The sequence below is a fragment of the Flavobacterium sp. 9 genome, from assembly GCF_002754195.1.
Classification (GTDB): Bacteria; Bacteroidota; Bacteroidia; order Flavobacteriales; family Flavobacteriaceae; genus Flavobacterium.
Map to the genome: position 1 here is coordinate 1,211,101 of NZ_PEEU01000001.1, position 115,343 is coordinate 1,326,443.

At 34.6% G+C, this 115,343-nt stretch carries 88 protein-coding genes, 4 tRNA genes and 1 pseudogene (2 of these 93 only partly in view); 46 read left to right on the forward strand and 47 right to left on the reverse strand.

The annotated features are described in order from the left end of the window. On the forward strand, positions 1-319 hold the 3' portion of the coding sequence (locus CLU81_RS04260; protein ID WP_099708689.1) for a hypothetical protein. It extends 89 nt beyond the left edge of the window; only the last 319 of its 408 coding nucleotides appear in the window; the start codon falls outside the window, past its left edge; the stop codon is at positions 317-319. Between the two features lie 651 nt (positions 320-970). Here CLU81_RS04260 and CLU81_RS04265 read toward each other — a convergent pair. The 13 genes and pseudogenes from CLU81_RS04265 to CLU81_RS04325 form a co-directional block, all read right to left on the reverse strand. Continuing rightward, positions 971-1,972, reverse strand: coding sequence for an NADP-dependent oxidoreductase (locus tag CLU81_RS04265; RefSeq protein ID WP_099708690.1), 1,002 nt, complete (start codon positions 1,970-1,972; stop codon positions 971-973). 24 nt (positions 1,973-1,996) lie between these two features. After that, the gene (locus CLU81_RS04270) at positions 1,997-2,761 is read right to left on the reverse strand and encodes an SDR family oxidoreductase (RefSeq protein WP_099708691.1); all 765 of its coding nucleotides are present in this window, start codon (positions 2,759-2,761) and stop codon (positions 1,997-1,999) included. Between the two features lie 6 nt (positions 2,762-2,767). Further along, positions 2,768-3,460 carry an SDR family oxidoreductase gene (locus tag CLU81_RS04275; protein ID WP_099708692.1) on the reverse strand — a complete coding sequence of 231 codons (693 nt, stop codon included), beginning with the start codon at positions 3,458-3,460 and terminating at the stop codon, positions 2,768-2,770. 89 nt (positions 3,461-3,549) lie between these two features. After that, entirely contained in the window at positions 3,550-4,140 is a 591-nt protein-coding gene (locus CLU81_RS04280) for a TetR/AcrR family transcriptional regulator (protein ID WP_099708693.1), read from the reverse strand. Positions 4,141-4,550: 410 nt separating this feature from the next. Then, positions 4,551-5,555, reverse strand: a complete 1,005-nt coding sequence (locus tag CLU81_RS04285; protein ID WP_099708694.1) for an XdhC family protein — start codon at positions 5,553-5,555, stop codon at positions 4,551-4,553. A 148-nt stretch (positions 5,556-5,703) separates the two neighbouring features. After that, on the reverse strand, positions 5,704-7,134 hold the full coding sequence (locus CLU81_RS04290) for a hypothetical protein (RefSeq protein ID WP_099708695.1): 1,431 nt from the start codon (positions 7,132-7,134) through the stop codon (positions 5,704-5,706). Between the two features lie 25 nt (positions 7,135-7,159). Next, the gene (locus tag CLU81_RS04295; protein ID WP_099708696.1) at positions 7,160-11,746 is read right to left on the reverse strand and encodes a molybdopterin cofactor-binding domain-containing protein; all 4,587 of its coding nucleotides are present in this window, start codon (positions 11,744-11,746) and stop codon (positions 7,160-7,162) included. A gap of 544 nt (positions 11,747-12,290) precedes the next feature. Then, positions 12,291-14,730, reverse strand: a pseudogene (locus CLU81_RS04300) (DUF4982 domain-containing protein). A 282-nt stretch (positions 14,731-15,012) separates the two neighbouring features. Continuing rightward, positions 15,013-16,044: a glycosyl hydrolase 53 family protein gene (locus CLU81_RS04305; RefSeq protein WP_233209653.1), complete on the reverse strand. Its 1,032-nt coding sequence runs from the start codon at positions 16,042-16,044 to the stop codon at positions 15,013-15,015. Between the two features lie 3 nt (positions 16,045-16,047). Next, a complete protein-coding gene (locus tag CLU81_RS04310) occupies positions 16,048-17,145 on the reverse strand; it encodes a glycosyl hydrolase 53 family protein (RefSeq protein WP_233209654.1) in 1,098 nt (365 codons plus the stop codon). Between the two features lie 101 nt (positions 17,146-17,246). After that, complete coding sequence (locus CLU81_RS04315) at positions 17,247-18,314, reverse strand: SusE domain-containing protein (protein ID WP_099708698.1); 1,068 nt, start codon at positions 18,312-18,314, stop codon at positions 17,247-17,249. Between the two features lie 29 nt (positions 18,315-18,343). Beyond that, positions 18,344-19,951 (reverse strand): RagB/SusD family nutrient uptake outer membrane protein, encoded by a 1,608-nt coding sequence (locus tag CLU81_RS04320; protein ID WP_099712668.1) that lies wholly within the window; start codon positions 19,949-19,951, stop codon positions 18,344-18,346. Between the two features lie 10 nt (positions 19,952-19,961). After that, entirely contained in the window at positions 19,962-22,904 is a 2,943-nt protein-coding gene (locus CLU81_RS04325; protein WP_099708699.1) for a SusC/RagA family TonB-linked outer membrane protein, read from the reverse strand. A 681-nt stretch (positions 22,905-23,585) separates the two neighbouring features. Between CLU81_RS04325 and CLU81_RS04330 the strand changes: the two genes are divergently transcribed. After that, complete coding sequence (locus CLU81_RS04330) at positions 23,586-24,527, forward strand: WD40 repeat domain-containing protein (protein WP_158235312.1); 942 nt, start codon at positions 23,586-23,588, stop codon at positions 24,525-24,527. A 224-nt stretch (positions 24,528-24,751) separates the two neighbouring features. Further along, on the forward strand, positions 24,752-28,819 hold the full coding sequence (locus CLU81_RS04335; protein ID WP_099708701.1) for a hybrid sensor histidine kinase/response regulator transcription factor: 4,068 nt from the start codon (positions 24,752-24,754) through the stop codon (positions 28,817-28,819). 17 nt (positions 28,820-28,836) lie between these two features. Here the strand turns inward: CLU81_RS04335 and CLU81_RS04340 are convergent, their stop codons facing one another. Next, a complete protein-coding gene (locus CLU81_RS04340) occupies positions 28,837-29,322 on the reverse strand; it encodes an SH3 domain-containing protein (RefSeq protein ID WP_158235313.1) in 486 nt (161 codons plus the stop codon). Positions 29,323-29,746: 424 nt separating this feature from the next. Further along, positions 29,747-29,953, reverse strand: a complete 207-nt coding sequence (locus CLU81_RS04345) for a GIY-YIG nuclease family protein (protein ID WP_099708703.1) — start codon at positions 29,951-29,953, stop codon at positions 29,747-29,749. 75 nt (positions 29,954-30,028) lie between these two features. Here CLU81_RS04345 and CLU81_RS04350 point away from each other — a divergent pair, with 75 nt between their 5' ends. The 15 genes from CLU81_RS04350 (at position 30,029) to CLU81_RS04420 (ending at position 48,965) form a co-directional block, all read left to right on the forward strand. Continuing rightward, positions 30,029-30,331 (forward strand): transposase, encoded by a 303-nt coding sequence (locus CLU81_RS04350; protein WP_099707978.1) that lies wholly within the window; start codon positions 30,029-30,031, stop codon positions 30,329-30,331. Beyond that, positions 30,328-31,194 (forward strand): IS3 family transposase, encoded by an 867-nt coding sequence (locus CLU81_RS04355; RefSeq protein WP_233209776.1) that lies wholly within the window; start codon positions 30,328-30,330, stop codon positions 31,192-31,194. The genes CLU81_RS04350 and CLU81_RS04355 overlap by 4 nt, the downstream gene beginning before the upstream one ends. Before the next feature lie 732 nt (positions 31,195-31,926). Then, positions 31,927-33,600 carry an arylsulfatase gene (locus tag CLU81_RS04360; protein ID WP_099708704.1) on the forward strand — a complete coding sequence of 558 codons (1,674 nt, stop codon included), beginning with the start codon at positions 31,927-31,929 and terminating at the stop codon, positions 33,598-33,600. A gap of 73 nt (positions 33,601-33,673) precedes the next feature. Continuing rightward, positions 33,674-34,687, forward strand: a complete 1,014-nt coding sequence (locus tag CLU81_RS04365; protein WP_099708705.1) for an HAD family phosphatase — start codon at positions 33,674-33,676, stop codon at positions 34,685-34,687. Between the two features lie 102 nt (positions 34,688-34,789). Then, on the forward strand, positions 34,790-35,620 hold the full coding sequence (locus CLU81_RS04370) for a hypothetical protein (RefSeq protein ID WP_233209656.1): 831 nt from the start codon (positions 34,790-34,792) through the stop codon (positions 35,618-35,620). 27 nt (positions 35,621-35,647) lie between these two features. Continuing rightward, a complete protein-coding gene (locus CLU81_RS04375; RefSeq protein ID WP_099708706.1) occupies positions 35,648-36,991 on the forward strand; it encodes a DUF1214 domain-containing protein in 1,344 nt (447 codons plus the stop codon). Between the two features lie 31 nt (positions 36,992-37,022). Continuing rightward, positions 37,023-38,513, forward strand: a complete 1,491-nt coding sequence (locus CLU81_RS04380) for a DUF1254 domain-containing protein (RefSeq protein WP_099708707.1) — start codon at positions 37,023-37,025, stop codon at positions 38,511-38,513. A gap of 31 nt (positions 38,514-38,544) precedes the next feature. Beyond that, positions 38,545-39,948, forward strand: a complete 1,404-nt coding sequence (locus CLU81_RS04385) for a DUF1254 domain-containing protein (protein ID WP_099708708.1) — start codon at positions 38,545-38,547, stop codon at positions 39,946-39,948. Positions 39,949-40,023: 75 nt separating this feature from the next. Further along, positions 40,024-40,806 (forward strand): DUF2490 domain-containing protein, encoded by a 783-nt coding sequence (locus CLU81_RS04390; RefSeq protein ID WP_099708709.1) that lies wholly within the window; start codon positions 40,024-40,026, stop codon positions 40,804-40,806. Between the two features lie 5 nt (positions 40,807-40,811). After that, positions 40,812-42,212: a DUF2252 domain-containing protein gene (locus CLU81_RS04395; protein WP_099708710.1), complete on the forward strand. Its 1,401-nt coding sequence runs from the start codon at positions 40,812-40,814 to the stop codon at positions 42,210-42,212. Between the two features lie 50 nt (positions 42,213-42,262). Further along, positions 42,263-42,844, forward strand: coding sequence for a DUF4136 domain-containing protein (locus CLU81_RS04400; RefSeq protein ID WP_099708711.1), 582 nt, complete (start codon positions 42,263-42,265; stop codon positions 42,842-42,844). A 117-nt stretch (positions 42,845-42,961) separates the two neighbouring features. Further along, positions 42,962-44,170, forward strand: coding sequence for an AraC family transcriptional regulator (locus tag CLU81_RS04405; protein ID WP_099708712.1), 1,209 nt, complete (start codon positions 42,962-42,964; stop codon positions 44,168-44,170). 41 nt (positions 44,171-44,211) lie between these two features. Beyond that, positions 44,212-45,177, forward strand: a complete 966-nt coding sequence (locus tag CLU81_RS04410) for a transporter (protein WP_158235314.1) — start codon at positions 44,212-44,214, stop codon at positions 45,175-45,177. Between the two features lie 268 nt (positions 45,178-45,445). Next, entirely contained in the window at positions 45,446-46,441 is a 996-nt protein-coding gene (locus CLU81_RS04415; protein ID WP_233209657.1) for a BamA/TamA family outer membrane protein, read from the forward strand. Between the two features lie 73 nt (positions 46,442-46,514). Then, positions 46,515-48,965 carry a hypothetical protein gene (locus tag CLU81_RS04420; protein ID WP_233209658.1) on the forward strand — a complete coding sequence of 817 codons (2,451 nt, stop codon included), beginning with the start codon at positions 46,515-46,517 and terminating at the stop codon, positions 48,963-48,965. An 857-nt stretch (positions 48,966-49,822) separates the two neighbouring features. On the opposite strand, the gene CLU81_RS04425 is transcribed toward CLU81_RS04420, so the two are convergent. Next, positions 49,823-50,272 (reverse strand): response regulator, encoded by a 450-nt coding sequence (locus CLU81_RS04425; protein WP_158235315.1) that lies wholly within the window; start codon positions 50,270-50,272, stop codon positions 49,823-49,825. A gap of 360 nt (positions 50,273-50,632) precedes the next feature. Here CLU81_RS04425 and CLU81_RS04430 point away from each other — a divergent pair, with 360 nt between their 5' ends. The 3 genes from CLU81_RS04430 to CLU81_RS04440 all read left to right on the forward strand — a co-directional run bounded on the left by CLU81_RS04430 (position 50,633) and on the right by CLU81_RS04440 (position 53,041). Continuing rightward, complete coding sequence (locus tag CLU81_RS04430; RefSeq protein WP_099708717.1) at positions 50,633-50,836, forward strand: hypothetical protein; 204 nt, start codon at positions 50,633-50,635, stop codon at positions 50,834-50,836. Positions 50,837-51,108: 272 nt separating this feature from the next. Further along, positions 51,109-51,378, forward strand: coding sequence for a hypothetical protein (locus tag CLU81_RS04435; RefSeq protein ID WP_099708718.1), 270 nt, complete (start codon positions 51,109-51,111; stop codon positions 51,376-51,378). 166 nt (positions 51,379-51,544) lie between these two features. After that, positions 51,545-53,041: an ATP-binding protein gene (locus CLU81_RS04440; protein WP_233209659.1), complete on the forward strand. Its 1,497-nt coding sequence runs from the start codon at positions 51,545-51,547 to the stop codon at positions 53,039-53,041. A 535-nt stretch (positions 53,042-53,576) separates the two neighbouring features. On the opposite strand, the gene CLU81_RS04445 is transcribed toward CLU81_RS04440, so the two are convergent. The 10 genes from CLU81_RS04445 to CLU81_RS04490 form a co-directional block, all read right to left on the reverse strand. Further along, complete coding sequence (locus CLU81_RS04445; RefSeq protein ID WP_099708720.1) at positions 53,577-55,517, reverse strand: OmpA family protein; 1,941 nt, start codon at positions 55,515-55,517, stop codon at positions 53,577-53,579. Between the two features lie 12 nt (positions 55,518-55,529). Beyond that, the gene (locus tag CLU81_RS04450; RefSeq protein ID WP_099708721.1) at positions 55,530-56,447 is read right to left on the reverse strand and encodes a type IX secretion system membrane protein PorP/SprF; all 918 of its coding nucleotides are present in this window, start codon (positions 56,445-56,447) and stop codon (positions 55,530-55,532) included. 211 nt (positions 56,448-56,658) lie between these two features. Further along, positions 56,659-57,912 (reverse strand): gliding motility-associated C-terminal domain-containing protein, encoded by a 1,254-nt coding sequence (locus CLU81_RS04455; RefSeq protein WP_099708722.1) that lies wholly within the window; start codon positions 57,910-57,912, stop codon positions 56,659-56,661. A gap of 88 nt (positions 57,913-58,000) precedes the next feature. Next, positions 58,001-60,406, reverse strand: coding sequence for a hypothetical protein (locus tag CLU81_RS04460; RefSeq protein WP_099708723.1), 2,406 nt, complete (start codon positions 60,404-60,406; stop codon positions 58,001-58,003). Between the two features lie 79 nt (positions 60,407-60,485). Further along, a complete protein-coding gene (locus CLU81_RS04465) occupies positions 60,486-64,790 on the reverse strand; it encodes a hypothetical protein (protein WP_099708724.1) in 4,305 nt (1,434 codons plus the stop codon). Between the two features lie 837 nt (positions 64,791-65,627). Then, on the reverse strand, positions 65,628-66,944 hold the full coding sequence (locus CLU81_RS04470) for a site-specific integrase (protein WP_099708725.1): 1,317 nt from the start codon (positions 66,942-66,944) through the stop codon (positions 65,628-65,630). Between the two features lie 270 nt (positions 66,945-67,214). Next, positions 67,215-67,288: transfer RNA gene (locus CLU81_RS04475), tRNA-Arg, on the reverse strand. Between the two features lie 178 nt (positions 67,289-67,466). After that, a tRNA-Arg gene (locus CLU81_RS04480) sits at positions 67,467-67,540 on the reverse strand. 32 nt (positions 67,541-67,572) lie between these two features. Next, positions 67,573-67,647: transfer RNA gene (locus CLU81_RS04485), tRNA-Pro, on the reverse strand. Positions 67,648-67,791: 144 nt separating this feature from the next. Continuing rightward, a tRNA-Ser gene (locus CLU81_RS04490) sits at positions 67,792-67,875 on the reverse strand. A gap of 239 nt (positions 67,876-68,114) precedes the next feature. On the opposite strand from CLU81_RS04490, the gene CLU81_RS04495 reads away from it, so the two are divergent. The 4 genes from CLU81_RS04495 to CLU81_RS04510 all read left to right on the forward strand — a co-directional run bounded on the left by CLU81_RS04495 (position 68,115) and on the right by CLU81_RS04510 (position 71,202). Then, on the forward strand, positions 68,115-69,293 hold the full coding sequence (locus CLU81_RS04495; RefSeq protein WP_099708726.1) for an acetyl-CoA C-acyltransferase: 1,179 nt from the start codon (positions 68,115-68,117) through the stop codon (positions 69,291-69,293). A 69-nt stretch (positions 69,294-69,362) separates the two neighbouring features. After that, positions 69,363-70,124 (forward strand): C40 family peptidase, encoded by a 762-nt coding sequence (locus CLU81_RS04500; protein ID WP_099708727.1) that lies wholly within the window; start codon positions 69,363-69,365, stop codon positions 70,122-70,124. Between the two features lie 110 nt (positions 70,125-70,234). Further along, the gene (locus CLU81_RS04505; RefSeq protein ID WP_099708728.1) at positions 70,235-70,735 is read left to right on the forward strand and encodes an antitoxin Xre/MbcA/ParS toxin-binding domain-containing protein; all 501 of its coding nucleotides are present in this window, start codon (positions 70,235-70,237) and stop codon (positions 70,733-70,735) included. Continuing rightward, positions 70,735-71,202, forward strand: a complete 468-nt coding sequence (locus CLU81_RS04510) for an RES family NAD+ phosphorylase (protein ID WP_099708729.1) — start codon at positions 70,735-70,737, stop codon at positions 71,200-71,202. Before CLU81_RS04505 ends, CLU81_RS04510 begins: the two co-directional genes overlap by 1 nt. 108 nt (positions 71,203-71,310) lie before the next feature. Here the strand turns inward: CLU81_RS04510 and CLU81_RS04515 are convergent, their stop codons facing one another. Further along, positions 71,311-72,156 carry an AraC family transcriptional regulator gene (locus CLU81_RS04515; RefSeq protein WP_099708730.1) on the reverse strand — a complete coding sequence of 282 codons (846 nt, stop codon included), beginning with the start codon at positions 72,154-72,156 and terminating at the stop codon, positions 71,311-71,313. Between the two features lie 118 nt (positions 72,157-72,274). Here CLU81_RS04515 and CLU81_RS04520 point away from each other — a divergent pair, with 118 nt between their 5' ends. The 5 genes from CLU81_RS04520 (at position 72,275) to CLU81_RS04540 (ending at position 76,174) form a co-directional block, all read left to right on the forward strand. Beyond that, complete coding sequence (locus CLU81_RS04520; RefSeq protein ID WP_099708731.1) at positions 72,275-73,261, forward strand: aldo/keto reductase; 987 nt, start codon at positions 72,275-72,277, stop codon at positions 73,259-73,261. A gap of 462 nt (positions 73,262-73,723) precedes the next feature. Next, positions 73,724-74,323: an NAD(P)H-dependent oxidoreductase gene (locus CLU81_RS04525; protein ID WP_099708732.1), complete on the forward strand. Its 600-nt coding sequence runs from the start codon at positions 73,724-73,726 to the stop codon at positions 74,321-74,323. A gap of 19 nt (positions 74,324-74,342) precedes the next feature. Then, a complete protein-coding gene (locus CLU81_RS04530; protein ID WP_099708733.1) occupies positions 74,343-74,621 on the forward strand; it encodes a putative quinol monooxygenase in 279 nt (92 codons plus the stop codon). Between the two features lie 10 nt (positions 74,622-74,631). After that, positions 74,632-75,609 carry a zinc-dependent alcohol dehydrogenase family protein gene (locus tag CLU81_RS04535; protein ID WP_099708734.1) on the forward strand — a complete coding sequence of 326 codons (978 nt, stop codon included), beginning with the start codon at positions 74,632-74,634 and terminating at the stop codon, positions 75,607-75,609. 94 nt (positions 75,610-75,703) lie between these two features. Further along, entirely contained in the window at positions 75,704-76,174 is a 471-nt protein-coding gene (locus CLU81_RS04540) for a DUF3291 domain-containing protein (protein WP_099708735.1), read from the forward strand. A 106-nt stretch (positions 76,175-76,280) separates the two neighbouring features. Here CLU81_RS04540 and CLU81_RS04545 read toward each other — a convergent pair whose 3' ends face one another. Next, complete coding sequence (locus tag CLU81_RS04545) at positions 76,281-79,964, reverse strand: PKD domain-containing protein (RefSeq protein ID WP_099708736.1); 3,684 nt, start codon at positions 79,962-79,964, stop codon at positions 76,281-76,283. A 265-nt stretch (positions 79,965-80,229) separates the two neighbouring features. Further along, entirely contained in the window at positions 80,230-80,937 is a 708-nt protein-coding gene (locus CLU81_RS04550) for a trans-aconitate 2-methyltransferase (RefSeq protein ID WP_099708737.1), read from the reverse strand. Positions 80,938-81,153: 216 nt separating this feature from the next. Here CLU81_RS04550 and CLU81_RS04555 point away from each other — a divergent pair, with 216 nt between their 5' ends. Together CLU81_RS04555 and CLU81_RS04560 are read left to right on the forward strand one after the other, a co-directional pair. Next, entirely contained in the window at positions 81,154-82,035 is an 882-nt protein-coding gene (locus CLU81_RS04555) for a LysR family transcriptional regulator (RefSeq protein WP_099708738.1), read from the forward strand. A gap of 534 nt (positions 82,036-82,569) precedes the next feature. After that, entirely contained in the window at positions 82,570-83,847 is a 1,278-nt protein-coding gene (locus CLU81_RS04560; RefSeq protein WP_099708739.1) for a DUF2130 domain-containing protein, read from the forward strand. Positions 83,848-84,099: 252 nt separating this feature from the next. Here the strand turns inward: CLU81_RS04560 and CLU81_RS04565 are convergent, their stop codons facing one another. Then, complete coding sequence (locus tag CLU81_RS04565) at positions 84,100-84,525, reverse strand: META domain-containing protein (protein ID WP_099708740.1); 426 nt, start codon at positions 84,523-84,525, stop codon at positions 84,100-84,102. Positions 84,526-84,629: 104 nt separating this feature from the next. Then, positions 84,630-85,316: an META domain-containing protein gene (locus CLU81_RS04570; protein ID WP_233209660.1), complete on the reverse strand. Its 687-nt coding sequence runs from the start codon at positions 85,314-85,316 to the stop codon at positions 84,630-84,632. Between the two features lie 363 nt (positions 85,317-85,679). Between CLU81_RS04570 and nirB the strand changes: the two genes are divergently transcribed. The 13 genes from nirB (at position 85,680) to CLU81_RS04635 (ending at position 103,430) form a co-directional block, all read left to right on the forward strand. Next, positions 85,680-88,193, forward strand: a complete 2,514-nt coding sequence (gene nirB / locus CLU81_RS04575; protein WP_099708742.1) for a nitrite reductase large subunit NirB — start codon at positions 85,680-85,682, stop codon at positions 88,191-88,193. A 254-nt stretch (positions 88,194-88,447) separates the two neighbouring features. Beyond that, a complete protein-coding gene (nirD, locus tag CLU81_RS04580; protein WP_099708743.1) occupies positions 88,448-88,825 on the forward strand; it encodes a nitrite reductase small subunit NirD in 378 nt (125 codons plus the stop codon). Between the two features lie 157 nt (positions 88,826-88,982). After that, positions 88,983-89,567: a DUF4202 domain-containing protein gene (locus CLU81_RS04585; protein WP_099708744.1), complete on the forward strand. Its 585-nt coding sequence runs from the start codon at positions 88,983-88,985 to the stop codon at positions 89,565-89,567. A 66-nt stretch (positions 89,568-89,633) separates the two neighbouring features. After that, positions 89,634-91,439 (forward strand): ATP-binding protein, encoded by a 1,806-nt coding sequence (locus tag CLU81_RS04590; protein ID WP_099708745.1) that lies wholly within the window; start codon positions 89,634-89,636, stop codon positions 91,437-91,439. Positions 91,440-91,748: 309 nt separating this feature from the next. Then, a complete protein-coding gene (locus CLU81_RS04595) occupies positions 91,749-92,408 on the forward strand; it encodes a response regulator transcription factor (protein ID WP_099708746.1) in 660 nt (219 codons plus the stop codon). A gap of 165 nt (positions 92,409-92,573) precedes the next feature. Next, positions 92,574-94,052: a nitrate/nitrite transporter gene (locus CLU81_RS04600; RefSeq protein WP_099708747.1), complete on the forward strand. Its 1,479-nt coding sequence runs from the start codon at positions 92,574-92,576 to the stop codon at positions 94,050-94,052. Positions 94,053-94,150: 98 nt separating this feature from the next. Beyond that, positions 94,151-95,413, forward strand: a complete 1,263-nt coding sequence (locus CLU81_RS04605) for an alginate export family protein (RefSeq protein WP_099708748.1) — start codon at positions 94,151-94,153, stop codon at positions 95,411-95,413. Positions 95,414-95,549: 136 nt separating this feature from the next. Beyond that, positions 95,550-95,915, forward strand: a complete 366-nt coding sequence (locus CLU81_RS04610; protein ID WP_099708749.1) for a hypothetical protein — start codon at positions 95,550-95,552, stop codon at positions 95,913-95,915. Positions 95,916-96,115: 200 nt separating this feature from the next. Continuing rightward, the gene (locus CLU81_RS04615; protein WP_099708750.1) at positions 96,116-96,829 is read left to right on the forward strand and encodes an endonuclease/exonuclease/phosphatase family protein; all 714 of its coding nucleotides are present in this window, start codon (positions 96,116-96,118) and stop codon (positions 96,827-96,829) included. 3 nt (positions 96,830-96,832) lie between these two features. Next, positions 96,833-97,453, forward strand: coding sequence for a bifunctional 2-polyprenyl-6-hydroxyphenol methylase/3-demethylubiquinol 3-O-methyltransferase UbiG (locus tag CLU81_RS04620; protein WP_099708751.1), 621 nt, complete (start codon positions 96,833-96,835; stop codon positions 97,451-97,453). Positions 97,454-97,612: 159 nt separating this feature from the next. Further along, on the forward strand, positions 97,613-98,071 hold the full coding sequence (locus tag CLU81_RS04625; protein ID WP_233209661.1) for a transglycosylase domain-containing protein: 459 nt from the start codon (positions 97,613-97,615) through the stop codon (positions 98,069-98,071). A 112-nt stretch (positions 98,072-98,183) separates the two neighbouring features. After that, complete coding sequence (locus tag CLU81_RS04630) at positions 98,184-101,699, forward strand: nitrate reductase (RefSeq protein ID WP_099708753.1); 3,516 nt, start codon at positions 98,184-98,186, stop codon at positions 101,697-101,699. Positions 101,700-101,999: 300 nt separating this feature from the next. Beyond that, a complete protein-coding gene (locus tag CLU81_RS04635) occupies positions 102,000-103,430 on the forward strand; it encodes a rubredoxin (RefSeq protein ID WP_099712670.1) in 1,431 nt (476 codons plus the stop codon). A 51-nt stretch (positions 103,431-103,481) separates the two neighbouring features. Here CLU81_RS04635 and CLU81_RS04640 read toward each other — a convergent pair whose 3' ends face one another. From CLU81_RS04640 to CLU81_RS04650, 3 genes are read right to left on the reverse strand one after another with little or no spacing between them, the layout of a single operon-like run. Then, complete coding sequence (locus CLU81_RS04640; RefSeq protein ID WP_099708754.1) at positions 103,482-103,940, reverse strand: MarR family winged helix-turn-helix transcriptional regulator; 459 nt, start codon at positions 103,938-103,940, stop codon at positions 103,482-103,484. A gap of 14 nt (positions 103,941-103,954) precedes the next feature. Further along, entirely contained in the window at positions 103,955-104,401 is a 447-nt protein-coding gene (locus tag CLU81_RS04645) for an EVE domain-containing protein (protein ID WP_099708755.1), read from the reverse strand. Then, positions 104,398-104,817 carry an SRPBCC family protein gene (locus tag CLU81_RS04650; protein WP_099708756.1) on the reverse strand — a complete coding sequence of 140 codons (420 nt, stop codon included), beginning with the start codon at positions 104,815-104,817 and terminating at the stop codon, positions 104,398-104,400. The genes CLU81_RS04645 and CLU81_RS04650 overlap by 4 nt, the downstream gene beginning before the upstream one ends. Before the next feature lie 361 nt (positions 104,818-105,178). Here CLU81_RS04650 and CLU81_RS04655 point away from each other — a divergent pair, with 361 nt between their 5' ends. Next, positions 105,179-105,781, forward strand: a complete 603-nt coding sequence (locus tag CLU81_RS04655) for a hypothetical protein (protein ID WP_099708757.1) — start codon at positions 105,179-105,181, stop codon at positions 105,779-105,781. A gap of 172 nt (positions 105,782-105,953) precedes the next feature. Here the strand turns inward: CLU81_RS04655 and moaA are convergent, their stop codons facing one another. The 13 genes from moaA to CLU81_RS04720 form a co-directional block, all read right to left on the reverse strand. After that, complete coding sequence (gene moaA / locus CLU81_RS04660) at positions 105,954-106,961, reverse strand: GTP 3',8-cyclase MoaA (RefSeq protein WP_099708758.1); 1,008 nt, start codon at positions 106,959-106,961, stop codon at positions 105,954-105,956. After that, positions 106,948-107,862 (reverse strand): bifunctional molybdenum cofactor biosynthesis protein MoaC/MoaB, encoded by a 915-nt coding sequence (gene moaCB, locus CLU81_RS04665; protein ID WP_099708759.1) that lies wholly within the window; start codon positions 107,860-107,862, stop codon positions 106,948-106,950. The genes moaA and moaCB overlap by 14 nt, the downstream gene beginning before the upstream one ends. Then, complete coding sequence (locus CLU81_RS04670) at positions 107,855-108,292, reverse strand: molybdenum cofactor biosynthesis protein MoaE (RefSeq protein WP_099708760.1); 438 nt, start codon at positions 108,290-108,292, stop codon at positions 107,855-107,857. Before CLU81_RS04670 ends, moaCB begins: the two co-directional genes overlap by 8 nt. 155 nt (positions 108,293-108,447) lie before the next feature. Continuing rightward, on the reverse strand, positions 108,448-109,524 hold the full coding sequence (gene moeB, locus CLU81_RS04675; protein WP_099708761.1) for a HesA/MoeB/ThiF family protein: 1,077 nt from the start codon (positions 109,522-109,524) through the stop codon (positions 108,448-108,450). Between the two features lie 11 nt (positions 109,525-109,535). Then, positions 109,536-109,772, reverse strand: a complete 237-nt coding sequence (locus CLU81_RS04680) for a MoaD/ThiS family protein (RefSeq protein ID WP_099708762.1) — start codon at positions 109,770-109,772, stop codon at positions 109,536-109,538. Next, positions 109,772-110,563 carry a uroporphyrinogen-III C-methyltransferase gene (gene cobA, locus CLU81_RS04685; RefSeq protein ID WP_099708763.1) on the reverse strand — a complete coding sequence of 264 codons (792 nt, stop codon included), beginning with the start codon at positions 110,561-110,563 and terminating at the stop codon, positions 109,772-109,774. Before cobA ends, CLU81_RS04680 begins: the two co-directional genes overlap by 1 nt. Positions 110,564-110,568: 5 nt before the next feature. Next, a complete protein-coding gene (locus CLU81_RS04690; protein WP_099708764.1) occupies positions 110,569-111,141 on the reverse strand; it encodes a molybdenum cofactor guanylyltransferase in 573 nt (190 codons plus the stop codon). Between the two features lie 294 nt (positions 111,142-111,435). Beyond that, positions 111,436-112,182, reverse strand: a complete 747-nt coding sequence (locus CLU81_RS04695) for a sulfite exporter TauE/SafE family protein (RefSeq protein WP_099708765.1) — start codon at positions 112,180-112,182, stop codon at positions 111,436-111,438. Positions 112,183-112,300: 118 nt separating this feature from the next. Next, the gene (glp, locus tag CLU81_RS04700; protein ID WP_099708766.1) at positions 112,301-113,473 is read right to left on the reverse strand and encodes a gephyrin-like molybdotransferase Glp; all 1,173 of its coding nucleotides are present in this window, start codon (positions 113,471-113,473) and stop codon (positions 112,301-112,303) included. Positions 113,474-113,653: 180 nt separating this feature from the next. Next, the gene (locus CLU81_RS04705; RefSeq protein WP_099708767.1) at positions 113,654-113,902 is read right to left on the reverse strand and encodes a DUF6755 family protein; all 249 of its coding nucleotides are present in this window, start codon (positions 113,900-113,902) and stop codon (positions 113,654-113,656) included. A 23-nt stretch (positions 113,903-113,925) separates the two neighbouring features. Further along, positions 113,926-114,438 carry a ubiquinol-cytochrome c reductase iron-sulfur subunit gene (locus CLU81_RS04710; RefSeq protein WP_099708768.1) on the reverse strand — a complete coding sequence of 171 codons (513 nt, stop codon included), beginning with the start codon at positions 114,436-114,438 and terminating at the stop codon, positions 113,926-113,928. Positions 114,439-114,448: 10 nt separating this feature from the next. Next, positions 114,449-115,018, reverse strand: a complete 570-nt coding sequence (locus CLU81_RS04715) for a 4Fe-4S dicluster domain-containing protein (protein WP_099708769.1) — start codon at positions 115,016-115,018, stop codon at positions 114,449-114,451. A 17-nt stretch (positions 115,019-115,035) separates the two neighbouring features. Beyond that, positions 115,036-115,343, reverse strand: the final stretch of a protein-coding gene (locus CLU81_RS04720) for a molybdopterin oxidoreductase family protein (protein WP_099708770.1). Its footprint extends 1,909 nt past the window's final position; the window shows 308 of its 2,217 coding nt (coding positions 1,910-2,217); the start codon falls outside the window, past its right edge; the stop codon is at positions 115,036-115,038.

Genomic DNA, 115,343 nt, shown 5'->3' on the forward strand with positions numbered 1-115,343 from the left:
ATTATTATATCATTTTCTATTTCATAACGGTTTTTCAAGAGAGAAACTCAATGCGTTGCATCTTGGATTGCAAGAAGGAAATCATGCATTAGTCTGCCATAAAAATCTAATGTTTACCGAACCTTTTTTTGTTGAAATGAAATATTGTTATGTAGAAGATAAAATCAATATTAAAAGCTGTTTTTTCAATTCGAAAAATGAATGTTGCGCAGAAGTTATTAAAGAAGTAGAATGGTTTGACTCTATTCGCAGAGAAGTTATTGCTGCGCCAAAACAGATTTTGAAGCATTTTAAAAAGCAAACATTAAGAGGCGCATAGATTAAAAAAGATATTAGTTTTCATAAATGATAAAAATACAAAAAGCCACTCGATTTGAGTGGCTTTTGTTGTGAATCTTAAAGAACAAAATCCTATTTTTTTAGAAGATTTGAAACTAAAACAAAGATAGTATTCAATGCTATTTAATCACACACTTCCAATTCAAAACAAGCATTCGGTTTTGGCTTAAATCAGTTAAATTCCAGTCCCCGAATTTAAATCATAACTGATTTTCTTTAAATTTACTTTATAGGGCCACAATGAATGAAAATTACAGCGTTTTCATTTATAACTACGCGGTAAATTAGGTGCTCATTTTAAATTGGAAGTGTGTGATAAATAGACTTTAAAAAACATTGATTAAAGCGTTGAATGCATTTTTTTAGGAGCTAATCCCGCTATCCGTTTCAATCTTTTGTGGCGAACCCCGCAACAAAAGGATTTCCACTTCTATCGGGGCTAGGACATTCATTTTCAAAAGAACATTTTCGCCTAGTTTGTCATTTCGAGGAACGAGAAATCTTCACGAGTAACTCCGCAACGGGAATCTAATCTTTGTCGAGTTTCTTGCGAAGATTTCTCGTTCCTCGAAACGACAAAACCTTTGCGATTTAATGCCATACTATTATCGATTTTTCCTCAACACATTGTTTACTTTATTTTAATAACAACTTTACCTTTGGCGCGACCACTTTCTACATAAGCCAATGCTTCATTTGTTTCTTCGAAAGGGAAAACTTTATCTAAAACCGGTTTAATTATTCCTGATTCTATAAGTGTCGTGATTTTGCCTAATTGCTCGCCATTAGCCTTCATAAATAAGAAAGAATAGTCTACATTTTTATTAGAGGCTTTTTTACGAATACCAGAACTTAGCAACGAAAGAACTATTTTTACAAACCAAGGCGCCTTAATTTCTTTAGCAAAATCTGGCGTTGGCGGTCCTGAAATCGAAATTAGTTTTCCGCCCGATTTTAATATTCTTAATGATTTTTCGAGTGTTTTTTGATCCTGACTGTTCAATACAACATCATAATTACTTAGTCGGTTTTCGAAATCACTATTCTTATAATCAACAATAACATCAGCTCCAAGTTTTTCAAGTAAATCAAAACTTTTGGCACTTGCCGTTGTCGCAATCGTAGCTCCTAAATGTTTTGCCAGCTGAATTGCAATTGTCCCAACTCCTCCGGAACCAGCCTGAATAAATACTTTTTCTTCCTGTTTAATGTTTGCTTTCTCTACCAAAACTTGCCATGCGGTCAAAGCCACTAACGGAATTGAAGCGGCTTCTTCCATAGAAAGATTCTTTGGTTTTAGTGCAACATCTTTTTCATTTATAGCTATTGATTCGGCAAACGTACCAATACGATGATCTGACGGACGGGAATAAACTTCATCACCAACTTTAAAATTCTTTACGTTTTTTCCAATCTTCGTAATAATTCCGGCTACATCATGTCCTAAAATTAAAGGAAGTTTATAAGGCAAAATAAGTTTGAATTCTCCCGTCTTTATTTTAGAATCTAACAGGTTTACTCCTGCTGCATAAACATCAACTAAAACATCGTTATCTTTTAACTCAGGGACAGGCATATCTGCAAGTTGCAAAGTTCCGTTTTTGAGGTATTTATTAATTATAAATGCTTTCATTTTATATCTTTAAAGTTCAAATTATTATTTTAGACTTGCATATATCTTTTTAGGATTCACTAAATTGAAAGCTAACTTTGGAAAAAATCTGCTCACAACATAAAGCAATTTTGTATCGCCTACTCTAATCGTAAATTGGTCTTTTTTAATTCCCGAAACAAGTGCTTTTACCAATTGTTCCGGTGTGATTTTCTTATCATTTCTGTTCGCTGTCATTTCTGTTGCGACAACCGGAGGAAGCAATTCGAATACTTTTACGTTGCTTTTCAAAATCTCTAAATTCTTTCTAAGCGTTCTCGTATAAAAACTCAAGGCCGTTTTGGTTGGTGCATAAGTCGGTTCTTCGAGAGCCGGAACCAAACTCAAAATCGAAGTTGTATTGATTATCGCAGCTTCTTTTCGTGATTTTAGCATGTTTATAAAAAGGTTATTCAATCTTATAACACCAAAATAATTGACATTCATTTCATAAACTGCATTTTTCAGGATTTGATCATTTGCAATTCCAAGGTTAAGCGCCGGACTTCCAACTCCTGCGTTGTTATACAAAATATCGATTCCGCCCAAAGAAGTCACTTTATCTAAAAGCGCAATAGCATCTTCTTCATTTTCAACATCACTTTTTATAATAATTAATGATGGTAATAACTTTTTTGCTGCTTCTAATTTTGCTGAATTTCTACCTGTAATAATAACATTTGCACCTTCGGCTAAAAATTGCTTTGCAGATTCCAGTCCAATTCCGGAACCACCTCCGGTAATCAATATCGTTTTTCCTTTGATATTCATATCTCGTTATTTAAAAAATTGCTTAGAATCGCCTACCGGAACATCAAACTGACTTTTTTCAAGAGCAATAAATAATTCATCTGCAACTTCTTCCGGAGGAATTCCATTTGCACCGCCAATTTCTGCCGAGAATTCTGTATTTACCAACGGAGGATAAACTTCATAAATCTGAAGGTTTTTTTCTTCTTCATAAGTATATCGCAGCGCAACGGTATAGCTATGTAATGCGGCTTTTGTAGCGCCATAAGTAGGCACTAATTTATGACTGCCAAAAACAGCGATAGACGAAATATTTACTATCGCACCTTCTGTTTTTTGTATAAGATGAGGCAATAAAAGTTCCGTAAAATGAATTACACTTAAATAGTTTGTATTCATTTCTATAGCTGCTTTTTCGTGCGCATTTAGAGTTTCATTTAAAAGATAACTAAAAGCTGCGCCAGCATTATTGATGATGATATTCACATCTGGATAATCTTCTTTTAATTGTTTTGCAATACGAATTCGATCAGATTCTATTGATAAATCGCCTTGTATCGCAACTGCATTATCCAATTGTTTTAATGCATTCTCAAGACGCTCGCTATTACGTCCGTTAATGATTACTTTATTCCCTGCTGCATTTAGCTTTTTTGCTATTGCTAATCCTATTCCTGCGCTTCCGCCACTGATGAATATTGTATTTCCTGATGTTTTCATTATTATATATTTATAATTTAAATTTTATATTTTAGACTTTTTAGTATATTTTAAAATAAACTTTTTGGTATATTTTAGATTAAAAAAAATCAAATCACATATTGCTCTAATTCATTTTTTAGACTCTTTACAAGACCTTGCATTGGTTTTGCTGTATTCATAACTCTGCACATTACGATCCCTCCTTCTACAGAAGCTACCAATTTAAAAGCAAAAACGGCAGGATCAAGTTTATTAGAAAACTCACCAATATTAATTCCTTCCTGAAGTAGCGCCGTTAATTCCAATTGACCATTTTTTAATACTTTGGCAACTTTTTCCTTTATGAAAGGATAATTATCATCCGATTCTACAGCGGTATTAAATATTGGGCATCCGCCTGAAATAAAAGTTTCGATTGGGTTTTTATAAAAATCTAAAAAAGCAAATATTTTACCTTTTATGGTTTTTCCGCTATAAACGGCGGCTCTAATTTTGTCCGAAACCATTTTAAGCGATAAGTCAATAACTTGTTCAGTCAAATCTTCCTTATTTTCAAAATGTCCGTAAAGACAACCTTTTGTAAGCTTGGTTGCCTCCAAAACATCATCAATATTAACTCCCGAAATGCCTTTTTCGTTATAAAGCGGCACTGCAGTTTCTAATATAAATTGTTTTGTCTTTTCGGCTTTTGTAAGCATTGTGTTTTGTAATTAGATTGCAAATATACTAAAAAGTATATTTTAAAATCAAAAAAGAAATATTTTTTTTCATATTCAATCACAACCTCAGCATTTTAGTATAGAATTAACCCGTTAGATGGAATTCAAAAAAATATTTAATAACAGTATTTCCGTCTAGTTTGTCATTTCGACGGAGGAGAAATCTTCGCAATCCCGAAGCTTCGGGACGCAACGATGATCTAATCTTTGTCGAGCTTCTCACGAAGATTTCTCCTACGTCGAAATGACAAGATTGTGTTTAAACTTTGGTCTTAGCGCCTTTGCGAGATTGATTTTATTTAAACTAAAGCTGGAGCCTATTCAAAAAAACACAAAAAATCACTCGATTTGAGTGGCTTTTGATATAAAAATACAAAGATGCAAACATTCTATTTACTACCTGAAGAACAAGCGTATTCGACTTCTTTTTGGTTTGTTCGCCAGATGCTGGTAATTTCTGCCATTATAGATAATGCGATTTCTTCGGGAGTTTTGCTTCCGATGGAGATGCCAGCGGGACCATAAATTTTGTCAAATACTAAATCGTCAATCATTAAATCAGTATCAAGGATTGCGTTTAGTAATTTTTCTCTGCGATGTACCGGACCAAGAAGACCAATATACTTAACTTTTGTAGTAATGGTGTTGAGTAAAAAACGTAAATCTTTGGAAAAATTATGACTCATGACTACAATTGCGGTATTTTTACAAAATAAACTCTGATCTAAATCCTCTGGTTTCATTGTTAAAACTGATTTTGCAAACGGAAAATCACTACCATTTACGCTACTGTATTCAGAACCTATTATGATGACTTCCCATCCTAAGAAGTTGGCCATTTGACTTAGTTTCTGTGCGTCATGTTCTACTCCAAAAATACATAACCGATTTAGTGATTCTATTTTTTGTGTAAAAATCCGATTATTGGTCTCTTTTTTATAATTAGGATGATAAATGGTAATAGTATTGAATTCAAAAGAAGTTCCAAAATCTGGTTTGCTTATTTCGTCTGTCAGGAAAGAACAGGATAAAGAAAAAGTTTTTCTTTGTTGGATAGCATCATCAATTAAATGGAGAAGTACATCACTTGGACGAAAGACTTCTATTAAAATATAAATACTTCCTTCGCACCCCAATCTAAAACGACCGTCATATTTGAATACTTTTGGACAACTGGTAGAAAATACACTATCTGCTTGTCTGATAACTTCTTTTTCGACACAACCGCCGCTTAATGCTCCTGTTATATTTTCATATTCATCAATGAGCATTTGGGTTCCTTCTTTCCGATAAGAAGAACCTTCTACATGAACAATTGTTGCAAGAACGGTTCGTGTATTCTTTTTACTTGCTCTTTTGTACGACTCTATTATTTTTAAAAATTCGTGGGTCATTTGTTCTAGGATTTAAGCTTTTGGTACTAATTAATTATTCCCTAAACAATTTTTATAATTTTCGCATAACATCAGTATATATACCGATTCAGGTTATCTAAAACCCGAATCGGCATACAATAATGAATTATTAATTTTGAACGTAAGATTATTTATTAGGCGCAATATCTCCACGACGGATAGGCACATGAACGGCTTTGTACTGAGAAGCAAATTTCCCTTTATCTGCAGCTTCTTTTGCAGTAAAGAAATTTTCTAAAGCAATAGCGACCTGAAAAGAGAAATCAGTTGAATATACATTGTTATTCATAGAGGTACCGCATTCTATATTCTGGAACCATTCCATCCATTTATCACCACCACCACCTGCAGGAGGAGTTGGGCCACCATCTGGAGCGGCATTAGGCGGAACAAGTGATGTTACTGCCGGATATTGAGCTGCATTATGACATGACATACATGAAACAGTATTCAAATCTGCAGGCCCGTCTAACCTACCATTCCATCCAAGGTGCTGAGGCGGAAGATTTGGACTTTCAAAAATCACCGTTTCTTTTAAATCTTTATTTACCTCAGTCTTGATTGGCGGATATGGTGATGTTTTGTTGATTTTGTTTTCAGGATCATTCCCCCATGTAAGTCCAACAGGCACAAGGTTCATTAATTTGTTTTTATTATTTAATTTACCATTGTAACAAAAAGTTCCAAATACCCATCCGGTTCCTTGAGGATTTGTCGGACTTCTGTCTGCTCTTGGATCTCTGATAGAAATATCCATTTGCAAAAGATGTACTTCAGAAACGACTCTTTTATCTGAAGTCCAAAAATTCTCTGTAATATAAGCTTTCCATGTCAATGGATTTACAAGATAATCTACGAAATCTTTTCCTTTTGGTGCATCAGTAAAAAGTAATTTTACAAAAACAGTTCCGGTTGGAAATCCGCCATCATCATAACGTTTATCCAATACTTTTATATTAGGATTTTGTGGGTATTTCCACATTTTGCCCATCGCATAACCTGCTTTATCATTGATTAAAGTAATGGCGTACACAGAATAATCACCATCAACTCCTTTTAGTCCCGGTCCTAACTGATAAGGTCCCAGAGGTGCTTCTTTAATAAGCCCATGAAAACCTTCTGTACCTCCGTTTGGCGGATAAGCACCTGGTCCTTCAACACTTGGATGCAACCACGGAATATGGTACCAGTTCCGTACTTTATTTTTGTATGGATTCCATTCTTCAGTGTTTCCTTCAAAACCATAATCGCGAACGGCTTCTATATATTTTAAAGGTTCTTTTTTGAAATCGATATCCAAAAATTTAGGCATATCTTTAGGTAGTTCCGTTGGAAAATCTGTTTTTAGACGAAATATAGGCTGATCAGAATATTTGTCTCTGTATTCCTGAGGGCTTACCATGTAACCGAAATCAGGAAATCCATCTTCTTCATAATTTTGCTGCTCTAATTTAGCTAAAGCATTGTTCTTTTTTGCTGCAGCTGGTTCTTCCTGTTTTTTATTACAGGAGACCAACAAGATGGAAATTGCTAAAATAAGTGGTTTTAAATGTTTCATAAATAGTCGATTTGGTTGTTAGTTATTATTCTACTAGATTTTTTTGAGTTACTTCGCAAGCTTTGCGTACTTCCTGCACCGTGGCCGGGGCATCTAAACGAAAAAGAGCTGGTAGATTACGTTCTTTTCTTGAAGCACGTATAGCATCTTTTATAGCAAAGAAGACACTGTTTGCCAATACTAAAGGAGGCTCACCAACTTCTTTGGCAGAAAATATTTGGTTAGGATCCTCAGGAATACTTTTTACAGAATCTTCATCCCTAGGGAAAAGGAATGTATTCATTTCTAAAGGAATGGTTGTAATAGCAGGAATTTTATAACGCCAGGTATTGGTCGAATTTAATCGTCCTATATTTGGGCCCTCAGTTTCTGATACTAACTTTTCAGTTAAAAGATATCCAATACCCTGAACAAAAGCACCTTCTATTTGTCCTATATCTATAGCAGGATTCATGCTCCATCCCATATCATAAATAATATCAGAGCTAATAATTTTTACTTCTCCGGTAAGGATATCTACTTCAGTAACAGAACATGCTACTGAATAGGTGAAACCAACAAATGAATCAACGCCACCGCCAAGGGTTGCATCTTTAACACGGTCTACACCCGGAAGATTAGGTTGATCTGCTTCGGTTTTGAAGGTCATAGCCGGAACCTGAACCTCACCGCCTTTTATTTTAGCATTAAAAGTAGCAATAAGATTTACTCTGTTTGAGGCCGCTAAACTGATTAGATTTTGCCAAATCATCGGTTTGTTTGGTCCGCTTGGTTTTATTTTTTTAGCCCAGCCTTTATTTTCTCCGGCACCATAATTCCAAAAGTCTATATTTTTAGCTTTACACCAATCATCACCATTATCTTTCAGCATTTGATAACCAAATTCCATAAGTCGGGCTCGCATTTCTTCGCAGGTTTGTTTTACGGCTTCACAAGAATAAGGTGTTCCTGTAGAACCTCCTGTACTTGTTGGATTTGGAGTAACATTTGTATTTACATTGTTAATAAATATCATTTCCATTGGAATTCCCAAAACATAAGCCGCAACTTGTTGTGCCTGAGTGACCAATCCTTGTCCGATTTCAACACCACCCTGATGAATAACAACCGTTCCATCACCCGGATTGACGGCCACAATAGCAGTTGATTGCTCTAGTGCAAGGAAATTATATCCTGAGCCATATTTTACAGGAATCATAGAAATACCTCTTTTAATCCATTTGTTATCTTTGTTGAATTTTTGGACTTCCTCATATTTGGCTTCAAAATTCGAGACTTTTTTAGCGTAAGCCCATACTTGTTTCATATAACAATACGTAAGTGCTTGCCCAAACGGAGTTACATCACCACGATCGTAAAGGTTTTTTTCACGTAAGTCTTCCGGTCTCATATTGATTGAAACAGCGGCATCATCGATGGCATTTTCAACAATATTTTTTCCCTGAACGTCTCCAAAGGCCCGCATTGCGGTACTAGGAGCGGTATTGGTTCTGCATACATCAATTTGACTTTGAAAGTTTTTAATTTTGTATGCATTGTCTGTACGCAATTGAATACAATTGGATACTATAAAAGAACAGTCATAAAATGCACCTCCATCACCCCACATTTTTAATTGAAAGCCATGAATTATTCCTTTATTTTCTTCTTTATATTTTCCAGTGTCAACGGCAATTTCGTATTCACCATAATAGGCATGGCGTTTTCCAATCATTGCAGTATCTTCGTCACGAGGTATTGCTAATCTGACAGGTCTTTTAGTAGCTTTTGCAGCAACGGCAGTTGGTCCGGCAACAAAACGTGTTTGTTCTGTTTTTCCTCCAAATCCTCCTCCTACGGCAGGAACTTCAACTTCAATTTGATTATAATATATTCCTAATGCCGAAGCAACAGTTTCATGCATTCCTCCGGGACTTTGAACTGATGGTTGAACTTTCATACGTTGTTCATCTATAGGAGTTGCAATGCAGGCTTGTGGTTCCATATAAAAATGAGCTTGACCTCCACAAAGTTGTGAAGAACTGACAACTGTACAAGGAATATTGTCTACATCCTCTTTTCGGGCATCTATTTGTTCTTCTCGTATAAGAGTTTTGGGAGTGGTTGACGGATGATTTTTTACCCAATCAAATTGACTTCCCGGACGTGTTATTTTCCAGATATGAGAAGAGTAAGAAGCAGAAACAGGTGCATCCGGAAAAACACTATCTTTCTTGATAGCATCAAATAAATCTATAATAGGTTCACTCCATTCTCCTGTATAGGGAGCTCCTGGTTTTGTATATTGAAGACATTCTGTAGAAACGTAGGATGCAATTTTGATTGCCTCTTGCTCGTTTGAGGCAAGTATCATAGCGATAGACTGACCTACATAACTTACTAATTGTTCTGCAAAAAGTGGCTGGTCATTACCCATTCCCTGATAATTACGTCCTCCGTTTTTAATGTTGTCATGGGTAATGATATCGGTAAAAGTTGAGTATTTTTTCTTTAGATGTGTTCGTAATTCTTCTATCGTTGCCTCTTTATTTTCTACAGCAAATGAATAATTCATCAGCGCTCTCTGACTTTGTACAAATGCCCCGTTTAAAGTAAGCGGCGGTACAGGAAGCTCATGCGTGTAATGAGTTTGTCCTGATGTTTGGTACATCGCCGTTACCTTGATATAAGGTTGTGCCACAGGAGCTTTATAATCTTGCGTGTGGTAATTTTGAACACCATCACTTACAGGCCAGTTACCCCATTTATTTTCTGCTATTGAAGTCAGATTTGCCGGAATCGAAATTCCTTTGGCTACTAAAGCATTTACAATTGATTTGTAAAAAAAGGAAACTGCTAATTGTGTACTATATTCTAAAGTGAAACCTTCATTAGGAACTTCTTTCATACGTTCTTCCTGAGCAATAAGCTCTTCGTAGACTTCTTTTGCCAGAATTTTTACAAGACTATCGACATCTTTTAATGTCAATTTTTTATTTTTCATTGCTTTTTCAGTTTCTATTGCTCTCCACGGATAAGGAGCAATACCACCAAATACAATTATTGCCGATTTAACGATAGCATCATCGTTGATATTGAAATTCGTAGTAACATTTACAATACTGTGAGCGTTTACTTCACGAAGCGCAACTTTTTGAGCAAATACAATGTCATTGCTATCTCTTAAAGGAATTTCATAGGAACTAAGAACAATATTATCTGCAAGTTTTGGATCAGCTATAATAGCCTCAACAAGTTCTTCGGCTGTTTTTGTATATCCTTTGAACTCGCCATTTTTTTCCAGTAAGAAATAATTGATTTTTGTTCCTACAGCATATAAAGCTGTAAAAAGATCAGATGGAAATGGTTCACCCGTATGTATCGGAATATGCTTTAATACCAACATAGTGTTACCTCCAATTGAAGCAGCATTACGGACAATACGACCAGCAGTTCTTCGTGCCATATAATCTAATGCTTCTAAAGTAGTAACATCTGATTTGGATATTTTTTTAGCATTGTGTTTAGCTTTATCAATACCTTCAGAAAGTATTTTAATCAAATCGCTATAAGTGGTACTTGCTGCGACTTCAAGATGCCCATTAGTTACTTGATTTTTTGTATTTAACTCTGGAATAAACCTAATGTCAGCATAAAAAGTAGTATCTAAATACTCATTTTTATAAATACCATAAGAAGTATTAGCATGAACCAGTCGGGTATCTTTGTTGTCTTTTAGAATTTTAGCCAGTTCTGTTAATGAAGTTGGAGTTGCCCAACGACCAGTTGTAACTCCTGAAGCAGGCTGTTTAGCATCTGCAGGAAAAGGAATCTCGACATAAGCAGGAAGCTGAGCTTTAGTAACAGGATCCAGCTTACAAGGCATTCTCTTTTTTTCATCAGCAGCATCCCAGTCAGAAGCAAAAGTTTTCATTCCGGTAAGGATTGATCTATAACCTGTACAACGACATAAATTTCCATCAAATGCCTGTTCGATTTCTTTTTTGGTTGCCTTTGGGTTATTAACTATGAATTCTGACATATTCATTACAAATCCAACGCTGCAGTAACCACACTGACTTCCGTTGTTTAATGCCAATTGATAAGCGACAGGATTTACCCCTGAATGTGTTTCTTCAGATGGAAATTCAGAAATTTCGTCTACAAGCATTACTTCTGCAGAATAACTTGAATTTTGGGTACTCTTGGCGATAGCTTCCTGAACAGCAATACGTTTGGACTGGGCTTCTTTTTCTGCTGCTTCTAATACAGGAGAGTTATCTTCGTCCAAAGTAACATTACTACGCGTAGAACTGGATTTTTGTATGAAATGTTTCGGATCAGGTTTACGAACACCACCGGTTCCTTCTACAGTAGTAACAGAAAGCCCTCCTATGGCACATACAGGTCTAAGACAGGAGTTTATAGCCAAATGATTAACTTTATCATCTTTATCACTCCATTCCGATAATATAACTGTGCAACCACCGCAACCACCTTGACCGCATGGTTTTTTTGGGCCGGAAAGACCTACTTCAGGAGATCTTAAATAATCAATTAAAAGTAAATCAGGTGACGGATTTTCTATGGTTGTAGGTTTTCCATTTAGAAAAAAGTTTACAGTATTTTCCATATTTATAAGAGAGATTTGGTTCTTAATATTTTTAAACTTTCAAAAAAAAACAGATCATTATTAACTTTATTTGTATAATTATAAAGTTGAAAAGCTTGCAATACTGAAAACAGATGTTTTTCTTGGCATAATATTGCCATCCTCTGGCCTGTCTTCCTTTCAGATTTGATAAATTTTAATACTTATAGACTGCAGAAACTAAGATTTAATAAATTGGCTTATTTTAGAGACGTCAAGCTCCAAAACCACTCCATCGCTCACGTCATAAATATCTGACTAATAAACCTTAACAAATATAATGCAGTGTTTTAAATCAAGACCAAGTAATAATACCTGTTTTTAAGATTAACCTTATAAAAAATAATTTTCCAAAAGCATTAATCTCCTCATATCTATACTTATAGCAATCTGTCGAGATTGATGCAATTTTATGTTTTGGTAAGTGCTACAAAACAAAAAAGCCACTCAAATTTGAGTGGCTTTTGAAGTAACTAACTAACTTAATCTCTGCAAACAATTTAATGTAATTGCAATATTGTAATAATTAAAGTTCTGACTTTAAATTTATTTTTCCTTTCTGAAGTCCTTTTCCTGTTACTTCCAATTGGATTGCGCCCGGAGTTTTGATCGCTTTAACCAAAACCACCAATTTACCGCTGAAAAGCTTCATTTTATTCTCGTGAAATATTTCTAATGAAGTTGCATCTCCATTACAAGCTGCTCTGTAAGTTGCTGCGCCAGTAACTTTAAATTGTAATTCATTGATTGCTGTAGGACATGGAATTCCGTTTTTATCAACTACCGAAACCGTTACAAAAGAAATATCTTCGCCATCAGCTTTGATAGTTTGACGATCTGCATCGAGTACAATTTTATATGCATCTCCGGCAGTTTTCACTTCGCTTTCTGCTGCTATTTTTCCATTCGAATCAAAGGCTACAACTTTTACAGTTCCAGGTTCATACTTAACATCATTCCACATTAAACGATAACGATTTTGCGGAGTTGAATTGTTTTTCTTCTGAATTCCCATACTTTTTCCATTTACAAAAAGCTCAGCGCTATCGTAATTGGTGTACACAAAAACCGGAGTAATTTCGCCTTCTCTTCCTTTCCAGTTCCAATGTGGTAAAATATGAAGCGTTTTATCCGTCGTATTCCATCTGCTTCTGTAAAGATAAAAACGATCTTTAGGAAGTCCCGCCAAATCAGAAATTCCAAAATAAGAACTTCTTGATGGCCATTTTTCGTCATAAGGCGTTGGTTCTCCTAAATAATCAAAACCTGTCCAGACAAATTCGCCAATAACCCACGGTTTATCATCCTGAAGCACGAAATCTTCGTCAGGAACATTTGACCAGCTACAAGCTTCAAGATCATAAGAAGAACATTGGAAATCATCGTATTGTTTTTCTTTTTGCTGCACAACAGGAAACTTATAAATTCCTCTTGAACTAACCGTTGAAGCTGTTTCTGACCCTAATATAAATCCTTGGGGAAATGATTTATATGCTTCTTCATAAAGATGAACTCTATAATTTAGTCCCGGAACATCTAATAAAGATCCAAAACCTGATGCCATAGTTTGTTTTACCTGATCCATTCCAACAGTTACCGGACGTGTTGGATCTTCTCTATGGAAAATATCCTGCAAAAATTTAGCTCTTGTCAAACCCTCAGCTCCGTATTGATCCGGAACTTCATTTCCTGAACTCCACATTACAATACAAGGATGATTTCTTGTGGCTCTTACTAAGTTTACAATGTCTTTTTCTGCGTATTCTTCAAAAAAGCGGTGATATCCGTTTTGTACTTTTGGCTTTGCCCATTCGTCAAAACTTTCTGCAAGAAACATAAATCCCATTTCGTCAGCCAATTCAAGCTGTTCAAAAGAAGGCATATTATGAGAACTTCTAATCGCGTTACATCCCAGATCTTTTAGAATCGTCAATTGTCTGCGAAGTGCCGCTTTGTTTACAGCCGCGCCAAGTGGTCCTAAATCATGATGAAGACAAACTCCTTTAAATTTCGTCACTTTACCATTAAGGCTAAATCCTTTATTGGCTTCGTATTTTATAAATCTTATACCAAATTTTATATTTTGTTCGTCTTTTAAAGTTCCGTCAGATGCATATAATTTAGTTGTTGCAGTATATAAATAAGGCGTTTCAGGACTCCACAAATGAGGATTTGCAACTGACATTACTTGATGGAATTTTCCATCTTTAATTTCTGTATCTTTTTGCGTTGCTACTACATTATTATTTGCATCTTTTTATTTCAGTTACCATTGATGCATTACTGCCAAGAACCTCAGCTTTAATATCTACAACAGCATTATTATCTTTCATGTCCGGAGTTGTAATAAAAGTTCCCCATTGTGCAAAACTTTCCTCCTCTTTTACTTCAATACTAACTTTTCTATAAAGACCTGCACCAGGATACCATCTTGAAGAAAATGGCAAATTAGTCAATTTTACAGCCAATACATTTTCTGAACCTACTTTGAGATCGTTGGTAATATCGATGTAAAAATAGCTGTATCCATAACCCCAATTTCCTATTTTTTTTCCATTCAAATAAACCTGAGGCTCGCTCATTGCGCCTTCAAAAACAAGAAGTGCTTTCTTTCCTTTTTTGAATTCCGGAAGCGAAAATGTATTGCGATACCAGCCTGTTCCAATATGCGGAAGTGCTCCGGTACGTCCCGTTTTTTCGGTAGGAACTTTTTCTCCGTTTTGTTCAATTGCCGAAACTTGTTTGTCCCATTCTTTATCAAAAGGTCCGTAAATCGCCCAATCATGAGGAACACTTACTTTCTCCCATTTTGAAGCATCAAAATCTACAGAAAAAACATCTCCTTTTACCTCTTTAGAAAAGCGCCAGTTATCTTTTAAAACAACAGTAGTGGATTGTGACATCATTTTTCCAGACGAAAAAACAAGTAGAAATAAGAATAATACTGATTTAAAAATTAATTTCATTTTCTGTTTTAATTTTTTCACCTTTCAGATATTAAGATAACTCGTTGAACATAATAATTTTAACACATAGAAACATAGGATTATTGAACTCAAAAAGGGCGTTTCACTTGCATTAACACACATAGCTATGTGTGAGAAACAAGTTTCTTTTTAATTTACTTTTTCAAAAAATAAAATCTATGTTTCTATGTGTTTAGTTTTTTTATGCATTACAACCACAACAGATTAAGCCCGTAAAGCTTGAATCACTTAATTTCTTAATAGTAAAATTTAATTGTTTATTTAATTTTTGAAAGCATCTAATGCCGGCGAAGGTTTTCCGTCAGAAAGCCAGGCATTAAGTTGATAACCGCTCCAGCTTTTTTCGCCTTGTGGTTCCCAATAAATAACCCCTAAACCTTTATTATTAGGCACGCTTTTAACCGCTTTTATAGTAGCTTCAAGCATTTCTTTGGTGTTTTGTACTTGTTCAAAATCACCACCAACTTCAACAACCATAACTTCTTTATTGTATCGTGAAGCCATATCTTTTAGATTATTTTCTAAATCTAAAATCGTGCTTTGATAATCGGTTTTGATCCAATATGGATAATAAGACAATCCAATTACATCATATTTCACTTTGTTTTCTGTGGCTTTATCAAAAAACCATCTGAATTTTTCGCTTTTATTTCCTTCGTCCAAATGAACAATTACTTTGATCTTTGGATCAACCGCTTTTGTCGCTTCGTAACCTTTATCAAGCAATTGTGCTAATTGACTGAAATTATCTGTGCTGCCTTCCGGCCAAAGCATTCCGCCTGGAATTTCATTTCCAACCTGAACCCATTCTGGAGTTACTCCGGCTTTTTTCAACATTTTCAGAACATCATATGTATGCTGATAAACATCGGTTAACAATTCTGGAAAAGAATGTTTTTCCCATGCAGCAGGTTTTTTTTGTTTTCCGGGATCTGCCCAAGAATCGCTGTAATGAAAATCGATCATAATGCGCATTCCCATTTTTTGAGCACGAACAGCCATAACAACTGTTTCTTCAGGACTGCAATGTCCGCTTGCTTTATCATTATTCGGGTTTACCCAAACTCTTAATCTAATCGTATTTATTCCGCGGTCTTTTAATAATTGCAGACAGTCCTTTTGAGAACCGTCTGCATCATAAAATTTATAACCAGTTGCTTCCATTTGCGGCAGCCAGCCAACATCTGCTCCGTTTGAAAAGGAGTTTTCTTCGCTAATCATTTTTGATTTACAGGAAGTAAAAGCAACACCAATTAGCATTAAAAAAGAAGCAATTTTAAGTGATTTTTTCATGTTTTATTCTTTACTGAAAGCTTGCATTACTGATAAAGCATTGTTATCAAAACTGTACAAAGCCTGATTTTCGAATGTAGAACCGCTTTGAGATTGTGGACCTTTGAAAGCAACCCATTCTCCACCCCAATACGCAAATCCTTGTCCGAATTCTGATGTTTTTACTAAATTTTTAATATCCATAACAAAAGTTCTTTGTCCGGCTGGAGTTGCAGGATATCCCGGAACCAACTGATCGCTTGTACCTACAATATTGTTAGTCTGATCGTTGTGTAATAAAGTAAAAGGATAAGCAGTTTCTGCAATCAATACTTTTTTGCTGAATTTCTTTCCTAAAGCATCAATGGTATTTTTTACTTCGTTTAAATCTTTACCGTGCCAAACAGGATAATAGGATAATCCGATATAATCGTAATCAACACTTTTCATTTTATTAAAAAACCAATCTGTTGCACCACCATTTACACCTGCATAATGAATCATGATTTTTGTGTTTGGCGCTTTACTGCGAACTGTTGCACTTGCAGCAGATAATATTGCAAGACATTGTTGTTCGTTACTGATTAAGTTTCCTTGTGGCCACAATAATCCACTATTGATTTCATTCCCAATTTGAATAATATCAGGATTGATTTCTGTAATTATTGTTGAAGTATAATTTGTAACGGCTGTTTTTAAATCAGCAAAATTTAGATTTTTCCATTCTTCAGGAGTTGTCTGAACACCTGGATCTGCCCAATTATCAGAATAATGAACGGTAAGCCAAACTCTCAATCCGGCTTGTCTTGCTTTTTGTGCCAATTGTTTTACTTCGGTTAAACCGGAACGACCGTTTACAGGATTTTTCCACAAACGGATTCGGACTGTATTACAACCTGCATTTTTTAGCGTTGTAAGCATTCCTTCGGCTTTGCCATTGTTGTAAAATTTTGTTCCCAAAGATTCCATTTGAGGAAGAAAAGAAACATCTGATGCTCTGATAAAAGTATCCGTTGCATCTGGCGGATTAACTGCTTCTTTGTCTGCAGAATCATTACTTGAGCACGAAAACTGAATTGCAGTTATGACAAGTAACCCAAGAATTTTTATATATTTTTTCATGATAATATTTATAACTGGTGAAATTTTGAATTTTAAAAAACTTTGATTTAAAGAAGCCTCAAAATAATCGCATCGAGACTTCTTTAATTTTTTTAATTCAATTATGGAGTTGGTATAAACATATAACGACCATCTAAGTCATTGAACCAGATATCATATTTTCCAGCCTCAACAATAATGTCTCCACCATTATCTCCCCAGCTTGTATCCCATCCACCGTTTGCTTTAAATTTCATTTTTCCGGCTTTTAAAGTTTGAGTAACTTTCCAGATATGAGCATCAAATGTTGATTGAACCATAGGAACATTCATATCCCAACCCGTATCATCGCCTGTTAATACAGATCCAGCCACGGTAATTGTTGTATACGTTGTCAATGGCCCTGCGTAAGGTGTGATTTTGTATGTTAATTCTTCAAGGTTAATTTCAAAACTGTAATAACCTGCCGCTGTCGTTGGGAAAACTCCCGGATCAGTATCGCTTTCTGTTGCTCTGTATTGAACTTTGGCACCATTTGTTCCGTAAGCCGGAGCCCAGAAACCAATTTGCTCTATTAATTTGAATCCATCTTTATTAAAATATCCTGTATAATATTGTTTTGCATTTTCTTTTGGATCTCTGTAAATTGGCATATTATTGCTCGTTACACTCCAACCTGCAGCAGTTCCAGGTCCAACTAAAAACAAATCAACTCTAGGGAAAACACCTCTGTATGGAGTTAAATTAATGGTGATTGGCGTAGAAGTTTTTGGCTCTGATAAAGTAGTTCCAACAGTAGATTTAATTCTCACATCGATTGTTCCTTCAACACCTGCTGTAAGTCCAAGTTCCAGTGCTTTTGCATTTAATTCTGCTACTGTAATAGTGGCGTGAGTTCCTGTAGAAGTCGTAATATCTACCGGCGCAGCAAACTCAGTATTACTTACTGCAAATTGCACTGTGTAAGTAACAATTGTTGGCGTTCCGTAACTTACTTTTTCCCAAGTCAATGTCAATGCCGTATTGTTTGGCGTGTCTTTATTTAGAATTGTCGAAGATCCAGTTTCTGGAGTTATGATAGAAAAAGCAGCCGCTTGTGGCTCTAAAATCATTAAATTTTCTTCGTTTTCACAAGACCAAAATCCTGTAAGTAAAACAACAGCTATAAATATTTTATATATAAGTTTCATTTTGTGTATCGTTTAAGTTTAAAAAAGTTTTAGTAACCCGTGTTTTGAGTCAAATTTTTATTTGCTCCTAATGATCCTTCCGGAATAGGAAAAACGCTCATGTAAGCAGGAATTGAAACTCCTTTTGAAGAATTTCCTTTCCAAGCCCAATTGTAAGATCCTCCGGTATATTTTCCAAAACGAATTAAATCTTGTCTTCTGTGCGCTTCCCAGTGTAATTCACGAGCTCTTTCATCAATTAAGAAATCAGGCGTTAAGTCGCTTAAAGTGATATTTCCAACGGTCGAATTATTATTGGCTCTTTGTCTTAAAGCATTTACATATTCTAATGCTTTCGCCGAAGTTCCGTTTCCGCCTCTTAAAGTTGCTTCTGCATACATTAAATAAACATCGGCTAATCTGAATAATGGGAAATCAGTATCAGCAAAAGTTGAACTGATTCCGTTAACTCCTGTCGAAGTTTTATTCGAGAATTTAGACAAAATATAACCTTGTGTTTTTACGCCAATGTCTTCAATATCAATAGATCTTTGTTTTCCAGGATCGCCTGCAACTCCTTTTCCAATTGTATTTCTGGTATCTTGGCTGAATTTAGCACCATCAAATTTCTGAGCAAATTCTTTTCTGATTCTAAGTGCTCCAGTCCATCCGCCAATTCCAAAATCAGCACCATTATTTTCCCACGCACCAATTTGTCCGTTTGTTAAAACAGTTGTTGCTCCCCAGTTTTGAGAAACCGATCCATCAGACTGAATTCCGAAAATGATTTCAGCAGAAGTATTGTTGTCTGCTTTAAAATTGTCCAGATATTTTGGTTTCAAAGTATAACCGCCAGCAATGATTTCGTTACACATTGTAATACAATCATTAAAACGATCCGCCTGAATATAAACCTGAGCATTCAAATACATTTTAGCCAAAATCATACGTGCCATAGATTGGTCTAATCTTCCGTATTCATTTGTTCTCGCTGCTTTTAAATCTGGTAAAACTGCTGTTAATTCCTTTTCGATAAATTCAAATAATTGCTTTCTGTTAAACTCAGGTCCGGCAAAATTTACAGGATCATTTTCCGTATACATTGGTGCTTTTCCAAATAAATCCATCATGTTATAATAAGCGTACGCTCTTAAAACACAAACTTCTTTACGGTAAAGTGCAATATCTGCCAAGGTTGCAGCATTTGTAATACCTCTTGAACTTAATTTTTCTGGTGTACTTTGACGTAAAAATTCATTTGCATACGCAACAGAAACCATCGTTCTACTAAACATTCCAAGAATAACAGGATTTGCAGCTGTCCAGATATTACGTTGTAATTCTGCTGTTCCTCCGTCATTTTCATAACTCCAAACCAATTCGTCTGTAGTTAATTCCTGCATGTATAATAAACATCTTGTAAACTGACTTGTTCCGGCATCAACGCCTTCAAGCGATGAATTATCAGGACCAAGAACTCCTGTCAAAGTTAGATTTCCATATACTCCTGCGAAAGCTTTTTTGTATCCGTCAGGTGTAGAAAATAACACATCAGAAGAAAGAACGTCGTCATCTTTTGAGACTACATTTAAATCATCTGTACAAGACTGAAAAATTACAGTCAATGCAACTATTGTTATTAAAATATATTTTTTCATGATTTCGTTATTAAAATTTAAGATTAAGACCAAATAATACTGATCGTTGTCTTGGATAAATCGTTTTGTCTACACCGTTGTTTGTAATTTCAGGATCTAAACCACTGTATTTTGTAAGTACAAAAACGTTCTGAACTCCGGTTGAAAATCTTAATGAAGCTTTACTGTTTAACCAGTTATTCAGCGTATATCCTAAAGTAATGTTATCCATTTTCAAGAAAGAAGCATTCTCAATATAAAGATCTGACAATACTACATTTGAAGTCGTTTGAAAATTAGTATCCAAAACCTGTTTCGGAATATTACTTAAAACACCTCCGTTTTCCATCGCATCATATTGTGCTCTGCTCGCGTCTACGGCATTAAAAATTCTATTACCAATACTTGCTCTTAAATTGAATGAAAAGTCAAACTTTTTGTAATTCATATTAGATGCAAATCCCAATGTAAAATCCGGATCTGGATTATTATAAATGTACTTATCCGAATCATTTTTGATATTATTACCATTCAAATCTGCAAAAGCACCATCAATTGGTTTTCCTTCGTTATTGTATAATTGTTTGTATACATAGAAAGAATAAGGCGTATATCCTTCTCTGAAAATTTGTCCTGGAGTTCCTGTTCCTGCGATATTGTCTCCTAAAAAGATATCAGTTCCGTTAACTAGATTTTTGATTCTTCTTTCGAATTTAGAAATATTGAAATTCATATTCCAGTTGAAATCCAATGTTTTAATAGCATTTGCATTAATCGTAAACTCAACTCCTTTTGTTGTAAAACTACCAACGTTTTGATACACACGATTAGAGAAATTACTTCCATCAGATATTGCTGCGTTTACCAATAAATCTTTAGATTCTTTGTAATAAACATCAAGTCCCGCAGATAAACGATTGTCTAAAAATCCGAAATCAAGACCTGCATTGTAAGAAGATGTTTCTTCCCATTTCAAATTGTTTGTTCTTTTTGAAGGAAGTGCAACCGGAACCGGGCTTGTGCCAAAATAGTATTCAGAATTTCCTCCGCCAACTTGATATTTTTGAAGATATCCGTTTGGTTCAGGAATATCTTGTTGTCCAGTAATTCCATAACTTAATCTTAATTTTAAATCAGATATTACCGTACTTTCTTTAAAGAAATCTTCTTTGATTTTCCATGCAAAAGCTACAGAAGGGAAATTTCCCCAACGATTCGCTTCTTCAAATCTTGAAGAACCATCTCTTCTATAAGATAGTGTCAATAAATATTTGTCTCTGAAATTTAAGTTTGTTCTCGCAAAGAATCCTAATAAAACAACATCTGTATCTAAAGTTGTTTCAGGAAATGTTGATGGTAAATCCGGATTTAAAATATTACCCGTTTCGAATTTTGAGCTTTGAAATTTTTGATACGAATAACCAGCTGTTGCCTCAAAATTCAACGATTTAAACGTTTTATTATACACTAAATAAGTATCTAATAATTTATTTCTTCTGGTTGCTTCTGTATATTCATTTGTACCATACGGAATATTATTGTTTGATGGAGCAGAACCTGCATCAGCACCAACCAATCTTCTTCTTTCTCCGTTTGATTCATCAAAACCAACATTTACAACGGCTCTTAAAGCAGGTAAAAAGTGAAATTTATAGTCAATTTCAAAATTTCCAAAAAATCTGTCATTTATACCTCTGTCATTTGTATTCAACAATTGCGAAACTGGATTTCTTGCCGCAGTCGAAACTAACGGATAATTCCCGTTTGCGTCAACGCCAGTAGTATATTCAAAATATCCTCCGTAAGGCGCGCCATCAACTTTTATAGGTTGCGTTGGGTCAAAACCAATAGCAGCTCCTTCAACAGCATCTGTAAATCTGTTTCTTTCGTTTGTATAATTCGCAGAAAGTCTCAATTTTAAATGATTGTCAAAGAAAACCGGATTCATTACTAAACCAACAGTATTTCTTTTAAACTCATTCGTCAAGCGTAAACCTTGCTGATCTGTATTTCCAAGCGTTAAACTTGTTGGAATAATATTAAACAAACTTCCTCTAACAGCTAAACTTTGGTCTACAGTTCCTGTGTTTCTATAAATTGCTCTTTGCCAATCTGTATTTGCAGTTCCTAATTTACTTAAATCATCACTTCTTCTGTCTGCAATCACACTTCTAAATTCATCTGCGCTAAAAACATCAACAGTTTTAGTAAGTGTTCCCGCAGCATATTGCACATTATAATCTACAGATAATGTTTTGCTTCCTTTTTTAGTCGTAATAATAATTACACCATTTGAAGCACGAGAACCGTAAATTGCAGAAGCCGATGCATCTTTTAAAACCGTGATAGATTCAACAGTTGCAGGATTCAGCGACGCTAAAAACGAAGAAGATCCTGTATTTGTAGCATTATCAAGAGGCAATCCATCAATTACAATAAGAGGATCATTACTTGCAAAAAGTGAACTTCCGCCACGAATTCTAATTTGAGAACTAGAACCCGGAGCACCAGTTGAATTTACTGTTAAACCGGCAACTCGCCCGCTAAGTAAATTTTCGGTGGTAATATTATTTCCTTTGTTAAAGTCTTTTGTCGTAAGTGCTGTAACAGATCCCGTAGCATCTTTCTTTTTTACACTTCCATATCCAACCTGAACAACAACTTCTTTCAGTTGATTATTATCTTCTTCAAGATTTACCGTTATGTTCTTCTGTCCGGCAACCGCGATAGTTTGATTGGTATAACCTGTATAAGAAAACGTAATTTTACTATCTGCTTTTACTCCGGATAATTGAAATTTTCCGTCAAAATCAGTCGTGGTACTGATATTTGTTCCTAATACTTTTATGTTGGCTCCCGGTATGGGCTGCTTGGTGGACTTTTCCAAGACAATACCGCTAATTGTGTTCTGAGCAAAAACACAAAAAGGAAGTAAGAGTAATAAAAGTAAAAATTTGGTTTTAATTCTTTTCATACTTTTTAAAAATTGGTTTTGTTTAAGTTAGTTTTTATTAATAAGTGTTGGTCACAAATTGATTGTAGAGCGCTATAATTTTTAAGATTATAATCTCCTTCTGAAATAAGCTTACTCTGTTTTTCTTAGAATAAGGAAAAGCTTTTCCCGATAAGTTTTAATTAGAATGTTAGTCATGTTTAATTTTTTTTTTGGTTAGAATAATTGGTTAGTTTGTTTTCATTGATTTGCTACGAACAAAAAACAAAACATTATTTTTCAAACGTTATAGCTGATCAACTAACTTTGCAAATTAAGGATAGAAGAAGTTTTTAAGACAGGGAAAAATTCATTTATAAAAGGGGACATTTTCGTAAAAACCCACATACAACGCCGTATAAAAACATATTATGCAATTTTTCATTCAAAAAAAAATGACAAAACCAATAATTAACCATGAAAATAATATTTTTAATAATTAACTTAGACTGTAATTTTTACGCAATATATTCCCATAATATTTACCTGAAAAAATCTAAAAATCTTAATCTTCAAAAATCATAGAAATAACAAACCGTAATTAACTTAAAAAACAAATGTTGTTTTTACACATTATATAATAAATAAATTAATTTCGCAAACTATACAGTTTGTGGCAACCCTAAAAAGAAAACGTACAAAATGGTGAACCGAATTAAAATAATGATAATTATAAATTTGCTGATTATTATTTTATGCAATCAGACATTTGCCCAAAATTCGATAACAAAGGAAATTCTTTGGACAACGGATTGGAGTCCGAATGGGAAATTCATAGCGATTGGCGGAAATATTGACACTTTAAAAATTTATAATGAAAAGGATCTAAAATCATTCAAGTCATACCATATAAAGAATACTATTACGCGTATAAAGTGGCATCCTTCAAAAAATATAATTGCTGTATCGACACAAATGTCAGGTGACAAATCGAGTATTATTAATTTGGATACGAATGAAAAAATTGAATTAAACGGAATTTCACCAGATGGAGCAAGAGGAATTGACTGGAACAATACAGGTGAATATTTAGCTGTTGGAGACAATGACGGACAAATATTAATTTATACTATAAAAGGTGAATTAATTAAAAAGTTTAATAATGAAAATACAAAGGGCATAATGGCTATTGATTGGCATCCTCAAAAAAACACTCTTACAACGGTTACAGACAAAATACGTTTTTATGACATTGATGGGAATTTGCTAAAATCAATAAAACATAGAAAAGAAGAAGTGATGTTATTAAGTATTGCCTGGCACAAATCAGGTACTTTTTTTGTTACAGGCGATTATGGTGATGAAAAAGACAAATCTCTGCTTCAATACTGGGATGAAAACGGTAAATTATTACAATCAATTGATATAAGTAAAGCAGAATATAGAAATTTAACCTGGAATTCAAAAGGAAGCAAATTAGCAACTGCAAGTGATGCGTTGAGAATTTGGGATACCAACGGCAAACTTGTCTCTGAAGGAAATTCTAAAGACTATTTATGGGGTGTTTCCTGGAACAAACAAGGAAATAAAATTATTACATCAAGTATGGAGCAAAATATAATACTTTGGAATAATAAAGCAGAAAGAATATTAGCTATTGAATAAGAATATCCCGAATAGCCGTTTTAAACTAATGTGTGATTTAACGGAATTACGGTTTCGCATCGAGTTTTCATTAAACCGAAAATCGAAAGGTTACAAACCAAACAATGCCTCGAAGCCCTAGAACGTTTTTACATATATTTATATAAAAATTGATCCAGCTTTCAGACCACATTCCTCGTATTTTTCGTATATAAAAGAGCCACAAGCTTTTTAAAAAAAATTCTATGAATAAGCTAAAGTCCTTTCTTGTTATTTGTTTTCTTTCCATAAGTGCATTTGGACAGAACTACCCGATAAGACATCTTGATATTTCGTCAGGACTTTCTAATAATTCGGTTGCGACTATATATCAGGATCAGAATGGTTATATGTGGTTTGGAACTTTTGACGGACTTAACAGATATGATGGAAATGATTTTAAAATTTACCGCCATATTCATACGGATCCAAATTCTATTCAGGGAAATGCTATAAGCTGTATCGAAGGTGATTATAAAAATAATTTGTGGATTGGAACAACAGCCGGTCCAGTTGTTTTTAATGCAGAACGCTCCTCTTTTACTCCATTAAAATATATTGGAATTGATAAAAAAGTCAAACCTTTAAAAATTACGGCTTACGAAATAATTGCTGTACATTCTCAAAATATAATTCTTGTTGCTACAAAAGAAATGATCGTCGCTTATAAAGAAGGCGAGCAAACCGGAACTGCGATACCTTTTAACGGAAAATTAAATTATATCGCAAGATCAATATCTTATGATGCGAAAAAACAAATCTTCTATGTTTTTGTAACCGGTTCAGGTCTTTGCAAATATGATCTTAAATCAAAAAAACTAACACTTCTCAACAATACAATTACCGGAGCAAATTGCATAAAGCTCACAAATGAAGGTTTATGGATTGGATCCGATGAAGGGGCGCATTTATACAATGCGAATCTGAATACTTATTCTAAAAATTACTTTCAGGAAAAAACAGTCGTTCGCGATTTTTACCAGCAAGACAACAGACTTTGGATTGCCACCGACGGCGCGGGTCTTTTCACTATTACAAAAAACCAGTCTACTCCTATTTTATATAAAGCAAGCGGTCCAGTTTCATTACTGAACAGTAAATCTCTTTATGACATATTTGAAAGTAAAAACGGAGAAATGTGGTTCGGAACTCTCCGAGGCGGCGTGAGTATGATGGGGAAAAAACCACTTTATTTTAATCATTTTAAAAGCAAAGATCCACTGACCAATAAAGAAGATGAAGATCCTGCCGCAAACTTCATGCTTTCTTTCTGCGAAGACGACAAGAAAAATATCTGGATTGGTACTGATGGCGCCGGAATGCGATATTGGAACAGGAAACAAAATACCTACGACGTTTATTCTACAACATCGTCTGGCGGAAGAAAACTGCAAAGTAATTTTGTTACAAGTATAGTCAGAGATTCTGATAATGCAATTTGGGTCGCCATGTGGAAAGGTGGAGTTTGTCGTATTGATCCAAATTCAAAGGCAATTCAGAATTTTTCGATTTATAATCAATTCACTAAAAAAGCAGAACAAGAATCATGGTTGCTCTTTTTAGATTCAAGAAACACCTTGTGGCTTGCCATAACTAACGCAGGCGCATTATATCAATTTGATAGAAAACAAAATAAATTCATTTGCTACAGCAACACTTTACGCGATGTTACTTGTCTCTATGAAACCAAAGACGGAAAAATATGGGGCGGAACATTCAATTCGTTTTTTGAGATAGATACCAAAACAAAAAAAGTAAAAAACTATCATTCTGAATACACAATAAGATGTATTACTGAAGATCAAAATAAAAATCTTTGGATTGGTACTGTAGAAGGCGGTTTGCTTTTATTTGATCGAAAAACAGCCACTTCTAAAAAATATACCACTCAAAATGGTCTTTCGAGTAATACCGTACTTCGCCTTTTAGAAGACAAAAAAGGAAATCTCTGGATGAGTACGTATCACGGAATTTCAAGATTGAATCCAAAGAATAATACTTTTAGAAATTTTGGCGTCGCTGATGGATTGCAGGGAAATCAATTTAGCTGGAATGCAGGCACAAAACTTTCTACAGGAGAATTTATTTATGGAGGTATAAACGGATTCAATGTTTTTGATCCTGAGAATATAAAAGACAAAAAAAATACCGGTAAATTTTTATTGAATGATTTGCTGGTAAACAATCAGTCTTTAAAATCAGACAGTCCTTATGTGACCGGAAAAAAACTTGAAATGATAAGCGATGTCGAACTTCCTTATGAAAAATCGGCATTAAGTTTTGATTTTGTTTACCTTGATTATGTCAATTCCGAAAAAATAAATACCGCTTACTTTCTTGAGGGTTGGGATAAAAACTGGAATTATGCTTCAAAAGATAACAGAGCTAATTATTCCAGATTGACCGAAGGAACTTATGTTTTTAAAGTAAAAACAACCGATATTTTTGGAAATTGGACTAATGAGGTAACGCTGGCAACGGTAACAATTCTTCCGCCTTGGTATAGAACATGGTGGGCATATACATTTTATCTCATCGCTGCAATCGCCGCCATTTATGCATATGTAGGTTATCATAAAAACAAGGAAAGGCTTCGCTACGAAATAAAACTTGCCCGAATGGAGCATAAAAAAGATAAGGAACATGCCGAAAAACAGTTTTCGATGTTTACATATATTGCGCATGAATTGCGAACTCCTTTATCCTTAATTATAAATCCGCTTAAAAGCGCTATTGAAAGAAAAAACCGTTCTGAAGACGATCTGGATCTAAATCTCGCCTATAAAAATGCAAAACGATTATTGAGTCTTACAGATCAATTACTATTATTTAGAAAAGCCGAAACGGATCTTGATGAACTCAAAATTTCGAAGATTAATTTAAACTCGCTTTGTCGTGAAATCTACGAAAGCTTTACACAAATGGCAGCCGTAAAAAGTCTAAATTATCAATTTATCGAAGAAAAAACACCGACCGAAATATATGGCGATTACGAAAAATTAGAGATTACCCTTTTCAATTTAATTTCTAATGCTTTCAAATTTACTCCTAATAATGGATCAATAAGCATTGAGATAATCGAGAATCTTGCCGACGTTTCTATCATTATATCTGATACCGGAAGCGGAATCAATGAAAATGAAATTGACACTATTTTCGAAAAATTCAAGCAAAGTCAGTCTAAAGCCAGCAATGGTTTTGGAATAGGACTTTATGTTGCTAAATATTTCGTGAACAAACATCATGGCGAAATAGAGTGTAAAAGTAAAATTGGAGAAGGCACTTCGTTCATTATTACACTTCCAAAAGGAAATAGCCATTTTGCAGAAATGAACATAAACGAGAATCATTCGCATATGTCGCCACTTGTAGGTGAACTTCTTGAAGGAATGCCAGCGGATAATCAAAATACAGCTGAAAATAGAACTCAGCCATCGCATCCGGAAAATCTACAGGATGAATTAATCAGTACAAAAAAAGTATTGCTAATTGTTGAAGACAATCCTGAAATGAACCATTATCTCGTGCAACTTTTTACCAAAAATTATATTGTTTATTCAGCGGCAAATGGTCTTGAAGGATTAAAACTTGTAGAAAAACATATGCCGGATATTGTATTGAGCGATATTTCTATGGAAGGTATGAACGGTTTGGATTTATGCAAAAAAATCAAGCAGAATGATGATTTAAGCCATATTCCAGTAATACTTCTCACCGCTACAACGAGTAATGATATTCATTTGCAAAGTATTACAGAAGGCGCCGATGATTATGTGACCAAACCTTTTGACAGTGATATACTTCTGGCACGAGTAGATTCCGTTCTCCGAAACAGAGGACAATTGCGCAAGTATTTCTTAGACAGTATAACGCTTCGTGAAAATGTAAATAAAGTTCCTACTGAATACAAAGAATTTCTGGACAAATGCATCGAAATCGTAGAAGCCAATATTGAAAACAACGATTTTAATCTAAAAACTTTTTCAGCTGAAATGGGAATGAGTCATTCAAGTCTTTACAAAAAGATTAAAGCTATTTCAGGACAAACCGTAAATGTTTTTATCCGATCTATCAGAATCCGAAGAGCAGCAGTAATTATGCTTACCGAAAATATTAATATCGCACAGGTTGGCCCACAAGTTGGTATCGAAGATCAACGTTATTTCCGTCAACAGTTCGTAAAATTATTCGGGATGAAGCCTTCAGAATATATCAAAAAATATAGAAATTCTTTTAATAAGGAATTGAATATAATTCAGAAAAAGGACAATTGATATAAAAGGGTAATTTACTAAATCTTGTAAACATGCTTTATATTTACATATCCATAATTACCCGAATTAATTACCTTGACTTGTAACCACTCACCATCAACAGCGATAACCTTTAGCAACGCATGTCTTTCCAATACTTCAATTACTTCGTATTCAGTACCAGGTCCTTCTCGTAAATTAAGAATTTCTGAATCAACTGCAAGCATATCTTCAGAACGATAATTAACTATCGTTTTTTTAGTTACTTTTTCTTTTTTAGGCTCGCTATAAAAGTTCGAATTAGAAGAATGAGTTACAGTATTTTTAGAAGCTGTTTTAACTCTGCTCTTGCTAACTGTACGTGGCGCTGTATATCTAACAGGTGGCGAATACGAAGCACATACTCCGCAGCTTCCACCATTCGAGCAATGTGCACATCTGCTACAATTTGAGCACGCACTGCAAGATGCACTACCGGTGCATCGCCCACTTTCTTTAGGTTTTGCATCACAGCAGCTTGCCATAAGGTTATGGTCTTGCGCACTAATTGATGAGACAAAAAGAAAGAACAAAATCTTAAAAAATATTAATTTTATCATGGCAATTCATTTATGTTTAGGACAAACTTAAAGAGAGATCATTATAGAACTTTACGGTTTTCCATAAGAGATTCAATTAATCTGGAAAATAATTCTTTAACAAATAGTTGAACATAGTATAAATATCCATTTTAACTGATTACAAGGAACATAATAATATTTCAAAGATGTTTGTTATTGACAAATCCCGATTATTTTTATAAGTCAAGTAAATACGGGCGAGCAAAAAAAAATAAGATTTAGTCTAAAACAAAAAAGCCACTCAAATGAGTAGCTTTTTATGTGAACGCAGAAGGATTCGAAACTTCGAGCGTCCCAATTGAAAATCGGGATGTTTTATCCAGCTGAGTTATTTTTTCGATTCATTTATTAATTTTTCAACTCTAACCCTACTTTTCCATTTCTTAACTTCTAATTCACGTTTATAAGCCAATGATTTTGTTTCAAATTCTTCAGAGTAAATTACAATCCAATCTTTCGTTTTTCCTGTAAATCCGGAATGATTTGATAAATGTTTACGTAGTCGTTCATCCAAACCTTCAGATGTGTGACCAATGTAATATTGGAGTTGCTACATTTACTGGGACATAAATTTTAAGACTGTTTAAATAAAAATAAATATCTTAGAATTATGAAAAAACGAGTTTACAGTGCTGAGTTTAAATCATCAGCAGTACGATTAAGTTACGAGCGAGAAAACATCAAAGAATTAGCAGATGAACTAGGCGTCCAGGTAGAGCGTATTTATAAATGGAGGTCTTCTCAAAAAACATTTACTAATCTACAACCAATTATTTCTAAAAAGACAGAGATAGATTCTTTAGAAGTAAAACAATTACGAAAAGCCCTTAAAGAAAAAGAATTAGAGCTTGAGATATTAAAAAAGGCCGTTCACATCTTTTCCAAGAGCGATGGGAAATCTACCAATTTATAGTCAGCTATAAACATTTATATCCTATTGAAAAGATGTGCAGCGTTTTAAAAGTAAGCCGAAGTAGTTATTATAGATGGTTCAGTGGCGGTCCTTCTAATAGATTTATAGAAAATAGTCTATTTACAGATTTAATAAAAGAAGTTTTTGATCTAAGCAGTCAAACTTACGGAAGTCCCAGAATAGCGGAACAGCTAAAAAGAAAAGGATATAAAATATCCAAAAGGAAAGTTGCTAAATTGATGCTTCTTAATGGCTGGAGAAGTAAACTTAAAAGACGCTTTAAAGTAACCACAGATTCTAATCATCGATATCCAGTGTGCAGTAATCATCTCAATAGAAATTTTACACCAAAATCACTTAATGAGGTTTGGGTGTCTGATATAACCTATATAAGAACAGCTGCCGGCTGGTTATATCTTACTACTATTATTGATTTATATGACAGGCAGGTTATAGGATGGTCATTAAGCACACGAATGTATACCGATCAAACGATTATTCCAGCTTGGAAAATGGCAGTATCAAAAAGAGAAATAACAGAATCTTTACTTTTTCATTCAGATAGAGGAATACAATATGCTTCGATAGAATTCAGAAAATTGATTAATAAAAATACTTTAATCACTCAAAGTATGAGTAGAAAAGCTAATTGTTGGGATAATGCTGTAGCTGAAAGTTTTTTCAAGACCCTTAAAGCAGAACTTATCTATCAGCATAAATTCACAACCATTGAAGAAGCTAAATTAGCAGTCTTTGAATATATAGAAGTATGGTATAATAGAAAACGTCTGCATTCTTCTTTGGGATATAAAACACCTAAAGAAATGGAACTAGAATTTTATAAAATAGAAAGTGTAGCATAGGTCTTAGAAAATTTGTCCGACTTTTTGTTGCAAGTCCAAAGTGAATTTGCAAGTAAAAATGGTACATCATACTGGCAGACTATTTGAGGGTTATATTAAAATAAGTCATATTTAAAGCTGGTTATAAATCGGTCCATCCGATGCAAAAATGGGCAAGCCAAATTACAATTCTACCTGTCTATATTACCTTAAAAATGTAATCAAAGTAATAATCAGTCCGGCCAAATAGCCGAACCAAAACTCATTGCAGACAAACCGTTCCTGTAATCCATACTATCGTTGTTAAAATACAAATCTTCAAGTTTTCTTGTTTCAAAAACATTTCATTTTAACTAAAAAATTATAAAAGACAACAAAAAAGACTCCTTAAAGTTGGTTCAAATTAATTTTGATCTATCTAATCTAAAAATCTACTAAAAAAACAATTTTAAATTATTCATCTTTAAACAACTGTAAATAAGGAATTTAAAATAATTTATTTGTTTCAAGTTATAAAATGAAACAAATAAATTCTCTCTTTCATGTTTCAAGTTATAAAATGAAACCACTTGATAAAGATATTCTTTCAAGGCTGCGATTTAATTTTTTAAATTTGAGAAACATAGTCCACACTAAAATTCTAAATACAAAATTCAGCGAAATTTTGTGTAAGTAAAATCACTTTGGTTTCTCACTTTCCAGGTAAATTCATTTCATCACATACTTTAACTATAAATTAATAAAATTTTTATTATGAAACTAAGCAAACAAATCGATTTCAAAAGCAAGTTGTTTAACAGGTCAATCTTAGTATTGATATTAATTTGTCTTTCTAGCACAAAGTTTAATGCCCAGAATACAAAGAAACCCAATATTCTGATAATTTGGGGTGATGATATTGGAACTACAAACGTTAGTGCTTATAGTGATGGTTTAATGGGGTACATGACTCCTAATATTGATCGTGTAGGAAATGAAGGAATACGTTTTTTACATTATTATGCAGAGCAAAGTTGTACGGCGGGACGTGCTGCCTTGATTACAGGGCAACACGGTATTCGTACCGGATTGACTAAAGTTGGTTTTCCAGGAGCTCCCATGGGTATGAGCCAGTTAGACCCAACAATTGCAGGAGTACTTAAACAATTGGGATATGCTACCGGACAGTTTGGCAAAAACCACTTGGGGGATCGTAACGAAAGTCTACCTACCGTAAACGGATTTGATGAATTTTTCGGAAATCTTTATCACTTAAATGCAGAAGAAGAGCCAGAATTACCAGATTATCCAAAAGATCCAGCTTATTTAAAACAATTTGGACCAAGAGGAGTCTTAAAATGCACAGCTACTAATGTGGATGATCCTACTATTACAGATGCTCGTTTTGGAAAAATAGGAAAACAAAAAATTGAAGATACGGGGGCTCTTACTAAAAAGAGAATGGAAACTATCGATGATGAAACCGTTGCCGCCGCCATTGATTTTATTAAAAGACAAAATGCTGCAGGAAAACCATTCTTCGTGTGGTGGAATGGTACTCGCATGCACTTACGTACGCACGTAAGAGAATCACATCGTGGTAAATACACACACGGAGATAGTGAATACATGGATGGTATGATCGAACACGATTTAACCGTTGGAGAACTTTTAAAAGTATTAGACGATTTAGGAATTGCTGATAATACATTAGTAGTTTATTCTACAGATAATGGTCCTCATATGAATACATGGCCTGATGGCGGAATGACTTCTTTCCGTTCAGAAAAAAATACAAACTGGGAAGGTGCTTTTAGAGTTCCTTGTATGGTACGTTGGCCAGGTGTAATAAAGCCAGGTCAGGTAACCAATGAAATGATGAGCCATAACGATTGGTTTCCAACTTTAGTTTCAATAGCAGGGGAACCAGATATTGTAAATAAAATGTTGAAAGGATACAAAGCAAACGGTAATACTTATAAAGTACACTTAGACGGATATGATCAATCTGCATTTTTAGAAGGAAAAACACCAAAAAGTTCTAGAGATAGATTCTTTTATTCTGATGATGATGGTTTACTTGTAGGGATGCGTCTAGGGGATTATAAATATGTTTTTGCTGAACAGCGTATGGCAGGAACATTAGGCGTTTGGGCTGAGCCATTTGTAAAACTGCGTTTGCAAAAAATGTTCAATTTAATGCAGGATCCTTATGAAAGAGCAGATTTCACTTCTAATACATATTGGGATTGGCTACTTAACCATGTTGGTTCTGTATACGGAATGAATGTGGAAGTAATGAAGTTTGCTGAAACTTTTAAACAGTATCCGCCTCGTTCGATACCACCAAGTTTTTCGCCAGCAACAATTATGGAAGAAACTCTAAATACAATTAAGTTAGATAAGACCATTAAAACACAAACTCAAGAGGCTCCAAAGAAAAAATAGAAATATTATTAGTATAAAAAAAGCTTGAGTTACCCATAACTCAAGCTTTTTAATAACTTCAAAAATCAATATCATGTATAGAAAAATATATATATTGCCCCTGTTTTTATTGTTGCTGGTTTCGTTTAATAAGGCTGATAGCGCTACAATACTACACACTTCAGACCCTGTAAATTTTGTAAAAAATTCAGATCCGCTGCCTAGCTGGAATGATGGTGCTTTAAAAAAAGAAATTATTGCTTATGTAACCAAAGTAACCAAAAAGGGAGGTCCGGATTTTATTCCGGTTGAAGACAGAATCGCCACTTTTGATAACGACGGAACGCTTTGGGCTGAAAAACCATATGTTCAGGAGTTGTTTGCTTTTTACAGAGTAAAGAAAATGGTCGAAGCAAAACCAGAATTGGCCCAAAAACAACCTTTTAAAGCTGTTGTTGAAAAAAATAAAACCTATTTTGAAACAGGAGGCGAGAAAGCACTCATAGAGTTAGTAGCCGCAACCCATACCGGCATGACCGAAGATGAGTTTGAAGCTGAAGCAAAAGAATTTTTTGCCGGAGCCAAATATCCCGGAAAAAATGTTCCCCTGAAACAAATCAGATATCAACCACAGTTAGAGTTGTTGAATTATTTGCGTGCAAACGGATTCAAAACTTTTATCGTAACAGGAGGAACAATAGAATTGGTTCGTGCCATATCAGCTGATTTTTATGGTATTCCAAAATATCAGGTTGTGGGAACTTCTTTCAAATACAAATTTGATGATGCTACAAACAGCATTCAGAGAGAACCTGCCTTAGATCTTTTAAATGACAAAGAAGGAAAACCTGTCGGTATACAATTGCATATTGGGCAGCGTCCAGTTTTTGCCTGCGGAAACGAGGGTGGTGCGGGCGATCTTGCCATGCTTAGATATTCTCAGGGAAGCAAATATCCTTCTTTTCAAATGATTGTTAATCATGATGATGCTGCCAGAGAATACAGTTATGAAGAAAAAGATAATTTATCATTGAATACTGCTACTAAATATAAGTATCATGTAATCAGTATAAAAGACGATTGGAAAAAAATATTTCCAGATAAATAATTTGAATTAATGAGAAGTAAAATGAAACAATCTTTATGAGTTAAAAGTTGTTTCATTTTAGTTTTCTTAGAATGATTACGAAATTTTTTAAAGTCTCCGATTATGAAGTCTACAATACCACAATTTAGTATCAAACTATTCCTTGCGATAACATTTTTTCTTTCAAATTTAGTTGTATTTGCGCAAGAAGAACCTGCAAAATCCGGTGCGAGTGCTCAGGAACTGGCAGATAAGCTAGCGAATCCTGTTGCGAGTTTGATTAGTGTTCCGCTACAAAATAATCTTAGTTACGGTATTGGTCCTTATAATGGATCAAAATATACGATAAATATTCAGCCTGTAGTTCCTTTTAAATTAAGTGAGAATCTCAATTTAATTACGCGTTATATTCTTCCTGTTGTAGATCAAAGAGATATTACAGGAGAAAATACACATCAATTTGGGTTAAGCGATGCAACTGTAACCGCTTTTTTTGCACCTAAAACAAAGGGAATTATTTTCGGATTCGGACCTGCATTTTTAATTCCAACTGCTACAGAAAAATTTCTGGGAACAGAAAAATTTGGAGTTGGACCAAGTGTATTAGTGATGCATCAGGGCAAAGGACTTTCTGTTGGTTTTCTGGCCAATCAAATCTGGTCAGTTGCCGGAAACGAAGATCGTGCTGATTTTAATAGTTTTTACACTCAAATATTTCTTTCGCACAGTTATAAAAGCGGAGCCAGTTTAGGTGTAAATGCTGAAATTACTCAAAACTGGGAAGGGAATACAACCTTGATTTCCTTAAATCCATCAATTGGTGCTGTTACTAAACTGGGCGATCAGGTTGTTCAGTTTGCTGTTATGCCTTTGATACCAATTGTTGGTCCGCACGAAAGCAGACCAGATTGGGGATTAAGAGCTGTCGTAGCTTTTGTATTTCCGGGTTCGTAAGTTATTTTCAAATTTAAAATCATTCCTATGAAAAAATCACTTCTTATACTAGTTGCGATAGGCTTAATTATTAGTTGTAAAAAAGAAACAGCAACTAAAGATACTACAACTGCTGTTTCAGAAACGAATGCAGTTCCGGCAGATCAGGACATTATAGATGCTTTCCAATATTTATATGCAAGATATCTCGTAATCCAACAGGAAAATCATGATATCAATGTAGAGAAAGTTGGGTATAATAAAATCAAATACAATCCGCTGGGTTCAGCACAATTTGTGAATCCAAATTTAGATGTTGCTTACCTTGAAGCCTGGATTGCAGTAGATAAAGACCACGCTGTTATTTTGAATGTTCCTAAAATTGAGGGCCGTTATTATACCGCACAATTATTAGACGGTTGGGGAGAAGTAATTGTAAATATCAACGAACGTAATTTTCCTAAAACACCTTACGGAAAATTTGCCTTGGTATTAAAAGGCTCAAATCCTACAATTCCTGCGGGCGCAGTAAAAATCGAATTGCCATCAGAAAAAGTAAAAATGCTGGCTCGTGTAGAATTAAAAGGAACTCCGGCTGTTGCCAAAAAACTTCAGGAACAATTTACTTTTAATGTACCGGACGGAATTAAAATTGCACCGCCAATTACCATTCCTGAATTTACTCCGAAAGCACCAATCGGTGGTGAAATATTTGACAAAGTCGAAGAAGTATTGAATTCTTATCCGGATGCAATGCCTAAAGCAAAAGAATATCAGGCAAAAGCTATTGCAGTTGCTAAATATGCTAAAACAGATGATAAAGCCAAATCTCATATTGATGAAGTAATAAAAACAAAAGCAATTCCCGCATTTTTAGCAGGAGCAAAAGGTTTTGGCACACAAAAAGGAGGATGGTCAGTATCGTATGTTGCCGGAAAATTTGGTGATGATATTATGGCCAGAGACATTATCAATTATGGTGGTTTATGGGCCAATCAAATTCAGGAAGCTATTTATTTTGTTGGACTTACAGATAGTAATAAACAAGTTTTAAGTGGCGATAAAGTTTATGAAATTAAATTTTCAAAAGATCAATTTCCAGATGCTTTTGTAAATGCATTCTGGTCAATAACATTATATAGTGTTCCTGATTACAGAGTGGTAGAAAATAAATTAAAACGATATAACTTAAATAATGTTTCGGGATTAAAGAAAAATCCTGATGGTTCTTTAAGTATCTGGCTGGCTTCATCTTTACCAAAAAATGCACTTCAAAGCAATTGGTTACCAACTCCGGGAGGTAAAGGTTTTGCTTTGACAATGCGTATGTATGTTTCTAAAAAAGAAGTTCTTGACGGAAAATGGTTTCCGGCTCCGATTCAGGAAAAATAATAATTGCCTATAACTTCCAAAAACAAATCCCATGAAAAATAAATCCTTTATTTTTTTAGTTGCTACATTTTTAATTTTAGCTGTCGGATGTGAAAAAAAGACCGTAATAAATGAACCGCCATCATTAGACTCTACATCGGTTGTAGTTTCTGAATTTGGAACACAAATAAAAATGGATGATGAACTGCCTTCAAAAGAATCAATTCCGGCATTGTTTGACGAAATGGATTTTCAACAGGCAACACAATGTTATTTATGGGGATTGCCGATTGTGGCTTTCGCCGAATGGCAGCAGCAACATTATAAAACATTTAATGCCACAAGTAATGACCTGGTTTTTTATAATTCCTATCACGACCGTTTAGGAATTTTAACAGCAAATGCAACAACTCCCTATATTATGTCTTTTATAGACTTAAAAGCAAATGGACCTACCGTTATCGAAATGCCAGCTGGACACACTGCAGGAGGACTTGGAGATTTCTGGCAGCGTGAACAGGCTACTATTGGCGAAATGGGTCCTGATAAAGGAAAAGGAGGCAAATATATTTTAGTTCCGCCAACAATGAAAGACTTTAAACCAGCAGGTTATTTTATAGTTCCATGCACAACTGTAAATATGTTTTTTGGATTTAGAGCTTTAGATCCAGATCCCAAAGTAACAGAAACATTGGTAAAACAGGTTAAAATTTATCCGTATGACAAACGTGCTAATCCAACGCCAACAAAAGTGGTAAGTCCGCCGGCAGGAAAAAAATGGTACGGTGTTCAGCCAACTGGAATCGCTTATTGGGAACGTCTTCATGCCATTTTACAAGATGAACCTGTTGAAGAACGTGATCGTTTTTTTATGGCATGGCTTAGAAATCTGGGTATAGAAAAAGGAAAACCTTTTGCTCCGGACCAGCATCAGAAGAAAATTTTGATTGCTGCTGCCGAAAAAGGACAACAAATGGCAATGGCGAATTCATTCAACAAACGCTTTGCAGATGTAAAACACTGGCCGGATAAAAAATGGGATTATGTAATGATCATAAAAGATCCGTCGCAACATGCGGATAATTATGATGAGTTTTTCGAAAGAAGTTCTTATTTCTATGAAGCCGTTACGTACTCAAAAGCAATGATTACCAAAATACCAAACGTGGGCCAGGCCTATTTAGGATCTTATTTTGATAATAACGGAAACTGGTTAGATGGTGCTAAAAATTATACGCTAAATGTTCCTGCAAATCCGCCAGCAGTAAATTTCTGGTCGATTACCGTTTATGATTCTGCAACACGTTGTTTGATTGATAATCCGCAACAGAACGCCGATTTATCTTCCCGTAAGGATCTTATTAAAAATGCCGACGGATCGATCGATTTGTATTTTGGACCAAAAGCTCCGACTGGAAAAGAGAAAAACTGGGTGCAAACTTTACCCGGAAAACATTGGTTTACTTATATGCGTTTTTATGGACCAACAGCAGCTTATTTTGATAAAAGCTGGAAAATGGATGATATTAAAGAGGTGAAATAAAAACCATTTATAAATTTTAACTGCGAGCAATATGAAAAAAATAATCTTTATAACACTGGTTTTAATTGTTGCTTTTTCTTGTAAAAAGCAAGAGAGTTTAAATAACGAAGCAGCAGGAAATATTACGATAACAAAATCACCAGATTCGGCGAAAGCCATTGCAAAAGAAGCTTGGGCGTATGCTTTCCCGATGGCGATGAATTATCGAACGATGCATTTGTATGCTTTAGATAAAACCTATCCGGATTATGCAGGTGGTTTTAATAAATTCAAACATTATGATAAAATTTTTACAGCTTCTGATACAGCAGTTGTGACTCCAAATAATGATACACCATATTCCTGGGCAATTCTCAATTTGGCAGATGAACCAGTTGTATTAGAAGTTCCGGAGGTAAAAGACAGATATTATTCGTTTCAGTTTATTGACTTATATACCTTCAATTTTGCGTATGTAGGAAGTCGTGCAACGGGTGATAAAGCAGGAAAATATCTAATTGCCGGACCAGATTGGAAAGGCGAAAAACCGGAGGGAATTGATAATGTACTTCAATCGGAAACCAACTTAGTGACTTTATTAGGGAGAACTGAATTGAAAATGGCACCTGGGGATATTGAAAATGTAAAGAAATTGCAATCTCAATATAAGTTGACACCATTGCATGAATTCATAAAAGAAGCTGTTCCGCCTCATAAGGAATTTACTTTGCCTTATCCTGAATTTAAACAGGCTGATTTAGGTTCGGCAGCTTTTATTGGTTTAACCAATAACTTATTGCAGTATACTTCTCTAAATCCTGCTGAAGCAGATTTAAGAGCAAAGTTTGCTAAAATAGGAATCGTTCCGGGGAAAAAATTTGATCCAAACGAATATACACCTGAAGTTTTAAAAGCAATAACCGAAGGAGTTCAAGAAGCCGGAAAAGAACTTAAAGAAGGAACTGATAAACTGGCAAATGCAACAGATTTATTTGGAACCCGTGAAATGATTAACGGAGATTATACTAAAAGAGCTTTAGGTGCTGCGGCAGGTTTATTCGGAAATACAAAACAAGAAGCTGTTTATATTGGAACAAGATCAGATAAGGCGAATAATTTTATGTCTGGAAAAAATAAATATGTTATTCGTTTTCCAAAAGGACAAACCCCGCCGGATAAATATTTCTGGAGTATTACTTTGTATGAATTGCCAAGTCGTTATTTGGTGAATAATCCAATAAACAGATATTCTATTGGAGACAGAACTACGGGTTTAAAATATGAACCTAATGGAGATTTAGTGATCTATATTCAGCATGAATCCCCAAAAGGAAAAGAGTCAAACTGGTTGCCGGCACCAAAAGATGCTTTTTATTATTTGATTCGAATTTATGGTCCGGAAGAATCCATATTAAACGGAACATGGAAAGCTCCGCAACCGGAACAGGTGAAATAATGAAACACACATTTTAGGTAAAAGTATTGGACAAATATTTTTTTTCATTGAATTAAAAACTAATCGGATTGTAAAATGAAGAGAATCAATATTTATACAACACTGTTTATTATAATTGTTTTCACTTTGTCCAGCATAAAAACAAATGCCCAGAAAATGACCCAGAATGTTGCAGCCTGGGTAGGTTACGAAATGTATCTGCCTTTTAAAGAAGATGGAAGATGGGGTTTGTTGTTTGAAGGTTATTCAAAAGGCAATGATTTTGTTTCAGAACTTCAGGGGTCTTTTTATAGAGTTGGAGCTAACTATTATCTTAAAAACGGAAACCGATTAGGAGCAGGTGTAGCTTACCAATGGGATTTGCCTTATGACGAAGTTTCATTGCCCTACAACAATCCGGATTACAGAATATACGAGCAATTTATTTGGCGTATCGTCAGGAAAGAAGGAAATCAGGTATGGTCACAACGTTTTAGAATGGAGCAACGCTGGTTAGGGCGAAAAGACGATCCAAACAGTACAGGCGATCATTTTGATTATTACAAATTCGAAAATACATTCAGATATCAGGTTCGGTATCAACTGTGGTTCAAACAACGATGGGCAGCAGTAGTGTATGAGGAGGTTCATATCAGAACCAATGCAGCAAGCGGCAACGAAAATTATCTGGATCAAAACAGATTGTATGTAGGAACAGCTTATAGTCTTGATAAGCGCAGAGAAATCAGGATGGAATTGGGTTATATGAATCAGATTTTTTTTAAATCATCAGATACCGAAAGTGGTTTAAGCCGAATGAATCATACGATCCGGATTACACTAACGACAGATTTACCTTTTAAAAGAAAAGAAAATTAAAAGTTATGACTGACAAATTTAAAGAGAATAACGAAGACAGATTTGATCCGGCACTATCAAAAGCACATCGTTTTGATCAAGGTGTTGCGCTCAGAAAAGTTACGCCCCGTTCAACTCATCAAGAATGGAATCCAAGTGAAAATCGTGAAGATCCAGTTGAAATTTTGATTAAAACAAGTATTGGAAGAATCGAAAATTTATTGCCTATTCGATACAGCCGAATGATGGAATCTCCATTTGCATTTTATAGAGGAGCTGCTTCAATTATGGCTGCCGATTTAGCTCAAACTCCTAATACAGGAATTGATCTTCAGCTTTGTGGAGATTGCCATTTAATGAATTTTGGAGGATTTGCAACTCCGGAACGTAAGTTGGTTTTTGATATTAACGATTTTGATGAAACATTTCCCGGACCTTGGGAATGGGATGTAAAAAGACTTGCTGCCAGTTTTGTAATTGCCGGAAGGTGGAGAAAATTCACTAATAAAGTTTGTAAAGAATTTGCATGGAATGTCGCAGACAGTTACAAAAGACATATGTTGGAATACAGTAAATTATCGGCATTGCAGATTTGGTATGCTGATATTGATCTTGCTGAATTGATTGAAAGAGGTGAAGACGAAGAGATAAAATCGTTTCAGCAAAAGCGGATAAAAAAAGCGGCAGAATATACTGCACACGAAAAGGAGTTTGCAAAAATGACTTATCAGGAAGGTTCCCGAGCGAGAATAAAAGATGATCCGCCTTTGATCTTTCATCCGACAGGAGAAGAAGGAAAACGAATTTTAAAAGATGCTGAAGTGATTCATAATCGTTATTTGGAAACTTTGTCAGACGAAAAAAAAGTGCTTTTAAGCCGCTATACATTACATGATCTGGCTATAAAAGTAGTAGGCGTAGGAAGCGTAGGAACACTTTGCGGCATTAGTTTATTAATGTCGGCTACAGGAGAACCAATTTTTTTACAGTTTAAAGAAGCAAGACAAAGTGTGATAGAACCTAATGTAAAAGCCAAAGGAAAATACAGTCATCAGGGAGAACGAATTGTGAGAGGACAGAAATTAATGCAATCGGCGTCAGATATGTTTTTAGGATGGACAAACGATGATAATAATAAGTTTTTTTACATCCGCCAGCTTCGCGATGCCAAAGTAAAACCTGTTCTTGAAATTATGAAGGCCAAAAACATGGCAGATTATGCAAAAGCCTGCGGATGGGCACTTGCAAGAGCACATGCTCGTACAGGAGATCCATCAGTGTTATCGGGATACATTGGGAAAAGTAATGAATTTGCTAATGCAATTTCGAGATTTTCTATTTCGTATGCCAGTCAAAATGATTCTGATTATAATAGAATGTTAGAAGCAATAAAAGAGGGAAGATTGCCAATTTCAACAGAAGTCTAAATCTATTAATAAAAATAATATTAAATCAATAATTTTTAAATTCCATAAAGATGAATATCAAAAACACAACACTTCGAATAATTCCTTTATTAGTAGCAGCTTTCTATTACAGCTGTTCTCCATCTGTAAAAGTAACTGCTGATTACGATCACGCAACTAATTTCAGCGAATACAAAACGTTTGCATTTTACGACCTGAAAGCGCAGGAAGGGAAAATAAACCAGTTAAACGCCGATCGTATTACAAAAGCAATACGTGCTGAAATGCTTAGCAAAGGTTTTGTAGAGACTCCCAGCAACCCAGATTTAAAGGTAAATGCAGTAACAATTTTAAAAAATAAAACGGAAGTTACAGCCAATTCTAATTTTTATGGTTATGGAGGAATGTATCGTCCATACGGATATTGGGGCGGAGGCGCAATGATGGGCGGTGGAACTACAACCTTTAATTCTTACGATTATGTTGACGGTTCTCTTATAATTGACATTGTATCTACTAAAACTCAAAAATTGGTCTGGCAAGGGATCGGAAATGCTCAAATTGACAGCAAGCCTGACAATCCTGAAGAATTTATTACAAGTTCTATCAAAAAAATACTGGCAGGCTTCCCTCCTGGTTTGGCAAAAAAATAAGTTTAAAAATTAGTTATGGGCTATGCTTGCCTTTTGGGGAGAAGCACAGCGCTGTTGAAATGGGTTATTAATGAATTCCATTGGAAGAAAACAAAAAAATAATTAAGCTTACACGATATGATTGATTTAGTTCTATCGCTTTTCTTTTTTATAGCAGCAATAATTGGCTTTGCAACGGCTATTATGGTTCTGTTTTCAAAAAATAAACATGCAGAAAAATTTTTCTTTGGACTATTTCTCTGTAGCCTTGCTGTGGTAAGCATTTATAATTTTTATATGTCTGCCAATACCTTTAAGGATTTTCCGCACATCTTCATAATTACAAAATCATTTATTTTTTTAGCAGCTCCGAGCGCTTTTCTATATCTACGCAGTATTTTATTCTCAGAAATGGAATTTAAAAAGTATGAGTGGATACATTTTCTTCCATTTCTTATCTATTTGAGCATGACAATTTTATTATGGACAGGGTATAACAGTAGCAATCTCTTAATGGGTTATATCGCCCTTATAGGAAACAGTCCCTACTCCCTATTAAGTGTGACCTTATGGCTCACGTATGCATTTTGTCAGACCATTATGATTTTACATTATGACACAAAAGATATAAAAGGAAATCATTATTATAACAAAGAGGTAATGAATTGGATTAGAATATATAATTTAATACTGCTGGTTTTGTTCTCTATACTATTCACGCGTCACCTCCTATTGGGCAACGGAACGGCAGCGGATGACAATTTATGCTGTATTTTGATCTCATCAGTTCTTATTTTTACAGGCATCTGGCTTTATTTTAATCCGCAAATTTTTAACAACCAGAACCATAATAGCCCTGCGATGGACGGTGCTGCATTAACTGCACAACTAGAGGCAGTTCCAAAAGACAGAGAAATAAAAAATTCATTCCTCATAGATAAAGAATTAAAAATTGAAAAGAAACAGGAAATTTCGGCAAAACTCGATATTGCTTTCTCTGTAAAAAAGCTCTTTCTGAAAAAGGATTTTGTAATTCGTGATCTATCCGAAGAAACTGGCATATCAACTCATCAGCTTTCTAATTTTATCAATAGTGAATTTAATCTTCATTTTCAGGATTACATCAATTTAAAAAGGATTGAATATTTTACCGAAATGGTTAATGAGCCCAAATGGAAAGATTTTCCATTAGAAGAAATGACCTTCGCTTCCGGCTTCAAATCCAGAACAACCTGTTTTAGGTCATTTGTGAAACACACAGGAAAATCTCCTTCCCAGTATTTAAAAAAAATTAGACCCAATGCCGCTAAACCTAAAAAGAAAAGGTACGATTTCGGCACAAAATGATACCAAAAAAAAGTATAATATCTTACCTAAAAATAGACATTATGATAATCAAATTTAATAGAATAAAAATAAAATTAGGCAGTATGGTACTGCTGTTGCTGGTTTCCTTCTTTTCACAAGCGCAGCTCAAAGGAGGCCATATCCTCGGTGCAATGGGATTACAGTCTGGGACTCAAACTCCTGCCAATACCCTAAGTGTTTACGTACCGGGGTATTTTTACAGTGCATCTTCATTGAGAAACCCAGACGGAGATAAATCCATTGCAAATCCTGATTTAACCATGAGTATTACAGGTGCAGGAGCATCTTATGTTAGTGATTTTAAAATTTTAGGGGCTAATTACGGGGCCACTATTTTACTTGCTTTTGCAGCAAATACCATTCAGGGAAACAGTACAGATGTTCATAATTCTTTGGCTTTTACAGATACATACATTCAGCCATTACAATTAGGTTGGCACAATAAAAGGGCCGATTTTGTTTTTAGCTATCAAATCTATTTGCCAACAGGTAAATTTGAAATGGGAGCTTCAGATAATAGTGGTTTAGGAATGTTTATGAACGAGTTTTCCGCCGGAACGACTTTATTTTTTAATGACAAAAAAACATTTCATTTCTCGGCTTTGGCCTCTTATGAGATAAATGGAAAAAAGAAAGATACTGATATTAAAGTGGGAGACCTTTTAAGTATTGAAGGAGGCCTGGGAAAAACATTTTATATGATGGATGCTGAGAAAACTGCCCCCAAGGGAATATTAAACGCGGGATTGATATATTATCTGCAATATAAAGTGACGAACGATCAAATCCCTGTGCCGGTATTGGGCGCTATTGAAACCAATAAAGATCGTGTTGGCGGTATAGGGGCTGAGATAAATTATTTTCATATTGGATGCAGTACCTCAGCCGGGTTTCGCTGGATTGCTGAGGTGGAAGCTGTAAATAGATTTCAGGGAAATACATTTTTCTTAACCCTCGCACATGTTTTCAGTTTCGAGAAAAAATAGGTAGTAAGCCTAAAATACAGCTGCTTTTTTAAAGAGTGAATGTTTTTTGCTCAATGCAATACAATCTAAATTAGTTTAAATAAGAAATAAATATTCAGATGCTATTATGAAAAACACGAAACTGTTGCAGAAAATAATTCTCGCAAATCTTTTCTTTATCGTATCATTCACTGCAGTGATGGGACAAAAAAAACATATTAGTTTAAGAGATTCCATAGACGGTGCAATAGATTTGAGCGATTATATTATTTACGCGCATGGTTTTATTGTGGTTCCTACTATCATAACCGAGCCCGCCCTGGGAGGCATTGGCGGCGCGGTGGTACCTATTTTTCTTAAAAAACACGATCCGGTTATTGATGAAAACGGAAAGAAAAGATTTATAGATCCTGATATTACCGGAGCGATGGGAATGTATACAGGTAATAAGAGCTGGGTTGCAGGTGCATTTCGGGCAGGAAGTTTTGTGAAACCAAGAATAATGTACCGCGTGGGAGCTGGTTATGGAGATGTAAACATGTCATTTTATGAAAATTCATCCAGTGGGAAAGACCAAAAAATAGACCTTAATTTTAAATCCTTTGTGTTTTACACGCGGGTCATGAAGCAGTTTCGAAACGCAAAATGGAGTGCCGGTCCCCAATATTTTTTATTAGATTCTAAAATTAATTTCCCCGATTTAAACGACCTTCCCTCCTTTGCAAAACTAACAGATGTCAAGAGTGTCGTGAGTCAGTTAGGAGCAGCGATTCAGTTTGACGGACGTGATAATATCTTTACTCCCGATAAGGGAATACGGCTGCAGTCAGATTTTTTCTGGTCAGATAAAGCGATCGGGAGCGACTATCAGGCTTGGCGTTTAAACCTGTCAGCAATCGGATATTATCCCCTAACTAAAAAATTAATTGGCGGGCTCAGAATCGAGGGAGAACAGGCATTTGGAAGTCCGCCTTTTTATCTTCGGCCCGGAATAAATTTAAGAGGAATTCCTGCTGCCAGATATCAGGGAAAAGCCAGTATCGTAACCGAAGGTGAATTAAGATGGGATTTGTACAGAAGATGGAGCCTCATGGGCTATGGCGGGGTTGCAAGCGCGTTTAACGATTGGGACAATGCTTTTGCAAAACCGATCGTTTACAGTTACGGAACAGGTTTTAGATATCTGCTAGCCAGAAAATTCAAACTTCGTATGGGGGTTGACGTTGCAAAAGGTAATGAAGACTGGGCTTATTATATTGTTTTTGGGAGCAATTGGCTGCGGTAAAATGACGCAGGGCGTCAAATATTTTTTTTTAATTATAAATTTTTCAATAAATAATAATCTAATTTTTAAATTTATGAAAAAGGCTTTTTTAATAATTTTACTTTGCTTTAGTTCAATTTTCTTTTCATGCAAGAAAGATAAAAAGCAGGATCAAACGGCTTCAGAGACAGTTCAATCCACTGCTTCTGATTCAATTACCGATGATGGCTGGCCACGCGAAGCATCAAATAATGGTGCAAAACTGGTTTATTATCAGCCCCAGGTTGATGATTGGAAAGATTATAAAGAAATTACGGCAAGACTGGCCTTTTCACTGACTCCAAAAGACGGTAAAGAAGTCTTGGGTGTAGCCTCCTTAAAAGCGGAGACATTAATAGACAAAGATAACCGAAACGTATTTTTTAAAAATGTTCAGGTAACCGATGTCCGATTTCCTGCCCTCGACGAAAAAAAAGTTCCTGAAATGGAAAAGCTTTTTAAGGAAACACTGCCTAAAGGGGGCGATCCTATTTCGGTGGATCGTATTCTCGCAGATTTAAACCAAACCAAAAGTCCTTCTAAAGGAATTGCCGGCAAAAACGATCCGCCTGCGATTTTCTACAGTACAAATCCGGCAGTTTTGCTTATTGTGCAGGGAGAACCCGTTTTAGTGCCCGTAGAAAAAACAGATATTCAATATATAGTCAATACCAACTGGGATTTGTTTTTTGATAAAACCACAAAAGACTACTATTTGCTGGCTGACAATATCTGGGTTACTTCAAAAACACTAGACGGGAAATGGGTCAAAACCACCAAACTGCCTGCTGGTTTGAGCAATCTTCCATCAGGTCAAAATTTTGATGATGTAAAAAAAGTGATTCCGCCGCCGTCAGGAGGTACCGCTCCACAAGTTTTCTATAGTAACAAACCTGCTGAATTAATTGCGATCAATGGAACCCCGAAATTTATTAAAATAGAAGGAACGAAACTCTTATACATCGACAATACCGAAAATGATATTTTTGCCAGTGAAGGCGATGGTCAATATTATGTATTGTTATCCGGAAGATGGTTTAAATCTGCAGCATTAACAGGACCGTGGACATACGCCGGAAACAATCTGCCGGCTGATTTTGCCAAAATCCCCAAAGATTCCCCAAGAGCCAATGTATTAGCCTCCGTACCGGGAACTCAGGAAGCCAGAGATGCTGTCATGTTGGCTCAGGTTCCTACAACAGCCATTATAAACAAAACTGATGCCGAAGCTAAAGCGAAAGTTACCTACGACGGAACACCTCAATTTAAGCCTATCGAAGGAACCAAAATGCAATATGCAAGCAACACTCAGGACAAGGTAATAAAAGTAGGCGATTTGTATTATTTGTGTTTTCAGGCAGTTTGGTTCATGTCGACGAGCCCTAACGGGCCGTGGAAAACGGCCGATTCTGTACCTAAAGAAATCTACACCATTCCGCCAAGTTCCCCTGTATACAATGTAACCTACGTTACGCAGACAACAACCGATACAACCGTATCAAGCAGTACAACAGCCGGTTATTTTGGTGCCTTTATTATTGGTGCCACTGTAGGGGCTATATTGACTTACGGTACAGGATTCTACTATCCGCCATATGTATATTACGGAGGTTTATACCCAATTTACCGTCCTTGGCCTTATACATACGGAGGCGGAGCAGTCTATAATCCATGGACGGGCGGCTGGGCGGCCGGAAGAAGGGTTTACGGACCTTACGGAGCTGCAGGCACATCAGCCTGGTATAATCCCGCAACAGGACGATACGGACGTTCTGCAAGTGTACAGGGCTGGTACGGAGGACGTACAGCAGCTAGTTCTTATAATCCCTGGACAGGAAATTACACCAGAACCAATCAGGGGCATAATGCGTATGCACAATGGGGACACTCGGCAGCTACAAATGGCCGTCAGTGGGTACAGTTGGGACATGTTACTACAAGACGCGGTACAGCAATTGGTTACGAAACTTCGGGAGGTCAAAAAGGCGTAATTACGCATCATAGAGGAGGAGGAACAACCATTCATACCAACAATAATGTATATGCCGGACACGATGGACATGTTTATAAAAAAGATGCCAACGGAAACTGGAGTCACTATAACAATGGCAACGGAGGATGGACACAAGCCGGTAAACTTGGTTCGACAAAAAAAACAGGTTCACTCCCTGAGCGCAATAAACCCAACCAGAACCTTGGCGGAGCAGCACGTGCCGGTGAGGGAATCAAACGTGATAATTTGCATAAACCGGAGCAAAACTTGAGAGGTTCAACCCTTGTAGGTGATGGAATGCAGCATGATAATTTCCCTAAAGCCAATCAAACTCTTGGACAACGAGATAAACCGCTGGGAGAAGCTGGTCGTACTGATATTACAAATGATCTTGATCGCTCGGAATTCTCGAGAGATCGCGGAGAATCACAAACCCGTAATTTTCAAAGAGAAGGAAATCGTTTAGGCGGTGGTAATTTTAGAGGTGGTGGCGGATTTAGAGGCAGAAGATAAAGCCTCAAAAAATGTGAATGTCACGGCTGGGGAATTGTAGTCTGACAGACTCACAGTTACAGCCTAGTGTACTGCAGTGTGAAAATGATGAAAACTTGACCCACTGAAGGAGCAATTCATAGGCACATAGTGTCTTTAAGTGCTAGAAATTCAGTATTGACACGGTTACCGTAGTACTACTATTCAAATCAAAAGGAAGCACAAAAAAAATATGCAAAATTCTACCTGTTTCTAAATGAAATAGCTCGTTTTTATGTCTTTTTTAAGCTGTCTGATAGTTTTTCTTTACAAATATTAACGTTTTGAAATCCCATGCCGTTGACTTGATAGGTCTAAAACCATTTTACTTTCTAACTATATTAACCAAATTATTTCTATTCAATAAAATTTTCTTAAAGTTGGTTCATTGTGATGAATAAACCCTTCCTGTGTGTAAACAAATTCCCCTTCTTTAGTTGCCTCCCGGACTCAATCTCATTTATAGAAAAAGCTACTTCTGATAATTATAATATCAATATTGCATTAATTGAAAATTGCATTGTAGATTATTCAGATTCTAAACATACTTATGAAGGTTCGTTTATTTCTTCTTATATTAGACATCTAATGGTTAAGAATAATAAATCTTTTGTTTTTGAATCCGTATTTAGTCACCCATCAAAAATTGCACAGCTTCAAGATGCAGTACTGACGAGTTTATGCTCAAAAATTTATTAACTAAAAAAAGTCTTAAATATTATTGCTCTCAGTTTTGTGCCAAAATCTTCGCAGGAGTGATTTTACAAAACTATAAGCTCAGTAAAATCAATTGCTACCTAATTTAGGTTAGAAGCTTTATTAGATTTACTATCACTTTATTAAATCAATCGAAATTTTTTTTTGTTTTTCGAGATCTTCCAGTTCATTTTTAATACATCTTCCAGAAATATTTTCAGGGTGTCAAACCTGTTGGGTTTCACAGCATAAAAAGTTGCACCAAGCTCCAATGCCTTTTCAATATCTTCCGGATCACTGCTGGTGGAAAGTATTATAACTTTTACATCCTTTATAGCTCCATCCTGTTTTCGTATTTGCTCAAGACAATCAAAGCCGCCTTTTTTGGGCATATTGATATCCAGGAAAATAACATCAGGCAGCGGATCGGATAAAGTATCAAGCATATCCATTAGCTGCATGCCGTCCTGAGCCTCCTTTAAAACGATAAAAGGGTCTACTTCAAGAATTGCATCTGTAAAAAGTGCTCTGTCATCTTCATCGTCATCAGCTATATAGATGTATCTGTGGGAATTTTGATTTACTGCAGCCATAACTAAACGTATTTTCGATTCCATAAACATAAGACAAGAATCTAAGAATCTGCAAATTTTATATTAGAATACAAGCTTTTACAAATTGATAAATGATCATATTATATCCGCGCAATAATTAATGATAATGCAAATATAAAAAAAATTAAGAAAAATTAAGAAAAAACACACGAATTTAAAAATCAATAGTCACTGTTTATTATTAATCTTAAATTCAATGCTTTACACGGGCAGTTACCCGTTAATTGACTGCTCAATGATAGGCATGTAAAATTGTGATTGTAGCGCTCGTGAAACTACTTAAAAATGATCTATACAATAAAAAAATCTTCTTATCTTTAATTTAAAAACTATTATATCTTGGAAGTACCATCCGTTTTTTTCGACAAAAGACTTCATAAACTTGCCGAAAGTTACGGCAGGAACTTCACTTTAGAAGAGCTCATTGCACTGGTAAACCCGGGCTATAATATCTTTAAAACATTTACTGAAAATATTTCTGCACAAAGTGAAAACCATGCAACAATATTAGAGGCCCTGATCCTGATGGATTATGAGGGTTAGTGGTTCTGAATTCAGCTACAAACCATAGCGCTATCACTGTAAAAGGCCTGCTCAGAATAAACAAAAGGGTATTGTGCAATTAATTTCTTTTTAGAAATTCCAAAAAAAAACGGCATAGAGAACCCTGCAAGGAAAATGAATAAAGCTGCCAAAAAACTGATACATCAATTAGCCAAAAACCCTAAGAAGCTGTTTTAATTGACAGTCTTGGAGCGCTGCTTACCGCTGTGTTATTATTGGTCATCCTGCAAAATTTCAACCGCTGTATCGGCATGCCAAAAACAGCCCTGAACCTTCTTTTGGTGGCAGCTCTCTGTCTTTTATTTTATTCGGCCGCCTGCTTTTTACTGCTAAAAGAAAAATGGAGCGTTTTTATCAGAATCATGGGTGCCGCCAACGCGCTCTACTGTTTGCTGACCCTGCTGCTTTTAATTGTGCATTACAAGCAGATCACCTATTTGGGTCTGGCTTACTTTTTAGGGGAAACAGCCATTATCCTGGGACTTGTTTGCATCGAGCTCAAAACAGCTGCCAAAATTTAAACAGGCACGCGTGAAAAACTTCGGCTGTCGTTTTTTTTAATACTCTTGCTTTTATATATTTATATTGTAATTATAAAACTCTTTGCCAAAGTAATGTAACGGCTATCAATTTTAAAAAATATATTTTAGCCAGACCAAAAACAAAAAACCCGCCATGTACCAAAATATGACCCTCTTAAAAGATATAGTGGACAATACCCCATTGCCTATTGCAGTTTACACAGGAGATCAGCTTAAAATAGAACTGGCCAATACCGCCATGATCAAGACATGGGGTAAAGGCGATGAGGTATTAGGGAAAAATTATACTGAAGTACTTCCAGAGATAAAAAATCAGCCTTTTTTTGACCAGGCCCTCACTGCCCTTAGAACCGGCATACCCTTTGATGCCAAAGATAAAAAAGTAGACCTTCTTATCGATGGGGTACTCAAAACACATTATTTCAACTATAGTTTTATTCCCCTTAAAGATGAGCAAGGCAATATTTACGGGGTCATGAATACAGGAGCGGATGTGACTGACCTGCATTTGGCAAAACTGCAGACCCAAAGCGCGGAAGAAAGGCTCAGAATTGCCATTGAATCATCGGAGATGGGAACCTATGAAATAGATCTGGAGACAAAAAAAATAAAAACCTGCGGGAATTTCAACACTATATGGTCTATTGAATCGGATACTCCTAATGAAGAATTAATTGCAAAACTGCATCCTGAGGATCTTGAAGTACGCGAGAAAGCACATCAGCTGGCCGCGAAAACCGGAAAAATAAGTTATGAGGCCCGAATTATAAATGAGGACCAATCTGTAAAATGGACCAAGATCAATGGAAAGATAATCAAAGATGAAAACGGTACGCCCACTACTATTATTGGGATTATCCAGGATATAAGCGATCAGAGAAAATTTGAAGAAGAACTCAAGAAACAGGTAGCCTACAGCACCGAAGAACTCAGAAGATCCAATGACGACCTGCTGCATTTTGCCAGTGTAGTGAGCCATGACCTGAGAGAACCATTGAGAAAGATTAAAATTTTCAATACCCTGCTGCAAAATGAAAAAGACACCAATTTTAATGAAAACTGCCAAAAATATCTCAGCAAAATAGATCAGTCCACCTCAAGGATGAACAATATCATCGAGGGGATTTTAAGCTATTCCACTATCGATAGAACCCAGCAGCCAATTGAAAGCATTGACCTGAGTGAAGTTATTGAGAATATAAAAACCGATCTGGAACTCATTATAAAAGAGAAGGGTGCGATACTCAATACGTGTGATCTTCCCCAGATAGAAGGTGCTCCCATTCTGATCACCCAGCTTTTTTACAACCTGCTGCAAAATGCACTTAAATTCTCCAAAGCAGACCAGCCTCCAAGGGTTATTATTACCTGCGAGACGACTGCTCTTGATGATAGGGAAGCTGTAAAAATTATCATCAAAGATAACGGCATCGGGCTTGATAGTGCTTTTGCCGAAAGGATTTTTATTGCCTTTGAAAGATTAAATTCCAAAGACAGGTATGAAGGAAATGGCTTGGGCCTTGCACTCTGCCGAAAAATAGCAACAAGGCACGGGTGCACCATCACGGCAATGGGGGAAAAGGATAATGGAGCTGAGTTCACCGTAACGCTGCCCCTAATACAGACAGCGGATACTATTTAAAATTTTTATTTTATATCCTATTCTGCATTCTTATAAAATTCAATTTTACCTATTACATTGAAATCAAGGCCTTGTTTTACCTTTTCCAACTGTATTTCAAAATCAGCCTGGCATTAAATGGGTCCTGCAGTGAAATGAATTTCCTCAACACGATCAGTTTCACTGGCTAAACTGGTTTCTGTTAAAATTGCGTTTCCTTCCATTTTGTATCAAAAATGTTGTCAATATTTATTCCAATGGAAATCTTTTTGATCATCTTCAACCCAAACAAATAAAGAAAAGAATATGCAGAAGATTATACATATAACTTCATGTTACTTAATTTTGCAATTTGATTTCCCTTTTTCAACTCCGTCTCAATGAAAGATGCAAACTTATCACCCCAGCGCCAATAGTAGCATGATCAACATGAAATCCTTGCATTTTCATAATCTTAAACAACATCCCGATAGCTTCTAAACCTAACCTTAAAATATACTGACTGCAATAATGGACATCGCATAGCAACGACATTTCGCATTGATAAGTTTACGAATTAAAAAAAGGTAATAATAAATTCGCTACGTCTGTTCATTTGGTGTTGTTCTTCCGTACATTTCACACCATCAGAACAACCATTTACAAGCTGGGTTTCTCCATAACCTTTTCCGGTCAATCTGTTTGGATCTATCCCTTTTTTAACAAGCCATTTTATGGTCGATTTCGCTCTTCTCTCTGATAAAGCTTCATTGTATTGGTATGTTGCTCTGCTATCTGTATGCGAGCGGATATCAAGTTTCATGTTTAGATTGTTATTCAATACATCTAATACTTTTTCTAAATCCAAAGCCGTTTCAGTTTTGATATTTGATTTGTCCAAATCGAAGTAAATCATTTTGATACCAAAACATTTTCCTAGATCATCACCAATGGTTACCTTACAGATAGCTTTATCCAAGGCAATTGGCAGACTTGTTTTTCCTGATACTTTTCCAATGTTTACAATAACTTCTTTGGTGGTGTACTCTTCTTTTTCAGCTCTTACATTATAAGTTTTTCCACATTCAACCGAAAAACTGTACGAACCATTTAAATCTGAAATGGTGTTGTTTTTCATTACACCCTGACTGTCATATAAAATGACTTTTGTTCCTGGCAAAATAGCATTTGTTTCAGAGTCGGTAATGATTCCGTTGAACTCCTGAAGGCATTTAAGTCTTCGGGTTTCCAGAAATTTATAAATATCATCAGAACCCTGTCCGCCTTCTTTATTGGAACTAAAATAACCTCTTCGTGAAACGGGATCTATGCTATAAGCAAAATCATCTTTTGGAGAATTGATATCATCTCCAACATTCTGAATGTCGCTTATAGTTCCGTTATCTTCAATTTTACCCACAAAAACATCCAAACCTCCCAATCCGGAATGGCCGTCAGAGGCAAAATAGATTTCGTTTTCACTCGTTATATACGGAAATGTTTCTTTGCCTTCGGTATTTATTGTTTTTCCCAGATTCACAGGTATGCCGTATCCTCCAGTGCTATTGATACTCACTTTATAAATATCCGATTGTCCTACCGTTCCGGGCATATCAGAAGCAAAATACAAGGTTTTTTCATCAGGACTCAACGCCGGATGAGCCGTGCTGTAATTGTCACTGTCAAAAGGAAGTTCTGTTACATTACCCCATTTATCATTTTCAAGAGTAGCTTTGTATACTTTTGTTAAAGTAATTTTGTTCTCATCTTTTCCTTTTTTGCCGTTTACGTAATTGTTTCTTGTAAAATATACCGTTTTGCCATCTTTGGTAAAAGCTGGAGATGTTTCATGAAATTTGGTATTGATGGTGGTTTTAAACTTGTTTACTTTAATACTTCCTCCGGTTGTTGGATCAACATCGGCAACATAAAGATTGGTAAAATATTCTCCTGTCCATTTGTGTTTGCGCTGAGAGAAGTTACCTGTATCTCTGGCTGAGGCAAAGTATACTTTATTGTCGTAAACAAAAGAACTGTAGTCTGAGTATTTACTGTTAATACCTGCATCTTCAATTTTATAGCGTCCTGAATTTTCTTTGATCTTATCGAGATAATTGGCATTCTCCTTAAAAAGTTTTCCTCTGCCGTCGTTTTTGTATTTGTTGCTAAACTCATCCAGAATTTTATTTGCCTTAGCAGTTTGACCAGTTGATTTTAGAGACTGAGCATATCTGTAATAATATTCAGGCTCAACGTTTGTGCTCATCGCAAACAATTCGCCATACCATTTTACAGCACCATCGAAATCAGAATTGAAATAATAGGAGTTGCCGAGTTTCTTCAACATATCCTCAGATTTGTATCCTTTTTCGGCTACGCGTTCATAGGTTTTAATTGCATCTATATAAGCATAGTTATCGTATTGTTTATCGGCAGAATTTATTTTTGCTTTTTGAGAATAACTATCAAATGAAAAAAAGCTTACAATTATAGAACAAAAGAGTATATAATTTTTCATAATCATTGTTTTTTAGAAGAAACGCGGAGTGGTAATTTTACCATTATTTTTGAAGAATTCATAACGCAGGAATATCTCATGCGATCCTGAATTGTAATTATTTAAGTTTGTAGTCTCGCGGTCATAACCATAACCTAAATAAAGTCCGTCTGTGATCTGAAATCCTACCATGGCACTCACTGAAGCACTCCATCTGTAAGCGACCCCCACCATAAACTTGTCGTAAAACATAAAATTGGCTGATACATCTACCTGAAGGGGTGCGCCTTCTACCATTTTGGCAAGTACAGCAGGTTTGAATTTTATATATTGGTATTTATCAAGATCAAAAACATATCCAGCCATCAGATAATAATTGATTTTATCTTTGTAGATAGCTACATCATTATCATCATAACGATTTGTTTCAATAAAATTTGGGATTGAAAAACCAATATAAGCTTTATCAGAATGCCAGTAAACCCCGGCTCCAACATTTGGAGAAAATTTATTGTCGAGATCCTGAAACTGTGGATCTCCCGCAATTTCCGGATTCAATTTGTTAATATCAAGATTGAATAAATTTGCCGTTCCTTTGATCCCGAAAGAGAGCTTAAAATCGGCAGAAGTCTGAACGGTATAGGAGAGATCTACGGAGAGATTGTTCTCATTGGTTGGACCAATTTTATCATTGACTAATGAAACACCTACTCCCAGATTGCTATTGTTGATAGGTGTATTGACCGAAAAACTGCTTGTTTCCGGTGCTCCATCCAAGCCAACCCACTGGGTACGGTATAATCCAAAAACACTTAAAGCTCCCCGAGAACCGGCGTAGGCAGGATTTACGTTTATAGTATTATACATGTATTGCGTATATTGAGCGTCCTGCTGCGCGTAACATTCAATAGCCGTAAACATCAAAACGAACGAAAATATTTTTGTTATCATTAGAATGTTCTTTATTTATTACTGCTTTTTTTTGCTTAAACTTGAGAAAAAATAAAATTCTAAAGTGACTTCAATACAATCCAAATATCTTATAGCTAAAAGGCTTTAAGCCTGCATAAACAAAAACAATAGAAGAATGTTATACACTTTTATAAATCTTTTAGCTTTAAAAAAGAAGATTTAAGTAGTTGTCTTTTAATTTTTTTTCAAATCACTTGTCATTACTGATATATAAATACCCCGTTTTATTGATGGTCTCATTTCCTTTTTTATACTTCAAAATATAAAAATAAGTTCCAGCCGGAAGGCCAACGCTTCTATCAACTGTAGTTCGTCCGTCTGAATATCCTTTAAACATATTATCATTTTCGTTATAAGAATCTGCATCAAATACTTTTACTCCCCAACGATTATAAATTTCAACTCTATTATCAGGATATTTGTCTATTCCCTTTATCACAAACTTGTCGTTTATACCATCTCCATTAGGCGATATTGCATTGTAAATAACTACATCACTATCAGGGGTAATATTTGTTTTTTTAACTATCGCTATCGTAAAAATTCCGTAGCCACTTACTTGGGTTGTAACCATTTTTGAATAATTTGCTCCAGCAAGAAGATCTGTAGTGACACCTTTTTCATTAATCCATTTTGATGTGGAAGTGTCCCAACGTACGATTGCTAATTCAGTTAAAGAGTTCTCTTGAAAGAAAAAAGCTAGAGGCGTTGTATTGGTATCTAAAGTTAGTGTTAAGACAATTTTTTCACTTCCCTGATCTTGGGTTATGTTCCAATATTCGACCTCATCAATAGATAAAATTGTGTCTTCCTTACTGGTATAAGGGTGAAGAACTCCTGTACTATCCAAAAAATACTGAGTTGTATAAACATTGGTTGTATTTGCTGCTTTATCATGATATGAGGGTCTGAAATAAAGATTATCTCCCACAGGAAATTCAAAATTTAAGTTTCCAATATTTTCAACTTCTCCATCAACAAAGCTCAAATTACTTGCATCTGAATGAAAAGCTTTTTCTTCAAAAATCATTTTGCCATCATAACTGTCCGCATCTATTACTCCAAACTTGTACTCTGCCAAATTATTGACACTGATCACGGTACTTAAATGAAAAGGCATCAATGACGATGTATTATTGAATTCAATATTTTGAAAATGAGAAATTTGAGAACCTTCAATCAATTGTGTTTTATTTCCTAAAAAAAAAGTTTTTCCATTACCCAAATCAGTAAAAGTAACTAATCCGTCATTTTTGAAATTGGCATAAACATAAAAATTCCCGTCATTTAAAACATCTCCATTTGGTTTATTATCAAAATCAAAAAGAGTTGAAAGTTGTGTATTGGGCGCAACTGACAATTCGCCAATATTTATTGTTTGCGCTGCAAGATTACCAATAAAAAGTATTGATATAAGACTATATTTTACGTTCATTTTTATCATATCTTTTTTATTTAAAATGATCGATTAAAGTTGTTTTAAACACCTCATTTCTACTTTATAAAAGAGGTGTTTAATAGATTTCAATGTTCTAAGGAATAACATAAGCAGTATTAATATTTGCTTGCACGTATTGAATAGCCCACGCCATTGCATTAGCATACATAATACTATTATAAACTGTAATTCCAGAATTATACGCTTTTGGCTGAGGAACTCCAGTTGATGAAAATTTTGCTGGCCATGTGGTAGTAGAAGTATTGGTAACTTGTCCGGCAGTCCATCCTGAATCTCCAACATACATATATCCTAAAGTATTGTGTTTAAATGCGAAAATTCTCGTTGCATTAGCATTCTGGGTTGATAAACTTGTTACATTAGCTGGCAGACCAGTAACATAATAAGAGTTGTTTACATCACTACCTAAACTAAACCCTTGAATAATTCCAAAAGGCCCCTCTAAAAGAGGATCAGAAACACTTAAAATAGGATTTGTATAAGTTGTTCCTGTTCCGCTGGCAACTGCTGTTGACGAACCACAAATTGTATTAATTAAATTTGCAGTACTAGTTGCATCATTTTCCTGAGAATGAATTAAAACTCCTTTTTTGTTTTTGACAAAATCATCTAAAATTGTTATTGATGACGCATTTGGAATAAAATTATACCCAATTACTATTATATCAATGCTATTTGTATTAATTAAGTTTTTTAAGGTAGTTCCTTGATTTGTTCCGCCATTAATAATTGTTATTGCCTGAACTTGAACAGTCCCTGTTGGTCCAAAATTTGCCGTTGCCGCCAATATAGCTCTAGAAGCATCACCTGTACCGGCGGTTCCCGGTTGATACATTCCGTCTCCAAGTCCTAAAACTTTCATTGTTCGGAATACATACGTTACGCTTTTATTACAAGCTATAGATCCATTTGTGCTATTTGCTGTAATTGCATAGGAGAATGTTCCTCCTGAAGTTGGTGTACCGCTGGCAATAAGCACGACGTTTTGCGCTCCTGTTGTCGCAAATGTTCCTGTACCTGAGAAACTAACACCGTTAATAATATTTGTTGTAATACTATAGTTTCCTACATAAGTAACGGTTACCGGAACAGTCATTGTATTGCTGGCTACCATTGCTATTCCTGGAGCATAACTACCACTTGTTGTAATTCCGGTACAATTTGTCGTATAAGTAACGGGTTGAGCTGCAATAGTTACATTCAATGAACAGGTTGCCGCTGCACCAGGGCTTCCAGTAACGGTTAATGCAGCTGTTCCGGAAGCATTGGGTGTTCCTGAACCTATTAAAGTTACATTTTGTGCTCCTAAAGTCGATAAATTTATTAATCCAGAACTAAATGTTATTCCGCTAGCGGTAGTCGTTGTAATTGTGGTTTGACCTGTTGCCATTACATTAATAGGCAAGGTTATTGTATTACTGGCAGTTAAAGCAACATCTTGCATATAGGAGCCATTTTGCGTTGCTCCCACACAATTAATTGTATATGCAACCGGTGCAACAGTAACTGAAATCCCCGAACAAGACCCCGTTGCCGTAGTTGTTGCATTAGAGATAAGATTAAAACTATTTAGGCCAGATGCAATAGGTGTTCCCGTTCCTAATAACTCAACCGTCTGGTTAGGTGTTAAATCCGTAAAATTTCCTGTTCCGCTGAAAGAGTATCCATTTACAGTATTTGTATTCATACTCCAAAAGCCCACAGAAATAGGATTTACACTAACAGTTAATTTATTCGAGACTGTGAGAGGAATACCGAGATAATAATTACCTTCCGTATTTATAACGCCACAATTTATAACATAGTCAACATCTGCCTTACTAACAAAAATATTTGGAACACAAGAACTGGTTTTACCATTCAATACAATATTCACTTCATCTCCGGGATCTGGTGCAACATAACCATTATTTGGGGTACCGGTGCCAGGTAAATTTAAGGTATAGGTTCCTGCTGTTGGAAAAGTTCCGCTTGATCCAAAATAATAGCCATTAGTGGTAGTAGCCGAAATCGTATAAACTCCAGGCTGTGAAACAGTAACAGGTAGTGTTAAATAATCAGATGCCATTAATATTCCACCCTGGTTGTAAGAGCCAAAAGCCTGAACTGCACTACATTGATCTGTTGAAATTTCGAATACCGCAGGAGGTAATGTTCCACAAATACTCAGCCATATATTTTGCATGACACTCCAATAATCAAAACACCCAGTTGTTGTATTGAATATTAACAAACCATCCGTTAAATTACCTGTTGGTATCGCATCTCTCTGCGCAGTTGTCATCCGAGATGTAAGCATTCCTTTATTATTGCTTTCTAATTCAAAAATTGCTCCTGGTTTTGCTGGTTCCGGTCCTGTACTTACTGTTCCGTCTTTTATTTTTGTATTGTTAACCTGAGCAAAAAGAGAAGTAAAACTAAATAAAATGAAGAATATTACTAAGTTGCTTTTTTGTACTTTGTATGTTTTTACTTTCATAATCTTATTATTTAAGTCTATAATAATGTTAGTTGTTGCCTATTATTTTTAAATGCTTAAAAAAAATCAAAAAGCAACTTTAATTATCTTTTTCCGCTATTAGTTTTTCGAGTCTTTCAAGACGTAAATTCATTACTCTTGAAGCTTCTTTTAATTCTTTTATCTCTTTTTCTTTTGCTTCAATTTCTTTATTTTGAGCTTCATTTATTTTATTCTGTTCTATTGTATACAAGTAAAGTTCTTCCGTTTTTTCTAATAATTGAATTGATAATTCCGACATATTAAAAGAATAACCTTCTTTTGTTTTCTCCAATTCATTTATAGGTGTAATACCCGGAAGGTGTTTATTTTTTTTAATAAAAGCTTCTATCTCAGGTAAACTTTTAAATTTGTAATCAGATTTTATAGTTGAAAATCCTTTAAAATAATCTTCAAATACATAATCGGCATAATAATTATTTACAGTCGATATCGCCCCGTTAACTCTTAATTTTTCATTTGGAGCTGTAGATGGAGCAGTAAAACCTATTCCTACCCAGCCACTCATATATACATCCTCAGTATTTAATGTTGCTCCTATATGGGTGGTTGTACTATACCAAGGTTCTTTTACGGCTGCACCCAAATCCAGCTGAGTTACTACCTTATGTTCATCTGTATAATCTAATGTTGATGTAGTCGCGTTTACAGCCAAAGTGGTTAAAGTTTCGGCATCTCCAATTAAATCGACCATTTTAAACTCTGTTGCATTTCCAGCTTCATCATTATAAATTAACGAATGTGCTGCCCCATCATAATTTAATGAAGTTAATGTTTCAACACCTTTAACTAAAACCTTCATATCGATTGGATATGGTGTATTGGTTTCATCTGTATAAGTTAATGTATGCAAATCAAATACATTTCCAAACGGATCTGTTGCATCAGTTACAATGTCTTTTAATGACGTAACAGTTTCTTTTATTTCTATCGGTGTTCCTCCAGCTTCATTAGTATAAGTAGCGATAGTACTGCCTGAGGTAATAATTGGAGTTATCGTAGTGATTGTCTCATTGGCTTTTATAATCGCAGCATTAACGAATCCTCCACCGTCTGTACCTACCGTTACAATATTCCCTACATCTGTGCTGACTACTTGAGAATTAGTAACTAAACCATCCTCATTAGTAAAAGTTATAATTCCAGTACCTAAATCTTGACTTAGTTTCGTTACAGTTTGTTGAATGTCAACAGGTGTTCCTCCCGCCTCATTAGTATATGTAGCGATAGTACTGCCTGAGTTAATAATTGGCGTTATCGTAGTTATTGTTTCATTCGCTTTTATAGTGGCAGCATTAACAAATCCTCCACCGTCTGTACCAACTGTCATAATATTCCCTGCATCAGTACTTGTTACAACAGCAGTTTGATCAACTGAATCCTCATTAGTATAAGTAATTAAGCCTGTACTTATATCTTGCGTAAGATTCGTAGTTGTTTCTCCCGCGGCAATGACAGAAGTTAGATCAATCGCATTACTTGGCTCTCCATTGATTGTTGAAGTTAAAGTGTTCCCTGTAGTTGACAAAACGTTACTATTGATGATATCAACTGCTGTTCCTGTTATCCCATTTACAGTAGTTGTTAAACTATTTGATGCCGAACTATTTGAAACTGTAGTAGCTGCTGCAATGGCGGGAGTCAAATCTAATGACGTGCTTGCAACTCCATTTACTGTTGTAGTCAAACTAGACCCTGCCAATGAAACTTCATTACTGTTAACAATTGGAGCCCCGGTACTGGTTACTCCGTTTACTGTTACTGTTGCTGTATTTGTTGCTGATGCATTTGAAACTGTTGTCGCGCTTGTAATGGCCGCAGGAGTCAATAAACTTCCGCCATCTGTCCCAACTGTTAAAACATTTCCTGGGTCAGTACTAGTGACAACTGCAATTTGATCAACTGCATTTTCATTGGTATACGATATTACACCGCTGGCAGGATCTTGTGTTAAGTTCGTAATTGTTTGTCCAGCTGCAATGGCTGGTGTCAAGTCTAAAGCTGTACTTGTAATTCCGTTTACTGTTGTGGTCAAACTTGCCCCTGTCAATGATGCTGCATTACTGTTAATAATAGGAACATCAGTTCCTGTTACACCATTTACTGTTGTACTTAAGCTATTTATTGTTGAAGTATTTGAAACTGTAGTTACAGGAATCAATGAACCTGGCGTTACTGTTTTTAAAACTCCTGAGGCATCGGCAACAACAATGTTGTCTGATGAAGTTCCTGTCTGCAAACCTGCTACTGCCAGAGTATTGGTCGCATCAGTAGTTATTGTTGTAGGGATTATTAGTGTTCCTCCCAATTGTGCATTACCATTTGTTACAGTTAGAGCATTATCTGCAGATATTAGCACTGGAATAGAAGGTGTTGTAGCAACACCATTTACGGTTGACACTAAATTACCATTTACTGCCTCTAAAGTATTCGAATTAATGATATTTACATCCGCGCCTGTAAGACCATTTACGGTAGTATTCAATGCATTAGCTGTTGAGTTATTGGCCACTGTTGTAACGGGCAATGCTCCTGCATTTAAAAATGCTCCGCCATCGGTACCGACTTTTACAAGATTTCCTGTATCAGTACTGACTACTTGAGCTGTGACCGCTGCACCTGCTTCATTCGTATAGGTTATGGTTCCTGTTCCCAAATCTTGAGATTGGGTTGTGATTGTTTCATTTGCTTTTATAACATTTGTTAATTCTGTTATAAAAGCCGGATTAGTAAGAATCGTTGATGAATTATTTATAACATCGCCAACAACATCTATTGTTGTTTGAGTACTATTTTCACTTGTATAAATATATTTTCCGTTGTTAGAAGCATCTTTATCCAAAGTTGTAATGGTTTCATTTGCTTTTATAATTGTACTAATATCTACTAATTGTGTATTCCCTGAAGCATCAACATAACTAAACTGATTGGTTGTAGCATCAAAAGTGACATTGCCTTCTGTTTTGTTTACAATATTCTCAATTATATTTGTGACAGCAGGATCATTTGCAATGGTCGTAAAATTTGTAGTTACATCGCCAACTATGTCAATATTTACGGCTGTTCCGGCTTCATTAGTGTAAGTATAAGAACCAGCACCATTATTTACAAGTGTAGTTAAGGTTTCATTGGCTTTTACAATTGTACTAATATCTACTAATTGTGTGTTTCCTGAAGCATCAACATAACTAAACTGATTGGTTGTAGCATCAAAAGTCACATTGCCTTCTGTTTTATTGACAATATTCTGAATAATATTTGTGACCGCAGGATCATTTGCAATGGTCGTGAAATTTGTAGTTACGTCGCCAACAACATCAATATTTACGGCTGTTCCGGCTTCATTAGTATAAGTATAAGAACCAGCACCATTATTTACAAGTGTAGTTAAGGTTTCATTTGCTTTTACAATGGTGCTTATATCAACTAATTGCGTATTTCCAGAAGCATCAACATAACTAAACTGATTGGTTGCAGCGTCAAAAGTGACATTGCCTTCTGTTTTATTCACAATATTCTGAATAATATTGGTCACAGCAGGATCATTTGCAATCGTCGTAAAATTTGTAGTTACATCGCCAACAACATCAATATTTACAGCTGTTCCGGCTTCATTAGTATAAGTATAAGAACCCGCACCATTATTTACAAGTGTAGTTAAGGTTTCGTTGGCCTTAACAACAGTACTAATGTCTATTACTTGTGTAGTCCCGCTGGCATCTACATAACTAAATTGATTTGTGCTCGAATTAAATGTGACAATTCCTTTTGTCTTATTTACAATATTCTCAATTATATTCGTTACTGCTGGGTTGTTTGCAATCGTAGTGAAATTTGTGGTCACATCACCTATAACATCAATATTCACAGCCATTCCAGCTTCATTGGTATATGTATAAGAACCATCTATATTACTTACAAGTGTCGTTATTGTTTCATTGGTTTTTACAATTGAATTGAAGTCTAATATCTGACTATTACCTGATGAATCAATATATGTAAATTGCTGGTTAACGGGATTATAAATAACTGTACCAGGACTCTGAGATATTTCGCTTGAAATAACAATCCTATTCCATTTGTTATTGTACCAATAGTAGTAACCAGGAGTGATATCAGAAATACTGACGGTATTAAATACTAATAAACTATTTATATTTCCATTTTTAATAGTTGTAACATCAGTCGAACTAGTCAAATTAATTCTAGGAATTAATACACCTTTATCAGTAGCAACAACTTCTAATTGCGAAGAAGAATTTGGCACTGGTGTTCCAATACCAACCTGAGAATAAGCTGTATAACTACCTAAAAACAATAATACGGAGAGTAATTTATTCTTCATAAGATTTGATATTATGGGTTGTCAAATAATTTATTATTAACAGAAAAAAATGTTAAAATAGATTCTAGCGAAAAGTTTAAATTCCAAAGATTTTAAATTGTATCTAAATGAGATAAATCGTTAGGCTTATAAGAAGAAGATAATAAGTAGAGATAAAATGAAGTAAAAGACATTTTCCAGAAGTCTGGATATAATATAAGTATTATTTTTTATTAAAAATTAACCATATAAAACACACATTTTTATAATAATTAATAAAAAAAAATACTATTAAAAAAAAATTTTTTATAGTATAAATTTATACTTAATTGTTTATTTATTTTTCAAACATACTAAACACCAACACATTAAAAAAATAAATAGAAGTTTTTTTTTACAAATTTATCTTAAAAAAAATTACGCAGAATAAAAACTGCTTGAACAACTATACTAACCACTCGTTATATATCTGGAAAAATTGATTTAATTGATCATTATCTGTCAAAATGAAATGACAATCGTGATTTGGTTTAATTTTATCCTATATTTAGTAGGATTTCATAATATGACAAACGAAATATTAGAAACTCACTAACAACAACTTAGACTCGAATTAATTCCAAATTATTATGATCAATTAAAATTGAAGAATGTTGGTCACTGCATTCCGAAACTACTATTCAAATTGTACAGAAAGTATATGGTCTGATTGACCAATTTTTCCACTTTACCCACAGGCCTTTTGGCAGGTATGGGATTTTTAGCCGTTTTTGCAGGAGCTACCAATACCCCCTGACCTTTATGTTTATGGCATTGAACTCTTTGGCAATTAATACGTTTTTGCCACTTGTCAATTTATTAATTCCCAAGCTTTAATGCCAGTTTCTTTTTCATTTCGCTAAGTTCCTTCTCCATCCGCTCGATTGTTTGTAAATTTAAATCACATGAAACATTTTCCTTAGCCGCAAGTCTTTTCGTTAATCCCTGCATCTCACGGCCGATTGCTGCTTGTTCGGTTATAGCATACTCCTCAGTCTGTTTAACAGATGAATGGCCTAGCATTTCTTTTACAACATGTATAGGTACATCATTACCTAGAGTTACAGTACTTCCAAAAGTCCTTCTTGCTTTATGTGTATTTAAAATTACATCTAATCCACATACTTCAGCAATTTCTTTTAGATATTCATTCATTTTCTGGTTTGAGATGACAGGCAGGACAGATCTTCTCTCTAAACACAGTGGATGTTCTTTGTGTTTATCCATTATTTCAAGAGCTTTTGGCAATAAGGGTATGTTAGTTGCTAATCCAGTTTTTTGACGCTCTGACATAATCCATTTCTCACCATTCAGACCAATTTTTATATTACTTATCTTTAATTGCAAAACATCAACATAGGCAAGACCTGTATAACATTGAAAAACAAATATATCCCTCACATTATTAAGTCTTTCTGTCAAAAAATTATGATTTTCAATTGTGTAAAGTTCATGTGCCGTTAACGGTTTTTTATTTGTTTTCGTTTTCCTGCCTTTAAATGTTCTAAAAGGATCCTTTGTTATAATTTCCTTGTCAATAGCTCTCATCACAATTTTCTTTAATTGAGAGATGTATTTAAGAGTTGTATTGTTATTACAGTTTTTGACCGTTTTGAGATAAAATTCATAATCCTTTACAAATTCATAATTAAGGTCTTTAAACTCCATATCCTTTAAACGATATTTAAAGAATATAAATTCCCTGGCATGTTTTATAGCAACTTCAAATCGTTTATAAGTTCCTATTGCATATTCTTTTTTATCCACAAGAGCAAGCACCTCATAATTATGAAGTTCAAATTCTTCAAGCACCTTTGTCTTAGGAACATTCTTGCCCAAAATAAAATTTATTATTTTTTCAGAACTAATTGACTGTTGAGAGTAGATCAAATCATTTTTATACTGGTTGACTTGTCCTTCAAGTGTGTCAAGAAACGAATTAAGAATCTTAGCATCTTCTTTGTTTCCAATAGCACGTTCTTCTTTTTGGCTCCACCTGTTCATTTCCCAGATTCTCTTAATAGAGGTTTCTTTTGGAATACCGTCAACTGTAATTCTAAGATACACAGACCTAACACTTCCTTTATTCCTTGGTACTTTCAAAAAAAAAATTAATCCAAAACTGCTTTCTAACATAATTCAAAATTTAAGTGAGTAAATATCGAATTTTAACACCCATAAATCAAGTCGTTAACGCCTTTTACATGTTGAATTTAAGATACTTAAGCCGAAATTTGTGGCGCACTTTCACAAATTTAAAATGCGCCACGAATGTGCCACAGAAACTTTGGGTATTTTTGCAAATTTTGGTGGTATTGAGCAAAAATAAAAAACCCTGCAAATTCAAAATTTGCAGGGTTTATAAGGGTTTAGAACATTTAATGATTAAATTTCTAAATCTAAAAGTGAACGCAGAAGGATTCGAACCTTCGACCGCCTGCTTAGAAGGCAGGTGCTCTATCCAGCTGAGCTATGCGTCCATTTATTTTAAAACTTAACCTTCTGACCGTCCCAATTGAAAATCGGGATGCTCTATCCAGCTGAGCTATGCGTCCTTATTATTTTTAAACTTTATACAAAGTTAGAATTCTATCTAACTAAACTCTTTGACCATGCGAATTAAAACAAAAAAGCCACTCGTTTGAATGGCTTTTGATGTGAACGCAGAAGGATTCGAACCTTCGACCGCCTGCTTAGAAGGCAGGTGCTCTATCCAGCTGAGCTATGCGTCCATTTGTTTTAAAACTTTATGGCAAAGTTTTTGTCGGGGTGGCAGGATTCGAACCTGCGGCCTCCTGCTCCCAAAGCAGGCGCGATAACCGGGCTACGCTACACCCCGAGCTTTAGCTATAGATTCGTATCTGTGCTCTTCCCGATTTTAATCGGGACACGATAACCGGGCTACACTATACCCCGAAAATTCTATCTGTGCTTTTGACACGATAATCGAATTTCTTCAATACCCAATAAGCAAATTATTATGCGGAGAGACAGGGACTCGAACCCTGGCGACGATTACTCGTCGACAGATTAGCAATCTGCTCCATTACCGCTCTGGCACCTCTCCAAGCTCAAGAAACGTGTTCTGTTTTGCGGTTGCAAATGTAAGACAACATTCCATATCTCACAACTATTTCAGCGCTTTTTTTTCACTTTTTTCAATCTTTTTTTTAAACCACTTAACAATCAAACAAATAGAATTAACAAAAATTTGATATTAAATTTAAAATCCAATCGAATTGCCCCAAAATTTGAATTTATTCAAATAAAGAGTAAATTTGCTTGATTAACTAATATTAACAGAAAATGAACAAAAGAGTTGTTATCGTTTCTGCCGTTAGAACACCTATCGGAAGTTTCATGGGAGGTTTATCTACCGTACCCGCACCAAAATTAGGTGCTGCCGCTATAAAAGGAGCACTACAAAAAATTAACCTTGACCCAAAATTAGTTGATGAAGTATTCATGGGGAATGTGGTTCAAGCCGGAGTTGGACAAGCTCCAGCACGTCAGGCTGCACTTTTCGCCGGTCTATCTAATGAGGTTGCTGCAACAACAGTAAACAAAGTTTGCGCTTCAGGAATGAAAGCTGTTATGTTTGCTGCACAGGCAATCGCTTGTGGCGATGCTGAGATTGTAGTGGCTGGAGGAATGGAAAACATGAGTTTGATTCCGCACTACGTACAAATGCGTAACGGAAACAAATTTGGTCCTGCAACAATGCTTGACGGAATGCAAAAAGATGGTTTGACAGATGCTTACGATAACAACGCAATGGGAGTTTGCGCTGACTTATGTGCAACTGAATACAACATTAGCCGTGAAGAACAAGACAATTTTGCTATTCAATCTTACGAAAGAAGTGCAAAAGCTTGGGATGCAGGAAAATTCGACAACGAAATTGTTCCTGTAGAAGTTCCGCAGAGACGTGGCGAACCAGTTATTGTTTCTAAAGACGAGGAATACACTAATGTCAAATTAGACAAAATCCCTTCTTTAAGCGCTGTTTTTACAAAAGACGGAACCGTTACAGCCGCAAACGCATCAACAATCAATGATGGAGCTGCAGCTTTGGTTTTAATGTCTGAAGAAAAAGCAATCGCATTAGGATTAAAACCTCTAGCCTACATAAAAGGTTATGCAGATGCTGCTCAAGAACCAAAATGGTTTACTACGAGTCCTGCAAAAGCATTACCAAAAGCTTTAGACAAAGCCGGAATTGCAATTGGCGATGTTGATTATTTCGAATTCAACGAAGCATTTGCCGTTGTTGGATTAGCCAATTCAAAAATCCTTGGTCTTGATAACGATAAAGTAAACGTAAATGGTGGTGCAGTTTCTTTAGGACATCCTCTTGGATGTTCAGGAGCAAGAATCATTGTAACTTTACTTAATGTTTTAGAACAAAACAATGCTAAAACCGGAGCTGCTGCAATTTGCAATGGTGGTGGTGGAGCATCAGCAATTGTTATCGAAAGAGCTTAAACAATATATGTTAGGAGTTATTTTTAAACGAAATAACTCCTAATTTTTTCAACTAATAAATTACCCTAAATGTTCGGAATTTGCAATCTAGCCATAGTACCCGTTCGATCTGAGCCAAGTGACAGAAGTGAAATCGTTACACAACTTTTGTTTGGTGAACACATCGAGATTTTAGAACGCCAAAATCAATGGGCCCGAATAAAAATACAATTCGATGACTACGAAGGTTGGGTAGATTCTAAACAATATCAAATTATCTCAGAAGCAAATTACAAGCAATTGAGCAATGACGCCATTATTCTTAATGCCGATTTGATTGATTATATCAGTGCGCCTGAAAATTTATTATTACCGATTCCGCTTGGTGCATCTTTATCATTTTTGAATAATAGCGAAATCAACACTGCAAACTTTGATTTCGAAGGCACAAAAACAAGTGGCATAAAACCTAAAAGCGCAATAGTAAATACCGCTTTTATGTATTTGAACGCACCTTATCTTTGGGGCGGAAAAACACCTTTTGGAATTGATTGTTCGGGTTTAACCCAAATGGTTTACAAACTAAACGGATACAAAATTCACCGTGACGCTTCACAACAAGCCCTTGAAGGCGAACCTTTAAGCTTTATTGAAGAAAGCGAAGCAGGAGATTTAGCCTTTTTTGACAATGCCGAAGGAAACATCATTCACGTAGGTATTATAATGGACAATAACTACATCATTCACGCAAGTGGAAAAGTACGCATTGACCGTTTAGACCATTTAGGAATCTATAATCCGGAACTCAACAAACACACCCATAATTTGCGCGTAATCAAGAAGATTATTTAATTCTTTTTCTAAGATTTTAAAAAATATTACGCTTGGCTTTGTTAATTTTTAAATAAACTATTTAACTAGACAGCAAAATTGTTGTACATTTACAACAAATCAGTTGTATCATGGCAAAAATAGCACCAAAAACAAAACCTTTTGACACTCAAAGAAGCATTGATAATGCCTCTGGAAAAGTCATATCTATCAGAAAGTCTACACTTTATTCTGGCGGAAAGGAATACAGTTGGAGTAATAAATTGGAGCGCGTAGGAGTTATCAGATCTGGTATTCCTTACGATTCAATCGAAGAAATTAGCCGACGATTGAACAATCCTGTAAAATCAGTTTTAGCCATTGTAGGTATTCCTCAAACTACTTACAACAAGAAAAAAAGCGAACATTTATTACTAGATAGCCGAGATAGCGAACTTGTAATTCTCATAAACGAATTAATAGATTATGGTTTAGAGGTTTTTAACCATGAAGAAGAAAAATTTCAGAGATGGCTAAAAAAACCAAACCTTTCTATTGGCGGAAGCACGCCTGAGAATATGCTCGATACGATGACAGGAATCAATGAGGTAAAATTTAGCCTTAACAGATTAGAATTCGGAAATCTGGCGTAATGATAGTATTTAGAATCGAAAGAGAAAAATACCTCACCACTACCCTAACCGGAATTGGAGCTTCAATGACCGAAGGTTATCGCTGGAATAGTCTGAACACGCGAATAGTTTATACAGCTGACAGCAGAGCTTTGGCTACACTTGAAGTTTCTGTACATTTAGATCTTAGCGAAGACTTACCTTCTGATCGTTTTTATGTAGAAATTGAAATTCCGGACGATGTCTTAATTCAGGAAGTGAACATAAAAGACCTACCGGATATTTGGAATTCAAAACCACCATCTTTAATAACCCAAACGATTGGTGATGATTTTGTATATTATAACGAAACCGCAATACTAAAAGTTCCAAGTAGCATTGTACCTCAGGAATTTAATTATCTGATCAATCCAAATCATGAAGATGCTTCAAGAATTAAAGTTTTAAGCACCAAAAGGATGATTTTTGATTCCAGATTTAAACACTAATTGCACTAATTTACACAGATTTTTTTGCCACTGATTAAAGGATTAAAAAGGATTTTTAAATCTGTGAAATCTGTGGCAAAAAAAATCCACATCATCCGCGTGCAATTATCATGCACTAATTCTTATTACTTTCCTAAACTCAGATGGACTATTCCCTCTTTGTTTCTTAAAGAATTTATTAAAGTGACTTTCATCCGTAAAACCAAATTCATACGCAATTTCGTTAATACGTTTATCACTAAACTGCAAGCGATGTTCGATCAGTTTTGTTTTGTAATTACTGATATATTGCTGCATCGTTTCATTAGCATGTTTCTTGAAATAACGTCCTAAATACGTATTCGAGATTCCGAAATAATCACTGATAGATTCCGCTTTAATTCTTTCAGGATAATAAATATTGTTCTGAATATATTGCAAAATATCCATCGCTTTGGCTTCACAACCAATGTTTACCTGTTCAGGTAAATACTTGGCAATATTTCTGGCAACCACAATAATCAAAGTATTCACCAATTGCTGAATCAATTCTTTATTATAAACATCTTTATCCTGATGTTCGCGAATAATTGCTTCAACCATAACTTTTACCAGACATTTATCAGCATGATTTTTCAAAATACAACCTGGCTGATGATTTGCATTTTGCAGAATATATTCTAAACGCTGAATATTCTCATTCTGCAAACTCGAATTCTTCAAATAAATATCATTAAACCTCAAAAAGAAAAACTCCGTTTTGGTCTCAATTGTAAAATTATGACAATCCTCAGGCGTCAATAAAAACAAATGTCCCGCATCATATTCAAAAATATTTTTGTTGATACATTGCCTTCCCGTTCCGCCTAAAATATAAACCAATTCAAAGAAATTATGACGATCACCAACATCCGGATATTCGTCCAGCGTTTCGAAAGAAACCGTAAAAGGCTCGTATAAATTTTCTTTTTTCATAATGCACTTTATTAATTCGGCTACAAATTTACATAAAAAAGACAAATATATACAACTTAAAAGTCTTAAAAATGGTATAATTTTGCCAAACAATTTTTAAGCATTAAAACATAAGATTATGGAATATAGAAAATTAGGCAATACTGAACTTGAATTATCAACTATTACATACGGTGCATTTGCCATTGGCGGAAACATGTGGGGCGGAAACGAAAAGAAAGATTCAATCGACTCCATTCACGCATCAATCGATCACGGCGTAACCACAATCGACACCGCTCCATTCTACGGATTTGGATTAAGCGAAGAAATGATTGGCGAAGCTTTAAAATCAAAAGATCGTTCAAAAGTTCAATTATTAACCAAATTTGGTTTAGTTTGGGACGGAAGCAATCAAGGCAAAGGAGAATTCTTTTTTGATGCCGAAGACAACGGAAAAAAAATCCCGGTATACAAATACGCATCAAAAAGCAATATCATTAAAGAAGTCGAAGAAAGCTTAAAACGCCTTCAAACAGATTATATCGACCTATTACAAATTCACTGGCCAGACGCTACAACTCCAATTCACGAAACAATGGAAGCGCTTGAGACCTTGATTCAGCAAGGAAAAATCAAAGCAGCCGGAGTTAGCAATTATAGTATCGAACAAATTAAAGAAGCACAAAAAACAATACAATTAGCCTCAAATCAAGTTCCTTTTAGCATGTTAAATCAGGCAATTCAAACTGATTTAGTTCCGCTTACAATTGCAGAAAACATTGGAATCATTGCTTACAGCCCAATGGAAAGAGGTTTATTAACCGGAAAATATTTCACCGACAGTAAACTAAAAGACAACGATCACAGAAACGGATATTTCGGTCAGTTTGATCTTCAAAAAGTAAAAACTTTAGTCGAAGAATTAAGTTCATTAGCAAACGCAAAACACATTTCGATTTCACAATTAGTATTGCGTTGGACAACTTTACAAAAAGGAATCACCATAGTTTTAGCCGGAGCAAGAAACGCAGAACAAGCAATTTCAAACGCAAAAACATTAGATTTTGATTTATCTGTTTCTGAATTAGATTTCATTAATCAGGCAATTTCAAAATTAAAATAATATTTAAACACATAGAAACATAGCTTTAGCAATCCAAAAAAGGCGTTTCACTTGCATTAACAAACATAGTTTACGCAATATTGTCATTTCGACGAAGGAGAAATCTCCACGAGAAACTCTACAAAGATTGGCAATTCACTATGCGGAGCTACTTGCGAAGATTTACTTCGTCTGTTCGCTATCGCTCGGGTCTCCTTCGTCGAAATGACAAACTTTGAGAACTATGCGTTAGAAACTAGTTTCTTTCAATTCCCTTTTCAGAAAAGAAAAATCTATGTTTCTATGTGTTTAAAAATTATGCTCAATAAATTAAAATAATAAAAATAATTTGGGTGTGACCCGCAGAAAAAGCGGGTCGGGCTATTCGTTACAATCTTTTTAATAAATAGAAAAAATTTATAAAAAAGGATTTTCACTTCTATCCCTCACACAAACTCACGAATACATAAGAACATTACAATTATGAAGAAAATATTTATCATCAACGGAAGTCAAAATTTTGCACATTCAGGTGGAAAATTCAATGAAACCGTTACCGATTGGACAATCGAGTACTTAAAAAGCAAAAACTACGAAATTAAAACAACTGATATCAAGCAAGATTTCGACTTAGATCTAGAAGTAGAAAAATTCGTTTGGGCAGATGCAGTGATTTATCACACACCAGTTTGGTGGTTTCAATTGCCAAACCTTTTCAAAAAATACATCGACGACGTTTTTACTGCCGGACACCAAAAAGGAATTTACAAAAGCGACGGAAGAAGCAGAGTAAATCCTGACATCAATTACGGAACTGGCGGAATGTTACACGGCCGTAAATATATGCTAACCACAAGTTGGAATGCGCCTGCAACAGCTTTTACACTTCCGGGAGAATTCTTCGAAGAAACATCTGTAGATGACGGAGCTATGTTTGGTTTCCATAAAATGAATAAATTTGTAGGTATGGAAAAACTGGACGGTTTCCACTTTCATGACGTTGAAAAAGGTGCAACTGCCGAAAACATTAGCATTTTTAAGGAAAATTACACAAAACACTTAGAAAAAACTTTTAACTTTTAACCTTTAAATTTTCACAATTATGATCTCAATTACAGCAATTTTTAAAAGTAAAACCGAAAATATAGAACAAGTTCAAGGCATGTTAAATCATTTGGTTACCGAAACCAGAAAAGAAGATGCTTGTGTTCGTTACGATCTTCACCATAGTGATAATGTTTTTATTATTTGGGAAGAATGGAAAGATCAACCAGGTCTTGATATCCATAATAATCAACCGTATTTACTTGATTTTGTTGACAAAAGCGAAAGTTTAGTCGCTGCACCAATTCAGGTTTATAAAACAGTACAAATACTATAATCTGAAAACAATGAGAGCACTATTAACTAATACTTACGAATCTGAATTTGTAAGCACCGAAATCGAAAAACCAACTCCTAAAAAAGGAGAAGTTTTAGTAAAAATACACGCAAGTGGCGTAAACCCAATCGATAACAAAATCAGACTTGGACTTTCGCCTTATGCATCACCGGTTTTGCCTGCCGTTTTAGGAACTGATCTTGCTGGAGTAATCGAAGCAATTGGCGAAGGCGTTACAGAATTTAAAGTTGGTAACGAAGTTTACGGACTTGCCGGAGGTGTTTTAGGACTTCAGGGAACTCTAGCCGAATATACTGCTGTCGACGCTGATTTATTGGCTATAAAACCAAAAAACTTAACCATGAAAGAAGCTGCCGGAGTTCCGCTGGTATTGCTTACCGCTTGGGAAGGTTTAATCGATAGAGCCAAAGTACAAAAAGGCGACAAAGTTCTGGTTCATGCAGGAGCCGGAGGTGTTGGTCATATGGTGGTTCAGCTTGCCAAAAATCTTGGTGCCGAAGTTTACGCAACAGTTTCTGAACAAAAAGCAGATTTTGTAAAATCATTTGGAGCAACTCCAATTGATAAAAATACTCCAGTTGAAGATTACGTAAATCAATACACAGACGGAAACGGTTTTGATGTAATTTATGATACACTTGGCGGACAATCTTTTGATGATTCCTTGAAAGCCATTCGTCATTACGGTCAAATCGCAAGTTGTTATGCCTTTGGAACACATACTCTTGCAACAAGTTCACTCCGTTCTGCAAGTATTCATGGCGTTTTTGTGCTTCATCCAATGATTGGTAATGAAAGAAGAAAACATCATGGTGATATCCTGAAACAAACTACAAAACTAATTGAAGAAGGAAAATTAAAACCAATTATCGATTCAAGAAAATTCACTCTGGACAATGCCATGGAAGCGCATAAAGCTGTAAGTGATGGTTCTGCGGTTGGAAAAATTGTTGTTGATATAATTTAATTTCAAAATTCTAATCTTTTTGTGATATTCATTTAGTTTATAAATAATTAATTCAAAAAGTATTAATTTGGCTGATATTCAAAACCATACAAATATGAGTCATTATCATCTTGCCGAAATTAATATTGCCAAAATGAAAGGAGTCGATATCAACGATCCAATCATGAAGGAATTCACAGATAATTTAGACCTCATCAATACTTTAGCCGAAAATAGCGATGGATTTGTCTGGAGATTAAAAGACGACAGCTATAATGCAACAAATCTGAATCCGTATAATGATGAGCAGATAATTGTAAATGTTTCCGTTTGGGAGAATATCGAAACTCTGGAACATTATATGTACAAAACGTTTCACAGTGATTTTTTGAAACGCCGTAAAGAATGGTTTCTCAAATTTGGAAAAGCTCATACTGCTATGTGGTGGATTCCAAAAGGACATATTCCGACTCTTGAAGAAGCTGTCGAGAAATTAGATTATTTACAGAAAAACGGAGTTTCGGAATTGGTATTTGATCTCAGAAATAAATTCCCGGCACCAGAATTAAAAAACGCCTCAAAATAGAATAATTGCTTTCTAAAATATATTTCAAGCAATATTCAACATTATAAAATGCAAAAAGAGACTGAATCTTTAATAGACACAGTCTCTTTTTTTATAAATTAAAAAATTACTTCTTTATTATTTTCTGATTATAAGTCTTCTTGCTTGAAGAAGTTATATTTAGAAAATAAACTCCTTTTGCTTTTCCTGCCAAATTAATAGATTTATCAGCATTATTTTCTCCGGAAAAAGTTTCTGTATAAATCATTTTTCCTTCGACATTATGAACCGTAACTGTATAATCATCGGTAGAAGTTGGTATCATAAAATTAAATACATTACTGGAAGGATTTGGATATACCTGGACTCCCGTCAAACTATTCGGCTTTTTAGGTTTAGCTACAGCTAAATTAGATCCGTTATCAATTTTTAAATTATCAAACCAAATTCTGGTTCCATATCCTGAGGTGTTTTTTATTTTAATCAAGACATTCTTTTGATTTTTCACCATACTCAAATCAACTTTTTCTGCTCTCCAATCAGAATCTTTAGTCGGAATCCAATCGTTAGTTTCATTCGCTCCCGTTGTTGCAGGATCATCCTGAATTGCAGGAGAAACCGTTTGCAGTTGTATTTGATTTTTAGAATAAACATTTGTCCAAGTTACACCACAATCAGATGATACCGTAATATCTATATGATCAGGAGCCGGAGTTGGATCAAATGCATTAAGATATTGTGTATAAGCCAGATCAAAATATAAATATGGCGTTGCAGAAGTAGAAAAATCCATTGCTTTCAAAATTAATTCATCTACTAAACCAGTTGGATTATCGGCATTATTAATAATCATACAAGACAAATCACCTTTACCGGCATCAGAACGTTTTTCCCATGTTATAGCATCTTTATCCGGATTAATAATCTCCCAATCCTGAACAGGAAAACTTCCTTCGAAATTTTCTAAAAATGGAATACTGTTTTTAGCTTTTATAACCACTACACCCGTTTTTTGCATAACAGATCCCGTTCCATAAGAATTTGAAGCTGTCAAAGTCACATTATAAGTTCCCGGACTATCATAAATTACATTAGGTGTTTTACTTGTAGAAGTTGCCGGCGTACCACCCGGAAAAGACCACGCCCAAGAAGTTGGTTCTCCTGTTGAGCTATCATTAAACCCAATTGGCAAATCGCTGCATAATCGATCACTTTTTATTACAAATTCTGAAAATGGCGGTTCTTTACTATCAAAAGTAAATTTCAGATTATCAATCCAGATTCTTGAACCATATCCCGAAGTGTTTTTAAACTTAAATAAAACATTCGATGAACCTTTAAAATCTAACAATATTATGCGTTCTGTTCTCCATTGTGAATCTGAAGTTGGAACCCAATTATTAGGATCTGTACTCACAAATGTTTCTAATTCAGTATGCGTTTTTAAACAAACACTTTGCCAGGTAAGACCACAATCTTTTGAAGCCAGAATTTCAAGAACATCAGGACTTGAAGCATCAAATTTGGCGTAAGCAACATCGAATGAAAAATCAGTTATTCCAACAGATAAATCAACAGGTTTCAGGATAATTTCGTCTATAGCGCCAACTTTATCATTATCAGCATTATTCATAACCATACAAGACGAGGAATTATGACCAACGCCAATTCGTTTCTCCCATGTTAATTTGTTATCAGGATTGATAATTTCCCATTCAGCAGGAGGAAAAGAATTTTCAAAACCTTCCGTATAAGAAACCTTGTCAGGATCTGTAACCGTAATAAAATTATTTTTAGAAAGCGTAGTTCCTGTTCCGTTTGCGTTTGTTGTAGTAAGTGTGGCTGCAAAATGACCTGGTGAATTGTAAACTACAATTGGATTTTTCTCTGTAGAAGTTGCTGGCGTACCTCCGGGAAAAGACCAAGCCCAAGAAGTAGGATTTCCTGTTGAAACATCAAGAAAAGGAACTGTAATAGTACTGCATCGCGTTCCTCTAACTGCCGAAGTAAAATCAGAAATCGGAGTAATAGCCTGCGTAATTGCAACGTTTACATTATCAATCCAAATTCTTGTTCCATAACCCGACACATTTGCAAACCGAATAGAAACATTGCTATTTCCCTGATAAGCGCTAAGATCTACAACTTCTTTTCTCCAGTTAGCATCTGTAACAGGCACCCAATTGTTTGCCAAAGCTGTAGGAACTTCTGTAGTTTGCAAAACGATATGCGTTTTAGAATAAACATCATTCCATGTAAGTCCGCAATCTGTAGAAACCTGCACTTTTAAAACATCCGGACTTGCATCATCAAATTTCGTGTAAGCAACATCAAAAAATAACTGACTATTTTGTCCCGCTGTAAAATCAAGATAAGGCAATCTGATATAATCCAGCGAACCTACAACGGCATTATCTGCATTGTTCATAATCATGCATGAACTATCATTGTGTCCTACATTTTTTCGTTTTTCCCAAGTTAATCCATTATCAGGATTTGTAATTTCCCATCCTAATGGAGGAAAAGCGCCCGTAAAACTTTCAACTAAATTTGCAGTCGATTTTTGATCTACTTCGATATAATTAAATACTTGTTTTGTATTTGTTCCGAGAGAATTCGTTACTTCCAAAGTCACTTTGTATTTTCCTGAAGCATTATAAGCAACAACAGGATTTAAATCTGTAGACGTTGCTGGAATACCACCTTCAAAAGTCCATACTCTCGAAGTTGGCAATCCTAAAGAAATATCTTTAAAAGAAATAGTTTTCCCGGAACAAATAGCCGTTGTATTACTGTTGAAATTAGCTACCGGAGCAGTTTCAATTACCCCAACCGAACTAAGATTACTTTGCTGCCATAAAACTCCTCTTGGATATTTGGCAACAGACATATCATCTAACCAATACGTCATCGCATTCGTCTGATCTCTGGTGTACATATTCTGACAATCGGTATTATAATCCATGTGATTTTCTGCATTTGGATACACACCGCAGCTATTCAGCACTTTTCTGGCGCAACCTTCAGCTACTTTAGTTGGCGGAGTATCAGCCATTCCATCATTTACAGGATCGCAATCGTCCTGAAAAGTATGTTTTAATCCAAAATAATGACCAAATTCATGCGTCATTACTTTTGCAAAAGTCGTACTTGCATTAGAACCGCACGTGCTCCCAATATACCTGTGATTGTAGGCAACACGCGGAATCGCATCCTGAATTGGCAAAAATGCATGTCCGGAACCAACAGATCCTTGCCCCGTATTTGGCTCATCGACAACCAAGACATCCAGATAATAGCGGTTGTTTTTACCATACCATATATAATCATAAATTTTAGCATCATAACCATCAACTACATGAGCCTCAGGATGCCAATCTAAACCGGCAAGTTCCAATGGATTTCCATCCGGATCAACAGTCGCAAGCACAAACTGAATATTCATTTTACTTTTAACAGCATCAAAACGAGGATCAGTCATTGCATACTCCGGAAACAAACCGTTAAAATCTTTGTTTATCGTAAGCAATGCATCATCAATTCTGCATTTCATTTGTTCTTTAGTAAAGACATTATTGATATTCGTTCCATCTGCGAGAATATGAAACACTACCGGAATAATGTAAGGTGTTGTTGCTGACCTCTTTGTATTGCTTTTCTTCCAGGTTTTAATCTTGGAAAGTGATTTTACAAAAGCAGCTTCTTCCTTTTGGGATAATTGAGTTCCGCATCCAATTGGATTTTGTTTTTGCCCAAAGGACACGAGAAATTGCAGCAGAAATACTGCTGTAAAAAAGTAGTTTTTTTTCAAAATAATAGGTTTTTTGTTAGTTGTTTATTCAAAAAATATTACAAAAAAATCAATTCAAAAAAAGCTTTAAAAGCACTTCTCTGCTTAATTATATTTTATAATATATTTTTTATAAAAATATTTAATCACCACACAACTAATCGATATTATCTTATTGTAAAACAATTGTATATTAACTACTTTACTCAATCTAAAAAACAAAAAAAGCTGTCCTTTTGAGACAGCTTTTCTTAAAAATACAATAATTTAAAAGGAATCAAAAAAGCTATTTGATTCCGCCAAAAGCACCAAAACACATATTCTTGTGCAAAATTTCGACGCTTCTAAAACCAATCTTTTTCATCAAATCCAATTGGTAATTCATAGATCTTGGCGAATCTTCTTTCTCTACATAATCCAAAACTTTCTGACGATATTCTGCACCGCCAATTCCTTCTAAATAATCGCCATAACGCTGCCAAGTATACTCGTTTAACAATTCAGTATCCTGAGTAATTAAGTCAGAAATCATAAAACATCCGCCTGGTTTTAACAATTTGAATATCTTAGTAAAAGTCGTTTCCCAATCCTGATCATCACGTAAATGATGCAAAACTGCTCCAGCCAAAATAATATCAAAATCGTTTTCAGGTAAATCTATTGCTCTAATATCACCGTGTTTTATTTCTACATTTCCATTGGTTTCTTTTGAAACTCTATCAAAAGCACGATCCAACATTGGCAAACTCAAATCGACCAAAGTGCAATTCAAATTCGGAACTTTCGAAAGCATTTTTAACGTATAATTTCCGGCGCCACATCCAATATCTAAAACATTAACCGCATTTGGAACAATTCTTTTAGAAGCTTCCGTAATTAATTCTAAAGAAATTGTAGCGTCGATTGTCGCGACTTGTCCCGTTTCTAAATTTGAAAATCGTTCGACATCATTGTCAAATCGTTCTCTGATTTCTTCAATAGTTGATTTTTTCATAGCTTTTTGTTTTTTTTGGTTTCACGCAGATTTTAAAAAGATTAAAGCTGATTTAAAATGATCTTTTATTTTCAAATCGGCACAATTAAAAATAAATCTGTAGAATCTGCATAAATCTTTAAAATCTGCGTGAAACAATTTTTTATCAAAACTATCACTTTGATATATACTTCAAAAATACTTATTTTGTCAATTATTAATACTTAATAAGTATTTATGGAATTACGTCATTTGAAATATTTTTTGGCTGTAGCCGAAGAATTAAACTTTACCAAAGCTGCCGAAAAACTATTTATTTCGCAACCGCCTTTAAGCCGACAAATTATCGAATTGGAAGAAGAAATTCAGGCGAAGCTTTTCATCCGAAACAATAAAAAAGTAGCACTTACAGAAGCAGGAAAATATTTCGAAAAAGAAGTAAAAGAACTTTTTCAGAATCTGGAACGCATTTCCGTGAAAACGAAAAAAATAGCCGAAAATGTTTCCGGCGAATTCCGAATCGCTTATATAAGTTCGATTTATTCGGCTGTAATTTCAGAATTAATAAAACATCTGAAAGAACAATTTCCATATGTAAATTTCAAATTATTCGAAGTTTCAACAACCAAACAAATCGACGCTTTAGAACAAGGGAAAATCGAATTAGGAATTATTCGTTCTCCGATAAAATCTCCCAAAATAAAATCGCAATTATGGTTTCAGGACGGATTTTCGGTTGTTTACAATAAAAGCCTGATTCAGATTAATTCCGAAAAAGAAATCCCGAATCTAAAAGAGGAAACTTTTGTGTTTTTCAACAAAGATTATGCACCACATTATCATGAAGTTTTACTGGAACTTTGTGCATTTTATGGCTTTACGCCAAAGGTAGTTCACGAAGCAAACAATATCAATTCGATCGTTCAATTGGTCAAAAACGGATTAGGGATTTCGATTGTTCCATCAAACATTGCCAAGAACAATCAAGATTCTGAAATTGGTTTTATCGAATTAAAAAAAGTCAATTTGTTTACGGATGTTTCACTAATAACTTCAAAAGAAGACGATTCTGAAATTACGAAATCTGCTGTTGCTTTTTTATTGAATTTTAAGAAGTGAAGCTACTATGAATTATTTGAAACGATGGAAATCCGTAAAAAATAGTTCTTATAAGTGCTTAAATTGCATGCTTTAAAAATAATCTCGCAAAGTCGCAGAGACGCAAAGTTTTTTTTTAAGTACTTATTGATTACTGTTTGTCATTTCGAGGAACGAGAAATCCTCGTGAGTAGCTCGACAAAGTTTAGACTCACGTTGTGGAGTTTCTTGCGAGGATTTCTCCTCCGTCGAAATGACAAATAGTACGGATAATCAATAATTACAAAAAACGTTATGGCACTTCAATATATTTTTTAAAGCCACAGATTAAATGATTAAAATGATTAAAAAAATCTGCTCAATCTGCAAAATCTGCGTGAAACAAAAAAACTTTGCGTCTCTGCGACTTTGCGAGATTAAAATAAAATAAAAACTAAAAAAACCATTCGCATTAACACAAAACAATTCGTGAAAATTCGAGGAATTCGTGGCAAAAAAACCTCAATTTTTAAATACCTTAGCAAATTATAATTCTACTCAATAAAATAAATAAAAATGGCAGAGCAATCTTCAATTCAGTGCCCAAACTGCGGAACAACTATCGATGTAAATGATATTTTAAAGCATCAGTTAGAAGATAGTATCCGTAAAGAATATCAACAAAAGGCAAATGCTCAAGCCAAAGAATTAGAACTTAAAAACGAGCAATTCGAAAGAGCAAAAACCGAATTTGAAGCCAAAAAGAAGCAGGAAAATGAACTTTTTGCAGAACGCTTAGAACGCGAGAAAAAAACAGCTGAAAAAGAGATTACCGAAAAAGTAAAAAATAAACTCGCCGAAGAAAATAAAGATCGTTTGCTTGCGATGGAAAAAGAACTTTCTGAGAAATCAGAGAAACTTCGCGAACTCAATAAAATGGAAGGTGAAATTGCTAAACTTCAGCGTGAAAAACTGGAAATGAAAGAAGCTATCGAAGCCGAAGCTCAAAAGCAACTTAATGCAACTTTAGTTTTGGAACGTGATAAAATCCGAAAACAGGAAGAAGAAAAAAACGAGCTAAAAATCAAAGAATATCAAAAACAATCAGACGATCAAAAGAAACTGATTGAGGAAATGAAACGCAAGCAGGAACAAGGTTCTATGCAGCTTCAGGGCGAAGTAATGGAATTGGCGATTGAGGAATGGCTGGCAAATAACTTTCCTTTAGATACTATTGATGAAATTAAAAAAGGCGCAAATGGTGCGGATTGTCTTCAAATTGTAAATACGCGCGAATTGCAAAATTGTGGTTCTATTTATTACGAAAGTAAACGTACAAAAGCTTTTCAACCCGCTTGGATTGAGAAGTTTAAAAATGACATTAGAACCAAAAGAGCCAATATTGGTGTTTTAGTAACTGAAGTTATGCCTGCCGGAATGGACCGAATGGGAATGCGTGATGGAATCTGGATTTGTACTTATGAAGAATTTAAAGGTTTAAGTGCCGTTTTACGTCAGTCTTTAATTCAGGTAAGTCAGGCGGTTCAGGCGCAGGAAAACAAAGGCGATAAAATGTCGATGTTGTATGATTTCTTAACAAGCAACGAATTCCGTTTGCAAATCGAAGGTATTGTTGAAGGTTTTACACAAATGCAAAGCGATCTTGATTCTGAGAAAAGAGCGATGCAACGTATCTGGAAACAACGTGAAAAACAAATCGAAAAGGTAATTCACAATACATTAGGAATGTACGGTTCTATTCGCGGTATTGCCGGAAATGCTGTTCAGACTGTTCGTGCTTTGGAACTGGATTTTGTTGATGAAGAAAAAGATATAACGGAGGAATTGGAATAGCGATGTGAGATGGTACGCGGATTTTACGGATTCGCTATCGCGAAAACGCGGATTTTTACGGATTTTTTTTATTAATCAATCTTGTCATTTCGACGGAGGAGAAATCACACGCGGGATTCTACAAAGATTGACGATTTTGATTACGGAGCTTCTAGTGTGATTTCTCCTTCGTCGAAATGAAAAAAAAAGAATTAACCCATAAAAAAAGGCTTCGAAATCAATCGAAGCCTTTTTATTTTTATGTTGCTTTAATTAACCTTTTTTGAAAGACATCGTCAATCCAAATTGATTTGAAAGCATCAGCTTATTATTCTCTACTGAATAACCTGAAGTTGTTTTTAACAATTGCGAAAACTCACCTTCTTTTTTTGCATCGCATTTTTTAGTTTCTGAAGTAAAATTCAAAAACTGAATTTGTCCTGCTCCTTTCGAAAATAAATTTCCTTTAATAGCATTACATCCTGTAGATCCTGAGAATGTTGACGGACTCATTACAATTTTTGGCAAGACTGAAAAATCCTTTTCAGTAACAACTTTCCCATTTAGATTTTCTAAAATCCAGGTTTGTTGTATTTTCTTTTCAATCGAATTTGCATCTGTAGTTGCACTTGCATTCTTAGTTGATTTGCAGCTGTAAGCTAATGAAACTGCAATAAATAACATTAAAATCTTTTTCATGTAAAATAACTTTTTATAAGTATTATTATACAAAAATATTTCAACTGTAATGCACAATGGTACACGTCAGGCTATTTTTAAAACAGATTAAGACATTTCAAAAATTAATCTACTTTTCTAAGAACCAAAAGTTTTCCTGAAAGATTAGAAAGTGTTAATCTATTGTTTCCAATATTATAAGTAGTTGTACTTTGAAGCGCTGTAACAAATTCACCTTCTTTATTACCTGGCGCACAAGCCATCAATGTCGAAATTACATTAGAAAATCTCAATAGATCTTTCTCATAAAAAATTGTTCCACCTATAGAATTACAACCTCCAAATCCCATAAATTTATTATCGGCAGCATGGATTTCAATTCTTGGCAATTCTCTTTGAAAATCAGTAAGAGCAACTTTTTTTCCGTTTAATTCCTCCAAAACCCAAATGTCATGCAAGCGGTAATCTGTAATATATTTTCCACAGCCATTTAAGGTTTTATTGTTAATTTCTACCTTAACTGTATAAGGTGATTTCTCGCCTGACATTGAATCTTGACAGTCAAATTGCTGAATCGTAACTGTGGCAGTCGTTTTTCCGTTGTCAAGTCTATACATTTTTACATTAGCATCCATCGCTCTGATAGGTTCAACAGATTTAAAACTAACAGACTCCATTCCTTCAATCAATGATGTAAAAACAGTTTTGTCCTTCCCTATTTTCAATCCCCAAAATGGTTCATTTCCAGTAGCTTTAAAATAAACTGTTAGATCTTCTTCGTCTGAAGTTGCTTTAGAAGTTGTTTCTTTCATGTTCGAATTTTTAACTGCGACTGACTTGCAACTTAACACAACAGTTGTTAAGACACATAGTAAAAGTACTTTTTTCATATTATATATTTTTTATTATGCCTTCCCACTAGAAAAAACTGAGCCAAAAATTGTCAAGCCTCATTTTTTATGATTTTTTTAGGTCAAATTCATTATAAATTTAAGAAAAATAACACAATTACAAAAAAAATCTAAAAATCAAAAAACCTTCGAACCCGCGCTACTTAAAAGATTGAGATAAAATACGTAGATAAAAACAAAATACTACTTAAAAAAATACCTTTATACGTATTTTTATAAGTACAAATACTTATATTTGCGTAGTAATACTTAATTAAAGAAATCATGATTAGAGTAATAGTAGTTGGAAACGGCATGGTTGGTTATAAATTTTGCGAAAAATTCATTGCAAAATCAGGACAGGAAAAGTATCAGATTACAGTCTTTGGCGAAGAACCCAGACGCGCTTACGACAGAGTTCATTTAAGTGAATACTTTGGAGGAAAAACAGCGGATGATCTTTCATTATCTACAAGTGAATGGTACGCAGAAAACAACATTACTCTAAATACTTCGGAGTTAATTACAGACATTAACAGAGAAGAAAAAACAATACATACACATTTAGAAAAAACACATACGTACGATTACTTAGTTCTTGCAACTGGTTCTTCGGCATTCGTTCCTCCTATTGACGGTGTCGAAAAAGAAGGTGTATTTGTTTACAGAACAATCGAAGATCTGGATGCGATTATGGCTTACGCCAAAAAAATAAAACAAAAAGGCGCAACAGAAGCAGCAGTTTTGGGCGGCGGATTATTAGGTCTTGAAGCTGCAAAAGCTGTTCGGGATTTAGGACTGAATCCACATGTTGTAGAATTTGCACCACGATTGATGCCAAGACAATTAGACAAAGGCGCAAGCGATATGCTGCAATCCAAAATCGAAGAGCTAAATATTGGTATTCATCTTAATAAAGCGACACAATATATCGACGGAAAAGAACGTATAACGGGAATGATGTTTGCTGAAGACGAATTGTTAAAAGTAGACATGTTGGTTATTTCTGCCGGAATTAAACCTCGCGATGAATTAGCCCGAGTTTCCGGTCTTGAAGTTGGTTTGCGAGGCGGCGTTGTGGTAAACAATCAAATGCAAACATCAGATCCTTCTATTTTTGCAATTGGCGAAGTTGCCTTGTACAATCAAAACATTTACGGGCTTGTTGCTCCTGGTTACGAAATGGCCGATGTAGCCGCTGAGCAAATCTTAAATGGTTCGAAAACCATGAGAGAAACCATCGATATGTCGACACAATTGAAATTAATTGGTGTTGAAGTTGCGAGTTTTGGTGATCCTTTTGTCGAAAATGATGCTGTAACTGCAATCATCTATGAAAATAAATTAAGCGGAATTTACAAAAGAATCAACGTTACCAAAGATTCTAAAACTTTATTAGGCGGAATTTTAGTTGGAGATTCGAGCGATTACAATTCACTTTTTCAGATTTACAGTAATGCAATGGCATTGCCCAAAAATCCTGAAGATTTGATTTTAGGTTCTCGTGATGGTTCTGAAGGTTCAAGTTTAGGAAGCGTTCTGGATTTGCCAGACACAGCCGTAATTTGTTCTTGCGAAAACGTTACTAAAGGTTCTATTTGCTGTTCGCTTCTGGACGAAACTTGTTCTAATTTTTCAGACGTTGTCAAACATACCAAAGCTACTTCTGGTTGTGGAGGTTGTAAACCAATGGTTTCTGATTTGGTAAAAGCCACTCAAAAATCATTAGGAAAAGAAGTCAAAGATGTTATTTGCGAGCATTTTAGCTATACGCGTCAGGAATTATTCGATTTAGTAAAAATCAATAAATACGAGAATTTCTACGAAGTTATAGATCATCACGGTAAAGGCGATGGTTGCGAAGTTTGTAAACCTGTTATAGCTTCGATTTTCTCGAGTATTTATAATGATACAGCTAACAAACACGTTACGACGCAAGATACAAATGATAGATTTTTGGCCAATATTCAACGAAACGGAACTTATTCTGTTGTGCCAAGAGTTGCCGGAGGTGAAATTACTGCCGAGAAATTAATCGTGATTGGAGAAGTTGCCAAACAGTTCGATTTATACACTAAAATTACTGGAGCGCAACGTGTCGATTTGTTCGGAGCGCATTTAAGTGATTTACCAAAAATCTGGAAAATACTAATCGATAATGGTTTTGAAAGCGGTCATGCTTATGGAAAATCCCTTCGTGCCGTAAAAAGCTGCGTAGGAAATGCGTGGTGTCGTTACGGAATGGACGACAGCGCCGGATTTGCCATAGAATTAGAAAACAGATACAAAGGAATCCGTTCTCCGCATAAACTAAAAGGTGGCGTTTCGGCTTGTATTCGCGAATGCGCCGAAGCTCGAGGAAAAGATTTTGGATTGATTGCAGTCGAAGGCGGTTGGAATTTATACATCGCCGGAAATGGTGGAGCAAATCCAAAACACGCTGTTTTACTGGCAGAGAAAATCGACAAAGAAACCGTGATCAAATATATGGATCGCTATTTAATGTATTACATCCGCACGGCTGGTCCGCTTGTTAGAACCGCAACCTGGCTGGAAAAACTCGACGGAGGTTTAGAATATTTGAAAGAAGTAATTATCGAAGATTCTCTGGGAATTTGCGAAACTCTGGAAGCCGAAATGCAAACTTTGGTAAACACTTTTGAATGTGAATGGAAACAAGTCCTTGAAAAACCAAGATTATTAAAACGCTTCAACCATTTTGTAAACTCTGAAGAAAAAGATGATAATGTTGTTTTTGTTCCGTTAAGAGATCAAAAAGCGCCAAAAGCATGGTCGTAAATTTTAAAATTTAAACACATAGAAACATAGCTTATAGAAGTGACCAAAGGCGTTTCACTTAGTTTAAACACACATAGCTTTCAAAGATTTTTAATTTTTAATTCTCAATTTTTAATTAAAAAAACAGCTCCAAAAAAAAAGAAAAAAATATCGCTAACGTTTGCTGTCCTCTTACCCTCTTTTTTACTGCGCCATCATAACTCTCTTGATTGTAAAAAGAGGGATAAGAAACAGAAAACTAAAATTTGAATCCAATGGAAGAAATCTTAAATCAATATGAAACCGTTCATCCAAGTGATGCAACAATTTGGTTCAAAGCCGGAAAAACAGAAGATTTCCCAACCAATCGTGGTGGTTGCATTAAATATAAAAACAAGCAAATTGCAATTTTTAATTTTGCACGTCGCAACGAATGGTACGCTTGCCAAAATGCCTGTCCGCACAAAATGGAAATGGTTCTCGCAAGAGGAATGACCGGATCTACAGATGATATTCCGAAAATTGCGTGTCCAATGCACAAAAAAACATTTTCATTAGTAGACGGTTCGAACCTAAATGGAGACGATTTTAAAATTGCAACATATCCGGTTAAAGTTATTGAAGACGAAGTGTTTGTTGGTTTTGTAGATTAGAGTTTTAAGAAACAAGATGAAAGATGATAGAAGAAAGACGCAAGACAATAAAGTTTTTCAAATCTTGCTTCTTGCTTCTTTCATCTCCTTTAGACAATCAACTTTCGACTTTTCTACTTAATTCCGTATATTTGAATTCTATTATCTAACCGAAAAAATGAACACACCTTTTCAAAAAGCAAGCGAATGGATTGATGCTGAAAATGCTCAGGATCCGAATATCGAAATTGACCAAAATATCGAATATCCTAAGGAATTATTATATTCTAACAGGATGTACGAAAGATTAATGCAATTTGAACCTGAAGCTTCAGAAGAAATTCAGATTGCGTCAAAAGCACAACACATTTGCCGATGGAAAGTTGCAAGAGAATCTTATCCAATGGATCGTGTTGGGTATTTGAAATGGCGCGAAGAACTTAAAAAATTCCATGCTAAAACTACTGCAGGAATCTTAGAAAAAGCTGGATATTCGCAAGAATTTATTGATCGTGTTTCGTTTTTAATCGAAAAGAAATTACTTAAAAAAGACGCCGAAACCCAATTACTTGAAGATGTAATTTGTTTGGTATTTTTAGAATATTATCTCGATCCTTTTGTACACAAACACGACGAAGAAAAACTAAAAAATATCATTAAAAAAACCTGGGATAAAATGTCTGACAAAGGACATCAGGAAGCTTTAAAAATTAGTTATTCTGAAGAAAACTTAAACTTAATAAAAGCATCTTTAGGATTGTAAATGCTTTTGTAAAATGAATTAAAAGCAAATTATATTCTCGCCAAAAAAGACAGATCTTATTTTCGAATGAAAAAAAACAATCAGGAAGCTGCAGATAAAATCACTTTCAAAAATTTACGACGTCTGTATTTTTTTGCACTTCTGACTATTGCTATAACCATCATTTTAAGTCAGTTTTTGGTTCAATACAATCTAAAACAACAATTAAGCGATTCTAAAATCATCAATATTTCGGGAAAGCAAAGAATGCTGAGCCAGAAAATTGTCAAAGAAATATTGATTTTAAATTATGTTTCTGCTGATGTTTCTCCACAACAGATTTCGCATTTAAAAGAAGTTTTGTCCCTTTGGAAAACCACTCAAAATGCTTTAGAAAATGGCAGTGATAGTTTGGCTTTCCCAAAAGAAAAAAGCGAAACACTCACAAAATTATATCGTGAAATAAAACCAAATTTCACAACAATCGCCGAAACAACAGATTTGTTTCTGCTAAATTTAGAGCAGAAAAATAACTTAGCCAATAACCAAAAACTGGTTCAGCTTATTCTGGAAAATGAAGGTGTTTTCCTTTCAAAAATGAATCAGATTGTAACGCAATACGATCTCGAAGCACACGAAAAAGTTACTGAACAGCGTAAGATCGAATATTGGATTTTTGGTTTTACACTTTTGGTTTTACTTTTAGAATTCTTCTTCATTTTTAAACCTACAAATAAGAAAATCGAGAAACTGATCGCTAAACTTTTATCCTCTGAAAAGAAAGCTTTAAAACTGGCGCACGACACAGAAATTATCAGCGAAATCAAAGAAAACTCGGTAAAAGAATTAAAATCGCTCAATTATGCAATGGAAAACACGCTGCTTTATTGCCGCATTGCTCCCGATGGTTCGATTATTCATGTTGGAGAAAAATTTGCCAAACTTTTAAATTATACCAAGTTTTTATCCAATAAAAAGTTCTCAGAAATCTTAACGACTGACGAAAAAGAACAACTTAATATTGATCGTATTATTTTTGAAAAACAACGAAGCGGCTGGCAAGGCGAAATCAAAATCGTCAATAAAGAAGCGCAAACGATTTGGCTTGATTTATCAATGGTTCCGGTAATGATTAAAAAGGACGAATTAGAACTTTTGATTGTTTGTTTCAACATTACAGAACGCAAAAAAGCGCAACGCGAAGTTGAGCGTTTGAACATTGAAAACAGCACCGAAAAAATCAATCAGCAGAAGATTATTTCCAGCAAAATTGTCGAAAATCAGGAAAACGAACAAAACCGAATCGCCAAAGAAATTCACGATGGAATTGGTCAAATGCTTACCGGATTAAAATTCAGTTTGGAAAGTATTAATCTGGATGACAAGGAAAAAGCGGCTCAAAAAATAGAATATTTAAAGAAATTATCCCTTGATATAATCAAAGGTGTTCGCACGGCAACTTTCAACCTGATGCCGCCGGAATTAAGCGATCACGGTATTGTTTCTTCTCTGGCAAAACTTACGCAGGAACTTTCGAAATTAACCGGAAAAGAAATTCTGTTTTACAACAAAACCGATTTTAATCAGCGTCTGGATTCTCTAATCGAAATCAATATTTATCGCCTAACTCAAGAAGCAATTAATAATGCCATAAAATACGCCGAATCATCACATATTATCGTGCAACTTTCGCACAGCGATACTTTGTTAAGTATAATTATAGACGACAACGGAAAAGGTTTTGATATAAATGCGGTCGACAAAAAACGCAACAGCGAATCCGGAATGGGATTATTGTTCATGAAAGAAAGAATTCAATACATCAACGGACGCGTTTTTATTAAATCGATTCCCGGCGAAGGAACGAGAATTACTTTTAATATTCCGATCTAGGAATTAGATAATTTGTCAATTAGATAATTTTCTACATGCAGACCTTTGTCAAAGTTTCAAACTTTGACAAAGGTTTTCGCAATCTTTGTCGATCTACTTATGTGTTCTCTCTCCCGAAGCTTCGGGATCAAGATGACAAAAAACACAAAAACCTTCTTCAAAAAGAAACTAAACAAAAGTCTACAACGAATTATCTAATTTTCTAATTGACAAATTATCTAATTATAAAAAATTACAAAAATTACGTATCTTAGCATCTTCTTTTTAGATGAATATACGTAAAAATCAAGAATCAAAATTAAGTAAATCATGAGCAATAATATTCGAGTAGTTCTGGCAGATGATCATGTATTTGTAAGAGATGGAATAAAATCTTTACTGGAAAACGAAGCAAACATAGAGGTTGTGGGCGAAGCTATTGATGGCGCTGATGCTCTTGAAGTTGTTGCAACCAGTAAACCTGATTTACTTATAGTAGATATTCGTATGCCAAATTTAACCGGCATCGAGGTAGTAGAAAAACTTAGAAGCGAAAGTAATAATGTAAAAATTATTATGCTTTCTATGCATGAATCCGAAGAATACGTATTGAAATCTATCAAGGCTGGAGCCGATGGTTATTTATTGAAAGGCTCAAGCAAAGAAGAATTCCTAAAAGCGCTGCATACTGTGGCAGCGGGCGGAAAATATTTTAGTGGAGATATTTCTTCGATATTAATCAGTCAATTGACAAACGTTTCAAATTCGCTTGAACCTAAACAAAATTTAGGCGAAGAAATGATGATTACCAAAAGAGAAAAAGAAATTCTAACGCTTTTATTATCCGGAAAAGGCAACAAGGAAATCGCTGAAGCACTGGAAATTAGCAAACGAACTGCCGAAGTGCACCGTTTTAATCTAATGAAAAAGCTTAAAGTGAAGAATTTAATGGAACTTTCGAATAAAGCAGCAGAATATTCGCTTTTGTAATTCTGTTTAAACGATAAAAAGGACCTTTTAAAAATAGCATTTTAATAAAATAGAGAATCAATTTTGTGATGTTGGTAAATCTACTTATTAAATTCAAAATACTTAGATAAAATTACGTATTAATACTTATAAGTATTTACATTTGGTAAAACAAATCTAAGTACTATGAAAAATACAAACTCTTTATCACAATCACACAAGATTTTATTTTTGAATACTTTAGCCTTCACCGTATGTTTTGCTTGTTGGACATTAAACGGTGTATTGGTAACTTTTTTGGTTGACAATGGCATTTTTCATTGGAGTGTTGTACAAGTCGGTTGGCTTTTGGGAATCCCAATCCTAACCGGATCTATTATGCGTTTGCCAATTGGTATATTAACAGATAAATATGGCGGAAAATATGTCTTTTCCCTTTTACTTCTCCTCTGCTCGATTCCGCTATTTTTATTGCCTTATGCAGATAGTTTTGTAACGTTTGCAATCTTAAGTTTTTTATTCGGAATGGTTGGAACCAGTTTTGCTGTCGGAATTGGTTATACTTCTATTTGGTATCCAAAAGAATGGCAGGGACGCGCACTTGGAATCTTCGGAATGGGAAATGCCGGAGCCGCAATTACAACTTTTTTAGCGCCATCATTATTGAATCATTTCTCTATTAATGATCCACAAAATGGCTGGAAAATACTTCCCGTTATTTACGCAATTGCGTTAGTCATTATTGGAATTGCCTTTTTAATTTTTGCTACAAACAAAAAAATAGAAAACAATACCAAAACCGTTTCTCAAATGCTACAATCCTTAAAATGTGCCAGAGTTTGGCGTTTTGGAGCGTATTACTTTTTAGTTTTCGGATGTTTTGTGGCGTATTCGCAATGGCTTTTACCCAACTTTATGAACGTTTATCAAACCAGTCTTGTTATGGGCGGATTATTTGCAACGCTTTTTAGTTTGCCGTCTGGCGTAATCAGAGCTTTTGGCGGTTATTTATCAGATAAATTCGGCGCAAGAAAAGTGATGTATTGGGTTTTAAGTTCTTCGGTAATTTTAAGCGCTTTATTAATGATTCCGAAAATGGAAATAACCACAACTGGTCCGGGCGTTCTGGCTACGAAAAAAGGTACAATAACTTCCGTTTCAAACGAAAAAGTAAAAATTGGAGATACAGATTTTGCAGTCGCTCAAAGAAAAGAGAATCAAAACGAAAATGCTATCTTGCCCACTAAAACTTCATGGCAGCAAGTTGTTGTAGAACAAAATCAAACCGTAAAAAAGAAAGAATTACTGGCCAAAGGAATTACGGTAATCAAATTTGATGCAAATATGTGGGTTTTTCTGGTTCTGGTTATTCTTATCGGAATTTCATGGGGAATTGGGAAAGCTGCTGTCTATAAACACATTCCGGAATATTTCCCGACCGAAATTGGCGTTGTTGGCGGAATGGTTGGAATGATTGGTGGTTTAGGAGGTTTTTTTGGTCCAATAATTTTCGGATATTTGCTCACCGCAACCGGAATCTGGTCGAGTTCATGGATTTTTATCTTTGTATTTTCTGCCCTTTGCCTGATTTGGATGCATTATACAATAACAAAAATCATGAACGAAAAACAACCAATTTTAGCCAGAGTAATTGATCGAAATTAAACTCTTTTAAAAGTTAAAAAATTAAGAACATGATTATTATCACAAAAAAAGAAATCTTTTTCTTATACTTTTATACCATTATTTAAACAAACCAAATTATGAAAAATCTAAAAATAATTCTTTTATTGCTATTAGCAGGAATAAGTGTTGATAGTCAGGCACAAGAATTAGACGTAAATTTACAAATAAGACCACGTTTTGAATATCGAAATGGGTACAAATCACTTTTATTAGATGGTCAGGAAGGAACTTCGCAAATCTCACAACGTTCAAGGCTAAACTTCAATTACAAACAAGATCAATTAACGGTAAAATTAACTTTTCAGAACACCAGAACCTGGGGAGATGTAGCTACTACAGCCACTGCAGACAAAAATGGTGTAGCTGTTTTTGAAGGATGGGCACAATACGACTTCACAGAAAAGTGGAGCGCCAGAATGGGACGTCAGGTACTTTCATACGATAATCAACGTATTATGGGAGAAATGGATTGGGCGCAACAAGGCCAAAGCCACGATGCGTTAATGGTTTCTTTTCATCCAAAAAACCATCAACTTGACATGGGATTAGCTTATAATTCAAATGCCGAAAATACTGTTCAAACACCTTACACAATAGCCAATTACAAAACAATGCAATACGCTTGGTATCATACCACTTTTGATAAAATTGGAGCTAGTTTATTGCTATTAAATACAGGTTATGAATTTTCAAGAACACCCAATCCTGAATTAATCATAGATTACATGCAAACATTTGGAACTTATTTAACCTACAAAACAGGAAAAATTGACAGTAATTTAAGTTTCTATGGTCAAACCGGAAAAAGTACTGATCAACAAGTTAGCGCTTACGATGCTGCAATAAACGTTGGATATAGCATAACTGATTCTTTTAAAGCTGGTTTAGGTTATGAATTTCTTTCTGGAAAAGCCACAAATGACGGAAGCTCGGTAATTAAATCATTCAACCCTATATTTGGTACCAATCATGGTTTCAACGGTTATATGGATTATTTTTATGTGGGTAATCATTTAAAAAATGTTGGTTTGCAAGATGCCTTCTTAAAACTAAACTATAATTCTAACAAATGGCAATTTGCTTTGATTCCGCATGTATTTTTAGCTGCTGCAGATGTAGTAACTCCGTTAAACGAAAAAATGGATTCTTACTTAGGAACTGAGATTGATGCTACTTTTGGCTATAGCTTTAGAAAAGACATTAATGTTTCCGGTGGTTATTCTCAAATGTTTGGATCTAAAACTATGGAATTCATAAAAGGCGGAGATGCCGGACATACCAACAATTGGGCTTGGTTAATGATTTCTGTTAATCCTAGAATTTTTAGCTGGAAAAAATAGTTTTTATTCAAATTTCACCTTTATATTTTACCCTTTTCCTATTTCGGAAAAGGGTATTTTTTTTGTCCTTCCAAAAACTTGTTTTATACTTTAATTAGTTATATTTGAATCGAATATGAACCCCAAATTCTATCCCATGAAACAATTTTTAAAATTATCGATGCTAACTTTTATAGTTACTCAAACAGGTTTTTCGCAAAAATATAATAATACCTTAATTTCGAAAGATTCGGAAATAAATTTTGCAAAAACACAAAAAAGAGGAATTAAAAAAAACAACATTATTTACTTTGTCGAAAATGACTTACAGACAATATCTGCTTATAAAAAAAATAAACTAAAATGGCAGATAAATGTAGTTTCTGTTTGTGGAAAACCAAAAAACGGTGAACCTGAAATAAGATATGTCGGATTTAATACAAACAAACTACTTGTTGTTATGGGAAAGCATAATTTTGCAGAAGTTGACATAAATAGTGGCGTAACAAAACTTGTTGGTTAAGATTTAAAAACCGAGTTTTTAGTCTTAAGAAATAGATTTTAAACTTTCTTATATATTTTACCCTTTTTCATTTTGTGGAAAAGGGTATTTTTTTTTGGCTTTACATAAATTATTTTGGAGTTTTAATTGGTATATTTGATTACCCCATTCACCGCTAGCACGAGTGTCTTGTTCGTGAACACAATCAAATCTTTGATCCAATGAAAATCATAGCTTGGAATTGCAATATGGCATTCAGAAAAAAAGCCGAATTTATTTTGGCTTACAATCCTGATATTGCTGTAATTTCTGAGTGTGAAAATCCTGAAAAATTAAAGTTCGCTGACGAAATAAAAACTCCAACCGATATACTTTGGTATGGCACAAATCCGCATAAAGGACTTGGCGTTTTCTCTTATGGCGATTTTCGATTTCAATTGTTGGATTGTCATAATCCAAGTTTCAAAAATATTTTGCCAATTGCCGTAACAGGTGGAAAAATTGACTTTACTTTGTTTGCCGTTTGGGCTAATAATCCCGAAGATAAAGATGGAGCTTATGTCACTCAGGTTTGGAAAGCGATAAATCATTACGCAGATTTGATTCAGGAAACAAAAACTATTTTAATAGGCGATTTCAATAGCAATACGATTTGGGATAAACCACGACGAGAAGGAAATCATTCGACGGTTGTTCAAACATTAGAGTCAAAACAGATTTTTAGTACTTATCATAAATATTACAATCAGATACAGGGCAAAGAACAACATCCAACTTTGTATATGTACCGTCACGAAAACAAACCTTATCATCTTGATTATTGCTTTGCATCAAATGATTTTATAGAAGTTTTAGAAAGCGTCGAAATTGGCAGTTACAAAGACTGGACTATGCATAGTGATCACAAACCTTTAATAATTAAATTTAATATATAAACTATGAACAACTGGACTCAGCGTTGGGACGACCGTTACAGCAGCGAAGAATTTGCGTACGGTGAAGAACCCAACAATTATTTTAAAGAACAAATAGAAAAACTAAACCCCGGAACAATTCTTTTTCCTGCCGAAGGTGAAGGTAGAAATGCGATTTATGCTTCAAAATTAGGATGGAAAGTTTCAGCTTTTGATATAAGCGAAGAAGGAAAAAACAAAGCCTTAAAACTTGCCGAAGCTAACAATGTTGCAATTGATTATCAGGTTGGAGAATTAGAAACCTTAAATTATCAGACTGAACAATTTGATGCAATTGCTTTAATTTATGCTCATTTTCCGGCAGAAATAAAATCAGCAATTCACAAAACGCTGGAAACTTATTTGCGAAAAGACGGAATCATTATTTTTGAAGCTTTCAGCAAAAAACACCTGGAATATCTTGCTATAAACGACAAAGTTGGCGGACCAAAAGATATTGAATCCTTGTTTTCTATTGAAGAAATTCAAGCTGATTTTCCTAATTATGAAATCATTGAATTACAAGAAAAAGAAATCGAACTGAACGAAGGTTTATTCCATAACGGAAAAGGTTCTGTAATTCGATTTATCGGAAAGAAAAAATAAATTTACCCGACGTGGAGACGCATTGCGGTGCGTCTCTACAAAAAAGATTATCTTTCGTTGCAAAAAACATATATGCTGAAAAAACGACTTAAAATAATCACTCTCTCTTCAATCCTTCTTATAATCCTTTATCTCTTTCTACTTAGTGATTATAATCCAATGTTTGAAAACGAAGAGTTTGTTTACCTCACAAATAAATTAAAAGATTCACAAAAAGAAGATTTAAAATCTTTTACACACATTTACAACATTGTCAATGAGACAGAAAAATACAAAAGATGCCCTTGTGAAGTTTCTACAAATTTCATAGGTCCTTATAGGCATGGATATTCATTCACAAAATTGATTTATATATTAAAAGTAGAAAAAGAATTTACTAATGATGAATGTCTTAACTTTCAATTATTAAACTATGATTTTGGATATAAAAATATTGGAATTAAAGCAGCTTCTAAATTCTATTTTAATAAGAATATCAACGATCTTAATGAAGAAGAAACAATAACTTTAGTCGCAATGCTTAAAAACTCCTCTTTGTATAACCCGATTCGAAACCCAGAGGGAGTTGCTAATAGAGTTAAGGTCTTTCAAACAATACTACAAAAGCATAAAAAATAAATTCAAAAATTACGTATTTATACGTAAAAATACTTATTTTTGTTTACACCAATATACGTGAATCATCTTAGATAGATATAAATTCATATTTAGTATTCAAAAACGAGTTATAATGCAAAATACCAAAATCAAAACTACTTGTTCCTATTGTGGCGTTGGCTGCGGAATTATCGTGACTAATGATGCTAAAAATGGCGTGATGGTTTCGGGCGACAAAGATCATCCTGTCAACAAAGGAATGTTGTGCTCAAAAGGAATGAATTTGCATTATGTGGTCAACGATACTTCAGACCGAATTTTATATCCTGAAATGCGCGGCAGTAAATCTTATCCGCTGGAACGCGTAAGTTGGGATACGGCTCTTGATCGTGCCGCTGCTGTTTTTACTTCTATTATAAAAAAACATGGTCCTGACAGCGTTGGTTTTTATATTTCAGGCCAATGTTTGACCGAAGAATATTATTTGGTCAACAAACTCGTAAAAGGCTTTTTGAAAACCAATAATATAGATACCAATTCCAGACTTTGCATGAGCTCGGCCGTTGTTGGTTATAAAAAAACTTTTGGTGAAGATTCTGTTCCAATTGCTTATGATGATATTGAATTGGCCGATACTTTCCTGATTACAGGCGCAAATCCGGCTTGGTGTCATCCTATCTTATTTCGAAGAATTGAAAAACACAAAGAGAAAAATCCGAAAGTAAAAATCATTGTTGTAGATCCCAGACGAACAGATACCGCAGCTTTCGCCGATTTGCATTTGCAGATTCTTCCTGGATCTGATATTATTTTGTATCACGCAATCGCCAAACGTATTATCGAAAAAGGATACGTAGATCACGATTTTGTAAAGAATAATGCCGAAAATTTCAAACAATATAAAGACCTTGTTTTAAATACTTCTTTCGAAAAAGCTTCTAAACTTTGTGGTATTTCGGTAAACGATATCAAACTTGCCGCAGATATAATCGGGAAAGCAAAAGGATTTATTTCGCTTTGGGCAATGGGATTAAATCAAAGCGCCGTTGGCGTTGATAAAAATACGGCTTTATTAAATTTGTCTTTATTAACCGGACAAATTGGAAAACCGGGTTCTGGTCCGTTTTCATTAACTGGACAACCGAACGCAATGGGCGGACGAGAAGTTGGCGGAATGGCAACTTTACTAGCAGCACACAAAGACATTGCAAATCCGGAACATCGCAAAGAAGTTGCCGATTTTTGGGGCGTTAATGAAATCTCAGACAAACCGGGTTTAACGGCAACAGAAATGTTTGAAGCTTTAGAATCAGGAAAAATGAAAGCCGTTTGGATTATTTGTACCAATCCAATGGTGAGTTTGCCGGATTCTCGCCGAATCGAAAAAGCTTTACAAAATGCCAAATTTGTTGTTGTTCAGGATATTTCACATAATGCGGATACTTCAAAATATGCCGATTTATTATTACCGGCAGCAGGTTGGTTAGAAAAAGAAGGAACGATGACAAATTCTGAACGTCGAATTTCTTATTTGCCTAAAGGAATTAATGCGCCTGGAGAAGCTTTATCGGACATTGAAATTTTAATTCGCTTTGCTAAAAAAATGAATTTCCATGGTTTCAATTTCAATAGTGCCGAGGAAATTTACAAAGAACATTGTGCGTTAACCAAAAACACAAACATTGATATTTCATTTTTAAATTATCATAGACTAAAAACCGAAGGCACTTTTCAATGGCCTGTTCCGGATTATGGACATCCGGGAACTCCTCGCCTTTTTACTGATAAAAAATTTTACACGCCTTCGCAAAAAGCTATTTTCAATTTACCAACAGCAATTGAAAATACATCAGAACAACCAAGTCCGCAATTTCCGTTTATACTAACAACAGGAAGAGTTCGCGATCAATGGCATACAATGACCAAAACAGGAAAAGTATCCCGATTGATGACGCATACACCAAGTCCGGTTTTAGAAATAAACCCGATTGATGCTTATAAAAATGATATAAAAAACGGTGATATAATTGTTGTTTCCAGCAAAAACGGAGAAGTTCGGGTAAAAGCAAAAGTGACCGATTCTATCAAAGAGAAAGTAGTTTTTCTACCCATGCATTGGGGAAAACAACTGGAAAATGACTTGAACCGAACTAATAATTTAACCAATACAGTTGTTGATCCGGTTTCTAAAGAACCTGATTTTAAATATACTACAGTTGCGATTAGCAAATATATAAAGCCTTTTCAGAAAATTGCAATTATTGGTGCCGGAGCAGCTTCTTTTAGATTTATTCAGAACTATCGGGAGTTTAATTCGACAGATGAAATCATTGTTTTTTCGAATGAAATAAATCCGTTTTACAATCGCGTATTGCTTCCGGAGTATATGACAGGCGAATTTACGTGGGAACAATTATTAAAAGTTAAAGATGGCGAAGCTTTAAATAAGCTGAACATTACCATGAAAGCGGGCGTTGCAATTGATAAAATAAATGCCAAAGAAAAAACAATAATCGATAGTCTTGGCGAAATTCATACTTACGATTCTCTAATAATGGCAACCGGAAGCCGTCCTTTTATTCCTGAAAATGCACAACTTCATCTTCCGGGACGATTTACGGTAAGACGAAAAGAAGATGCCGATCGTTTAAAAAAACATCTTGACAGCACCAATTTACCTCCAGAAGAGCAACATGTTGTAATTATTGGCGGAGGATTATTAGGTTTAGAATTAGCGGCAGCTTTAAAACATAAAAAAGTAAAAACAACGATTATTCAAAGAGCTTCGCGTTTGATGGAACGCCAATTGGATTTAATTTCGAGTAAATTATTGGCCGAAGAAGTTCAGCTTCGTGATATTCAGATTTATTTTGATAATGAAGTAAGTACAGTTTTTGAAACCGATAATCCAAATGAGATAGAAATCGCACTTAAAAGTGGCCGAATCATAACCGCAAATGCGATTGTTTATACTATTGGAACAATTCCGAATATTGAAATTGCACGCGAAACCGGACTTGCCTGTGGTCGTGGCGTAAAAGTAAATCAGTATTTACAATCTTCAAATCCTGATATTTACGCTATTGGAGAGATAGCTGAATTTGATAATAAATTATTCGGAATAACTTCTGCTGCTGAAGAACAGGCAAATATTCTCGCTAATTTTATGGCGGGCGATATTAGTAGTTTCTACAAAGGTTCGATTTTGATGAATATTCTAAAATTAGAAGATATTAATTTATGTAGTATCGGAGATCTTACAATTCCCGAAAATGACGATTCCTACGAAGAAATTGTTTTTGCCGATCTTAAGAAACGTTACTATAAAAAATGCATCGTAAAAGATGATTTGCTTGTTGGAGCGATTTTAATGGGCGATAAAAATGAGTTTGCTGAATTTAAAACGATGATCGAAAGCAAAATCGAATTATCAGACAAAAGGAATTCATTATTAAGAGGAAGTTCAAATGCAAAACCTGTTTTAGGAAAATTAGTTTGTTCCTGCAGTCAGGTTGGAGCAGGAAATATCGAAGACGCAATTAAAAGCGGTGTAAACGATTTTACTGATTTATGTAAAAATACAGGCGCCGGATTAGGTTGCGGAAGCTGTAAAACAGAAGTGAAAGAGATTCTTGCAAAGTGTAAATAGTTTTCAGTGTCAGTTTACTTTGCTTTGAACATAAATTTTTACCGCAAAGTTCGCAAAGTTTTTTTCGCAAAGTTTCGCAAAGCTTTTTTTATTGATACTTAATAAATAGCTAAAGTACGCAAAGCTTTGAGCAAAGATTTAAATGTATGCTTTGTGAACTTTTTCGATAGAAAACAATTTTACATACAGCATATAAACCTTTAAATCTTTGCGAAAAAAACTTTGCAAACTTTGCGGTTAAATCAACACAATCCAACAACCTCAAACCTGAAACAAAATAAACTTGAAACAAATAAACACATGGAATTGACAAGACTAATAGTAAAAGGAGGCGTTATTTCGCCGGGAGAATTACGAGAAGTAGTTAATATCGCTATGGATCAAGGTTTAAATTCAATTTCCTTTGGTTCAAGACAGGATATTATTTTCCCGAAAGGATTAAAAACTATAGACAAAGAAAAAATTGGAAAACATCATTTTGTGTTTCCAAATGAAAAAAGCGGCAATAATATTGTTTCTTCTTATGTTTCTACAGACATTTTCAGAAATACGAACTGGTTAACCGGAAACAAGTTTTTGTACGTTTTAGAGCAGTTTAAAGAACAGCCGAAACTAAAAGTCAATATCAATGATCCAAAGCAGCAACTTGTTCCGTTGTTTACGGGTCATCTCAACTTTATAGCTTCGGAACATGAGGATTATTGGTATTTATACATTCGTTTACCAAAATGGGAACGCATGGAAGTTTATCCCGTTTTAATTTATAGTTGGGATATTGCGAAGCTTTATTACGAAATTGAAAAAATTACAAACGAAGAATCATATGATATCGATGTGCTTTTTAGTTTAGTCAGCGAAACTTTAGATACAAATAACAGAACAATTGACAAACCGCTAAATATTCCGTTTTATCCGTTTCCATATTACGAAGGAATGAACAGAATGGGAATTGATCAATATTGGCTTGGTTTGTATTGGAGAAATAATTTGTACGATTTAGATTTTCTTAGGGAAATGTGTGATTTGTGTTTCGATTGCAAAATTGGCAAAATATGTATCACGCCCTGGAAATCATTTATTATAAAAGGAATCCCAAAAGACCGAAAACTAGAATGGGAAAAGTTTTTAGGAAAAAGAGGAATCAACGTTCGCCATTCTTTATTAGAATTGAATTGGCATTTGCCTGTTGCAATGGAATGGGCTTTGAATCTTAAAACTTTTCTGGTTCGAACGCTTGACCAATTTGATATTAGTACTTATGGATTAACTTTTGGAATATCCGAATACAATCGTGACGGACATTATTTCACTTCAATTGTAGTTGAAAAAAATGAGTTACCAAAAGATCTCGAATCGATAAAAATCAGAGATACTTACAATGTTTTATTTGCGAAGAATTTCGACCCAAATACGCGAGAATATATTGTACACTCACAAGATATTGATAAACTTGAATTACCGACAATCCTGATTGAATTGAGTCGAAAATATTTCGATGAACTCGGAAATTCTATTCCTGATGCTGTAGAAAATTCACAGAAAAAAGAAAAACCTCAACTTGATATTTACCAATGTCAGGAATGTCTAACGCTTTACAATTCTGAATATGGAGATAAAACTCAGGGAATTTCGAAAGGAACTTTATTTACTGATTTACCTGAAACCTTTTGTTGTTCTTTATGTGAATCTCCAAAGAGTAATTTTAAGATTCTTGAAGTTATTGCAAATTAATACTTCGCCTCTACTCAGCCTGACCTTATAATCACGCTGAGTAGAATTGATTTATTTCTGCTCTAATAATGCTATTAAATTTTGGTTTAAATCTTTCGTATTTACTCCCGTAACAGAAAAGAATTTTCGATCAAAATCTTCGACTGTTAAAATTGCTTTCTTAATGATCTCTTTTCCTAAATCAGTAAGTACAACTACTTTTGCTCTTGTATCTGTAGCATGTTCTTGTCTTGTAATGAAGCTTTTTTGCTGCAAAGTTCTCAAAACTGTCGAAGTCGTCATTGGGTCAATTTTCGTATGTGCCGAAAGAATAACTTGTGTAACTTCCTGTTTATGAAGCGTAAGCCAATGTATGCTTGCCATCAATACAAACTGCGAATGCGTTATATTGTGTTCTTCTAAAGCTTTTTTGATCTCGCGTTGCCAAAGATTCGTTACTTGCCACAGCAAAAAACCTGAACTTTCTTCCGATTTTTCAACACTAAAGGTATTATCTTCTGCTTTACTCATTTTTATTTTTTCTGTTACGAATTATCAGTAACGTTTGTTTTAGAAATCATTTTTGAAGTTATAAAGTTAAAATCATTTTCGTTGATTTCAAAGAATCCATAACGAAATGGATATCCCCAGGATTTTTTATTGGGTATAAACTCCAGATTTTCAATTAACGGAAGTATCGAAACTTCATTAGCTTTCATAAATTGAATATTTCGCCTAAAAGGCACAAAATTTTCAGTCATCTGAAAAGCATATACTTCATCACCCACTACTTTTCCTAAAGCTGTAAAACATTGGCATTTTTCATTTCCTTCCATTGTTATTTTAGAAGAATAAATTAAAATATAATCTTCCTTTTGCATTCTCTTCAACGGCCCTTCTTTTCCATGACAAACTTGAATAAATCCGCCATTTATAGCTCTTTGTGCGTGCTCTTTTGATATGGTTGCTATCCAATATTTCTTCGTTCTCATAATTTAGAAGCTGCTTTAATTTGTTCCTGAACATCAATTGGCAAAGCATCGACAATCTTTTTTGCAACTAATTTCACCCAAAGAAAACCTAATAATCCTTTTACGGTTATGATATTCGTAATTTTTAATCCATCAGGAGTTTCTTCAAACAAATGTTCATCATACATTTTGGCTAAAGGAAAATTAGTGACATCCAGAAATCTTTTATTTTCTACAACTTCCAATAATTCAACTTTTACATTCGGTCCGCCTTTTGGTCGTAGTAAAAAATGATTTCCTTTTTCAAAATTGCCTACTAATTTAGCATATTCAATTCCTGTGTCCCAAGTATGCCAATTGTTTACATCTACAAATAAATTCCACATTTGCTCCTTCGTCACCGCTTTTGTTACTACTGAATGAGATTTTGACCACATTTTGTTTTAAATTAAAATTAATAAGTGCAAATATAATATGTGTACTTATAATAATTACTATATTATCTTGTTTTTTTTATTTCCTAGTTAAAATACCAGGAAAACAAGCCCAAATTATAAGTTTAGATCATTTTTTTGTCAGTGGAATTGTTAAGAGATTTTCATTTTAAAATTTTACCTAAAAAACAAAACACTAACAATCAATACTTTAAAGCTTTAAATTAAAGAAAAACTTAACATTGGAATAGGTTTTTATTACTTACATTTACGTAACAACCAGTTAACAATTTCTTAATCTTCAATTGTAACTTCATGGAGATTAATTAAATGCAAAATGTTTTATTAATAAAAATTGTAAGATATGACAAACCCAACAACAGAAAACGGTGCTGAACAAACCGATTTAACGCCACCTGTAGAGTCAATTACTCCAACAGAGCAGCCTGTAAAAAAAACTGCGCCGGTGAAAAGGACTCCTGCCGCAACGGTAAAGAAAACTCCAACGCCTGCAGTAAAAAAGACTCCAACGGCTACAGTAAAAAGTGCTACCACTACTCCAATTAAAAGAACACGAACTGCTCCAGTAAGAAAAGTTACTCCTGCTGCAGTTGAAAAACCTGAAGAAATAACGACTCCAAAAGTTATTATCGAAGAAAAGAAAGTAGAAGGAGCATCAGAAGACGCAACGGAAACAAAAGGAGAAAACACAAAAGATAAATCAACAGATAAAAAGAAGAAAAAAGTGAAAGATAAAGAAAAAGACAAAGCGAAAAAGAAATTAGCAAAGGCAAAAGAAAAAGCTAAAAAAGACAAAAAGAAAGAGAAAGCTAAAAAAGCAAAACAAAAAGCTGCAGCAAAGAAAAAAGACAAAGCAAAAAAAGCGAAAGACAAAGCTAAAGCGAAAAAAATAGCAAAAAAGAAAGCTAAGTCTCAAAAAAAGTCAAAAGCTAAAAAGAAAAAATAATATCAGAAAGGTTTAACTTAATTGTTGAACCTTTTTTTTATACAAAAACTTTTTAGATATGGTTTGTCATTGCGAGGAACGAAGCAACCACCAAACGATGCGCTATCTTTGTCAAAGTTTTAAACTTTGACAAAGATTCCCGAAGATTCTCAAAACGATAACCTCTTCAAACTTACCCACCAATCGCAATCATACTGCGATTATCAAAATGAAGTTTTGGATCATCCATTTCAGAAATACTAACCATTCCGGATCTGATTTTTTTCTTGTTTTTTATAGATTCTGAAATCAAATTTGTGATAGATTCACCGTTTCTAAAAGGTGTTAGTAAATCTGTCTCGGAATGCGAAAAAAGACAATTTTTAATTTTTCCATTTGCCGTCAAGCGGATTCGGTTACAACCATCACAAAACGGATTTGTAATCGAACTGATAATCCCGAAATCTCCTTGAAAGTCTTTTATTTTATAAGTTCTGGCTGTGAAGTTTTTTTCATCTTCCAATTTTTGAATTTTATCCAGTGTAAAAGATTCCTCTATTTTTGATAAGACTTCATTTTGCGATACCATTTTACTTCTGTCCCACTCGTTTCCTGCAAAAGGCATAAACTCTATAAAACGAATTGAAATAGGTAAAAACTGAGTTAATTTAATAAAATCAATTATTTCATTATCATTAAACCCTTTTATTAAAACCACATTTACTTTTACACGAAAATCATTATTGAGAAGTAAATGCATATTATCAATTACTTTCTCAAACTGATTTCTTAGCGTTATAGAATTAAACTTGGAAGCAACTAAAGTATCTAAACTTAAGTTGATTTTTTTAATATTGGATTGCTTCAAAACATCAATATGACGATCAATCAAAATACCATTTGTAGTAATTGAAAGCGAAGTATTTAAAGTCGATAATTTAGATACAATCTCAGGGAAATCCTTTCTTAACAAAGGTTCTCCGCCTGTTAATCTTATTTTATCTACACCATTTTCTACGAAAATTTGGGCCAAATCAAAAATCTCGTCAGCTGTCATTAAACTGGCTTTTGGAGACAATGCGATTCCGTCAGCAGGCATGCAATATGTACAACGCAAATTGCATTTTTCTAACAACGAAATACGCAAATAATTGTGTTTTCGTCCAAAATCATCCGTTAAAATGGTTTTAGATGGCATCATGATTTTTACCTTTTAAAATATGAAAAACATGCATTACATGCGGAAAAACAGCATCCATAGATTCTCTCGCTCCGTTTGTTGATCCTGGCAAAGCCAAAACCAAACTTTTTCCTAATGTTCCTGCAACTGTTCTGGATAACATCGCATACGGCATTCTTTGCTGTCCATAATCCCTAATCACTTCTTCTATTCCAGGAATTCTGCTTTCAAGCAATGGTGCCAAAGCTTCCGGCGTAACATCTCTTGGCGATAATCCCGTTCCTCCGGTAAAAATAATTAGTTGATGCTCTTTGGCGAAAGCTTTTGTTTTTTCCTGAATAATATCAAATTCATCAGGAATAATTTCATAATGCGCCGCTTCAACTCCGTAAGAAGTTAATTTTTCAACTATAATTTTTCCGGAACGATCTTCTTTATCTCCTGCAAAAATTGAATCAGAGCAAACAAAAACTGCTGCTTTTATTACGTTTGGAAATTTATTTTTGAAAGACGATTTCCCACCCTCTTTACTTATTAATTTAATAGTCGAAATTTCAATTTCTTTATCAATTGGTTTCAACATATCATACATCGTCAACGCAACAATTGATGCGCCGTGCATTGCTTCAACCTCAACTCCGGTTTTGTAAACTGTCTTTACATTGAAAATAATCTCAATTGTTAAACCTTCAATTTTATATTCTACCGAAGTAAATTCAATTGGAATGGGATGACAATCCGGAATCGATAAATGGGTATTTTTCACTGCAAATAATCCAGCGGTTTTCGCCATTTCAAGCACATTCCCTTTTGGCACAAGATTATTTACCACAGCATCAATTGTTTCCTGTTTACTAACTTTGACAATTGCCGTTGCTGTTGCGGCTCTTAAAGTGCTTATTTTATGCGTAATATCAACCATTATTGTTTTGTTTCCAGGTGAATGTATCGTTTTCAAACATTTCTTTTCCAAAAATCGGTACATCTGTTTTTATCCAGTTTACGATTGCTTCCGTAGCTTCATAAACTTGTTTACGTCGCGTTGCCGAAACAAATACAAACAAACAAATTTCGCCTGCTTTTACTACGCCTAAACTATGATAAATATGCATGCATGTTAAGTCGAATTTAGCAAAAGCTTTTTCACGAATTGTATGCAAAGCCTCGTTTGCCATATCCGTATATGCCGAATAATCAATCGCAACAACCGTGTTGTCATGAATAACATCAGCACGAACTTGTCCTAAAAAAATATTGTGCGCACCAATCGTGTGTTTTGATTGGTGTTTTGCAATCGATTCTGCAATAAATTCTGAAGAAATTGGTCCTTCTACAAATACATTTTTACTCATTATATTTTATTTTTTACCACAGATTAATTATAAGATAGGTTGCAAATTAGCCCGCAGATCTACACTGATTTTAACAGATTTTCTTTTATCACAAATTTAAATTTAGCAATCCATGCAGATCCGTTTAATCTGTTAAATCTGTGTGCTATATTTGGTCAAACTTTTATTTCTTTTTTTAATAACTGCTTCAACAATAAAGCACCGCCAATAATACTTTTTGTATTTTTAAATTGATGTTTTTGAAGCAATTCAACTGCAATTTTACTTCTGATTCCAGATTGACAGAAAACATAAATTGTTTGATTTTTATCCAATTTTTCAATTTCATTTTCTAAGTTTAAAAGTGGAATCTGAATTACATTCTTGAAATTTATTTTTGGAACTTCATCTTCGTTTCTCACATCCAAAAAAAGAACTTCAACATTATCAATTTCCTTCAAAATTTCATTCACAGAAATTTCTTCTACTTGATTTTTAGCTTCATTATATTTTTCGTCAAAAACTTCTTTATTTATTACAATATCAGTATTCTTTTCGAAATCATATTTTTGCTGATCATTATTTAAAATATTATACACCAATATTTTACCCCTTAAAACTTCTCCTATTTCCAAAATCATTTTGATAACTTCATTGGATTGAAGCATTCCTATAATTCCAACTGAAATCCCAATTACTCCGGCATCTTCACAACTTGCAGATTGTGTATTTTCATCCGGATACAAACATCTGTAAGTTGGTCCGTTTTGATAATTAAAAACCGAAACCTGACCTTGAAATCTAAAAATAGATCCATAAACCATTGGTTTGTTTGTAATTATACAAGCATCATTAATCAAATATTTAATAGCAATATTATCTGTTGCATCAACAATAATATCATAATTTTCGAATAATGAAACCGCATTTTTTGCCGATAATCTTTCAGGAATTGCATGAACTTTCACTAAAGGATTCAATTCAGAAACCATTAATTTAGCTTCATCAGCTTTGTATTTTCCAACTGCTGAACTCTTATAAATTACCTGTCTATGCAAGTTTGAAATCTCAATAACATCATCATCTACAATTCCAATTTCACCAACACCGGCAGCGGCCAAATAAGGCAATATAGCCGAACCTAAACCACCGGCTCCGATAATTAAAACCTTAGCTTTTGTAAGTTTCTGCTGTCCGATTTCTCCAATTTCCGGAAGAATTATTTGTCGATTATAGCGTTCTCCTGTATTCATGAAAATTTATATTATCCTCCTGCAAAAGGTGGTAATAAAGCGACAATATCACTTGTTTGCAACTTATAACCTGTTCCTTTTGGTACTATTTTTTGATTGATCGCCACACTAAATGAAAGTGAATCAAACTGGTATTTCTTTTCTAAATCCTGCAATAATTCCTCCAATGATATATCTGAAAAAGAAACTTTTTCAAACTCGCATTTGGTTTTTTCAGCGACAGCTCCAAAATATTTAATTTCAATCATTATTTTAAATTTAAATTCTGAAAGATAAATTCGTCATCAAAATGCTCCTGAAAATAAGATGTTAATCTTGATGTATTTTTCACCACTTCGCCGATTACAATAATTGCAGGAGACGAAATCTTATTTTCAGACACTAATTTAGCAATTGAACTTATAGTTCCTACTACTTTCTGCTCTGTATTTTTTGTTCCGTTTTGAATAATCGCAATTGGCAAATCATCTTTACGGTTCTCATGATAAATAGCTATAATTTCCTCTAATTTATGCATTCCCATCAAAATAACGACCGTTGCAGCGGATTTTGAGGCTAAATGAACATCTTTAGATAATTCATGATTAGAAGTTGTTCCTGTAATTACCCAAAAACTTTCGGCAATCTGACGTTGTGTCAAACTAATTCCAACCGAAGCCGGAACACCCAAAGCTGATGAAATTCCCGGAACCATTGCAGTTTCTAAATTATATTGTTCTGCATATTCAATTTCTTCACTTCCTCGTCCGAAAATAAAAGGATCTCCACCTTTTAAACGTACAACATGACCATAACGATTTGCCATCGAAACAATCAATTCATTGATCTGATCTTGTGTATAAGCGTGACATCCTAAGCGTTTGCCCACAAAAACAATTTCTGCATTTGTTGCATATTGCAATAGTTCTTCATTAACTAATGCATCATACAAAACTACATCAGCATCTTCAAGCGCTTTTATTGCTTTTAAAGTAATTAGTTCAACATCTCCAGGACCTGCGCCTACAATTGTTAATCTGGGAGTTTTTAAGCTTTTCATAGTTATTAACTTAAATTGATATTCAGATCGTTTAATTCGTCAATCGAATTAATATTGGTCAAATGAAAGTTTTCACTTTCTTCTATTGTGATGATTTGATGCGGAATCTTCGCGATTAAATTCATCATTTTTAAATCATCGTTATCAATTGCGCTTTTGATAACAGATAATAATTTCTTCGAATAAATTCCAATTAAAGGATGCATTCTGCTTTCGGAAGCAAAAACTGTAATTTCAGCTTCGTCATTATGTTTTGAAATTAGTTCTGATAATAATTCGGTTGAAATTAACGGAATATCACAACTAAGAATCAAATTAAACTCGGTTTCAGAATCTGACAAAGCGGTATAAATACCTCCTAACGGACCTTTGTCTGTAACTGTGTCCGGAATTTTATCATAAGGCAGATAATCGTATTCTTTATTTGCCGTTACTAATTTTATTTTATTTGTTATAGGCAAAATAGCCTTAATTATGTGTTCTATAAATGGTTTATTCTGGAACAAAACAAGTCCTTTTTCTGACTGCATTCGGGAACTTTTTCCACCGCAAAGAATAAATACTGTTAGAGTTTCCATGACTTTTTTTTTGTTTCAGATTTTCTTTGTTTCAGGTTAAAATGTATAAAAATTTTACCGCAAAGGGCGCTAAGATTTTATTCATTATTAATTTTTAAAATAAAGTTCGCAAAGCTTAATCAACACAAAGCTTTGCGAACTTTGCTATTTTCAATAAATTATTTTCTGACCTCAATTCCCAAGGTTGAAACCTTGGGCTATATTTTATATAGCATCTTTTAATTCGTTTTTCAAGCATTGCCCGAGGTTTCAACCTTGGGATTTGCATAATTCAATTACATCATTAATTCCAATTTATGGAAAAATCAATTTTATACTTGCCATTAAAATTACTGCTCCTAAAACCATTTTTAATGTTTTGTTAGAGAAATAACCACTTCCGTAAAATCCGCCTAAAACTCCTCCAATAACGGCAATCGGAACTAAATAAAAACTCTCTGTGGGAATTATTTTTCCGCCCAGAAAGAAACCCAACATTCCTGCAAATGAATTCACAAAAATGAATAAACTTGATATTGCAGCCGATTCTTTTATCGAAGCCCATCCTAAAAACAATAAAATAGGACTCAGGATAATTCCTCCGCCAATACCTAACATTCCAGATAATAATCCTATTATAAAACCAATCGCTAATGCAAAAGGTAAGTTTATCTGAACTGCTTCTTTTTCTTTAAAATTAAATACTCCAAATAATCTTAATGCTGCAAAAACCAATACAGCACCCAAAATAATTTTATAAATCGCATTATCTAAAGTCACAAATCCGCCAATAAACGCCGCTGGAACTGATGCAATTGCAAACGGATAAAACAACTTTGGCTTGAAATAATTCATTCGGTAATAAAAGAAAAACGAAATACTCGAAACAAACAAATTAAGCAATAAAGCCGATGGTTTCATTATTGAAATTGGAAATGCAAAAATGGTCATCAACGCTAAATATCCTGATGCTCCGCCGTGCCCAACACTAGAATACAAAAAAGCAATCACGATTAAAGCAAAACTGAATAATAGGATATTTTCGGAACTAAGTAACTGCATTTATTATTTTGTTTTATTTTGTTTCAGGTTTTCTTTGTTTCAGGTTTCAAGTTTATGCTGTATGTTTTAATTTACATACTGCATTTCATATTTCAAATATCTAATTTTCTAATTCTCTTTAATCAATTGGTAATAAAGTTACAAGCTGTCCTTTCTTTAAGGTTTCTGTATCGTTTGGAACAATTAATAAACTGTTTGCAATTGCAAATGTATTTAGCATCGCTGAACTCTGTCCTTCTAGAATTGTCACGTTTGTTTGATCGTATAACGCTTTTAAAAACAATGTCTTTCCGGTTGTATTGGTAAAACCTGAGTTTAATTTTCGAACGATTTTTGGTAAATGAGTATCAGAGAATCCCATTCTGTTTTTGATCGCAGGATAAACGTAAACGTAAAAATTAGTAAGTGACGAAGCTGGGTTTCCAGGTAATGCAAATACTAAAGTTTCTTTTTTAGATCCAAAAAACATTGGTTTTCCGGGTCTCTGATTGATTTTATAAAAAAGCTCTTCTACTCCATTTTCTAATAATGCTTCTTTTACAAAATCATAATCTCCAACAGAAATTCCACCGGAAATTAAAACTATATCATATTTATCTAAAATGTCTTTAAGCGCTTTTTTAGTGGCTTTCAGATTATCTTTTACTTTATAAACTTTTGTCTTTTTAATCCCAATTGTTTGAAGCGCTGCTTCTAACATAACTGAATTACTTTCGTAAATTTTCCCTTTTGGTAATTTTTTTCCGGGCTTTACTAATTCATTTCCTGTTACTAAAATGGCAACTTTTGGCTTTTTATAAACTTCAATTTCTGTAATTCCCAGACAGGCCAAAAATCCAATTGCTGCAGGTGTAATCAAAGTATTAGCTTCAAAGACTACATCTTCTTTCTCTATTTGTTCTCCTTTATTTCGAACATTTGCATATTGCTTAGGCATATTAGTAATCAAAATTGATTTTTCATTTGCCATTACATGTTCCTGCATCACTACAGTATCAGCATTATGAGGTACAAAAGCACCTGTAAAAATACGGACTGTTTCGTTTGGATTCAGTTTTATATCAGAATGATCTCCTGCCTGCGAAACACTAACAATGTCATACTGATGTCTTTCGCTGTGAATAAAAGCATATCCATCCATTGCCGATTGCCGAAATGGCGGCATGTTGATGGGAGAATAAATTGTTTCTGCCAAAATGTGACCCAATGCTTTACGCACCGGTATTTTCTGAATTGGCATGTTTGTGCTATTCTCTGCAATAATTGATAATGCTTGTTCAACTTGGATCATGTTTGCTATTTTATTTACTGCAATAAATACTTATTACAAATATAAGTATTTATACTTAGTTAAAATCATTGATTTTCTAAATTTCTAAAAGATTATAAATTTAAGCTTTATTCTTTAAATTATTTCAGAAAAACCAATCAAATAGCTTTTATAAGTCATTGAAATTATCGAAACTTCAAACTATTTCTTTCTAAAATTTCCGGTTGGCAGGTAATATAGCCATGCAAAACCTATAAAAAACAGAACTGCCGAAGCTATAAATGCGGGTAACAATATTTCTTTGTTATTATCTAATGCATTATTTAGGGAAGCATATAACAACCAAATTTGAATACTTACATTTAATATTAAAATAAATATAAGTGTCGAAAGTATATTGTTCAGCTTATTGGGATTTGCGCGATTTTGACTTCTTCTAAAAGTACTCATATCGATTTATTTTTAGGATTACTCTAACTATCTTTATTTTCAACATGCGCTTTTACATAGACTTTGTTTTCTTTAAAAAACACATCTAATTGTGGTAAAGCTCTAGGTGGCGGTCCTGCAATTACATCGCCAGTCATTGCATCAAATGAACCTTCATGACAAGGACAGTGTATAATTCCGGTTCCAGGTTTATAGAAAACGGAGCAAGATAAATGAGTACATTTTTGCTCATATGCTTTGAAATCACCACTTTCGAGATGTATTAAAATATAAGGTATTGTACTGCCTTCAATTACAAAACCACGGGTTCCTCCTACCGGTACATCTTCTATATTGCAAATAAAATGTTCTCCCTGTACGCCTTCACTTGGCAATAAATAAGCTTTTGCAGCAACAAATCCGCTTCCTACCATTAATCCTCCAGAAACAAAGGTTAAGAATTTGGCAAAATCACGTCGGCTTACCTGAGTAGATTCTTGTTTTTTTATTGGGAAATCTTTTTTCCAGTTTTCATTTAAATTATCTTCTTTTGACATGGATCTAGATTTAATATATTCTTAATTCATTACTGCCTTTAGGCATCATAATATTTACTTTAGTATTGACTGTTTCTTTTCCAAAGATGAATGTATTGACTGGAGAACTATTAGGTCTCATTTCTTCAATTTCAGCTCTTGTTCCGTAAAACAAAGCTCCACTTGGACAAACTGTTGCACACATTGGTTTTTTACCGACACTTGTTCTATCGTAACACATAGTACACTTCATCATCAAATCATATTCTTCCATTTTTTTAGGTACTCCAAATGGACATGCCATAACACAGTTTGAACAACCAATACATCTTTCTGTATTTGCGGTATGAACAACTCCAAATTCATCTTGCGAAATTGCATCTGCAGGGCAAACATTTGCACATACAGGATCTTCGCAATGCATACAAACTTGTACAGTAGTTTGAATTGTTGAAGAACGCTCGACATAGTTTACGCTAATTAGGGATTCCTGTCCGTTAGTTTCACATTCTGCACAAGCCATTTCGCAGGCTTTACAACCAATACAGCGTTGCAGATCTACAAAAAACTCTTCGTTTTTATTAAAATTAGTCAAATTCATAATTTCATTTTTATAGATTATATACTTGCATATGCTTGCGATTCTTTTGATAATGGAGCTATTTCTCCTAACGGATCTAATAAACAGGCACAAACTTTAAATTCCGGAATTTTTGAAATTGGATCTAAAGTTCCCGGTGTCAATTGATTTGCAGATTTGGCTCCAGGCCAATGATACGGTATAAAAACAGTATCTTTTCTAATGGTTTCTACGATATTTGCCGGAAAAATTCCTTCTCCACGTCGTGTTGCAACTCGTACTAATTCATGTTGCTTGATTCCATATTTTAAAGCCATTTCCGGATGAATTTCTAAAAGCGGTTCTG

Excerpts from the sequence above, each read along its gene's own strand:
- CLU81_RS04605 (WP_099708748.1), top strand. The coding sequence starts at position 94,151 with ATGAAAAATCTAAAAATAATTCTTTTATTGCTATTAGCAGGAATAAGT.
- CLU81_RS04540 (WP_099708735.1), top strand. The coding sequence starts at position 75,704 with ATGAGTCATTATCATCTTGCCGAAATTAATATTGCCAAAATGAAAGGA.
- CLU81_RS04705 (WP_099708767.1), bottom strand. The coding sequence starts at position 113,902 with ATGAGTACTTTTAGAAGAAGTCAAAATCGCGCAAATCCCAATAAGCTG.
- moaCB (WP_099708759.1), bottom strand. The coding sequence starts at position 107,862 with ATGGTTGATATTACGCATAAAATAAGCACTTTAAGAGCCGCAACAGCA.
- CLU81_RS04680 (WP_099708762.1), bottom strand. The coding sequence starts at position 109,772 with ATGATTGAAATTAAATATTTTGGAGCTGTCGCTGAAAAAACCAAATGC.
- CLU81_RS04295 (WP_099708696.1), bottom strand. The coding sequence starts at position 11,746 with ATGGAAAATACTGTAAACTTTTTTCTAAATGGAAAACCTACAACCATA.
- CLU81_RS04450 (WP_099708721.1), bottom strand. The coding sequence starts at position 56,447 with ATGATAACAAAAATATTTTCGTTCGTTTTGATGTTTACGGCTATTGAA.
- CLU81_RS04375 (WP_099708706.1), top strand. The coding sequence starts at position 35,648 with ATGAAAAAATCACTTCTTATACTAGTTGCGATAGGCTTAATTATTAGT.
- nirB (WP_099708742.1), top strand. The coding sequence starts at position 85,680 with ATGATTAGAGTAATAGTAGTTGGAAACGGCATGGTTGGTTATAAATTT.
- CLU81_RS04470 (WP_099708725.1), bottom strand. The coding sequence starts at position 66,944 with ATGTTAGAAAGCAGTTTTGGATTAATTTTTTTTTTGAAAGTACCAAGG.
- CLU81_RS04595 (WP_099708746.1), top strand. The coding sequence starts at position 91,749 with ATGAGCAATAATATTCGAGTAGTTCTGGCAGATGATCATGTATTTGTA.
- CLU81_RS04280 (WP_099708693.1), bottom strand. The coding sequence starts at position 4,140 with ATGCTTACAAAAGCCGAAAAGACAAAACAATTTATATTAGAAACTGCA.
- CLU81_RS04495 (WP_099708726.1), top strand. The coding sequence starts at position 68,115 with ATGAACAAAAGAGTTGTTATCGTTTCTGCCGTTAGAACACCTATCGGA.
- CLU81_RS04285 (WP_099708694.1), bottom strand. The coding sequence starts at position 5,555 with ATGACCCACGAATTTTTAAAAATAATAGAGTCGTACAAAAGAGCAAGT.
- CLU81_RS04360 (WP_099708704.1), top strand. The coding sequence starts at position 31,927 with ATGAAACTAAGCAAACAAATCGATTTCAAAAGCAAGTTGTTTAACAGG.
- CLU81_RS04600 (WP_099708747.1), top strand. The coding sequence starts at position 92,574 with ATGAAAAATACAAACTCTTTATCACAATCACACAAGATTTTATTTTTG.
- CLU81_RS04465 (WP_099708724.1), bottom strand. The coding sequence starts at position 64,790 with ATGAAGAATAAATTACTCTCCGTATTATTGTTTTTAGGTAGTTATACA.
- CLU81_RS04405 (WP_099708712.1), top strand. The coding sequence starts at position 42,962 with ATGATTGATTTAGTTCTATCGCTTTTCTTTTTTATAGCAGCAATAATT.
- CLU81_RS04640 (WP_099708754.1), bottom strand. The coding sequence starts at position 103,940 with ATGAGTAAAGCAGAAGATAATACCTTTAGTGTTGAAAAATCGGAAGAA.
- CLU81_RS04500 (WP_099708727.1), top strand. The coding sequence starts at position 69,363 with ATGTTCGGAATTTGCAATCTAGCCATAGTACCCGTTCGATCTGAGCCA.
- CLU81_RS04380 (WP_099708707.1), top strand. The coding sequence starts at position 37,023 with ATGAAAAATAAATCCTTTATTTTTTTAGTTGCTACATTTTTAATTTTA.
- CLU81_RS04320 (WP_099712668.1), bottom strand. The coding sequence starts at position 19,951 with ATGAAAAAATATATTTTAATAACAATAGTTGCATTGACTGTAATTTTT.
- CLU81_RS04425 (WP_158235315.1), bottom strand. The coding sequence starts at position 50,272 with ATGGCTGCAGTAAATCAAAATTCCCACAGATACATCTATATAGCTGAT.
- CLU81_RS04310 (WP_233209654.1), bottom strand. The coding sequence starts at position 17,145 with ATGAAAAAATATATAAAAATTCTTGGGTTACTTGTCATAACTGCAATT.
- cobA (WP_099708763.1), bottom strand. The coding sequence starts at position 110,563 with ATGAAAAGCTTAAAAACTCCCAGATTAACAATTGTAGGCGCAGGTCCT.
- CLU81_RS04625 (WP_233209661.1), top strand. The coding sequence starts at position 97,613 with ATGTTTGAAAACGAAGAGTTTGTTTACCTCACAAATAAATTAAAAGAT.
- CLU81_RS04395 (WP_099708710.1), top strand. The coding sequence starts at position 40,812 with ATGACTGACAAATTTAAAGAGAATAACGAAGACAGATTTGATCCGGCA.
- CLU81_RS04325 (WP_099708699.1), bottom strand. The coding sequence starts at position 22,904 with ATGAAAAGAATTAAAACCAAATTTTTACTTTTATTACTCTTACTTCCT.
- CLU81_RS04440 (WP_233209659.1), top strand. The coding sequence starts at position 51,545 with ATGACCCTCTTAAAAGATATAGTGGACAATACCCCATTGCCTATTGCA.
- CLU81_RS04460 (WP_099708723.1), bottom strand. The coding sequence starts at position 60,406 with ATGAAAGTAAAAACATACAAAGTACAAAAAAGCAACTTAGTAATATTC.
- CLU81_RS04670 (WP_099708760.1), bottom strand. The coding sequence starts at position 108,292 with ATGAGTAAAAATGTATTTGTAGAAGGACCAATTTCTTCAGAATTTATT.
- CLU81_RS04390 (WP_099708709.1), top strand. The coding sequence starts at position 40,024 with ATGAAGAGAATCAATATTTATACAACACTGTTTATTATAATTGTTTTC.
- CLU81_RS04315 (WP_099708698.1), bottom strand. The coding sequence starts at position 18,314 with ATGAAACTTATATATAAAATATTTATAGCTGTTGTTTTACTTACAGGA.
- CLU81_RS04550 (WP_099708737.1), bottom strand. The coding sequence starts at position 80,937 with ATGAAAAAATCAACTATTGAAGAAATCAGAGAACGATTTGACAATGAT.
- CLU81_RS04400 (WP_099708711.1), top strand. The coding sequence starts at position 42,263 with ATGAATATCAAAAACACAACACTTCGAATAATTCCTTTATTAGTAGCA.
- CLU81_RS04635 (WP_099712670.1), top strand. The coding sequence starts at position 102,000 with ATGGAATTGACAAGACTAATAGTAAAAGGAGGCGTTATTTCGCCGGGA.
- CLU81_RS04445 (WP_099708720.1), bottom strand. The coding sequence starts at position 55,517 with ATGAAAAATTATATACTCTTTTGTTCTATAATTGTAAGCTTTTTTTCA.
- CLU81_RS04570 (WP_233209660.1), bottom strand. The coding sequence starts at position 85,316 with ATGAAAGAAACAACTTCTAAAGCAACTTCAGACGAAGAAGATCTAACA.
- CLU81_RS04645 (WP_099708755.1), bottom strand. The coding sequence starts at position 104,401 with ATGAGAACGAAGAAATATTGGATAGCAACCATATCAAAAGAGCACGCA.
- CLU81_RS04610 (WP_099708749.1), top strand. The coding sequence starts at position 95,550 with ATGAAACAATTTTTAAAATTATCGATGCTAACTTTTATAGTTACTCAA.
- CLU81_RS04710 (WP_099708768.1), bottom strand. The coding sequence starts at position 114,438 with ATGTCAAAAGAAGATAATTTAAATGAAAACTGGAAAAAAGATTTCCCA.
- CLU81_RS04305 (WP_233209653.1), bottom strand. The coding sequence starts at position 16,044 with ATGAAAAAATCACTTAAAATTGCTTCTTTTTTAATGCTAATTGGTGTT.
- CLU81_RS04565 (WP_099708740.1), bottom strand. The coding sequence starts at position 84,525 with ATGAAAAAGATTTTAATGTTATTTATTGCAGTTTCATTAGCTTACAGC.
- CLU81_RS04650 (WP_099708756.1), bottom strand. The coding sequence starts at position 104,817 with ATGTGGTCAAAATCTCATTCAGTAGTAACAAAAGCGGTGACGAAGGAG.
- CLU81_RS04590 (WP_099708745.1), top strand. The coding sequence starts at position 89,634 with ATGAAAAAAAACAATCAGGAAGCTGCAGATAAAATCACTTTCAAAAAT.
- CLU81_RS04585 (WP_099708744.1), top strand. The coding sequence starts at position 88,983 with ATGAACACACCTTTTCAAAAAGCAAGCGAATGGATTGATGCTGAAAAT.
- CLU81_RS04555 (WP_099708738.1), top strand. The coding sequence starts at position 81,154 with ATGGAATTACGTCATTTGAAATATTTTTTGGCTGTAGCCGAAGAATTA.
- CLU81_RS04615 (WP_099708750.1), top strand. The coding sequence starts at position 96,116 with ATGAAAATCATAGCTTGGAATTGCAATATGGCATTCAGAAAAAAAGCC.
- CLU81_RS04420 (WP_233209658.1), top strand. The coding sequence starts at position 46,515 with ATGAAAAAGGCTTTTTTAATAATTTTACTTTGCTTTAGTTCAATTTTC.
- CLU81_RS04370 (WP_233209656.1), top strand. The coding sequence starts at position 34,790 with ATGAAGTCTACAATACCACAATTTAGTATCAAACTATTCCTTGCGATA.
- glp (WP_099708766.1), bottom strand. The coding sequence starts at position 113,473 with ATGATCCAAGTTGAACAAGCATTATCAATTATTGCAGAGAATAGCACA.
- CLU81_RS04350 (WP_099707978.1), top strand. The coding sequence starts at position 30,029 with ATGAAAAAACGAGTTTACAGTGCTGAGTTTAAATCATCAGCAGTACGA.
- CLU81_RS04265 (WP_099708690.1), bottom strand. The coding sequence starts at position 1,972 with ATGAAAGCATTTATAATTAATAAATACCTCAAAAACGGAACTTTGCAA.
- CLU81_RS04520 (WP_099708731.1), top strand. The coding sequence starts at position 72,275 with ATGGAATATAGAAAATTAGGCAATACTGAACTTGAATTATCAACTATT.
- CLU81_RS04510 (WP_099708729.1), top strand. The coding sequence starts at position 70,735 with ATGATAGTATTTAGAATCGAAAGAGAAAAATACCTCACCACTACCCTA.
- nirD (WP_099708743.1), top strand. The coding sequence starts at position 88,448 with ATGGAAGAAATCTTAAATCAATATGAAACCGTTCATCCAAGTGATGCA.
- CLU81_RS04335 (WP_099708701.1), top strand. The coding sequence starts at position 24,752 with ATGAATAAGCTAAAGTCCTTTCTTGTTATTTGTTTTCTTTCCATAAGT.
- CLU81_RS04530 (WP_099708733.1), top strand. The coding sequence starts at position 74,343 with ATGATCTCAATTACAGCAATTTTTAAAAGTAAAACCGAAAATATAGAA.
- CLU81_RS04270 (WP_099708691.1), bottom strand. The coding sequence starts at position 2,761 with ATGAATATCAAAGGAAAAACGATATTGATTACCGGAGGTGGTTCCGGA.
- CLU81_RS04435 (WP_099708718.1), top strand. The coding sequence starts at position 51,109 with ATGCCAAAAACAGCCCTGAACCTTCTTTTGGTGGCAGCTCTCTGTCTT.
- CLU81_RS04525 (WP_099708732.1), top strand. The coding sequence starts at position 73,724 with ATGAAGAAAATATTTATCATCAACGGAAGTCAAAATTTTGCACATTCA.
- CLU81_RS04410 (WP_158235314.1), top strand. The coding sequence starts at position 44,212 with ATGATAATCAAATTTAATAGAATAAAAATAAAATTAGGCAGTATGGTA.
- CLU81_RS04690 (WP_099708764.1), bottom strand. The coding sequence starts at position 111,141 with ATGGAAACTCTAACAGTATTTATTCTTTGCGGTGGAAAAAGTTCCCGA.
- CLU81_RS04365 (WP_099708705.1), top strand. The coding sequence starts at position 33,674 with ATGTATAGAAAAATATATATATTGCCCCTGTTTTTATTGTTGCTGGTT.
- CLU81_RS04455 (WP_099708722.1), bottom strand. The coding sequence starts at position 57,912 with ATGATAAAAATGAACGTAAAATATAGTCTTATATCAATACTTTTTATT.
- CLU81_RS04340 (WP_158235313.1), bottom strand. The coding sequence starts at position 29,322 with ATGGCAAGCTGCTGTGATGCAAAACCTAAAGAAAGTGGGCGATGCACC.
- CLU81_RS04330 (WP_158235312.1), top strand. The coding sequence starts at position 23,586 with ATGATAATTATAAATTTGCTGATTATTATTTTATGCAATCAGACATTT.
- CLU81_RS04275 (WP_099708692.1), bottom strand. The coding sequence starts at position 3,460 with ATGAAAACATCAGGAAATACAATATTCATCAGTGGCGGAAGCGCAGGA.
- CLU81_RS04655 (WP_099708757.1), top strand. The coding sequence starts at position 105,179 with ATGACAAACCCAACAACAGAAAACGGTGCTGAACAAACCGATTTAACG.
- CLU81_RS04715 (WP_099708769.1), bottom strand. The coding sequence starts at position 115,018 with ATGAATTTGACTAATTTTAATAAAAACGAAGAGTTTTTTGTAGATCTG.
- CLU81_RS04535 (WP_099708734.1), top strand. The coding sequence starts at position 74,632 with ATGAGAGCACTATTAACTAATACTTACGAATCTGAATTTGTAAGCACC.
- CLU81_RS04290 (WP_099708695.1), bottom strand. The coding sequence starts at position 7,134 with ATGAAACATTTAAAACCACTTATTTTAGCAATTTCCATCTTGTTGGTC.
- moaA (WP_099708758.1), bottom strand. The coding sequence starts at position 106,961 with ATGATGCCATCTAAAACCATTTTAACGGATGATTTTGGACGAAAACAC.
- CLU81_RS04630 (WP_099708753.1), top strand. The coding sequence starts at position 98,184 with ATGCAAAATACCAAAATCAAAACTACTTGTTCCTATTGTGGCGTTGGC.
- CLU81_RS04560 (WP_099708739.1), top strand. The coding sequence starts at position 82,570 with ATGGCAGAGCAATCTTCAATTCAGTGCCCAAACTGCGGAACAACTATC.
- CLU81_RS04620 (WP_099708751.1), top strand. The coding sequence starts at position 96,833 with ATGAACAACTGGACTCAGCGTTGGGACGACCGTTACAGCAGCGAAGAA.
- CLU81_RS04385 (WP_099708708.1), top strand. The coding sequence starts at position 38,545 with ATGAAAAAAATAATCTTTATAACACTGGTTTTAATTGTTGCTTTTTCT.
- CLU81_RS04695 (WP_099708765.1), bottom strand. The coding sequence starts at position 112,182 with ATGCAGTTACTTAGTTCCGAAAATATCCTATTATTCAGTTTTGCTTTA.
- moeB (WP_099708761.1), bottom strand. The coding sequence starts at position 109,524 with ATGAATACAGGAGAACGCTATAATCGACAAATAATTCTTCCGGAAATT.
- CLU81_RS04505 (WP_099708728.1), top strand. The coding sequence starts at position 70,235 with ATGGCAAAAATAGCACCAAAAACAAAACCTTTTGACACTCAAAGAAGC.
- CLU81_RS04515 (WP_099708730.1), bottom strand. The coding sequence starts at position 72,156 with ATGAAAAAAGAAAATTTATACGAGCCTTTTACGGTTTCTTTCGAAACG.